Annotated in this window: 83 protein-coding genes and 1 pseudogene (1 of these 84 only partly in view); 34 read left to right on the top strand and 50 right to left on the bottom strand. The window is 66.1% G+C overall.

The genetic code is table 11. The features are described from left to right. Nucleotides 1-147: 147 nt before the first annotated feature. From FS507_RS12180 to FS507_RS12170, 3 genes are all read left to right on the top strand, one after another. Nucleotides 148-828, top strand: a complete 681-nt coding sequence (locus tag FS507_RS12180) for a GntR family transcriptional regulator (protein WP_145943044.1) — start codon at nucleotides 148-150, stop codon at nucleotides 826-828. Beyond that, complete coding sequence (locus FS507_RS12175; RefSeq protein ID WP_222121427.1) at nucleotides 825-2,033, top strand: MFS transporter; 1,209 nt, start codon at nucleotides 825-827, stop codon at nucleotides 2,031-2,033. The genes FS507_RS12180 and FS507_RS12175 overlap by 4 nt, the downstream gene beginning before the upstream one ends. A gap of 83 nt (nucleotides 2,034-2,116) precedes the next feature. Continuing rightward, the gene (locus tag FS507_RS12170; RefSeq protein ID WP_145943043.1) at nucleotides 2,117-2,557 is read left to right on the top strand and encodes a hypothetical protein; all 441 of its coding nucleotides are present in this window, start codon (nucleotides 2,117-2,119) and stop codon (nucleotides 2,555-2,557) included. Between the two features lie 17 nt (nucleotides 2,558-2,574). On the opposite strand, the gene ctaD is transcribed toward FS507_RS12170, so the two are convergent. The 3 genes from ctaD to FS507_RS12155 form a co-directional block, all read right to left on the bottom strand. Beyond that, on the bottom strand, nucleotides 2,575-4,281 hold the full coding sequence (gene ctaD, locus FS507_RS12165; protein ID WP_440130355.1) for an aa3-type cytochrome oxidase subunit I: 1,707 nt from the start codon (nucleotides 4,279-4,281) through the stop codon (nucleotides 2,575-2,577). 132 nt (nucleotides 4,282-4,413) lie between these two features. Beyond that, nucleotides 4,414-5,328 (bottom strand): LysR family transcriptional regulator, encoded by a 915-nt coding sequence (locus FS507_RS12160; protein ID WP_145943042.1) that lies wholly within the window; start codon nucleotides 5,326-5,328, stop codon nucleotides 4,414-4,416. Nucleotides 5,329-5,486: 158 nt separating this feature from the next. Continuing rightward, entirely contained in the window at nucleotides 5,487-6,245 is a 759-nt protein-coding gene (locus FS507_RS12155) for an SDR family oxidoreductase (RefSeq protein ID WP_145943041.1), read from the bottom strand. Between the two features lie 42 nt (nucleotides 6,246-6,287). Between FS507_RS12155 and FS507_RS12150 the strand changes: the two genes are divergently transcribed. From FS507_RS12150 to FS507_RS12140, 3 genes and pseudogenes are all read left to right on the top strand, one after another. Beyond that, nucleotides 6,288-6,521 (top strand): hypothetical protein, encoded by a 234-nt coding sequence (locus tag FS507_RS12150; RefSeq protein WP_145943040.1) that lies wholly within the window; start codon nucleotides 6,288-6,290, stop codon nucleotides 6,519-6,521. 50 nt (nucleotides 6,522-6,571) lie between these two features. Beyond that, nucleotides 6,572-7,482, top strand: a pseudogene (locus FS507_RS12145) (IS630 family transposase). Between the two features lie 144 nt (nucleotides 7,483-7,626). Continuing rightward, a complete protein-coding gene (locus FS507_RS12140; protein ID WP_145943039.1) occupies nucleotides 7,627-9,111 on the top strand; it encodes a hypothetical protein in 1,485 nt (494 codons plus the stop codon). A 77-nt stretch (nucleotides 9,112-9,188) separates the two neighbouring features. On the opposite strand, the gene FS507_RS12135 is transcribed toward FS507_RS12140, so the two are convergent. Then, nucleotides 9,189-10,142: a diacylglycerol kinase gene (locus FS507_RS12135; RefSeq protein ID WP_145943038.1), complete on the bottom strand. Its 954-nt coding sequence runs from the start codon at nucleotides 10,140-10,142 to the stop codon at nucleotides 9,189-9,191. Next, nucleotides 10,142-11,794, bottom strand: coding sequence for an FAD-binding oxidoreductase (locus tag FS507_RS12130; protein WP_260853387.1), 1,653 nt, complete (start codon nucleotides 11,792-11,794; stop codon nucleotides 10,142-10,144). The genes FS507_RS12135 and FS507_RS12130 overlap by 1 nt, the downstream gene beginning before the upstream one ends. An 80-nt stretch (nucleotides 11,795-11,874) precedes the next feature. Between FS507_RS12130 and FS507_RS12125 the strand changes: the two genes are divergently transcribed. The 4 genes from FS507_RS12125 (at nucleotide 11,875) to FS507_RS12110 (ending at nucleotide 17,032) form a co-directional block, all read left to right on the top strand. Further along, complete coding sequence (locus tag FS507_RS12125) at nucleotides 11,875-13,473, top strand: glycerol-3-phosphate dehydrogenase/oxidase (RefSeq protein ID WP_145943037.1); 1,599 nt, start codon at nucleotides 11,875-11,877, stop codon at nucleotides 13,471-13,473. Between the two features lie 159 nt (nucleotides 13,474-13,632). Continuing rightward, nucleotides 13,633-15,378: an RNA-binding domain-containing protein gene (locus FS507_RS12120; protein WP_145943036.1), complete on the top strand. Its 1,746-nt coding sequence runs from the start codon at nucleotides 13,633-13,635 to the stop codon at nucleotides 15,376-15,378. Nucleotides 15,379-15,579: 201 nt separating this feature from the next. Continuing rightward, the gene (locus tag FS507_RS12115) at nucleotides 15,580-16,293 is read left to right on the top strand and encodes a class I SAM-dependent methyltransferase (RefSeq protein WP_260853384.1); all 714 of its coding nucleotides are present in this window, start codon (nucleotides 15,580-15,582) and stop codon (nucleotides 16,291-16,293) included. Next, a complete protein-coding gene (locus FS507_RS12110) occupies nucleotides 16,286-17,032 on the top strand; it encodes a hypothetical protein (protein WP_145943035.1) in 747 nt (248 codons plus the stop codon). Before FS507_RS12115 ends, FS507_RS12110 begins: the two co-directional genes overlap by 8 nt. Here the strand turns inward: FS507_RS12110 and FS507_RS12105 are convergent. From FS507_RS12105 to FS507_RS12055, 11 genes are all read right to left on the bottom strand, one after another. Next, nucleotides 17,026-19,566 carry an acyltransferase family protein gene (locus FS507_RS12105; protein WP_145943034.1) on the bottom strand — a complete coding sequence of 847 codons (2,541 nt, stop codon included), beginning with the start codon at nucleotides 19,564-19,566 and terminating at the stop codon, nucleotides 17,026-17,028. The two genes, FS507_RS12110 and FS507_RS12105, sit on opposite strands and share 7 nt — an antisense overlap. A gap of 120 nt (nucleotides 19,567-19,686) precedes the next feature. Then, on the bottom strand, nucleotides 19,687-22,209 hold the full coding sequence (locus FS507_RS12100; protein ID WP_186314672.1) for an acyltransferase family protein: 2,523 nt from the start codon (nucleotides 22,207-22,209) through the stop codon (nucleotides 19,687-19,689). Between the two features lie 68 nt (nucleotides 22,210-22,277). Beyond that, complete coding sequence (locus FS507_RS12095) at nucleotides 22,278-24,713, bottom strand: acyltransferase family protein (RefSeq protein WP_145943033.1); 2,436 nt, start codon at nucleotides 24,711-24,713, stop codon at nucleotides 22,278-22,280. Nucleotides 24,714-24,753: 40 nt separating this feature from the next. Beyond that, a complete protein-coding gene (locus FS507_RS12090; protein WP_145943032.1) occupies nucleotides 24,754-27,039 on the bottom strand; it encodes an acyltransferase family protein in 2,286 nt (761 codons plus the stop codon). 192 nt (nucleotides 27,040-27,231) lie between these two features. After that, on the bottom strand, nucleotides 27,232-27,810 hold the full coding sequence (locus FS507_RS12085) for a GNAT family N-acetyltransferase (RefSeq protein WP_145943031.1): 579 nt from the start codon (nucleotides 27,808-27,810) through the stop codon (nucleotides 27,232-27,234). Between the two features lie 14 nt (nucleotides 27,811-27,824). Beyond that, a complete protein-coding gene (locus tag FS507_RS12080) occupies nucleotides 27,825-28,808 on the bottom strand; it encodes an aldo/keto reductase (protein WP_145943030.1) in 984 nt (327 codons plus the stop codon). Nucleotides 28,809-28,825: 17 nt separating this feature from the next. Then, nucleotides 28,826-30,151 (bottom strand): alkylhydroperoxidase domain protein, encoded by a 1,326-nt coding sequence (locus FS507_RS12075; protein WP_145943029.1) that lies wholly within the window; start codon nucleotides 30,149-30,151, stop codon nucleotides 28,826-28,828. Beyond that, complete coding sequence (locus FS507_RS12070; RefSeq protein ID WP_260853383.1) at nucleotides 30,148-31,887, bottom strand: dipeptide ABC transporter ATP-binding protein; 1,740 nt, start codon at nucleotides 31,885-31,887, stop codon at nucleotides 30,148-30,150. The genes FS507_RS12075 and FS507_RS12070 overlap by 4 nt, the downstream gene beginning before the upstream one ends. 1 nt (nucleotide 31,888) lies before the next feature. Continuing rightward, complete coding sequence (locus tag FS507_RS12065) at nucleotides 31,889-32,707, bottom strand: ABC transporter permease (protein WP_440130354.1); 819 nt, start codon at nucleotides 32,705-32,707, stop codon at nucleotides 31,889-31,891. Next, nucleotides 32,704-33,645 (bottom strand): ABC transporter permease, encoded by a 942-nt coding sequence (locus tag FS507_RS12060; RefSeq protein WP_075815403.1) that lies wholly within the window; start codon nucleotides 33,643-33,645, stop codon nucleotides 32,704-32,706. The genes FS507_RS12065 and FS507_RS12060 overlap by 4 nt, the downstream gene beginning before the upstream one ends. Before the next feature lie 16 nt (nucleotides 33,646-33,661). Continuing rightward, entirely contained in the window at nucleotides 33,662-35,356 is a 1,695-nt protein-coding gene (locus tag FS507_RS12055; protein ID WP_260853382.1) for a TIGR04028 family ABC transporter substrate-binding protein, read from the bottom strand. Nucleotides 35,357-35,454: 98 nt separating this feature from the next. Here FS507_RS12055 and FS507_RS12050 point away from each other — a divergent pair, with 98 nt between their 5' ends. From FS507_RS12050 to FS507_RS12040, 3 genes are read left to right on the top strand one after another with little or no spacing between them, the layout of a single operon-like run. After that, on the top strand, nucleotides 35,455-37,548 hold the full coding sequence (locus FS507_RS12050) for an FAD/NAD(P)-binding protein (RefSeq protein WP_440130353.1): 2,094 nt from the start codon (nucleotides 35,455-35,457) through the stop codon (nucleotides 37,546-37,548). After that, nucleotides 37,545-38,177 carry a DNA-3-methyladenine glycosylase gene (locus tag FS507_RS12045; RefSeq protein ID WP_186314671.1) on the top strand — a complete coding sequence of 211 codons (633 nt, stop codon included), beginning with the start codon at nucleotides 37,545-37,547 and terminating at the stop codon, nucleotides 38,175-38,177. Before FS507_RS12050 ends, FS507_RS12045 begins: the two co-directional genes overlap by 4 nt. A gap of 30 nt (nucleotides 38,178-38,207) precedes the next feature. After that, complete coding sequence (locus FS507_RS12040; RefSeq protein ID WP_145943026.1) at nucleotides 38,208-38,621, top strand: hypothetical protein; 414 nt, start codon at nucleotides 38,208-38,210, stop codon at nucleotides 38,619-38,621. 26 nt (nucleotides 38,622-38,647) lie between these two features. Here the strand turns inward: FS507_RS12040 and FS507_RS12035 are convergent, their stop codons facing one another. The 3 genes from FS507_RS12035 to FS507_RS12025 form a co-directional block, all read right to left on the bottom strand. Then, nucleotides 38,648-38,968, bottom strand: a complete 321-nt coding sequence (locus FS507_RS12035) for a YdeI/OmpD-associated family protein (protein WP_145943025.1) — start codon at nucleotides 38,966-38,968, stop codon at nucleotides 38,648-38,650. A 141-nt stretch (nucleotides 38,969-39,109) separates the two neighbouring features. Beyond that, nucleotides 39,110-39,859 (bottom strand): hypothetical protein, encoded by a 750-nt coding sequence (locus tag FS507_RS12030; protein WP_145943024.1) that lies wholly within the window; start codon nucleotides 39,857-39,859, stop codon nucleotides 39,110-39,112. Beyond that, nucleotides 39,856-41,121, bottom strand: a complete 1,266-nt coding sequence (locus tag FS507_RS12025; RefSeq protein WP_145943023.1) for a cystathionine gamma-synthase — start codon at nucleotides 41,119-41,121, stop codon at nucleotides 39,856-39,858. The genes FS507_RS12030 and FS507_RS12025 overlap by 4 nt, the downstream gene beginning before the upstream one ends. A gap of 154 nt (nucleotides 41,122-41,275) precedes the next feature. On the opposite strand from FS507_RS12025, the gene FS507_RS12020 reads away from it, so the two are divergent. The 4 genes from FS507_RS12020 to FS507_RS12005 all read left to right on the top strand — a co-directional run bounded on the left by FS507_RS12020 (nucleotide 41,276) and on the right by FS507_RS12005 (nucleotide 47,078). Further along, a complete protein-coding gene (locus tag FS507_RS12020) occupies nucleotides 41,276-41,884 on the top strand; it encodes a sugar O-acetyltransferase (RefSeq protein WP_260853381.1) in 609 nt (202 codons plus the stop codon). Between the two features lie 150 nt (nucleotides 41,885-42,034). After that, a complete protein-coding gene (locus FS507_RS12015) occupies nucleotides 42,035-43,915 on the top strand; it encodes a hypothetical protein (RefSeq protein ID WP_145943022.1) in 1,881 nt (626 codons plus the stop codon). Nucleotides 43,916-44,216: 301 nt separating this feature from the next. Continuing rightward, the gene (gene phoA / locus FS507_RS12010) at nucleotides 44,217-45,773 is read left to right on the top strand and encodes an alkaline phosphatase (RefSeq protein ID WP_440130352.1); all 1,557 of its coding nucleotides are present in this window, start codon (nucleotides 44,217-44,219) and stop codon (nucleotides 45,771-45,773) included. Between the two features lie 72 nt (nucleotides 45,774-45,845). Continuing rightward, nucleotides 45,846-47,078, top strand: a complete 1,233-nt coding sequence (locus tag FS507_RS12005) for a dicarboxylate/amino acid:cation symporter (RefSeq protein ID WP_145943021.1) — start codon at nucleotides 45,846-45,848, stop codon at nucleotides 47,076-47,078. Between the two features lie 34 nt (nucleotides 47,079-47,112). On the opposite strand, the gene FS507_RS12000 is transcribed toward FS507_RS12005, so the two are convergent. The 5 genes from FS507_RS12000 to FS507_RS11980 all read right to left on the bottom strand — a co-directional run bounded on the left by FS507_RS12000 (nucleotide 47,113) and on the right by FS507_RS11980 (nucleotide 54,185). Next, complete coding sequence (locus FS507_RS12000) at nucleotides 47,113-48,222, bottom strand: hypothetical protein (RefSeq protein ID WP_145943020.1); 1,110 nt, start codon at nucleotides 48,220-48,222, stop codon at nucleotides 47,113-47,115. A gap of 187 nt (nucleotides 48,223-48,409) precedes the next feature. After that, nucleotides 48,410-49,129 (bottom strand): signal peptidase I, encoded by a 720-nt coding sequence (lepB, locus tag FS507_RS11995; RefSeq protein WP_145943019.1) that lies wholly within the window; start codon nucleotides 49,127-49,129, stop codon nucleotides 48,410-48,412. Between the two features lie 10 nt (nucleotides 49,130-49,139). Next, entirely contained in the window at nucleotides 49,140-49,919 is a 780-nt protein-coding gene (locus tag FS507_RS11990) for an ABC transporter ATP-binding protein (RefSeq protein ID WP_145943018.1), read from the bottom strand. Between the two features lie 11 nt (nucleotides 49,920-49,930). Beyond that, nucleotides 49,931-52,003: a hypothetical protein gene (locus FS507_RS11985; protein WP_145943017.1), complete on the bottom strand. Its 2,073-nt coding sequence runs from the start codon at nucleotides 52,001-52,003 to the stop codon at nucleotides 49,931-49,933. Nucleotides 52,004-52,013: 10 nt separating this feature from the next. Beyond that, nucleotides 52,014-54,185, bottom strand: coding sequence for a hypothetical protein (locus FS507_RS11980; protein WP_145943016.1), 2,172 nt, complete (start codon nucleotides 54,183-54,185; stop codon nucleotides 52,014-52,016). Nucleotides 54,186-54,647: 462 nt separating this feature from the next. Between FS507_RS11980 and FS507_RS11975 the strand changes: the two genes are divergently transcribed. From FS507_RS11975 to FS507_RS11950, 6 genes are all read left to right on the top strand, one after another. Beyond that, on the top strand, nucleotides 54,648-55,910 hold the full coding sequence (locus FS507_RS11975) for an alkane 1-monooxygenase (RefSeq protein WP_145943015.1): 1,263 nt from the start codon (nucleotides 54,648-54,650) through the stop codon (nucleotides 55,908-55,910). Nucleotides 55,911-55,912: 2 nt separating this feature from the next. Beyond that, nucleotides 55,913-56,299, top strand: a complete 387-nt coding sequence (locus tag FS507_RS11970) for a hypothetical protein (RefSeq protein WP_186314670.1) — start codon at nucleotides 55,913-55,915, stop codon at nucleotides 56,297-56,299. 108 nt (nucleotides 56,300-56,407) lie between these two features. Beyond that, the gene (locus FS507_RS11965; protein ID WP_145943057.1) at nucleotides 56,408-56,575 is read left to right on the top strand and encodes a rubredoxin; all 168 of its coding nucleotides are present in this window, start codon (nucleotides 56,408-56,410) and stop codon (nucleotides 56,573-56,575) included. 51 nt (nucleotides 56,576-56,626) lie between these two features. Further along, nucleotides 56,627-56,809 (top strand): rubredoxin, encoded by a 183-nt coding sequence (locus tag FS507_RS11960; protein WP_038545341.1) that lies wholly within the window; start codon nucleotides 56,627-56,629, stop codon nucleotides 56,807-56,809. Between the two features lie 45 nt (nucleotides 56,810-56,854). Continuing rightward, entirely contained in the window at nucleotides 56,855-58,129 is a 1,275-nt protein-coding gene (locus FS507_RS11955; RefSeq protein WP_145943014.1) for an NAD(P)/FAD-dependent oxidoreductase, read from the top strand. A gap of 17 nt (nucleotides 58,130-58,146) precedes the next feature. Beyond that, nucleotides 58,147-59,673, top strand: coding sequence for a carboxylesterase/lipase family protein (locus FS507_RS11950; protein WP_145943013.1), 1,527 nt, complete (start codon nucleotides 58,147-58,149; stop codon nucleotides 59,671-59,673). A 121-nt stretch (nucleotides 59,674-59,794) separates the two neighbouring features. Here FS507_RS11950 and FS507_RS11945 read toward each other — a convergent pair whose 3' ends face one another. Next, a complete protein-coding gene (locus tag FS507_RS11945) occupies nucleotides 59,795-61,237 on the bottom strand; it encodes a dicarboxylate/amino acid:cation symporter (protein ID WP_145943012.1) in 1,443 nt (480 codons plus the stop codon). 277 nt (nucleotides 61,238-61,514) lie between these two features. On the opposite strand from FS507_RS11945, the gene FS507_RS11940 reads away from it, so the two are divergent. Further along, nucleotides 61,515-62,327: a CPBP family intramembrane glutamic endopeptidase gene (locus FS507_RS11940; protein ID WP_145943011.1), complete on the top strand. Its 813-nt coding sequence runs from the start codon at nucleotides 61,515-61,517 to the stop codon at nucleotides 62,325-62,327. Between the two features lie 2 nt (nucleotides 62,328-62,329). On the opposite strand, the gene FS507_RS11935 is transcribed toward FS507_RS11940, so the two are convergent. The 3 genes from FS507_RS11935 to FS507_RS11925 form a co-directional block, all read right to left on the bottom strand. After that, the gene (locus FS507_RS11935; RefSeq protein WP_145943010.1) at nucleotides 62,330-63,331 is read right to left on the bottom strand and encodes a GmrSD restriction endonuclease domain-containing protein; all 1,002 of its coding nucleotides are present in this window, start codon (nucleotides 63,329-63,331) and stop codon (nucleotides 62,330-62,332) included. Nucleotides 63,332-63,394: 63 nt separating this feature from the next. Beyond that, a complete protein-coding gene (locus FS507_RS11930; RefSeq protein ID WP_145943009.1) occupies nucleotides 63,395-64,645 on the bottom strand; it encodes a glycosyltransferase 87 family protein in 1,251 nt (416 codons plus the stop codon). A gap of 166 nt (nucleotides 64,646-64,811) precedes the next feature. After that, the gene (locus tag FS507_RS11925) at nucleotides 64,812-65,315 is read right to left on the bottom strand and encodes a Dps family protein (RefSeq protein ID WP_145943008.1); all 504 of its coding nucleotides are present in this window, start codon (nucleotides 65,313-65,315) and stop codon (nucleotides 64,812-64,814) included. A gap of 110 nt (nucleotides 65,316-65,425) precedes the next feature. Here FS507_RS11925 and FS507_RS11920 point away from each other — a divergent pair, with 110 nt between their 5' ends. Both FS507_RS11920 and FS507_RS11915 read left to right on the top strand, forming a co-directional pair. Continuing rightward, complete coding sequence (locus FS507_RS11920; RefSeq protein ID WP_145943007.1) at nucleotides 65,426-66,295, top strand: PaaI family thioesterase; 870 nt, start codon at nucleotides 65,426-65,428, stop codon at nucleotides 66,293-66,295. Nucleotides 66,296-66,297: 2 nt separating this feature from the next. Next, nucleotides 66,298-67,149 carry a PaaI family thioesterase gene (locus FS507_RS11915; protein WP_145943056.1) on the top strand — a complete coding sequence of 284 codons (852 nt, stop codon included), beginning with the start codon at nucleotides 66,298-66,300 and terminating at the stop codon, nucleotides 67,147-67,149. Between the two features lie 125 nt (nucleotides 67,150-67,274). On the opposite strand, the gene FS507_RS11910 is transcribed toward FS507_RS11915, so the two are convergent. Both FS507_RS11910 and FS507_RS11905 read right to left on the bottom strand, forming a co-directional pair. Next, nucleotides 67,275-68,342 carry a CNNM domain-containing protein gene (locus tag FS507_RS11910; RefSeq protein WP_145943006.1) on the bottom strand — a complete coding sequence of 356 codons (1,068 nt, stop codon included), beginning with the start codon at nucleotides 68,340-68,342 and terminating at the stop codon, nucleotides 67,275-67,277. Further along, nucleotides 68,335-69,714: a hemolysin family protein gene (locus FS507_RS11905; protein WP_222121426.1), complete on the bottom strand. Its 1,380-nt coding sequence runs from the start codon at nucleotides 69,712-69,714 to the stop codon at nucleotides 68,335-68,337. Before FS507_RS11905 ends, FS507_RS11910 begins: the two co-directional genes overlap by 8 nt. Nucleotides 69,715-69,876: 162 nt before the next feature. On the opposite strand from FS507_RS11905, the gene mgrA reads away from it, so the two are divergent. Continuing rightward, nucleotides 69,877-70,923, top strand: coding sequence for an L-glyceraldehyde 3-phosphate reductase (gene mgrA / locus FS507_RS11900; protein WP_145943005.1), 1,047 nt, complete (start codon nucleotides 69,877-69,879; stop codon nucleotides 70,921-70,923). A gap of 159 nt (nucleotides 70,924-71,082) precedes the next feature. On the opposite strand, the gene FS507_RS11895 is transcribed toward mgrA, so the two are convergent. The 4 genes from FS507_RS11895 to FS507_RS11880 form a co-directional block, all read right to left on the bottom strand. Then, the gene (locus tag FS507_RS11895; RefSeq protein ID WP_145943004.1) at nucleotides 71,083-71,637 is read right to left on the bottom strand and encodes a type 1 glutamine amidotransferase domain-containing protein; all 555 of its coding nucleotides are present in this window, start codon (nucleotides 71,635-71,637) and stop codon (nucleotides 71,083-71,085) included. A gap of 67 nt (nucleotides 71,638-71,704) precedes the next feature. Next, nucleotides 71,705-73,246 (bottom strand): acetaldehyde dehydrogenase ExaC, encoded by a 1,542-nt coding sequence (gene exaC, locus FS507_RS11890; RefSeq protein ID WP_145943003.1) that lies wholly within the window; start codon nucleotides 73,244-73,246, stop codon nucleotides 71,705-71,707. 117 nt (nucleotides 73,247-73,363) lie between these two features. Continuing rightward, entirely contained in the window at nucleotides 73,364-73,816 is a 453-nt protein-coding gene (locus tag FS507_RS11885; protein WP_145943054.1) for a DoxX family protein, read from the bottom strand. A 102-nt stretch (nucleotides 73,817-73,918) separates the two neighbouring features. Next, nucleotides 73,919-74,680 carry a class I SAM-dependent methyltransferase gene (locus tag FS507_RS11880; protein WP_145943002.1) on the bottom strand — a complete coding sequence of 254 codons (762 nt, stop codon included), beginning with the start codon at nucleotides 74,678-74,680 and terminating at the stop codon, nucleotides 73,919-73,921. A gap of 91 nt (nucleotides 74,681-74,771) precedes the next feature. Here FS507_RS11880 and FS507_RS11875 point away from each other — a divergent pair, with 91 nt between their 5' ends. Next, nucleotides 74,772-75,941, top strand: coding sequence for a DUF418 domain-containing protein (locus FS507_RS11875; RefSeq protein WP_186314669.1), 1,170 nt, complete (start codon nucleotides 74,772-74,774; stop codon nucleotides 75,939-75,941). A gap of 1 nt (nucleotide 75,942) precedes the next feature. Here FS507_RS11875 and FS507_RS11870 read toward each other — a convergent pair whose 3' ends face one another. Further along, the gene (locus FS507_RS11870; RefSeq protein WP_145943000.1) at nucleotides 75,943-76,500 is read right to left on the bottom strand and encodes a cysteine hydrolase family protein; all 558 of its coding nucleotides are present in this window, start codon (nucleotides 76,498-76,500) and stop codon (nucleotides 75,943-75,945) included. A gap of 23 nt (nucleotides 76,501-76,523) precedes the next feature. Between FS507_RS11870 and FS507_RS11865 the strand changes: the two genes are divergently transcribed. Both FS507_RS11865 and FS507_RS11860 read left to right on the top strand, forming a co-directional pair. Then, nucleotides 76,524-76,868 (top strand): hypothetical protein, encoded by a 345-nt coding sequence (locus FS507_RS11865; protein ID WP_145942999.1) that lies wholly within the window; start codon nucleotides 76,524-76,526, stop codon nucleotides 76,866-76,868. Between the two features lie 69 nt (nucleotides 76,869-76,937). Continuing rightward, nucleotides 76,938-77,561: a hypothetical protein gene (locus FS507_RS11860; RefSeq protein WP_145942998.1), complete on the top strand. Its 624-nt coding sequence runs from the start codon at nucleotides 76,938-76,940 to the stop codon at nucleotides 77,559-77,561. 1 nt (nucleotide 77,562) lies between these two features. On the opposite strand, the gene FS507_RS11855 is transcribed toward FS507_RS11860, so the two are convergent. From FS507_RS11855 to FS507_RS11845, 3 genes are all read right to left on the bottom strand, one after another. Continuing rightward, entirely contained in the window at nucleotides 77,563-79,194 is a 1,632-nt protein-coding gene (locus tag FS507_RS11855; protein WP_222121424.1) for an ABC-F family ATP-binding cassette domain-containing protein, read from the bottom strand. A gap of 205 nt (nucleotides 79,195-79,399) precedes the next feature. Then, the gene (locus FS507_RS11850) at nucleotides 79,400-80,281 is read right to left on the bottom strand and encodes an AraC family transcriptional regulator (protein ID WP_145942996.1); all 882 of its coding nucleotides are present in this window, start codon (nucleotides 80,279-80,281) and stop codon (nucleotides 79,400-79,402) included. Nucleotides 80,282-80,370: 89 nt separating this feature from the next. Beyond that, a complete protein-coding gene (locus tag FS507_RS11845) occupies nucleotides 80,371-80,835 on the bottom strand; it encodes an SRPBCC family protein (RefSeq protein WP_145942995.1) in 465 nt (154 codons plus the stop codon). Between the two features lie 155 nt (nucleotides 80,836-80,990). Between FS507_RS11845 and FS507_RS11840 the strand changes: the two genes are divergently transcribed. Further along, the gene (locus FS507_RS11840) at nucleotides 80,991-81,308 is read left to right on the top strand and encodes a hypothetical protein (protein ID WP_145942994.1); all 318 of its coding nucleotides are present in this window, start codon (nucleotides 80,991-80,993) and stop codon (nucleotides 81,306-81,308) included. Nucleotides 81,309-81,312: 4 nt separating this feature from the next. Here the strand turns inward: FS507_RS11840 and FS507_RS11835 are convergent, their stop codons facing one another. The 3 genes from FS507_RS11835 to deoC all read right to left on the bottom strand — a co-directional run bounded on the left by FS507_RS11835 (nucleotide 81,313) and on the right by deoC (nucleotide 85,724). Then, nucleotides 81,313-83,151 carry an ABC transporter ATP-binding protein gene (locus tag FS507_RS11835; protein WP_145942993.1) on the bottom strand — a complete coding sequence of 613 codons (1,839 nt, stop codon included), beginning with the start codon at nucleotides 83,149-83,151 and terminating at the stop codon, nucleotides 81,313-81,315. Then, nucleotides 83,148-84,905 (bottom strand): ABC transporter ATP-binding protein, encoded by a 1,758-nt coding sequence (locus FS507_RS11830; RefSeq protein WP_145942992.1) that lies wholly within the window; start codon nucleotides 84,903-84,905, stop codon nucleotides 83,148-83,150. Before FS507_RS11830 ends, FS507_RS11835 begins: the two co-directional genes overlap by 4 nt. 162 nt (nucleotides 84,906-85,067) lie before the next feature. Continuing rightward, on the bottom strand, nucleotides 85,068-85,724 hold the full coding sequence (deoC, locus tag FS507_RS11825; protein ID WP_145942991.1) for a deoxyribose-phosphate aldolase: 657 nt from the start codon (nucleotides 85,722-85,724) through the stop codon (nucleotides 85,068-85,070). A 401-nt stretch (nucleotides 85,725-86,125) separates the two neighbouring features. Between deoC and FS507_RS11820 the strand changes: the two genes are divergently transcribed. Further along, nucleotides 86,126-88,135 (top strand): acyltransferase family protein, encoded by a 2,010-nt coding sequence (locus FS507_RS11820; protein ID WP_260853378.1) that lies wholly within the window; start codon nucleotides 86,126-86,128, stop codon nucleotides 88,133-88,135. A 10-nt stretch (nucleotides 88,136-88,145) separates the two neighbouring features. Here FS507_RS11820 and FS507_RS11815 read toward each other — a convergent pair whose 3' ends face one another. Together FS507_RS11815 and FS507_RS11810 are read right to left on the bottom strand one after the other, a co-directional pair. Then, complete coding sequence (locus tag FS507_RS11815) at nucleotides 88,146-88,721, bottom strand: NADPH-dependent FMN reductase (protein WP_145942989.1); 576 nt, start codon at nucleotides 88,719-88,721, stop codon at nucleotides 88,146-88,148. A gap of 73 nt (nucleotides 88,722-88,794) precedes the next feature. Further along, a complete protein-coding gene (locus tag FS507_RS11810; protein ID WP_145942988.1) occupies nucleotides 88,795-90,801 on the bottom strand; it encodes an OPT family oligopeptide transporter in 2,007 nt (668 codons plus the stop codon). Between the two features lie 228 nt (nucleotides 90,802-91,029). On the opposite strand from FS507_RS11810, the gene FS507_RS11805 reads away from it, so the two are divergent. After that, the gene (locus FS507_RS11805) at nucleotides 91,030-92,196 is read left to right on the top strand and encodes an ATP-binding protein (RefSeq protein ID WP_145942987.1); all 1,167 of its coding nucleotides are present in this window, start codon (nucleotides 91,030-91,032) and stop codon (nucleotides 92,194-92,196) included. 17 nt (nucleotides 92,197-92,213) lie between these two features. Here FS507_RS11805 and FS507_RS11800 read toward each other — a convergent pair whose 3' ends face one another. The 4 genes from FS507_RS11800 to FS507_RS11785 all read right to left on the bottom strand — a co-directional run bounded on the left by FS507_RS11800 (nucleotide 92,214) and on the right by FS507_RS11785 (nucleotide 97,924). Further along, on the bottom strand, nucleotides 92,214-93,779 hold the full coding sequence (locus tag FS507_RS11800) for an MFS transporter (RefSeq protein ID WP_260853377.1): 1,566 nt from the start codon (nucleotides 93,777-93,779) through the stop codon (nucleotides 92,214-92,216). Nucleotides 93,780-93,887: 108 nt separating this feature from the next. Beyond that, nucleotides 93,888-96,488, bottom strand: a complete 2,601-nt coding sequence (locus tag FS507_RS11795; RefSeq protein WP_260853376.1) for an ABC transporter permease — start codon at nucleotides 96,486-96,488, stop codon at nucleotides 93,888-93,890. Between the two features lie 5 nt (nucleotides 96,489-96,493). Then, the gene (locus FS507_RS11790; RefSeq protein ID WP_145942986.1) at nucleotides 96,494-97,258 is read right to left on the bottom strand and encodes an ABC transporter ATP-binding protein; all 765 of its coding nucleotides are present in this window, start codon (nucleotides 97,256-97,258) and stop codon (nucleotides 96,494-96,496) included. A 114-nt stretch (nucleotides 97,259-97,372) separates the two neighbouring features. Then, nucleotides 97,373-97,924: an amidohydrolase family protein gene (locus tag FS507_RS11785; protein WP_260853375.1), complete on the bottom strand. Its 552-nt coding sequence runs from the start codon at nucleotides 97,922-97,924 to the stop codon at nucleotides 97,373-97,375. 1 nt (nucleotide 97,925) lies between these two features. On the opposite strand from FS507_RS11785, the gene FS507_RS11780 reads away from it, so the two are divergent. Beyond that, complete coding sequence (locus FS507_RS11780; protein WP_145942984.1) at nucleotides 97,926-98,477, top strand: MurR/RpiR family transcriptional regulator; 552 nt, start codon at nucleotides 97,926-97,928, stop codon at nucleotides 98,475-98,477. A gap of 116 nt (nucleotides 98,478-98,593) precedes the next feature. Here the strand turns inward: FS507_RS11780 and FS507_RS11775 are convergent, their stop codons facing one another. The 3 genes from FS507_RS11775 to FS507_RS11765 form a co-directional block, all read right to left on the bottom strand. Then, nucleotides 98,594-99,598, bottom strand: coding sequence for an esterase/lipase family protein (locus tag FS507_RS11775; protein ID WP_145942983.1), 1,005 nt, complete (start codon nucleotides 99,596-99,598; stop codon nucleotides 98,594-98,596). A 69-nt stretch (nucleotides 99,599-99,667) separates the two neighbouring features. Then, entirely contained in the window at nucleotides 99,668-100,504 is an 837-nt protein-coding gene (locus FS507_RS11770; RefSeq protein ID WP_145942982.1) for an SDR family NAD(P)-dependent oxidoreductase, read from the bottom strand. Next, nucleotides 100,501-101,827 carry the 3' portion of an alpha/beta fold hydrolase gene (locus tag FS507_RS11765; RefSeq protein ID WP_145942981.1) on the bottom strand. 1,151 nt of this gene lie beyond the right edge of the window, so 1,327 of the gene's 2,478 nt are visible here — the last part of the coding sequence; its start codon lies off the right edge, out of view; its stop codon occupies nucleotides 100,501-100,503. Before FS507_RS11765 ends, FS507_RS11770 begins: the two co-directional genes overlap by 4 nt.

The raw sequence follows: 101,827 nt of genomic DNA, 5'->3' as shown, positions 1-101,827 counted from the left end.
TCGGCTCGGGGTCAGCCACTTAGGGGGTCACACCGGCTCCCACACCAACCATCATCTACGCCAGTGCGGCCAACCCCGACGCGACTGCCCCTGCCCTTGCCCCACCCTCACCGCATATCCTTTAGCACATGATGTATTCTTTGATGCATGCATCATGGAAAGGAAGGTCCGCCGGTGTGGGCACCGGGCACCCCGGAACGCTCGATTGCCGGACGGGTCGCCGAGGAACTCGCCGACGAGATCATCAAGGGAACAATCGAGGCAGGCCACAACCTCACCGAGGTGGAGGTGGCTACTCAGCGCGGAGTGAGCCGCACCCCCGTGCGCGAGGCGATGCTCCGGCTCGAGGCCTGGGGACTGGTCAGAATCGCCCCGAAGAAAGGCGCCACCGTCACCGTCCCGACCGCGCGCGAGCGCCGCGAGCTCCTCACCGTACGCTCCATGCTCGAGACTGACATCGTCCGACGCATCGCGGAGAACCCCGATGAACGCACCGCGTTGGCCGCACGGCTGGATGACACCGTCGACCAGCAACAAGCGAACGCCGCGTCCCCCGACAGCTTCGCCGCACTGGACTTCACGTTCCACTCGCACATCATCCACTTCGACGACAACCGCATCGTCACCGAAATATCCGGCCTGCTCGCCCCACGGCTCGCCCGACTGACCTTCCTGGCCATCCGCGCCATGACAGGCAACCTCCAGCCCGTCATCGACGAACACGCGACGCTGGCCGATGCTGTCCGACAGGGAGACGTCCACCGCTTCGAGGAACTCATCCAGGCACACCTCACGGGGTGGCACGGCCATTACGAGGTCGCCCCATGAGTCCGGATGTGCCCCCGAACCGCCTGTGGATGCTCCCCGTCCCGGCAGTGTTCCTGCTCGCCTGGGGCGGCAACCACTTCACTCCCCTGCTCCACCTCTACGAAACGGTGGGCGGGTACGCCCCGTGGCAGTCGAATCTCCTGCTGGGCATGTACGTTTTCGGGCTCATCCCCGGACTCCTTGTCGCCGCAGCCCTGTCCGACCGCCACGGACGCAGGACAGTGACACTCTCCGGCCTGGTTGCCGCTGCCGTGGGCAGTGTCATCCTGGCCTGCGGCATGAGCTCCTTCACCGTCCTGTGCATCGGCCGGCTCTTCGCCGGCGTCGGGGTCGGAGTGGGCATGTCCGTCGGCTCAAGCTGGATCAAGGAGCTGTCCGGACGAGACCACGACCCGGACGCGAAGATCACCGCCGGGGCCCAGCGTTCCTCCCTCTCCCTCACACTCGGTTTCGCGATCGGGGCAGGTGTCACCGGCGCACTGGCCCAGTGGGGACCATGGCCCGCCCAGACGCCTTATGTGCTGCACGTCCTACTGTGCCTCCTGGCACTGCTCCCGACCATGCGCTGCCCCGAAACGGTGCCACCGCAGGTATCACACGACGCCCACCCCTGGTGGCACGATCTGACCGTCTCACGGTCGTCGCGGCGCCCGTTCCTCCGTGTCCTCGTCCCCGCGGCACCATGGGTCTTCGCTGCGGCGGGCATCGCTTACGCAGTACTTCCGACAGTTTTCGAGGAGAGTCTCGGCGATCACACCACCATCTTCGCCACCGTCCTCACTGTCCTCACGTTGGGGACAGGGTCCGCCACACAACCCGGAGTCAGCTGGCTCAACCGGGTGACGCGCGGCCGGGCGCTCCCGGTCGGGCTCGTGTGCCTCTTCATCGGTCTGGTCCTGGCCGCCGTGACCGCGGCCGTGGGAAGCCTTGTCCTGGCGTTCGTCGCCGCAGTCGTCCTCGGCGGTTCCTTCGGTGTCTGCCTGGTCGCCGGCCTCCTCCTGTCGCAGGCCCTGGCCACCCCACAGGAGCTTGCCGCAATGACGGGCATCTACTATTCGGTCGCCTACCTGGGCTTCCTCCTGCCGACCGTATTGGCGGCACTCACCGGCGGTTCGGACTACGCACAGGCCCTGGTCGTCGTGGCCGCGTGTTGCCTCGTATGTGCGGCCCTCGTCGCCACGGGACTTTCGTCCCGGAGGAAGTAGCCGGTCACCCGTTCCATAGACGGCCCCTACACTGCACTGCTATGGTTCTAAGCCAACCACTTCACCAGCAGAAAGTACGGGCCATGACCCTCTCACCTGTCTCTCGCCGCCTCAAGGCCGGCATCGCCGCCGTCGTCGTCACCCCCGCCCTCGTCTTCGCGCCCACGGCCGTCGCCGACTCCTCACAGGACGCAGGCACCTCTGCCGACTCTTCGCTGCCCGCGGATCTGGTCAGCAGCCTGAACGGCGAGAAGGCCGGGCCTTTCGACGCCCTCGGAAGCCTGGGCAGCATCGGCGGTGGCGAGATCGGCGCTGCCGTCACTGTCGTCACCGCACTGCTCGATGCCGGCGTGAGCGTGGGCGACATCATCACCATCTTCATGGCACTGCAGGGTGCCGGTGTGAGCATCAGCGACATCATCGCAGTGTTCTCTTTCCTCGCCGATAATCCGGCCGCCCTGAAGACCGTGCTCTTCCTCATCGAGAAGGGCTGGATCACCCAGATCCTCGCACTGATCCGCTGACTCGGGAAGAACCCCCGCTAGAAGTGGCGCCCCACGTGGGCTTCCTCGCGGGCCGTCTTCACCATGTGCGGGTGGTGCAGCTCGAACGCAGGACGCTCCGACCGGATCTTCGGCATCGAGGTGAAGTTGTGCCGCGGCGGCGGGCAGGAGGTGGCCCACTCCAGCGAATTGCCGTAACCCCACGGATCATCGACGGTGACGACCTCACCGTAGCGCCACGACTTGAACACGTTCCACACGAAGGGAAGCACCGAAACGCCCAACAGCAGTGCGCCGATCGTGGACACCTGGTTCAACAGGGTGAACCCGTCGGAGTCAAGGTAATCGGCATAACGACGGGGCATCCCCATGTTGCCGAGCCAGTGCTGCACCAGGAAGGTGGTGTGGAAGCCGATGAAGGTCAGCCAGAAGTGGATCTTGCCCAGCTTCTCGTCCAGCATGCGGCCGGTCATCTTCGGGAACCAGAAGTACACACCGGCGTAAGACGCGAACACCAGGGTGCCGAACAAGGTGTAGTGGAAGTGGGCGACCACGAAGTAGGAGTCCGACAACTGGAAGTCAAGCGCCGGCGACGCCAGCATCACACCGGTCAGACCACCGAACAGGAAGGTCGCGAAGAAACCGACCGCGAAGATCATCGGCGTCTCGAAGGTGATCCGCCCCTTCCACATCGTGCCCAACCAGTTGAAGAACTTCATCCCGGTCGGCACCGCGATCAGGAAGGTCATGAAACTGAAGAACGGCAATAAAACCGCACCAGTGACGAACATGTGGTGCGCCCACACCGCCAACGACAGTGCGGCGATCGACAGGGTGGCGAACACCAGACCGACGTAGCCGAACATCGGCTTGCGGGAGAACACCGGGAAGATCTCCGAGACGATACCGAAGAACGGCAGGGCCAGCACGTAGACCTCGGGGTGGCCGAAGAACCAGAACAGGTGCTGCCACAGGATCGCACCACCGTTGGCCGGATCGTAGATGTGGCCACCGAGGATCCGGTCGTAGAGCACGCCGAGCGCGGCAGCGGTCAGCAGCGGGAAGATCAGCAACACCAGCAGTGACATGACCAGGATGTTCCAGGTGAAGATCGGCATGCGGAACATCGTCATACCCGGGGCACGCAGGCACAGGATCGTGGTGATCATGTTGACTGCGGAAGCGATCGTCCCCACGCCGCCGACACCGACACCGATGATCCACAGGTGCGAACCCACGCCCGGCGAGTGGATGGCGTCGGCCAGCGGCATGTACATCGTCCAGCCGAAGTCCGCCGCGCCACCCGGTGTCATGAACCCGGACAACATGATGATGCCGCCCCATGTGGTCAGCCAGAACCCCAGCGCATTCAGCCGGGGGAAGGCCACGTCCGGTGCACCGATCTGCAGGGGCATCACGTAGTTCGCGAACCCGAACACCAGGGGGCTGCCGAACAGCAGCAGCATGATCGTGCCGTGCATGGTGAACAGCTGGTTGAACTGCTCATTGGACAGGAACTGCAGACCGGGGTGGAACAGCTCCACACGGATCAGCAGCGCCATGAGGCCGCCGATGAAGAAGAAGAGGAAGGCCATCACGATGTACATGATGCCGAGCTGCTTGTGGTCGGTCGTGGTCAGCAGCGTCCATGCGTGGCCACCTTTACGGGATCGGCCACCATGGGGCCGGCTCTCGGGCCGGAGGTGAGGGGTGTTCTTCTTCTCGGATGGGGTTACGGCAGTCAACGGTCCAAACCTCCTGAAGCGTCGGTGGCGGACTCTTGCCCGGTCGTCAGCCGGTGCCGTCACACGGTGTCGGTAAACCGACTATAGGTTTGGCGCGTTTTAGCTGGTGAGGCCGTAAACCTTATGGGGTAATCACTTGTTCTTATGTGACCACGGCGACACGGTGGTGAGGTACTTCGCGAGGGAGTCCAGGTAGACGGCACTCGCCGACCCCGGATCCCACACCAGCTCGTAGAACATCTCGACCTGCGTCCCGTCGTCCCGGACGATGCGACGTGAGGCCATCCCCTCCTTGACGTGCCGCTCCGGAAGAACGACTGACCCCATGCCTTTGTCGGCCCAGCCAGGCAGGGCACTGCAGTGGGTGACCTCCATCTCCGCACGTTTCATCGGCCGCCCGGCCTCGGCGAACATGTCGGAGACCATGCGGGTGATTCCACAGCCGTGGCGGCACAGGATCAGCTCGCGTTCGGCGAGTTCGTCGACGGTGATCGTCTGGCCTGCTCCCCCGTCCGTCGGGTCCACCAGCACCAGGTAGTCGGAATCGATCAGGCGGTGGCTGTACCCGGGCAGGGATCCGAGTGCCGGGACGATGATCATCTCGAGGCTCCCCGCCTGCAGGAACTCCTCCAGCGGTTCCAGTTCCGCCTCCAGCAACATCACGTCGTGGCCGGTGGCCAGGGCGTTCGGGCCGTGGATGGCGTCTTTGAGCTGACCGACGATGGTCTTGTCGATCTTCGGGGAGATCCCCACCCGCACGGTGCCGGACCGGCTGGACGTGAAGGACTCCGCCTCGACTTCCATCCGGGTCACGTCGGTGATGATCTGCTTGATGCGGGGCAGCATCGCAGCTCCGAACGCCGTCGGCGACGTCCCCCTGGGGTTACGGAGGAAGATGCGTCCGCCAAGATGCTCCTCGAGTTTGGCGATGCTGATGGACAATGCCGGTTGGGTGACCCCGAAACGACGCGCGGCTGAGCTGAATGATCCCGTGTCCGCCACCGCGTCGGCATAGCGCAGAGATTCAAGTGTGAGTCTGGCATTCATGATGTTTTCATCCTATGACCGCTGACCTGCACCATAAAACATTGTCCATAAACAACAGTGATATCAGCATAAGCAGCACCGGTGACGGACGTCTCACCGTCCCGCGATCCGGCCCTGCACCGCACCGCCGGCAGGACGCGCCCCGCCGTCAGCGACGGTTACGCCTGGTCAGTCGGCCGGATCATGACGGTGTCCACGTCCATGTGCACCGGACGGTCCGCCACCCACCGGATGGTCTCTGCGATGTCCTGGGCCGTCAGGTTCAGAACGCCTTCGTAGACCTGCTGTGCCCGTTCCTCGTCACCCTTGAACCGGTTGAGGCTGAAGTCCGTCGCCACCCGTCCCGGGTCGATCTGGCAGACACGCACCCCTTTCTCCGCGAACTCCATACGCATCACATCGGACAGTGCGGTCTCCCCGAACTTCGCGGCGTTGTAGCCTGCTCCGCCACGGTAGGCTCCCCTCCCTGCGATGGAAACCACGTTGATGACCTGCGGCGCAGCCGTGCGAGTGAGCTCGGGGAAGAGAGCCTGGGTGACCTGGAGCGTACCGATCACGTTGGCCTCGTACATCCACCGCCAGTCGTCGACGTCCCCGTCCAGCACCGGGTCCAGCCCTCGGGCTCCACCGGCATTGTTGACCAGCAGGTCAGCACCGCCCAGGTCATGGACGGTGGATGCCAGCGCGTCAACGCTGACCCGGTCGGTGACGTCGACCTCCACCACGTGGGCCGTCGCGTCCGGGGCGTCGCACGCAATACGCCCGGCCACCTCCCGGAGCTTCTCGGGACGTCGGGCTGCGAGGACGACGTCCCACCCGTCGGCGGCGAGGGCGACGGCGGTGGCCTCACCGATGCCGGCGGAGGCACCGGTCACGATGGCGAGGCGGCGTGCTGAACTGTCTGTCTTATTGGTCATATGCCCGAGAATAGCCGTTCCGGTGACATAGAATCACCGGTTATGAGGCTCCCGAACATGCTCAACGCCCGCGTCACCCGTGCCCAGATCGATCACCCCGTGGTCGCGGCGAAGGTGATCCGGAAGCTCACCGGATCCAGCGGGAAGAAGAAAGGTGCCGAGAACGGTTCACAGGCGGCATCCCCTGCTGCTCCCGCCCCCACGCGGTACTCCCTGACCCGGACCAACGGCATCGACGCCGCGAAAGTCGCTGCCGGAGTCCCGGCCGCCCACTAATTTCTCGTGTCGTTAGTTCTTAGATTATTTAAGGTGTAGGAGGGTAAACCATGCCCACCAACCCCGCACCAGCCTTGAACCTGCGTGGCGGTGACCGAGACACACTCGAGTCCTGGGTCCGGCCGACACCCCTCAAAGCCGGGCTGGTGCAGCGCGCACGGATCATCCTGTGGCCGCCGAGGGGATGGCCAATGCGCATATCGCCGAGGCTGCCAGCACTACCACGACCTCGGTGTGGAAGTGGCGCAACCGCTACCGCGAGGCCGGTATCGCGGGCCTGGCGGACCTACGGGGTACAGCCCTGGAAGGCCGAGACGTTCAAGTTCTCCACCGACCCGGAACTGGTTGCCAAAGTCACCGATGTTGTCAGGCTGTATCTGGCGCCGCTGGACAACGCGATCGTATTGTGTATCGACGAGAAGTCCCAGATCCAAGCACTCGACCGCACCGCCCCGATGTTGCCGATGCGGATCGGCGATGCCGAAAGACACACTCATGATTACAAGCGTCACGGTACGACCACCCTGTTCGCCGCACTGGAGGTCGCCACTGGGCAGGTAACCGGGGCGGTGAAACCGAAGCACCGCCGCAGCGAGTTCCTGAGCTTCCTGCGCCAGATCGACCGGGCCTACCCTGAGACTGAGTTGCACCTGGTGATGGACAACTACGCCACCCACAAAAGAACCGAAGTACGCGCCTCGCCGGCAGCATACCCCCGCTTCCACGTGCACTTCACCCGACATCCGGATCCCGGTTGAACCTAGTGGAAGTGTGGTTTGGCACCATCGACCGATAGGCGATCAAACCGGGCGTGTTCACCTCGGTCAAGGACCTGAATGCCAAGATCCGGGCGTTTATCACCGGGCGGAACAAACGCAAGCACCCGTTCGTATGGACGAAAACGGCTGACGAAATCCTAACAAAAGCGAACCGTCAAACAACTTCAGAAACGAAACGCTAGACCGGGTACGGACAATAAAGCACGAAAGCGTCATCGATACACTCAACTATAAAACACGAATCTTAGCACACGGTAATAAAACGGCACTTCATAAATACGACGACAACACCACACCGGAATAGAACTAATTGGAAGATTATCAGGATGCCATTCTACCCGACCGAGAGTATAAAATACACGGATTTTCGCCAATCCTGTCGCGCCTTTAAACCCAGTGAACTTCTTCCTCTAATAGCCGCCACTTCTGCAGATACGGCTAAAATCGATGACCGAGATTCCTATATTCACACCTTGCCACCATGGGGGCTAGCTGCTGCAGCGAGGGAATCCATCTTAAGCGGGAACGAACTCAGGTCAAAGCCTGCTACATTGTTTGAGCTACGTGGATTGATGGAGAGATTCAAAACGGTACACGATGTCACCCATGAAGACATTGACGATATCTGGTTTCCTGTAAAACTTCTCACCGGTTACGCCTTTGAACAGGTGCCTTTTTCACACTCAACATTCTACGACCTATGCCGCTCATACTCAATATTTGTTGATGGGCCCAGACGGGCTAAAACAAAGATCATTGACGATGCGGCGATGAGAGAGATATTTGATGGGCATGCGCTAACAACCGTCATCTCGTCGGCTTTCCTCATTTACGTCGGCGTACTGAACAATATGGGAATATTCGACGTTCGATGGCTCACTCAGGATAACTTTGCAAGTGTGCGCGAGAAGTTCTCGGTCAAGTGCACTGCGGACTTGCTAGAAAGCATGACGTCCGATATACATTCAATGCGGAAAGACTTTAAACTCGTCACTGGCCACGACTACTGCGATGAGCGTTTTGACTATAACCCACTAATTTCGTCACCCTTCGTAGATCTGGGTAGTACACCTCCCATTTGCCCAGTCCCCGAATATATACTCCGATCGATCACACCGGAAGGAATATTCTACAAGGGGGTACGCAAGTTTGGAAGCGCTTTCGCCGATGATCTCGGAAGTCTTTTCGAACTATACGTCGGGCAACAACTTCAGCAAATCCCTAACGCCCTGGTATACCCTGAGATCTGTATCGATCGGAAAGCCGGTAGAGAGAAGAGTGTAGACTGGTTTGTCATCTTTCCCGATCTAGTTATTCTTGTCGAAGTTAAATCGACGAGAATGAATAGAGAAGCACGGATGGGCAAAGATGAAACAGTACAAAACTTAGGCCGGACGATCGATAAGGCTAGATTGCAGATATCGAGGTCTTTGGATTCTATAATAAATGACGTTCCGGAGTATGGAAAAATTCCAAAGGACAGAGCCTTCTTGGGTCTCATCATCACAGCAGAGCCTTTTCCCCTATGGGAGGGCTATCTTGAAGCCAGTGGCGGAGCCTTTATCTCCGATAATTACAGAGAGGACGAGCCCAGTTCCAGGCGACACCCTCTAACACTGGCGAGTATTCGAGATCTCGAAGAGCTCATCACCCACGGTGATGACGTCAACCAGATAATCGTAGAATTGATGAAAGACAAAAGTTTCCAGGCTTTGCATATTGGAAATATTGCGCCTTCGCAGACTAAGAAGAATGGGATTGTTGTAGATTCATGGAGGAAAATTTTTCCCGATCTCTCGGATGGTAAATAGAGCTCTACCTACCGTCGCGCCTACCCCAGCTGTCACATGGCCATGTACCCGAATATTCTTTCTTGAACACACCCCGCCTACGGACGCGGCACCAGGTACCGTCCCGCCCCCGGGACGACCTCCACGTCCATCGGCAGGGGTGCGAACATGTCGCCGTCGGCATAGCCGTTGATCTGCTGGCCGCCACGGTCGGTCATCTCGATGCGCACCTTCTTCGCCCGGTAGGTGTGCACCCCCTTCTCCTCCACGAAGCTGCCGTCGAAGATCTTGATGAACTTCAGGGCCGCCTTCGTCCGGCCCATCCGTTCCAGCACGGTGATGTCCAGGATGCCGTCGTGATGGTCGGCGTCGGGGCAGATGAGCATGCCGCCGCCGTAGCTCTTCGTGTTGCCCATCGCGACCAGGGTCATGTTCTCCTCGATCACCTTCTCGTCCGCCGTCCCCGGGTCCAGTACCAGCCGGGTGGGGATCGAGTGGAAGTTGAGGAACTCCGCGACGATGGAGATGTTGTAGCGCATCTGCCCCTTCGGCCACGTGATGCGGTTGGTCCGGTCAGAGACCAGCGAGTCGAAGCCGGCACAGGCGATGGTGCCGAACCAGTGCTCCTCACCGGCGTCGTTGCGCATCCGTCCCAGGTCCGTGGTGGTGCAGAACCCCCGGGCGACGATATCCGCCGCGCGGCGCGGGTGGGTCGGGATTCCGTACTCGCGCGCATGGTCGTTGCCGGTGCCGGCCGGGATGATGCCCAACGGGGTGGACGACCCTGCCTGTTCCTGCAGTGCGAGGTTGATCAGTCCGTCACCGCCGCACACCACCAGCGCGTCGATCTCCTCCTCGGCGACCATGCGTCCGGCCAGCTCGCGGGCCCCCTCGGGCGAGGCCCCCTGGATACTGACCACGTCGATGCCGTGGTCGGCGAAACGGTCCCGGGCGACCTCGGCAGCCGTCCCGGCGCCTCCTTTGCCCGCGTGGGGGTTGGTCAGCAGGGCGACGCGCTTCAGGTCGACGTGCCCGACCTCGTAGGTGTTCATCAGGATGCTCCGATCAGGGTTCCGGGGTTCATGATGCCCGCCGGGTCCAGCTTGTTCTTCACCGTCCGCAGGATCTCGACTCCGAGTTCCCCGATCTCCGCCGACATGAAGGGTCGGTGGTCTGCGCCGACGGCGTGGTGGTGGGTGACTGTCCCGCCGTTCTCGGTGAGTGCCCTGGTCACCGCGGTCTTCGCGGTGCGCCACTGCGCCACCGGGTCCCCCTTCTGCGCGGCGACGATGGTGAAGTACAGCGAGCAGCCCTCGGCGTAGACGTGGGAGACGTGGCACATGATCAGCGCCATCGTGCCCGAGGTGTTCAGGGTCTCGGCCAGCGCATCACCGACGGCCTTCTTCAACCGGGGGACGTTCGACCAGTCGGTGCAGGTCTCCAGGGTTTCGCACAGCGCGCCGGAGTCCAGCAGGGAGTCGCGCAGCACCGGGGCGTTGAACCGTCCCTGCTCCCAGTGGCGGGCGGGGTCCTCCCCCACGCTGGTCGCCCCCATGGAGAGCAGCAGGTCGCGGGTCTCCTTGTGACGGGACGCCGTGTGTTCCCCGGTGCCTTCGTACATGGTGATGCACATGCATCCGGGCGGTGCGCTGGATTCGCCGGCCTTGTCCCCGGAGGAGAGGTTGATCGACGACTCGATCTCGTCGGACAGGCGGATCACCGTCGGCCCCGTCCCGGTCTGCTTCACCGCGCGCAGTGCGGCCACGCCCGTGGTGAAGTCTGGGAAGGTGAAGGCCTCGTAGCGCTTGACCTGGGGAACCGGGTGGACACGCAGGCGGACCCGGGTGACCACGCCGAAGGTGCCCTCCGAGCCCATCACGAGCTCACGCAGGTCAGGGCCGGCGGCGGACGCCGGCGAGGCATGCCCGACGGTCATCACACCGACCGGGGTGACCATGGTGAGTTCACGCACCATGTCGTCGAAACGTCCGTACCCGGCGGAGTTCTGCCCGGAGGAGCGGGTCACCGCGTAGCCGCCGATGGTCGCGTAGGGGAAGGACTGCGGGTAGTGGCCGATCTGCAGCCTATGTTCGGCGAGCAGCAGCTCGGCCGCCGGTCCGGTCAGACCGGCACCGAGGGTCGCGAGACCGGATTCGACGTCGACATCCGTCAACTCGTCGAAGCGGGCGAGGTCCAGGCTCACCACGGCGCGGAAGGTACGTGTCCCGTCGGTGTCGGTCGGGGTCAATCCGCCGACGACGGAGGTGCCGCCACCGAACGGGACCACGGCGATGCCTTCGGCCGAGCAGAACTCCAGGATCGCCAGCACCTCACCGTCGGTCCCCGGCGCGAGGACGGCGTCCGGTGCGGAGATGACGTGTGAGCGTCCGGCACGCCATTCCAGCAGGTCAAGCGACGACTTGCCGCGGGCACGGGGCGCGCGCTGGTCGTCGTCGACGGACACGCGGGACTCACCGACGATATCGGCGAAGGCCCGGAGGTCGGTCTCCGACAGCCGGACGGGACTCAGCGTGACGGCATCGACGGGGAGGTCCTTCGCGGCCGTGGCGCCAGCCTCCTCCCGCACTCCCATCAGCGTCCCGAGCATGGACCGTGTCGAATCACCCAGCGGCTTCGCTTCGTCGACGGTGCCCCACAGGTTGAACTTCATCGGCGGCACGGGGACAGAGCTCACAGTGTTCATGTCTGAAAAGATACCCGGTGGAGCCGCATCTGATCGGGAAACCGCAGCTTCCGTCTTATCCACCGCATATGCTCGACACCATGCCGCATTTCAACGCCGACGCCGCCAGACTCAACGCCACCCGCCGTGCCCACGAGCTCGACGGCCTCCGCAACGGCACCACCCACGTCGACCTGGTCGTCATCGGCGCCGGCGTCACCGGTGCCGGAGTCGCCCTTGACGCCGCGACCCGCGGTCTGGACGTCCTGATCGTCGACGCCCACGACATCGCCTTCGGCACGTCGCGCTGGTCGTCCAAGCTCGCCCACGGTGGGCTGCGCTATCTCGCCACCGGCAATGTCGGCATCGCACGACGCTCTGCCCTGGAACGCGGCATCCTCATGGGCACCACTGCGCCGCACCTCACCCACGCGGTCACCCAGGTGGTGCCGGTGCAGGACCGCTACACCCGCGGGCAGAAGACGGCGCCACGGGTCGGGTTCATCGCCGGCGACGCGCTGCGCATCGCCGCACGCACCCCGTCGAGCACGCTGCCGCCGTCGCGGACCGTCAGCCGACAGCGGGTCACTGAACTCTGCCCGGCAGTCGACACCTCCGACCTGCGCTTCGGCTACGTCAACCATGACGGCCAGCTCGTCGACGACGCCCGCCTGGTCACTGCCCTGGTGCGTACCGCCGCCGGATACGGCGCCCGGGTGCTCACCCACTGCCGTGCCGTGGAGGCCCACGGGGACAGGGTCGTCCTGCAGGACGACCTGGACGCCACATCGTCGCCGGTCACCGTCACCGCCGGCGCCGTGGTCAACGCCACCGGCGTCTGGGCGGGGCATCTCGACCCGCAGGTCACGGTGCGTCCGTCCCGCGGCACCCACCTGGTCATCGACGCCGCCGCGGTCGGCAACCCGACCGGTGCACTGACCGTGCCGGTCCCCGGCCACAGCAGCCGGTTCTGTTTCATCCTCCCCGAACAACTCGGACGCTGCTACATCGGCATCACCGACGAGGACCTCGGGACCGACACCATCCCGGACGTCCCGGAGGCCCCGGACTCCGACGTGCAGTGGATTCTCGAGGTCGTCAACCAGGCCCTCGCCGTGGACCTCACGACCGACGACGTCCTCGGTGCCTTCGCCGGACTGCGCCCCCTGGTGCAGTTCAATGACTCGGCGGAGGGATCCACCGCCGACCTCTCCCGCGAGCACGTCATCCTCACCGGTGAGGGCGAGGACGCCACCTTCATCACCGTGACAGGCGGGAAGCTCACCGAGTACCGGCTCATGGCGGAGCAGACCGTGGACCTCGTCGCCGAGAAGCTCCGCGACACCGGCTCCACCCCTGGCCCGTGCGTCACGACGTCGCTTCCCCTCGTGGGGGCTCCCGGTGCTCCCGGTGTCGAGGACGTACGCTCCAGTGACCTCGCCGGACTACCGACCTCGATGGTCGACCGCTTCGGCCATGAAGCCCCGGCCGTCCTGCGGACCTGCCCGGTGGACCGGCCACTGGAGCCGGTCGCTCCGGGGATCGACACCGTCCGCGCGGAGTTCGCCTGGCACGTCACCCACGAGGGCGCACTGACCGTGGAGGATCTCATCGACCGCCGTTCCCGCATCGGCCTGGTCGACGCCGACCGGGAGGCCTGCCTGGCGACAGCACAGGAGATCCTCGACGCGGTGAGGTGACACAACGTCCGAACAACTCGAAACAACTTCAAACAACTCTCTTACCTGCGAATATGCTCCTGAAAACGCCGTCCGCGGGGCCCGGAGTTCTTCCCAAGTTGTTTGGAAGTTGTTTGAACAACTTCCAAACAACTTGTCTCATCCGCTACCCTCGACCTCATGGCACCGTTCCTCCAGCTGCCCGACACCGTCGACGCTGCACTCACCGCGATTCACCAGGGAGGAATCGGTGATGCCCTCGAATCAGCGACCCTGGATTTCAAGGAAGACCCAGACCGCGTACACCTCCGCAAAGGCCCGTCCTACCAGCCTCGAGGCAATTCTGATGCGCGTGCCATCGAAGTCCTCATCGACGAGGCAATCTGCTTCGCCAACGGCACTGCGGGTGACGGATACATCATCTTCGGAGTCGCCGACAAGACTCCCGGCCCTGAAGCCTTCACCGGAACAGACCGCGACCCCGGGTACCTCACGAAAAAGATCCTGGACAACACGCGTCCACCTCTCCGTGTAGAAGCGTGGGAGACCGAACGTTTCTCGACGCGGATCATCGTCTTCCGGGTCCCTGAGGGGCTCACCGTGTACTCGCGAAGGAACGGTGCCGCCACCCATCGGGTCGGTTCCAGCTGCCAGCCGCTGGAAGGCGAGACACGCCGACGCCTCGAACACGAACGGACCAACCCCGATTACACCGCCCGTCCGACCGGCCTCTCACCAGAGGACCTCGACCCTGATGCACTCGGCCAGGCTCGTAGCTACCTCAGCGCAACCAGACAAGCGACCGGCCACAGCGGCACCCCACCCCACACGGCCATGGACCTGCTCAGGGTACTCGACCTTGTAGCTTCAGACGGCTCCCCCAAGTACGCGGCAGAGATCCTTTTCCACCGTCGCACCGGTGACCGGCCCCTCGCCCGGTACTTCTACAGGAACTCCCCGCTCGGCCAACCCACGATCACGGATCTCAGGGATCCGCTCATTCTGTCCGCCCGCCGACTGCACGAACTGGTACGCACTCATTCCGACACCGAGATCGCGCGCGTCGACCTGGGACTCGGACAGGAAGCGTCGGTACCCACGTTTCCGGCACAGGCCGTCGATGAAGCGATAACAAATGCCCTTGTCCACCGGGACTGGGCACTCACCGAACCTGTACTCGTCGACCACGCCGCCCTCACCCTGAAGGTCTCCTCACCCGGCGGACTTCCCCCCGGTGTCAGCAGAGACCGGCTCCTGACCACGCCGTCGAGACCGCGGAACCCGTCACTGATGAACGCCATGAGAATCCTGGGGCTGGTCGAGCATTCTTCTGCCGGATTCGACCGGATGTGGCTGGCCATGCTGACCACCGGACGCCCCGCACCCGTCGTGGAATCCGACGACTATCTCGTCACCGTGTCCTTCTACGCCGAAAATCCGGACGAGCAGTTCATCCGCGCGGTGAACAAGGTACGCATCGACGTCTGCCCCAGCCTCGCAGATGACGTGACAGGAGTGATCATCTTCCGCTACCTGTCAGACCATTCCGTCCTGTCTGCCGCCACAGCAGCAACATTGCTCCAGACCCCACTCACCGAAGCCAGGCAGATGATGGCCCATCACGTCAGTACCGGCCTCATTGTGACTACTGACGCCCGCCCGGACGAATGGACTCTGAGTTCCGGGGTCCGTGACCTCATTTCCGACACCTTGACGGTTCCGCCTGCTGTGCCTACCGTCCAGAAATGGATTGAGGAGCACATCGCATCGGGTGAAGCGCTGACAAACCGGATGATTGCGTCTGCCACCGGTGCCGACGGGCGCGAAGTCACCACGACACTGCGCTTCCTCAGCGCCAGCGGCGTCATCCGCAAGGACCCGGACGGCCCCTCACGCGGCTCCGGCGTCCGGTGGATTGCCACCTGACCTGCGGTAGAACAGAAGCGAAACAACTCGAAACAACTTCCAACAACTCTCTTACCTGCGAATACGCTCCTGAAACGCCGTCCGCGGGGCCCGAAGTTCTTCCCAAGTTGTTTGGAATTTGTTTGAACAACTTTCAAACAACTTCTGCGTCGCACCGAATGCTGCGTCGACGTGTCCGGCCCTGGTGGCATACTGGTGAGCATGAGTCCGATCCAGCCCATGTCAGTACCGTCAGTACCGTCAGTGCCCTCAGTACCCGAGTCCAGTCAGGCAACGGGAAGCACCTCGACCACCTGGGCATCCGTCACAGGTGCGGACCCCGCCCACTCGCAGCGCTACATCGCCCGGTGGGAAGGGTTCGAGCACGAGGGCAAGGACATCGACGGTGAGGCGCGTCTGGTCGACGCGATGGCCTCCCGGCACGCCCGGATTCTCGACGCCGGCTCCGGGACGGGGCGTGTCGCCGTGAGTCTCGCCGCACGCGGGCACGTCGTCTCCGCCGTCGACATCGATCCCCAGCTCGTCGAGTACGCCCGCGAACGCTACGCCGGTTCCGGTGTCGAGTGGCATGTCGGTGACCTCGCCTCGTCCGACGATGTCCCGACCGGTCCTTTCGACATCATCGTCTCCGCCGGGAACGTCCTGGCCTTCATCCCCGACGCCGCCCACCGGCAGGCCCTCGGCGTCCTGGCCTCCCGGCTGGCCCCGGGCGGGCGGCTCGTCGTCGGGTTCGGCCTGTCGCGGGGGCGTTCCGTCGAGGTGTTCGAGGAGGATGTCGCCGCAGCGGGCCTGTGCACCGTCCAGCGGTTCTCCTCCTGGGAACTGCATCCCTTCAACGACGGTGAGAACGCCAGCGACTTCATGGTCGCCGTCCTCCAACGGTCCGGTGTCGACGGGGGTGCCGACGATGAGTGAGCCAGACCCCGCAGCCGACTCTGCAGCCGCCTCCGTGGCCCAGGTCGTGTTCCGCCACGATCCGACGAGTGCGCCACAGTGGACCTACTACGGAATCAACGCCCCGATGACGGGCAGCGCGCAGAAACTGTCCGAGGCGAAGTACGCCGCCAACCGTGACCTCCAGTTCCTGTCTGGCGAGGAGAAGCCGGCGATGCGCAGCTACGCCGAGTGGGCGGTCGAACAGGAGGCCAGCCCGGAGGGCATGCCGCGCTCCGCCCCCGCCATGTACGTGCGGTCCCTGCAGGACGAGGACACCAACCAGCGTCTCCACCGCCAGAATCTGGCGCAGGCCTACCTGGAGGGGATCCGGTCCACGCCCGAGATCAGGACCTCCCTGCCCGCGCTCATCGCCGGAGACGCCGACGATGACGGGAACAGTGACGGCAACGGCGAGACGAACGCCGCCATGGACGGTGCCGACGGCCCGGCGGATGTCATCCTCGTGACGCTCTTCCCCACGGACCTGTTGGGGGACGCTCTGCTCAACCTGACCGCAATGGACACCGTCATCTTCTGCCTGCCCGACGGAGACTCCCTGGGTTTCCTCCCGGTCGCCGGTGCCGACGTCTGGCCGTCCGACGGCTCCGAGGGCTTGCTGGAACGCTACGGGCTGGACGAGTTCGCCACCGTCCAGGACCTCATGGACGCCAGCGACGGAAACGGCAGCGACGACAGCGACGACGCCGACTCTCAGTAGGGCGGCGCGTAGCCGTATCCCGGATCCACGTAGCCGGGGCCCACATAGCCCGGATCGACATAACCAGGGTCAACGTACCCCGGGTCAACCCAGCCGGGGTCTACCCAACCCTGGTCCGGCACCGGAGCGGGATCCGGCATAGGCGGCACAGGTGGTGCTACCGGCTCATCGCCGTCGGCTCCCGGGTCCTCGACGGCACCCTCCTCCCCCGGTTTCGGCAGACGGAAGACATCCTTCTGCACATCGCCCTCCGGGGTCGCAGGTGCCATGGCGTCCGCCTCCTCGGCGGCCCGGCGGGACTCCTCCACCGCCTCCGGGTCATACATCTGGCGGGAGATCTCGGGGGCCAGCATCGCGGCGAAGAGGTTGGTGAAGTGCTGGGCATCGCGGTAGACCAGCACATTACCCACCACTCCAGGGCAGCGACCGTCCCGGCACACCGCGTCGGTGACGTCGATGTTCGTCAGGTCGAGACCACGGTAGGCGCCCAGGGCGGGGTTCACCGGGGCCAGCGACTCCGCCTCATCGACACCGCAGTCCTCGCCACGGTCTTCGGCGACGCACAGTCGGGCGTTGCCCTGGACACCGGGGGAGTCCAGGACCCAGGGGGTGTCACGCATACCCCAGGTGTGGATACCGGCGTCGGAGAGACGACGCACCATCTCGACGTACTCCGGCGGCACCTGGTCCGGGCCGTCCCCTTCGATGGTGGTGGGCCGCGTGACCGTCATGAAGATGCCCTCCGACGGCGGATTCTCGAAGATGTAGTCCTCGGCCTTCTGCTGCCATTCACGGCACTCCGGGTAGTCCGAGCCGTCCCACTTGGGGATGTCCATGCCGATCACACAGCCCAGCTTGAGGATCGGGACGATCTTGAAGTGGCGCTGCTTGGCGATGAGCTCCAGGGCCGGCAGGTAGTGCTCGGAGTGGGAGCCACCGACGAGGTACATCGTACGGTCGGAGTCGACGTCGCCGTACTCGCACGGCTCGTCCTCCTCGTTGAACCACTTCGTCAGCACCAGGTCGGTGTGGTCGAAGTGGGCGAGGCACCCGTCCTTCAGGGTGTCCGCGAGCATCGGCGCGTCGTCCGACGGGTCCGGCAGGACGGGAAGGCCGTCGGGGACGTCGGCGTCCTGCAGGTACGCGTTCGGGCCCGGGTACTCGGCGGGGTCGACGTCCTGCACGCTGAGTTCCCGGGCACGGTCGTCGATACGGGCCTGGGCGATCGGCGCGAAGGCGAACACCGCCCCGGAGGCCAGGACGATCACCAGGGTGGCCACGACCTTTCCCCGGGAGCGCAGCGACGCCCGCCAGTAACCGCGGTCGAAGAGCACCCACGACCGGTGCGGCTTGGACTTCTGCCGCAGCGGCGTCTCCACCAGACGCAACGTCAGCCAGGCCAGCAGCAGCGACAGCACGATCACGCCCGTACCGACGACCGCTCCCTCCAGCGTCCCGAGTGTGGCCGTGATCCCGCGCAGTCCACCGGCCTGTGACGCGGTGGAGGTGGAGAACCAGAAGGTCGCCAGGGTCAGCAGCGGCCAGTGCCACAGGTACAGGCTGTAGGAGATGCGGCCCAGGAACTGGAAGAACCGTCCGTCCAGCATCCTGCTGACACCGGTGGACGGGGCGGGTGCCGAGACGCCGTCCATGGACTCCGGGTTCCCCGCGAAGATGACCAGCATGGCACCGGCCAGCGGGACCAGGGTCCAGGGGCCGGGGAACTGCGCCGCACCGTCGAGGTAGAGACCGGTCACGATGATCAGGACGAGGCCCACCAGGCCCGCCGGCCAGCGGACCCAGCGCAGGGACCGGGGGATGGTGATCCCCAGCAGCCAGATGCCGAACAGTCCGCCCAGACCGATCTCCCAGAACCGGGACAGCGGCGAGTAGTAGTTCAGGGCCTGGTCGTGCTGGCCGAGCCAGGTGGCGTAACCGAAGCTGGCCAGAGTGCCGGCGACGAGCAGCCAGTGCAACAGTGTGGCCCCGGCCTTCGCCCGCTTGCGGAACAGTGCCGCCAGCAGGGCGATGACCAGCAGAGACCCGACGTAGATCTGCATCTGCACCGACATCGACCAGATGTGCTGGTACAGACTGACGTCACGGTTGATCGCCGTGTACTCCTGACCCTCACTGGCCAGGTGGAAGTTCTGTACGTAGAGCAGGGACGACGTGGCGTCCGTGCCCGCGTTCACCCACCGGACCTCGGCGTAGACCACCACCGCCAGGATGAGGGTCACCCCGACGACCGTGATCAACGCCGGGTAGAGGCGCCGGAAGATACGCAGGAAGGACTGCAGGACGGTGAGCCCCGCCGGGTTCAGCGCGTTACGGATCTGCGGGGCGAAGAAGAAGATTCCACCGACGAGCAGGAAGACGTCCACGCCGGATGAGACGCGTCCGACGAAAACATGGAAGATGACGACCAGTGCGATCGCCAGGCCACGGAGCCCGTCAATGTCCCGGCGGTGCGACGGCCGGGGACGTCCGGCGGACGCTCTGTTCGTCCCTGGCTGCGTGGTGGAAGAGTTCATGGCGCGGTACAGCATACCGCCCCGTACGCCGGTTTCAGAACACATCCAGGCCGCGGAGCGTTACACGGGGGTGTCGGGGCCGCGCGACGACCCAGGTGAACGGGGTTGACCGGAGGAACGTCAGTACGGAGGGGCGTAGGCGGGTTCGACCCAGCCAGGATCACCCCAGCCGGGGTCGACGTATCCCGACCCGCCCCACCCCGGGTCCACGACGGCCGGTGGCGCGGGTTCGGGCGTGGCGGGGGCCTGCGGCTTCGGCAACCGGTACACGTCCTTCGGTGCCAATGCCGGGGCCGTCGCCCCTGTTCCGTCCCCGTCCGTCGCCCGCACGGCGGCTGAGACGACACGTTGCTGTTCCTCGGACGGGTCCGGCTCGTACATCTGGCGTTCGACCTCCGGGGCCATCATCGTCACCCAGGTCGGCGTGAAGTGGTTCCCGTCGCGGTAGACGAGCACATTGCCGACGACCGCCGGGCAGACGCCGTCCCTGCAGTAGGCGGCGGTGAGGTCGATATGGGTGATGTCCAGTCCGCTGTAGGCGTCGAGGGCGGGGTTACGCTCGAGGAGTCCGCCGGCGGACGGTCCGCACTCGTCGGGGTCACCGCCGTCCGCGACGCACAGCAGCGAGTTGCCCAACGTCCCGTCGGACTGCCGCCAGGGGTTGTCCCGCACGCCCCAGGTGTGGATGCCGGCCTCGGTGAACGTCCGGACCGTGTCGACATAGCCGTCCGGCACCTGGTCTGGCCCGGCACCGGTGCGCGCCGTGGGCCGGGTCGAGGCCGTGAAGACTCCGTCGGTCGGCGGGTTGTCGAGGATGTAGTCCTGCGCTTTCTGCTGCCAGGTGTAGCACTCCTCGTAGTCCCCGCCGCTCATGCGCTCGATCTTCATGCCGAGGACGCACCCCATCTTCACCAGCGGCACGATCCTGATGCCCCGCTCCTGTCCGATGATGTCCAGTGCGGGGAGGAAATGTTCGGAGTGTGACCCGCCCGCGAGGTACATCGTGCGGTCGGAGTCCGTGTCACCGTAGGTGCAGGGAATGTCAGAGTTACCTTTGTCGTGGGTGAGGATCAGGTCCTCTCCCTCGACTCCGACGAGGCAGCCGTCGAGTGAGATCTCGGGCAGCATGGTCTCCGGCTCGTAGACTGGGGCAGGCTGCACGTCGACGCCGTCGGGGACGGGCATGTCCTCCAGGAAGGCCCGCGGGCCCGGGTAGTCCTCGGATTCAGGACCGTCGACACCGGCCACGAGGGTGGGACGGACGGTGCCCATCTGCACCAGGCGTTCCGAGGACAGCACCACCGCGCTGGCGACGACCAGTACCGCCACTGTGACGATCTTCGCCCGGGAGCGCATCAGGGAGGCCCAGTACCGACGGTCCCACAGCATCCAGGAACGTTCCGGCTTCCCCTTCTGCCGCAACGGGGTCTCCACGTACCGGTGCGTGCCCCACGCCAACAGCAGTGACAGGGCGATCACGCCCGTGCCGACGACGACGCCCCGTCCGGCCCCGAGTGTCGCGGTGATGCCGGCGAGACCGCTCCCCTCGCCCTCACCCTGCCCCTGCGTGCCGGCGGACTCGGAGAACAGGTAGGTCGCCAGGACCAGCAACGGCCAGTGCCACAGGTACAGCCCGTAGGAGGTCTTCCCCAGGAACTGGAACAGGCGGCCCTCCATCAGGCGGGTCACCCCGACAGAGGCGATGGTGCGGCCTTCCGCGGCTGCGCGGATGCGGTCACCGTCGGGCTCGGTCACGGGCGTACCTGCCACGATGACGAGCATCGCACCGGCCAGCGGCACAGCGGTCCAGGGGCCGGGGAACTGCGACGCGCCGTCCAGGACGAGACCGGTCGCGATGATGAGGACCAGGCCGGTGACCCCGGCTGGCCACCGCAGCCACCGCCATACCCAGGGGATACCGCGGCCGACCATCCAGATGCCGAACAGACCGCCCAACCCGATCTCCCAGAACCGGGACAACGGCGAGTAGTAGTTCGCCGCCTGGTCGTGGATCCCCAGCCACACGGCGTAGATGAAACTCAGCAGAGTGGCCACAGACAGCGTGCGGTGCAGAATCCGGGAGCCCACACGGCCTCTGTGTCGGAGCAGGGCGGCCAACACCACGACGACCAGCAGGGACCCGAGGTAGATCTGCATCTGCACCGACATCGACCAGATGTGCTGGAAGAGGCTGACGTCACGGTTGACCGCGGAGTACTCCTTGCCCTCGGCGGCAAGGTGCAGATTCTGGACGTAGAGCAGGGAGGACGCTGCGTCGCCGCCGGCCTGCGCCCACCGGGAGACCGGGTAGATGACGAGGGTGAGCACCATGACCAGCGACACCACGGTGAGCAGCGCCGGGTAGAGCCGCCGGACGATGCGCAGCACTGACTGCACCGGGGTCAGCCCGGCCGGGTTCAGGGCGTTCCGGATCTGCGGCGCGAAGAAGAAGATGCCGCCGATGAGCAGGAAGACGTCGACGCCGGCGGACACTCTGCCGACAAAGACATGGAAGATCACGACCAGGGCGATGGCCAGCCCGCGCAGGCCGTCGATGTCGCGACGGTGGGTACGACGGTCCGACCGGCGTCCACCGAGGACGGGCGCCGGCCGGGTCCGGGAGTCTGGGTATGTCGACTTCATGTCGGACTAGATATTAAGTCCATTCTCAGCCCATAACCGCCTACGACACTCCGGTCAGGCAATACCGCTCAGTATGTCGGGCCCCAGCCGGGGTCGACGTAGCCGGGCTCAACGTAACCGTCCTCACCCGGCTTCGGCAGCCGGAAGACGTCCTGGCCAGCACGCGTCCCCGCATCTCCTGCGTCCTCATCTGCCGCCGCTGCAGCTTCCGCAGCCTGGGACTGTTCGACCTGGGCCTCCGGGTCGAACATCTGGCGGCTGATCTCAGGGGCCAGCAGCTCCGAGAACCTGTCGGTGAGGTGTTGGGTGTCACGGTAAACCAGCACATTGCCCACCACACCGGGGCAGCGCCCGTCGCGACACACCGCCGGGGTCAGGTCGACGTGGGTCACGTCCAGACCGTCAAGAGCGGAAAGAGCAGGGTTCGCCGGGAGAAGGGCGTCGTCCTGCGCGACCCCGCAGTGGCCGTCGCGTTCCTCCGCGGTACAGACCCGCGCATCGAGCTGTTTTCCGGGACCGGTCATCAACCAGGGGGTGTCGCGCACGCCCCAGGTGTGGATACCGGCGTCGGAGAACCTGCCGACCACGTCGACGTACTCGGGCGGGATCAGGTCCGGCCCGTCACCACGGATGGTGGTCGGACGGGTCACGGTCATGAAGACCCCGTCGGTGGGTGGATTGTCGACGATGTAGTCCTGGGCCTTCTGCTGCCATTCCGCGCACTCCGGATAGTCGTCGCCGCTGACGCGCGGAAGTGCCATACCGACCACGCACCCCATCTTCAGGACCGGCACGATCCGGATGCCCTGCTCCCGCCCGATCTCGTCCAGCGCCGGCAGGAAATGCTCGGAGTGCGAGCCTCCGGCGAGGTACATCGTGCGGTCGGACCCGGTGTCACCGTAAGCACAGGGCTCCTCGGAGTCGTTGAAGTCCTCGGTGAGGATGAGCTCGGTCTCCGAGAAACCGGCGAAGCAGCCGTCGTCCTGGGTCTTCGGCATCATGGGGCCGACCTCGGTGGTGTCGGGGACGACCTCGACGCCGTCGGGGACCTCGGCATCGTCGAGGAATGCGGCGGGCCCGGGATAGTTGTCGACGTCGAGCGGTTCGGTCGCCAGTGTGGCGGCGCGGGTCTCGTTGTAGGTCGAGACCGTCGGCCCGAAGACCATCACGGCGACACTGGCGACGACCATGACGGCGGCGACGGAGACCTTTCCTCTGCTCTGCGTCGCGGCGCGCAGATAAGCACGGTCGCCCACGACCCACGAGCGTCGGGGACGACGGGACTGCTGCAACGGCAGTTCGATGAACCGTAGCGTCAACCAGGCAAGAAGCAACGACCCGACGATGACACCCGCACCGACCGCTGCCCCGGTGCTCTCACCCAGGGTGGCCGTCACGCCCTGCAGTCCGTCGGCGGCGGACGACGAAGACTCCGCAGTCTCGGCAGTCTCGGCACCGGAACCACCGGCGACGAGGAAGGTGGCCAGGGAGAGGATCGGCCAGTGCCAGAGGTACAGGCTGTAGGCGGTGCGTCCCAGGAACTGGAACGGCGCGGTGGACAACAGCGCAGTCACACCGGCCGTACGGGCGTCCCACTCCCCTGTGACCGGGTTCCCGGAGAGAATGACGAGCATCGCACCCGCGAGCGGCACCAGCGTCCAGGGCCCGGGGAACTGCGCCGCGCCATCCAGGAACAGCCCCGTCCCGATGATCAACGCCAGACCGACCACACCGGCGATCAGCCGGAGCCTCCGCCACCCCGCCGGAAGCACGCGCCCCAGCACCACCATGCCGAACAGTCCGCCCAGACCGATCTCCCAGAACCGGGACAACGGCGAATAGTAGTTCGCCCCCTGGTCATGACCGCCCAGCCAGGTGGCGTAGACGAAACTCGCCAGCGTGGCCGCACCCAGCAGGAGGGCGAACGTCCCCGTCGCCGCGCGGGACATCCCCCGGTCGTCACGTCGTGAACGCCGCCGGAACACCACGGCCACCAGCGCGATCACGATGAGTGACCCCAGGTAGATCTGCATCTGCACCGACATCGACCAGATGTGCTGGAAGACGCTGACATCGGTGCTGATGGACGCGTAGTCATTGCCCTGGGCGCTGAGATTCAGATTCTGCATGTACAGCAAGGAGGCCGCAGCATCCATTCCGCCGTCCGACCAGCGCACCGGTGCGTAGACCACGAGTGCCGCAGCGAGGGACACCCCCACCACCGTCACCAGTGCCGGATACAGGCGACGGAAGATGCGCAGGAACGACTGCACCACCGTCAACCCCGCAGGATTCAACGCGTTACGGATCTGCGGACTGAAGAAGAAAATCCCGCCCAGCAGCAGGAACACGTCCACACCGGCCGAGACCCGACCGACGAACACATGGAACACCACCACCAACGCAATCGCCAGGCCACGCAAGCCGTCGATATCGGTGCGTCGGAGTGCGGAACGGGGTACCGGGGCGGTCCGTTCCTGGACAAATGGTTCTCTGCCGTTCATAACCGGTACAGCATGCCACCCGCGACGGGCGGTGCGAAAACTACGGCAGCGGTGTTTCCGGCAGTGCCGGGGACGCGTCGTACATCTGCCGGCTGATCTCCGGGGCCAGCAGTGAGGAGAACAACGAGGTGAAATGCTGCCCGTCCCGGTACACCAGGACGTTGCCCACGACCGCCGGGCAGCGGCCGTCGCGACACAGTGCCGGAGTGAGGTCCAGAGAGGTCATGTCCAGGCCCTGGTACGCCTCCAACGCCGGGTTCACCGGAGCCATGCTGGCCTCCTCTGCGATACCGCAGTCGCCGCCGACGCCTCCGGCATCCTCCGCCACACACAGCCGGGCGTTGCCCTGGACCCCGGGGCCCTCCATGTGCCACGGGGTGTCCCGCACACCCCAGGTGTGGATACCGGCGTCGGTGAGACGTTGCACCATGTCGATGTACTCGACGGGGACCATGTCCGGACCATCTCCCTCAATCAGCGTGGGCCGGGTCACCGGCATGAACACCCCGTCCGTGGGAGGATTATCGAGGATGTACTGCTGGGCATTGTCATTCCATTCCGCGCATTCGGGGTACGGGTCACCGCCGAGGTGCGGCAGGTTCATGCCCAGGACACAGCCCATCTTGAGGATCGGGACGATCCTGATGCCCTGCTCCTCACCGATCCTCTTGAGGGCGTTGAGGTAGTGCTCGGAGTGAGACCCGCCGGCGAGGTACATGGTGCGGTCGGAGTCCACGTCCCCGTACGCACACGGGGTGTCGGTGGAGTTGAACTGCTGGGTGAGGATCACATTGGATTCCGCGAACCCGGAGAAGCATCCGTCCTCCTGCGTTTCAGGGAGCATCTCCTCCTCACCGACGGCGGGGTCGGGTTGCACCGGCATGTCATCCGGAACCGGCGCGTCCTCAAGGAAGGCGGCCGGGCCAGGGTAGTCGGCGGGGTCGACGTCATCGGCGTCAGTAGCCATGGCCTGCTCGTTACGGTGTTCGACGGCAGGGCCGAAAGACACGACACCGGCCGTCGCGATGACCATGACCAGTGCAGACACAGCGCCAATAACACCGCGACGCCCACGTATCGACTGACGTACATAGGTCGGAGTCAGTGCCATGGAACGCGCCGGTTTGGCCCGCTGGCGCAGCGGGGTCTCGATGAAACGGTACGTCGCCCACGCCAGGAGGACGGACGTCACGACGACCACCGTGCCGACCACGATGCCCTCACCGTTTCCGAGGGTGGCGGTGATGCCGTTGAAGAACGCCCCTGCTCCCCCACCGGGTTCTGCGACATCGGCGCCGCCGGACAGCAGGTAGGTCACCAGGACAAGCGCCGGCCAGTGCCAGAGGTACAGGCTGTAGGCGATACGCCCGAGGAACTGGAACGGCGCGGTGCACAACAGCGCGGTCACCCAGGACGGGGACGACACGGACGACGTGGTCGACATGGACGACTCTGCATCGTCCCCCTCCACGGGATTGCCCGCCAGCACCACCAGTATCGCGCCAGCCAGCGGCACCAACGTCCAGGGGCCAGGGAACTGGGCTGCGCCATCCAGGAACAGTCCGGTCCCGATGATCAGGACCAGGCCAGCAACGCCGGCCACCAGGCGGAGCTGCGCCCATGCCGCCGGCAGAACCCGTCCCAGCAACCAGATTCCGAACAACCCGCCCAGGCCGATCTCCCAGAACCGGGAGAACGGGGAGTAGTAGTTCGCCCCCTGGTCATGGCCGCCCAGCCAGGTGGCGTATCCGAAGCTCGCCAGCGTGGCGATCACCAGTAACCAGTGCAACACCTGCGAGCTGGAGCGGACGTGACGCTGGAACATCGCCGCCACCAGCGCAATGACCAGCAGTGAGCCCAGGTAGATCTGCATCTGCACCGACATCGACCAGATGTGCTGGAAGACGCTGACCTCACGGTTGACCGCGGAGTACTCCTGCCCGAGGTTCGCCAGGTGGAGGTTCTGCACGTACAGCAGCGACGAGGCGGCGTCCTCGCCGACCTCGGGCCATCGCACCTTGTTGAAGATCAGCAGCGCGCTGACGACGGCAACAGTGACGACGGTGATCAGCGCCGGGTACAGGCGACGGAAGATGCGCAGGAACGACTGCACCACCGTCAACCCCGCAGGATTCAACGCATTGCGGATCTGCGGGCTGAAGAAGAAAATCCCGCCCAGCAGCAGGAACACGTCCACGCCGGCCGACACCCGGCCGACGAACACGTGGAACACCACGACCAACGCGATCGCCAGGCCGCGCAGGCCATCGATGTCTCTGCGGTGGCCCCGGTACTGATTTCGGCGTTGCGTCTGTGTCGAATCCATAGCGGTCCACATGTTATCGTCACGCGCCGCTCACAGCCGGAAGGCCCGCCGGAGTGCGACAGCCGCCCTTCCCGTCGGAAATCGCACCCCATCATCAGCTTCAGAAAAACTGACCTGGGACTTTCGTTGATTAAGTTGCCTAAGGGGTGCGAATGGTGACCAGACCTGAGAAAAGGTCGAGCGTCACCGCACCTAGGCCCCGAACGCAGGGTGGTAGGTCACCACCGCCTGCGGATAGGACGATTCCCCGTCCAGCCGCAGCGCCTGGAAGTAGGCGGCGCTCTCCTGGGGCAGCCCCTCCATGACGAGTTCTTCACGGGCCGCGAACCCGAAACGGTCGTAGTACGTCGGATCGCCGAGGAGGACGACACCGGTGGCGTCCTCGGTGGTGTCGAGAATCTCCAGCGCCGACCGCATCAGAGCTGCACCGATGCCCTCCCCCTGGTGGGCGGGGGACACGGACAACGGGCCGAGTCCGAACCATCGGCCGGACACCTCTCCGTCGGTGGCGGTCAGTGTCACCGGGGACGCGGCGATGTGACCGATCACCCACCCGGAGCGCACCGCGACCAAGGACAGGGTCAGTGCGTCCGCCTCACGCAGCGCGTCGATGATCGCAGGCTCATGCCCGTCAGATTGCTCGATGCCGTCGAAAGCTGCGGCGGTGAGCGAACGGATCTCGCCGGCGTCGCCTCCGTCGGCGGCCTCGGGGCGGATCACCGGCAGCCCCTGAGAGCCGCCTGCGTTCTTGTCCGGAGCATGCGTGTTCATGCCCCGGATTCTACTCAGAAACCGTTGGAGGCGGCGTCGAGATCGGCGATCTCCTCGTCACTGAGCTGCAGAGTCGTCGCGGCGATCAGCGGCGCGACCTGCTCCGGGGTGCGGGCCGAAGCGATCGGGGCGGTCACTCCCTTGGCCAGCAGCCAGGCCAGGGCCACCGACGCCGGTTCAGCGTCATGGGCTTCGGCGACCTTCACCACGGCGTCGACCACGGTGAACGGGTCCCTATCGTTACCGTCCTTCTCGAAGTAGCCGCCGGTCTGCCCCTCGCGCGCAGCGCCCTCCAGATCCTCACGGCTCCGGTACTTACCGGTCAGCAGTCCCGAGGCCAGGGAGAAGTAGCTGAACACACCTACGCCGTACTCCTCGGCGACCTGCATGTAGCCGTCCTCGTAGTCCGACCGGGCGAGCAGGCTGTACTGCGGCTGGATGGCCAGCGGGATGGCGTGGTCGAGCTCGAGTTCCCGTGCCGTCTCGAAGAACTCACGCATCCGGTCGGTGGAGTAGTTGGACAGGCCGATGTAGCGCACCTTGCCGGAATCAACCAGTTCAGCGGCGGTACGGACCTGGTCGGCGATGTCCACCGACTCGTCGTCGTAGTGGTAGTAGTAGAGGTCGACACGGTCGGTCTGCAGCCGTTCGAGAGACCGGTCGAGGTTGGCGACGACGGTGTCGTGGGCCAGGCCTTCAGCCCCCTGGATGGCGCCGACCTTCGTCGCCAGCACCACCTTGTCGCGGTTGCCGCGGTCGGCGAACCACTGGCCGAGCACGGTCTCGGACTCGCCGCCGGAGTGCCCCTCGCCCCACTGGGAGTACATGTCGGCGGTGTCGATGAAGTTTCCGCCCGCTGCGAGGAACGTATCCAGCACGTCGAAGGACTCCTGGACGTCCGATGTCCAGCCGAAGGTGTTCCCGCCGAGGTTCAGCGGGGTGATCTCCAGATCGGTGCCGGGAATGGCGATGCGGGAAGTCGTGGGAAATTCTGTCATGGCGACCACGGTACGCCCTACCGGAAGCGTGCCGGAAGCTCCGGTTCCCCGAGTGACAGCATCAGCCGGTTCGCCCAGTTGAAGAAGGCGGCACCGTTGATCACGTCGATGATCGAGCCGTCGTCCAGTCCGGTGGCGCGGAGACGACGGACATGGTCGACGCCGAAATCGACAGGCGTCGAGGTCAGCGCCACGGATGCCGTGGCGATAGCGTTCCATGTCTCGGAGCCGAGGTCTGCGTCGACGCCGTCGTCGCAGAGCCGTTGGACGTCGTCCTCCCGGCCGGTGGATTCCTGCAGCGCGCGTCCGGTGTGCACCGACGCACAGTAGACACACCCGTTGTAGCGGCTGGTCACCGCCGCGGAGATCTCACGCTCGGCGCGCCCGGCGCCGTCGGTGACGTTGTAGAAGATGTCCTTGTCGGTCAGTGTCCTGGCCTCGAGCGCGTCGGGATCGTGGGCGAGCAGGCGGAAGTAGGCGGACTTCGCACGCATGGGGTCGACCAGGGCGGTGCGCTGCCGGTCGGTGAGGTCCTTCTCCTCCACCGGCGGCACCCACGGCTGCCACCCCAGGCTGTGGCTGACGAACCGGCTGGGACGGTGCAGGTCCGGGTACGTCAGGACATCGAACGCACCGCCGGTGAGGGGCGGGAACTCATCGGGTTCCTGCGCGGCGCCGGGACGGCGGACAACGCTGCTGTCGCCTAAGGGTGCATGCGTCGAGTCCGCTGCCCTCAATGCGGCGAGCCCCGCCGCCGCGCGCAGCTGGAAGCACAGGAATGAGATCAGCTGTGCCAGGCTCACGACCTGCCGCGGCGTCCACCCCCACCATGCCAGTGGTGCCAGCCGTTCCGGACGGCAGTCCCGCGGATGAAAGACCAGCAGGTGGGCGAACTCCAGGGCTGCGGCAAGTTTTTCACCGAGCACACCTCGCACGCGGGGATCCACCGTGAACTCCGGCCCACCGACCGACTCCTCCGCCAGGTCGGGCTCGCGGTAGGTGCCGTACGGACCGACGGTGAGCCCGGCGTCGACGGACTCCCTCACCGCATTGACGACCGCGTCCCCGTCCGCCACGTCCCCGAGCAGGTCGGTGTAGAAAGCCGCACCACGCCCCTGGTGCAGCCCGGCGACGAAAGCGGCGACGACGTAGCGCTCCGTGTCGGTGAAACCCCCGTCGGTGTCACCCGCCTCCAGCAGCACCCGGAAACTGTGCTGCGCGTTGGTGCGTGCCTGCGCGCGGTTGCGCCGCAGGTCGGCGACGCGCTCACCGGGACGGATCCCGGCGAGGAAATCAATGATGTCTGTGCTGCCTGTGCTGTCTGTTCCGCTACTGTCGCTCATAGTCCCAGGTTAAGTCCTCCGGAGCGGTAGCGCCGCCCCGGGATCGCGTCGAGGAGTCGGGTGGTGAAGTCGCTGGTCGGACGCTCGAAGATGTCCTCGGTACGCCCGGATTCCACCTGACGTCCTCCGGACATCACCGACACGGTGTCGGAGATCTCGCGCACCACCGCCAGGTCGTGGGAGATGAAGACGTAGGTCAGCCCGAGGTCGCGTTGCAGCTCGTCGAGCAGGTGCAGGATCTGTGCCTGCACCGTGACGTCCAGGGCGGACACCGCCTCGTCGAGGACCACGAGATCCGGGTCGAGGATCAGCGCACGGGCCACGGCGACGCGCTGGCGTTGCCCACCGGAGAGCTCCGCCGGACGCCGGTCGGTCATGTCGGAGCCCAGTGCGACCCGGTCGAGTATCCCGTCGACCCTGCCGCGGATCTCCGACCGCGACAGATCGGAGAGGTTCCGCAGCGGCTCGGCGACGATGCTGCCGATGCTCTGGCGCGGGTCCAGTGAACTGTAGGGGTTCTGGTAGACCATCTGCACGCGCCGCCGCAATTCGCGGCGTCCCTTCGCATCCAGCTCATCCACCCTGGTGTCACCGAGCAGGACCTCACCGGAGGTGGGACGGCGGAAGGCGGTCACCGCCCGGCCGACCGTGGACTTGCCCGAACCCGACTCCCCGACGATGGCGTGGGTGGTGCCCTGCAGGACGGAGAAGGACACGTCGTCCACGGCCACGGTGGAGCCGAACTCCTGCCGCAGCCCGGTGACCTGCAGCAGAGGGCTGCTGCCCTCGGCGGGGACGGCACTGCGGTAGCTCGCCGCCTCCACGGCACTGACCAGGGACGGGGCGTCCGCCAGGAGGCGGCGTGTGTAGTCGTCCCGCGGTTCGGTGAGGATGCGGTCGGTCGGACCGTCCTCCCGGACCTCTCCCGAGCGCATCACGACCAGTTCATCGGCACGGTCACCGGCCACCGCCAGGTCGTGGGTGATGAACAGGACGCCGATGCCGAGGTCAGCGCGCATGCGGTCGAGCAGGTCCAGGATGGTGCGCTGCACTGTGACGTCCAGGGCACTGGTCGGTTCGTCGGCGATGATGAGGTCCGGCTCCAGGGCCAGAGCGGCGGCGATCAGCGCGCGCTGCTTCATGCCGCCGGAGAGCTCATGCGGGTACTGGGTGTAGCGCAGCTCCGGGTTGTCGATGCCGACCGTCCCCAGCAGCTCGACGACCTTCTCCCGGCGCGCCGCACGGTTACCGCGTCGGTGGATGCGCAGACCTTCGCCCACGGATTCGCCGATGGTCTTCACCGGGTTGAGGGAGTTGTTGGGGTCCTGGGGGATCAGGCCGATGCGGCGGCCGCGGACCGTGCGCCACTCGCGTCGTGGGAGATCACGCAGGCTGCGTCCCTCCAGCAGGATCTCGCCGCTCACGGTGGCGGTGGACGGCAGCAGTCCGAGCGTGGCCATCGCCGAGGTCGACTTGCCGGACCCGGATTCGCCGACGATGGCGGTCACCCTCCCCCGGCGGACCGTGAGGTTGACGTCCTTCACGGCGTGGACGTCGCCCCGACGGGTGCGGTAGGACACCGCCAGGTCCCTGATCTCCAGCAGCGGCGTCTCGGAGCTGCGGTGCCCGGGCGGGCGTCCGGGCGGGTGTCCGGGTGCCGGGTCGGTGGTGTCGTCCGGGCGCCACGACCCGTCGTCCCACTCCATCCTGTCCTGCCTGTCGTTCTGCTCGCTCATGTCAGGACTCCTTCCGCAGCGACTGGCTGAGGTGGTTGGTGGCCAGGACGACCAGCACGATCGCCAGGCCGGGCAGCACGGTCAGCCACCAGGACGTGGCGATGAAGTCGCGGCCCTCGGAGATGATCAGCCCCCATTCCGGTGTCGGCGGTGGTGCGCCGTAGCCGAGGAAGCCGAGGGTGGACAGCTGCAGGATCGCGCTGCCGAACTGCAGCGCCGCGAGGGCGATCACCGGGGTCAGCGAGTTCGGCAGGATGTGCCGCCACAGGACCTGCATCCCGGTGCCGCCCGACCCGTAGGCCGCCTCGACGAAGTCACTGCCGGCGACGCTGAGCACCTGGGAGCGGGCCAGCCGGGCGAACACGGCGACGTTGGTGACTCCCACCGCGATGGCGGCGTTGAAGGTGCCGTAGCCGAGCAGGATGATCACCGACAGGCTGAGCAGCAGCGACGGGATGGACAGCAGGACGTCCACGATGCGCATGACCAGGGCGTCCAGCCAGCCACGTCGTGCACCGGCCAGCAGACCCAGCAACGAGCCCGCCACCATGCCGACGAGGACGGCGAGCAGCGCTCCGGCCAGGGACTGGCGCGCGCCCCACACCACGCGGGTGTAGAGGTCACGGCCCACGGCATCGGTGCCGAACCAGTGGTCGGCGGACGGCGCGAGCAGTGGGGCGGTCTCACCGGACGACGTCGGGTCACCGGAGGCGAACAGGCCGGGCACCAGGGCCCAGGCGACGGCGACCAGCACGACGGCGCCGGAGAGCCACACGCCCGGACGCAGGGATCGCAGGGATCGTAAAGTCGAAGCCATCATGCCGTCACCGTCCTACGCAGTCGGGCGTCGAGGACCGGGTACAGCAGGTCCACGATGAGGTTGACGAGGATGAACGCCGCGGCGGCCAGCACGACCACGGCCATCAGGACCGGTGTGTCACGGTAGGACACCGCGTCCACGGTGGCCGCGCCGAGGCCGGAACGGTCGAACACCGCCTCGGTGATCACTGCCCCGCCGATGAGCTCACCGAAGGTGACTCCGGCGATGGTGAGGGCCGGAAGCAGCGCATTGCGCATCACGTTGCGCCACAGGATCCACTGTTCCCCGGCGCCACGGGCCCGCACCACGGTGACATAGGGCTGTCGTGTCGCGTCGTCGATCCCCCGGATCAGAACCTGGGCGATCGGCGCCGACAGCGGCAGCGCCAGCGCGATCGACGGCAGAATCAGCTCCTGGACGGCACTCGCGTGGATCACCGGGACCCAGGTGAGCTGGAAGCTGAAGGTCTGGATGAGCATGATGCCCAGCCAGAACGCCGGCAGCGAGATGAACAGCGGCGGCAGTGCGCGCAGGGCGCTGCGGATCCAGCCGAACGGGCCGGAGGTGGCCAGCACGGCGATGAGCACCGCGACGACCACGGCGAGGACGAACCCGGTGAGTGCCAGGGTCAGTGTGCTCGGCAGTGCCTCGGCCAGGGTGGTGGACACCGGGGTGCCGTTCTCCAGGGAGAAGCCGAAGTCGCCGCGCAGCATGCCGGTCAGCGAGTTCCAGTAGCGGGTCAGCACCGGTTCGTCCGCACCGTAGGCCTCACGCATCTGCGCGATCTCCTGCTGGGACAGCCCCAGCTCGGGGTTGGCGTAGCGGGTCTGCACGGCGTCCCCGGGCAGCGCGGTGAGCAGGATGAAGGCGAGCGTGAACGTCGCCCACAGCACCACCAGGGACTGTCCGATACGCCGGAGGACGGCGCCGGGGGTCAGTGAATCCATGTGGCTGTCACCCCTCCTCGTTCTGGTCGAGGGTCACCGGGTAGAACCACGGGCGGCCGATCGGGTCGGTGGCGAAACCGTGCACGTAGTCCTGCACCCCGTACACCTGCGGTTCCTCGAAGAACGGCAGGACGTAGGCCTGCTCGGTGAGGTAGTCCTGCACGTCGCCACTGGCGGCGGCGCGGGCGTCCTCGTCCGCCGAGCCGGACACCTTGAGCAGGAGTTCCTCGAGCTCGGGGTCTCCGACGGACTCGTCCTCGGTGTCGTAGTTGAGCAGCTGGTTCCGGTTCTGCGAGTAGTACTGGCTCTTGATCACGTCGTAGTCCGCCCGTCCGACCATCGTCACGTTGAGCTGGATGAGGTCCTGGTTGACCTGTGCCGCTTTCTGGGCGGCGACGTCCCCGGGGTACAGGGAGACGTCCACGCCGATGTCCCGCAGCTGCTCCTGGACCATGGTGACGACCTCGCGGGTGCGGGGCTGCTGCTCGGAGTCGTTGGCGGTCAGGCTGAGTCGCTGGCCGTCCTTGACGCGGATACCGTCCGGCCCCGGGACCCACCCGGCCTCGTCAAGCAGATCACGGGCCCGGTCAGGATCGAAGACGTAGGCGTCCTCCTGTTCGCGGTAGCCGGCGGCCGTGCTGGCCAGTGCCGAGGTCGCCTTGGTGTAGGAGTCGCTGAACAGTGAGTTCAGGATCCGGTCACGGTTGACTCCGGCGATGATCGCCTGACGGACCCGGATGTCCGACAGCAGCGGGTGCCGGAACCGGAACGCGAGCTGGTTGTTGACCCCGTTCGTCGGGGCAGACAGGACACCGATGCCGTCGTCGATGAGGTGCTGTTCCTCAGGCGCCTCGATCTGCCGGGCGATGTCCCCCTGCGCCGACTTCAACCCGCCGACACGGACGCTGTCTTCCTGCGTGATCACCACGCTGACCCGGTCGATCTGGGGCGCCCCCTGCTGGCCGACCCCCTCCGGGGCCCAGTCGTAGTCGTCGCGGGCGTCCAGGGTGACTTCGGTGTTGAGTTGTTCGGCGGAGACGACGAACGGGCCCGACCCGATGACCTTCGTGGCACTGCCCGGCGCGAAGCCCTCGTCGGACTGCTCCAGGCTGGCGTCGGCGAGCAGGCCCGCGTTGAAGGAGCTGGTCGCCTGCGGGAACCCGGGCTCGGGGTCACTGAAGTGGAAACGGACCGTGTGGTCGTCGAGCACCTCGCCGCGCTCGTAGGTGCTGATCTGTTCCGAGGAGCTCAACCCGCGGTCCGGGTCGCCGAGGGCGTAGAGGTCGAAGTTGCGGACCACGTTCTCGGCGGTCAGCGGCGTGCCGTCGGAGTAGGTGACGTCGTCGCGGAGGGTGAAGGTGAACTCGGTGGCGTCGTCGTTGATCTCCGGCAGGTCCGTGGCGATCCACGGGTGCAGTTCCAGGGTGTCGGGGTCCTGCCACAGCAACCGGTCGGTGATGTTGTTGAGGATGCCGCCGTTGGGGTAGAAGCCGGCGGCCGGCGGGTACAGCGAGTTGTACGGGAGCGACTCGAGGTAGACCAGTTCACGGGCACCGGCGTCCCGGTGTCCGCTGTCGGAGGAGGCGCAGGCGGTGACACCGGCGGCCACGGCGACGGTGGTCACCGCAGCGAGGACGGCGACGACCATGCGCCGCACCGGTCGCCGTGGCGGGCGGGCCGCCGGGGAGTGGGGAAACGTCATCAGCAAAAAGTGCTTTCAACAGAACTGAACAGATCTGTCTGTTCTTCTAGGGTGCGCCCACAGTAACACAGCAGTGACCGGGCGATACCATGGTGTCCATGAGCTCCAGCAGCACCAGAAGTACCGGGCCCACCGGCGCCACCATCGTCATCATCGGCGGCGGGCCACGCGGCATCTCCGTCCTCGAACGACTCAGCGCCCAGGTGCGCCAGGTGCGCGACGGCAGTCACGCCACCGGCCCCGTCACCGTGCACATCATCGACGACGTCGCCGTCGGCACCGGCCGCATCTGGCGCACCGACCAGACACGCACGCTGTGCATGAACACCCTGGCCGACGCCGTCACCCTGTTCACGGAACCGGGGTCATCGGTGACCGCACCGGTGCTCGAGGGACCGACCATGTACGAGTGGATCCGTCTGTTGCGTGGCGAGTCCCTGGAGGACGGTCCGGAGGGAGCCGACCCGACCGGGGCGAAAACCGCGTTGTTCTCCGCCCACCCCGCCACCGTCCCGGACGTTTTCGCCGCCGAGATCGCCGGGTCACGGCCCGAATCGCATCCGTCGCGCGCCCTCTACGGCCACTACCTGCAGTGGGTCTTCGACACGGTCGTCGCCCGCCTCCCCGAGGGCCTGAACCTGGAGACCCACACCACCCGCGCCACCGACATCACTGCTGTCACTGCCGTCACCACATCCGACGACGCCGGCCGCGACCGCATCACCCTGCAGGACGGCAGCGTGATCGACGCCGACGCCACCGTCCTGGCGCTGGGGTGGACCGACACCGAACCCGACGCCCTGGAGACATTCACCGCCCAGTCCGTGGAGCATTACCCCGAGCTGGCGTGGGTACGTCCGGGTAACCCCGCCGACCAGGATGTCGACGCACTCCCCGCTGGGGAGGATGTCGTGGTCCGGGGCCTCGGCATGGGCCTGTTCGACCTCATGGCCATGGTCACCGTCGACCGGGGAGGACGGTTCCGGCCCGACGACTCCGCACGCTCCGGCCTGCGCTACGAACCGTCGGGGCGCGAGCCACGCCTCGTCGTCTCCTCCCACCACGGCTACCCCTACCAGCCGAAACCCGTCTACAACGCCCTGCCGCCCGCCGCCCGGATGCCGCGGTTCCGTGCCGAACTCGCCGCCCTTCCGTCGGACGCCCCGGCAGGGTCCGTCGACTTCGGCGACCGGCTGTGGCCGGCACTGCTGCGCGACGCCCACGAGGCGTACTACCGCGTCCTCCTGCGTGGGTCGACCGACGATACCCTGCTCGCCGGTGTCATCGGCGTGATCGACAACTCCGACGACCCCTGGATGTTGCACGAGGACCCCGCACTGACCGCACTGGTGCCCGATGCCGCGGACCGCTTCGACATCCCCGGTTTCGCCGATCCCGTGGCCGCCTACCTCCGCCGTCGGACGGCGGACGGCGAGGCGACCCCCACTATCGACGAACTGACCGCCCACATCGCCGACCGGCTCACCCGCGACCTTCACGAGGCCTCACTCGGCACCGACTCCGCCGTCAAGGCGGGACTGCAGGTCATCGGTTCCGCCCGCAAACCCGCCCAGGTCGCCGACCAGCCCGGACGATTCACCCTGGAGTCCCGGCGCGGCGCCTACGCGGAACTGCGTCGCGTGGGCCAGATGGTCGGCTCCGGACCGCCCGCGTTCCGCACGGCCGAACTGCTCTGCCTCGTCGACGCCGGTTTCGTCCGCTTCCTCGGAGGGCACCCGACGGTGGTGATTGACCCGGAAGCACCGGCGTTCGTCATGTCCTCCGAAACCACAGGGGACCACCCTGTCGCGGCAACCGCCCTGGTGGACGCCTGGTTGCACAAACCGTCCGCACGCGACAGTGCCGATCCCGTCACCGCCGCCCTGGTACGCGATGCACGGCTGCGCCCGTTCGTCTTCTCCAGCGCAGAGACATCCTCCGAGGTCGTGTCCAAGGCTCCGGAGGTGGACTTCACCACCTCACGGCTGGTGCATGTCGACGGAACCGTGGACCCGCGGGTCCACATGCTCGGCATCCCGCTCCAGGAGGTGCGTGCCGACATGACGATCTCACCGATGCCACGCACGGACCCGCTCATGCTGCAGGAGACGGACGCGGCGGCGGTGTCGGCACTGTCGGTGACGACGGGATCGGCACTGCCGATGCCGTCGGTGGCACCATGGAACGGATGATCGACTTCACCGCGTCCCCCGAAACCGTCGCCCCGCAGCTCCTCGGCGCCACCCTCCGGCGATACACCCCCGAAGGCGTGGTCGCCGTAGTGTTGACCGAGGTCGAGGCCTACCCCGGCGAGGGCGACCCCGCGTCACACACCTACAACGGCCCCACACCACGGTGTCTCACGATGTTCGGACCACCCGGCCGCCTGTACGTCTACGCCAGCTACGGCATCCACCGTGCCGGCAACCTGGTCTGCAAGGCCGAGGGGGCCGGTGCCGGGGTGCTGATGCGCGCCGGGCGTGTGGTCGAGGGCATGGACCTGGTGCGGCAGCGCCGCGGTCCGAAACCGACCGACGACGGGCTGGCCCGGGGGCCGGGGAACCTCGGTGCGACGCTCGGGCTCGACCTTGAGCTCAACGGATCGTCGATATCGCAGGACGGACGTGCCGAGGCTGCAGATGCCGCTGGTGCCACGGGTACCGCGGCTACCACGGGTTTTCATCTGAGTGCCGCCGGCGCGCCCGTTGACTGGGTGGCGGGCCCCAGGATCGGCATCTCGAAGAACAAGGAGGCGCCGTTGCGGTTCTGGATCCCCGGCGACCGGACGGTCACCACCCCGCGGGGCCGTCCACGGTTGTAGCGGCGTTTCGCACGTAGGCTGGGCCTCACCATGACACCTACACCACACTCCGCATCCGCCAACACAGAGTCCCGCGACGGCTGGACCTACATCGACGGCCTCGCGGACGCCCACCCCGGGACCGTGAAGTCCGACTACGACATCCCCCGTACCGACTACACGCAGGCCAAGCCCGCCGTCGAGCGGCTCGCCCGGGTTGACGGAACCATTGTGACCCGGCTGGCCTTCCGCGACGGTGATGTGATGGATGACCACACCGCGGCCGCTCCGATACTGATTCTCGGACAGGCCGGCACCGTTGAGGTATCCATCCACCACGACAGCGACGACGGTACGGACGTGGTGGCGCTGGCCTCCGGTTCGGCGGTGCACATCGAGGCGGGACGCGTCCACAGCCTGCGTGCGGAGGGACCCGCTACCGCGACCCTGATCGTGCTCGGCTGAATCCGACGGCCCCCACCGTCCCACACTCAGCGGTGTTTGCAACCGGGCCAGCAGCAGGGACGGCGCTTGCCTTCCTCGAGTTCCTCACAGGTACGTCGCACGCGGCGGGCGCGTGTCGCGGACTGCTTGGCGTCCTCCACCCAACAGATGAATTCATTGCGGGCCAGCGGAGTGATGTCCTCCCACAGCTCCAGGACGCTTCTGCTCACCGACGGGCTGCCGTCATCACCGTCTCCCCGTGGGCCACCGAGCACTGCGGCACGCAGGTCGTCGGGCAGTTGGTGGACGACACCGCCCGACACCGCAGCCGTAGCGGACGAGGCACCTGAGGATGGTGGTGTGGTCATGGTTCTGAAGCTACACCGTAGATTCCGGTGCCACCAGAGCTCCCGGAGGTGCCGGCGCCGAGACGTTCATTCACACCGCATTCGCAAACATTCACACCGATTCACACATTCGTGCACGGCACCTCCCCAGGATTGAATGATTCACACACGGTAGGTGCGGACAACGTCCCACCTGGGGTCTTTCTCCTCGTCGACCACGGTGTCCCCGTACTGCCAGGCAGACGCGACGGTACGCAGCGTATTCAGCACCGACTTGTCGACGACGGCCGGGGAGGTCGAATCCAGGTAGAAGTGCAGCGTGTCCGCCCCCGGCCGGAACTCGGTGACGGCGAGGATCCCGGCGTTGTTCTCGTCGACGGTGTCGGCGAGTGCCTCGCGGACGGCACCGGAGCGGTCCTCGATCTGCGCCATCGTCAGGTCCGAGGACGCCACCGCATCAGTCTCCAGTGTGACCGACACATGCAGGTCACAGCCCGGAGCCACCGTCGGGGACAACGGCAGGATCACCTGCGCCGTGGCGGGGACCCCGTCGTGATCGACGTGCAGGTCCGTGCGTGCCGGACGACCCTCCGGGTCGACTGCCTCGCTGGCCATGCGGTCCACCCGCCCCTGCAGGTCGGCCATGCTCACGGCGTTACCGGGACTGCGGTCGGTGACGGTCACCTCACCCAGCCAGGCGTCCGCCCGCTCCGCACCGAGCGCGGCCTCAAGCATGGAGGTGGCCGCCTGGGCGTCGGGCGCACTGTCGCCGGACGGCCCCTGCGCACCGAACAGACTGCGACGCAGGGCCTCCGTCGCCGCCGAACCCCAGTCCGGGTGCCACACCTCCAGGTTCAACACGGTGTGACCGGCGGTGATCCCGATACGGCATGCAGCAGGGTCAGGGGTCACAGGGCGTCCAGGGCCTGCGCCAGATCAGCGATGAGGTCATCGACGTTCTCGATGCCGACCGAGATGCGCACCAGGTCGTCCGGCACCTCCAGTGCGGACCCGGCGGCGGACTGGTGGGTCATCTTCGCCGGGTGCTCCAGCAACGACTCCACCCCGCCGAGGGACTCCGCCAGGCAGATCAGACGGGTGTTCTCGCAGAACTGCAGGGCAGGTGCCTCACCACCGGCGAAGCGGACGGAGACCATGGCACCGAAGCCGTCCATCTGCCGGACGGCGATGTCATGCCCGGTGTGGCCGGGCAGCCCCGGGTACAGCACCCGGGAGATCTCGGGACGCCCGTCCAGGTACTCGGCGACGGCCTGCGCGTTGGCACAGTGGCGGTCCATGCGCACCCCGAGGGTCTTGATGCCGCGGTAGGTCAGGTACGCGTCGAAGGGGCTGGGCACTGCGCCGACGCCACCCTGGAGGAAGAGGAGCTCACCGTCCAGCTCCTCGTCGTCGGTGACGACGACGCCGCCCACCACGTCCGAGTGCCCGCCGAGGTACTTCGTGGTGGAGTGCATCACGACGTCCGCCCCGAGCGCCAACGGACGCTGCAGGTACGGGCTGGCGAAGGTGTTGTCCACGATGAGCTTGGCGGGGTGGTCCCTCAGCACATCAGCCGTGGCGGCGATGTCGGTGATCCCGAGCAGCGGGTTGGTGGGCGTCTCGAGCCAGACCAGTTTCGTGTCCTCACGCAGCGCACCGGCGACCTGCGCGGTGTCGGCGGTGTCGACGACCGACACCTCCACACCCCAGTCACGGTAGGTGGTGTCGAGCAGACGGAACGTCCCGCCGTAGGCGTCGTTACCGAGGATGACGTGGGCGCCGGGGTACAGCAGGGCACGCAGGACGGTGTCCGTCGCCGCCATCCCGGAGGCGAACGCCCGTCCGAACTTCGCGCCCTCCAGCGCTGCGACGGTCTCCTCCAGTGCCGTGACGGTGGGGTTGCCGCACCGCGAGTACTCGAATCCCCCACGTAGCTGGGCGACACCGTCCTGCGCATAGGTGGTCGACGCGTAGATGGGCGCGTTGATCGCCCCGGTCTGCCCGTCCGGCTCGTAGCCCGAGTGAATGGCGTTCGTGTCGAACCCGAACGGACGGCCGGCAGCGTCGGTCAACCGCTGGCGTGCCTGCAGTGCGGCGGCACGGCGGGCGGCGGTACCGGCGTCAGCGCGCGTTTCATGCTCATTGGGCTGGCTGGACTGATCGTCGCTGCTCATGTCTGCTCTCCTGGGCTGTTCGGGGGCTGTTCGGGGTCAGGTCGAGGTCGGGACTGTGCCTGGTCAGGGCTGATCGTGGCCATCCTACCGGACCAAGCGGTCTACACCTGGACGCGCCCCTCCCCTGACACGGCACTCTGGCAGGCTGGGCGACATGACTGACAGCCACACCGAAGACGACCTCCGTACCGCCGCCGACGCCGACCCCCGCACCATGTGGCAACGCATGGTCGCCGGGGAGTACTACCTGGCCACCGACCCCGCGACCTCCGCGGCGTCGCTGGCGGCGCGGTCCGCCTGCTTCCGTCTGTCCCAGACCGACCCGGCCGACACCGAAGCGTGGGACGCGCAGGTACGCGAACTGCTGGGCAGCGTCGGCACAGCGACGGAGGTCTGGCAGGGGCTCCGTGTCGACTACGGGACGAACATCCACCTGGGCGACGACGTGTTCATCAACGTCGACGCGACGATCCTCGACGTCTGCCCCGTCACCCTGGGCGACCACTGCCGGATAGGACCCGGAGCCAAGTTCCTCACCCCGTTGCACCCGTTGGAGAACCACGACCTGCGGGCCAGCGGCTGGGAGTACGGCGCACCGATCACCCTGGGCCGCAACGTGTGGTTCGGAGGCGGGGTGACGGTGTGCGCCGGGGTGACCGTCGGGGACAACGTGGTCGTCGGCGCCGGCTCCGTGGTGACCCGCGACCTGCCGTCGGACGTCCTGGCGGTAGGGACGCCGGCGCAGGTCGTGCGGGAACTGTGAGCGTCCTGAACGACGTGGGTGTGGGGTACCCGCGGGGGTAAGAATGTTACGGGTGTTACTAATGTGACTGAAGTGGCGTATGTTACTTATGTGAAACTTCCTCTCCTGTCACATTCGTCCCGTTTGCCGTAGCACCGAAAGCCTCAACCCGTGACTATCTTCCGCCGCACCTGCCGCAGCATCGCCGCAGCCGCCACCGCCGTCGCCCTCAGCGTGACCATGCTCCCCACCGCCGCCGCGCAGGAGGAGCTAAACCCCCAGGACGTTCAAGGGCCCCAAGACATCGATGCCTCCAATGTCGACGTCGACCTCGGAGGATTTCAGGACCTCCTCGAGAACGAAATGCTCCTCGACTACGTCGAACTCTGCCAGTCCGGTGATCTCAGTAATCTTCCCCTGAATGACGACGTCGAGCAGCCTGAGGTCACCGCCGTCGCCGACTGCAGCCAGTCCACCGGCGACGGACTTGCTGTGGTCCTCCCCGAGAATGTGGAGGTCGGTGCCGCTGCAGAAGACGTCACCATCGACCTGGGCGACGATATCAAGGTACTCGGACTCACCTACCGACTCGGCGAACGCAATCTCATCGAGATCCTCAGTGCCGCCGCCCTCGGCAGCGACTGGATCAAGGATCTCGTACACAAGATCCCCTACCAGGGGAGTTACCTGCCCCGCATCGACCCGACGAAACTCGGCGCCTACAGCACCTACGCAGAGGTCCAGAGGGACGCGGCACTGCCGGTGAACATGGTGACTGAATGTGCGGGGATTCCAACGCCGTGGGGCTGCGGAGGCGTAGAACGTACCTACGACAAGAACCTCTCCAAACGCACCGAGGCCCTGAAGATCGCCGAGTACCTCACCGGTGAGAAGTACGACTACGCCAAGCCCACCGACCTTCCGGAACGTCCTGCGCCCCGCGGCACGTCCACCATCATCGGTGACGGCACCCAGGTCGCCGCCTCCATGCGCGGCGGTGACGCCACCGCCGAGGCCCACGAACTCTTCGGACTGCCCGGCATCGCCCTCGCCGCCGCCGACGAAGACCGCAGCTCCATCTCCTACGCGCGCCTCGGCTTCGCCTCCGCGATGAACATGGACACCGACGAAATCGGCCTGACCTGGTTCGGTGGAGCGCTCGACTTCGACCGTCTCCGTGAGGACGGCATCGTCGACTTCGCCGGTGAGGAGGTCGAGGACATGATCAACACCGTCGACGACCTCGACGTTCCCGCCCTCAAGGAAGTCAGCTGCTTCGGCCTGAACTCGTACGCCACCGCCGAAGGTCTCGGCAAGTGCTCCAACATCCTCGGCACCATCGACACCTACCAGGACCTGCGCGACCCTGAGCCCGGTGAGCACCGCCAGACCCAGGTCGGCATCACCGACGTCACGTCCCTCGTCCTCGGCAACGACGCACTGCTCAAGCAGTTCACCGGGGACGCCGAGAGCACCCCGTTCCTCGACGACCTGATGTACAACGTCACCTCCGAGGATGACCGCCTGAAGTTCGCCAAGGACTTCGTCCGGCTGACCTCCGACACCTACACCGACGAAGTCGAGACCCCGCAGCTCGACGAGGACGGCAACCCCGTACTCGATGAGAACGGCGAACCAGTGATCGAGACGACCACCCGCACCACCACGGCTGCGCTACTGACCAGTGACTACGGCTTCCGTGACCCCATCACCGTCGAATGGCTGGGCCAGCGTGTGGTCTTCTTCCCCGCAGCCGAGGTCAACGGCGACGAGCGCCCCAACTACCTCAAACTGCCGGAGATCGAGTCCGTCGCCGCCGATGCCGACGCCGGCCTTCTCCCCAAGGTCAGTCTGGTCACCTGGGACAACGCTTTCGGTCTCGGCACCGTCGCGCTGGACGACCTGTCCCGCCCGGACGTCATCTTCGCCAACTGGCTTGACAGCGTGACCCTGGTCGACGACATCGTCTGGCTCAGCGGGCTGCTCGGCGGAGCGGGCGGAAGCTCCGGTTCCTCCGGAGGGGACGACGACGCCGAGGTGCCTGCCGCGTAACGTCCGACCGCGTTCGGTGCCCCGCCGCACTGCACACACCCACCCGCAGGGCGGTTTGCGAGTCTGGTCGCGTTGAGTTCGGCAACTCAACGCGACCAGACTCGCATTCCGCCCCCTCTCGCAGAGGGGAGGTCCGCCCGTCGGCACCGGGCCGGCACATCGCGATGATCGTCTTCACACCCCCTGCCCCGTACGGTTCACAGGTTGTTCATCTCCGCGGTCCACAGATCTCACCGCCGGTTCACGTCAGCTCCGTAGCGTCACGGTCTGTTCCTGACGTTGTCTCCACAGAGAGTAGATCGTGAAACACAACCGCACCGCCGTCGCCGTCCTGAAAACCGGACTGGGAATCGTCAGCACCGTATCCCTGGCCGCCACCGCCGCCGCCTGCAGCGACAGCAACGCCAGCAGCCCCAGCGACAACTCGGCGTCCGGCACACCCGCCATCCAGCACCGCGAGGCCGACGGTGATCTGTCCACCAACGGTGGCGCCCGACGCCTCGACGGCGACCAGGGCGACTACGTCCGTGACGCCGTTGCCGCCACCGGCGCGAAGAACGTCATCCTGCTCATCGGCGACGGCATGGGGGACTCCGAGATCACTGCCGCCCGCAACTACGCCGAAGGCGCCGCCGGCAGCTTCAAGGGCATCGACGCCCTCCCCGTCACCGGCCAGTACACCCACTACTCCCTGCACGAGGACGGCACACCGAACTACGTGACGGACAGTGCGGCGTCCGGCACGGCGTGGGCGACCGGCACCAAGTCCTACAACGGGGCCATCGGCGTCGACATTCACGGCGAGTCTCAGCAGAATCTGATCGAGAAGGCGAAGGCTGCGGGCCTGGCGACCGGCAACGTCTCCACCGCAGAGATCCAGGACGCCACCCCGGCCGTCCAGGCCGCCCACGTCGCACAGCGCAAGTGCTACGGCCCCGAAGACGCCGAGGAATGCGGCGACGACCTCCTCGACAAGGGCGGTAAGGGCTCGATCTCCGAGCAGTACCTCGAGTCACGCGCGGACGTCACCCTCGGCGGCGGTGCCGAGAGCTTCGCCCAGACCGCGAAGGCCGGCGAGTGGAAGGACAAGACGCTGGTGGAGCAGGCCGAGGAGCGTGGATACCAGCTCCCCACCACTGCCTCCGAGCTCGACGCACTCACCGAAGCCAACCAGGACTCCCCCGTCCTGGGACTGTTCTCGGACGGCAACATGCCCGTGCGCTGGGAAGGTGCCACCGCCGAGAAGGAGGGCTACCTGAAGCCCGCCCAGAAGTGCACCGACAACCCCGAGCGTACCGAGGACGTCCCGAAGCTCGCGTCGATGACCTCCAAGGCGATCGACCTGCTGAGCAACAACGACGACGGCAAGGAGAACGGCTTCTTCCTCCAGGTCGAGGGCGCGTCCATCGACAAGGAGGACCACGCCGCCAACCCCTGCGGTCAGATCGGGGAAACCGTGGACCTGGACGAAGCCGTCCAGGAGGCCGTGAAGTTCGCCGAGGAGGACGGCGAGACGCTCGTCCTCGTCACCGCCGACCACGCCCACACCAGCCAGATCGTCGGTGGCGTGAGCGAGGACGACATCAAGGACATCGCCGAGGACAAGGGCACCAGCGTCGAGGAGGCCCGCGCCACGGTCTACCCGGGACTGTCCCGCAACCTGATCACCCGCGACGGCTCCGAGATGACCATCGCCTACGCGACCTCCGACAATGTCGACACCCAGGACCAGGGCCACACCGGTACCCAGCTGCGCATCGCCGCCTACGGGCCGTCCGCCGCGAATGTCTCCGGTCTCACCGACCAGACCGACCTGCACTTCACCATCGCTGACGCGCTCGGACTGGACCAGGATTAGTCGGGCACTACAGACTGCAAAACTACCACCCCCGCTATACCCGGGGGTGGGTGGTGGCATATCGTCACCACCATGAGTTTCAAGAAGCTGGCGGGCTCCCTGCTGTTCCGGATCGTCGTCGCGATCATCCTCGGTATCGTCTTCAGTCTCTTCTTCCCGGAGTGGCTGGCCCGGGTGTTCGTGACATTCAACGGCCTGTTCAGCAACTTCCTGGACCTGTTCATCCCGGTCCTCATCTTCGCGCTGATCACCCCGGCGATCGCCGGCATCGGACGTGGAGCCGGCAAATGGCTCGGTCTCACCGCGGGCATCGCCTACGCCTCCACCATCATCTCCGGCCTCATCGCCTTCGGCGTGGCCGCCGCGAGCTACAGCTGGTTGCTGGGCGACGAGAAGATCAACACCCTCGTCGACATCGACGAGGGTGCCCTGAGCCCCTTCTTCGAGATCGAGATGCCCGCGCCCTTCGAGGTGATGACGGCACTGATCCTCGCTTTCTGCGTCGGTCTGGCCATGACCGCGGTGAAGTCGGACACCCTCCATTCCGCCGCCCGCGAGCTCGAGAGCGTGGTCATGAAGGTCATCAAGACCTTCGTGATCCCCCTGCTGCCGGTCTTCGTGTTCGGTGTCTTCCTGTCGATGGGCATGAACGGCAACCTCATGGACGTCATCTCTTCCTTCGCGAAGGTTCTCGTCCTGGCTGTCGTGATGACGATCCTGCTGGTTATCGCACAGTACCTCGTGGCCGGTGCCGTCACGGGCCGCAATCCCTTCAAGGCACTGGGGAACATGCTCCCCGCTTACGCGACGGCGCTGGGCACGTCCTCATCCGCGGCGACGATCCCGGTGACGTTGGCGAGCGCGAAGAAGAACGGTGTCCCCGACAACGTCGCCGGCTTCGTGGTCCCGCTGTGCGCGACGATCCACCTCGCCGGATCGATGATGAAGATCGCCCTCTTCGCTCTGGCGGTGGTGCACATGTTCGACATGGACGTCAGTACCGGCCAGTTCATCGGCTTCATTCTGCTGCTGGGCATCATGATGATCGCCGCTCCCGGCGTCCCCGGTGGCGCCATCATGGCGGCCGTCGGCGTGCTGCAGAGCAACCTCGGTTTCGACGCCGACCAGGTTGCCCTGATGATCGCCGCGTACATCGCCATCGACTCCTTCGGCACGGCGGCGAACGTCACCGGCGACGGTGCTATCGCCATGGTCGTCAACAAGCTGTCCAAGGGACGCCTCCGCACCGAGCAGGACGGGGACGGAATCGAGACCGAGGGCGTGCTGAACACCAGCGAAGACTGACGCGTCAGCTGTCCGTCGTCCTGCCGGACTAGAACTATTCCGACTGCTGTTCCCATCTCTGTGTGGCCCGGCCGATGGCGTTGCGGATGTTCTCCATCATCTCCGTGCGTTCCTTCATCGCCGCACTGTTGACCCGTACAGCCTCCCAATGTTTGTCGCGTAACTTCTGGAACAGTCGGAAGTCGGTGTCGGTGGTCGCCCCCTCCGCGTGGTGGGCTCCGTCGTAGTACAAGGCGATCTTCAGCTCCGGGCAGGCGATGTCCGGTCGCGTCACCGTCGTGCCGAGATCCACGGCAACCTGGGTACTCCAGCTGAAACCCGCAGGTAGTTCATCCCGGACGATGAGACGCAGAACCGTCTCCCGCGGCGATTCAGCACCGAACCCGGGGTCAGCAAGTGCACACAACATCTTCAGCTCAGCGGCGTCGATGCGGTGGCGCGCCGCAGCAGTGATCTGCCGGACGGTCACCCAGGTGCACTGGAGAAAGGCATCGATGAACTGCACCGCACGAACCTGCTCCGGACGCAGACCCTCGACGTGCGGGACAGGCCAGTACCGTTTACCGGAGATGATGGTGGTCAGGCACTGTACCGCCGCAGTCGCTGCATCCACGACGCGCAGGCCCGGGAACGCGCGATCCGGCCGAACGGTACGGATGCCCGAGGGCAACGGCCGCAGCACCGGGGACGAGACTCCCGCCGACGACCCGTCCTGCGCCATACTCCCCTGTTTCGACTTCCCCGTCAGCAGCACCACCGGCGCTTCGTCGGCCCAGTGGACGAGACCGTGATATGCGGCCGCCGACCAGTACGCCACGACGGCACGCGGATGCACGAAGGAGTGGGCACGGGCGCGGGTGACGATGTCATGACGGTAAAGGCCGGTGTCGGCGTGGTGGCCCGCCGGTCCGAGACGGGCATGCCGGAGGTGCTTCTCCGGCACCGGCGGAAGGTACACCCCGCGGGACACCTGTTCGTGATACTTGGCGACCGAGCGTCGTGACACTCCGGACACCGTCAGCTCCCTCCGCGTCACAGGCAGACGCGTCGGCAGGACGCGTCGTGTGTAGAGAGGGCCTCGCCCGGGCGGGACTCGTCCCTCCCGCTCCGCAGCCTGCCACAGTTGTCCCCCGAATTCCCCCATGCGGACATTCTTTCCTGTCGCTACCACGGGCGCAAGGGGTTCCGCAGAAGAAGCTCCCTGGGGCGAATTGTTCTAGCCCGGTGCACGTATCTCCCATGAAAATGTGCGCCGAGCTAGAACAATTCTCGCTCCGCATGGGAGCCGCGTGAGAGCCGCGTGTCAGTGGCGGCGGTCCAGCGCCTGCTGCCTAGTCCACACCACCGATCCGGCTCAACGGCCAGACCTTGAACTGCACCTTGCCGACGACGTTGTCCAGCGGAACCATGCCCTCCTCCGGGTCTCCGGCGAGGTTGTAGTACCGCGAGTCCTTCGAGTTGGTCCGGTTGTCGCCCATCAGCCACACCTTGTCGTCCGGCACCGTCACAGGGCCGAAATACTCGCCCTGGCAGGCGTCAGACCCCGTGGTCGGGTCAACAGGGTACGCCTTCGGGTCCAGCGTGAACGAGTCGTCGACCTTCTCCCCGTCGACCATGATGCCCGGGTCCCCGTCCTGGCACTGCACCGTCTGCCCACCGGTGGCGATGACACGCTTGACCAGCGTGAACTCGTCCGGCGCGAGAATGCCGATCTTCTCCAGGCCGGTCTGGATCCCCTTGACCAGCGGCTGGGACGATCTGGTGGACACATAGTCTTCCGACCATGCACCCGTGCCGGTGAAGACGACGACATCACCGGGGTCCACGTCACCGAAGCGGTAGGACACCTTGTCCACGTAGATGCGGTCGTCGGTGCAGCCTTCACAACCGACGAGTGTGGGCTCCATCGACTCCGACGGGATCTGGTACAGCCGACCGATGAAGGTGTTGAACAGGCCGAGCAGCAGTATCGCCACCACAAAGGTGACGAGGTACTCCACCCATGCCGGGCGCTTCTTCTTCTCTGTCACGGGTTCACTGGTGTCAGTCACCCTTGAGAGCCTATCCGCTGAAGGCGAACCAACGCCCCTCGACCCGCTGGAGCTGCACGTCCATGTCGTAGAGCACCCCGAGGTTCGCTGCGGTCATCACCTCGTCGACCGGCCCGGACGCCTGGACGCCGCCGTCCCGGACCATCAGCACGTCAGTGGTAGAGGCGGCGACCTCCTCGACGTGGTGGGTGATCAGCACGGTCGTCAACTGCGGGTGGGACGCCCGGAGGTCGTCGACGACCCGCAGCAGCGTCTCGCGTCCCGGCAGGTCCAGCCCGGTGGACGGCTCGTCGAGCAGCAGCATCTGCGGGTCGGTGACCAGGGCACGGGCAATGAGTGTCCGGGCTTTCTCACCCTGACTCATCTGGCTCCACAGCCGGTCGGACTTGTCGTCCATCCCCACCAGCTCCAGCATCCCGGTAGCTCGCGTCCGGTGCGGGGCGTAGTCGAAACGTTGGATGTAGCCGTTGGACGCCGACACCCCGGAGAGCACCGCCTCGTAGGCGGAGATGTCGTCGAGGCGTTGTTTCGGGTCGACGTAGCCGATGCGTTTCTGCAGTTCGCGGACATCCGTCCGTCCGATCTGCTCACCGAGGATCTGCACGCTGCCGGTGGTGGGGTACAACCGCCCTCCGGCGAGTTTGAGGATCGTGGACTTGCCCGCCCCGTTCGGACCGAGGACGGCCCAGTGACTCCCGGCCGGAATCGTGAGGCTGACATCCTCAACGAGGTGGTTCTCCCCACGACGGACGGTGACATCGGTGATCTGCAGTGTATTGCGCTCGTTCATACGGGGTGAGGCTACTCCCCACCGGAGTGCTGCAACTCAATCTCCCTCGACGTCCATTCGCCGTCGGCACCGCGGGTGTGGAGGCGCAACGAGGTCCCGACGGCGGACCATGCTGTCGTGGTGCCGTCGACCTGCAGGTGGCGGGGTCGGCCAGGGCCATCCACCAGGAGCAGCACCTCCAGGGTCTCGGGGTCGAGGCGCCGGAGTTCGCTCTTTCCACTCCCATCCGAGCTGTTCACCAGGAGGCAGTCGTCGGCCGTCGTGACGTCGTAGATCTGGTAGCCGTCGGCGCTCTCGATGTGCGCGGTGCGAATCTCCTGCAGGTCATCGTCGAGATAGCTCACAGTCGTTCCCTGCGAGGTCATCAGCATGTCGCGAACCACGAGCAGTGCCGCCGGTGAGTCGAACGGCCCGACGGGAAGTTCCCGTTTCCAGTCCACGGTGCCGTCGTCGGCGAGGCGACCGAGTCGTTGGACGCCACGGTCCACGGGGAGGCCGTACATCGCGTTCTCGGGCATGTGCATCCAGGACTCTTCCACCTCGTACCTGCTCACCACCCATCCGCCGTGCGGATGCCGGACGGCGCCGGGGAAGTCCTCCAGCACTGCAGGGCGTTCTTCCTCGACAACACTGCCGTCGTTCCCCACCAGGAATGTGTGTCCGACCGCGTCTACCCGGCACCCGTCCCCCGCCCTGCCACGGACCCGCGCAATGTACATGGGTGCGGCCTGAATCCGTACCGGTAGTGCCACCGCCGTCGACTCGCCCGAGGTCACGTCGGTACGCCAGACGATCGGCAGGCGGAGGTCACCACGCCACAGGACGGGGGCCTCGACACCACCCGTAACGGCGAACCCCTGCAGTGCGGTCGGACGCTCCAGCTGCGCCGGCTCCGGCGGGGAGGCCGCGTCCAGGTCCAGCGTGACGAGGATGGGGTCGACGCCGATCTGGCTCCCTCCCTGAACCCACACCTTCGGAAGCGAATGTCGGGTGTGAGGGACGTCGACGGCCGTGTATCCGGACCTGTACCGCAATCTGGTCACTCGACCGCGGGTCGGGGTAAGTGGTGTCTCCGATGACCGGTCTGAACTCTGGTAGAAGTGGCCTGTTAATCTCACACGCCCCAGAACGGGCCGGGGCGCATCCCATAATGCCGACCATCCGTCGCCGCGCAAGATCATTGACCACCGTCCGTTGGTCAGGTCCACGGGACGGTCCACCGTCGTCTCCTCGGCGTAGGCGTCGACGGTGACGACCGGATCTCCTTTCATCCCCGCTCGCTCGTTGGGATCTCCCTGCTCAATGAACCACAGGAACATGTCCACTGTGCTCCCCACGTCATACGTCGGACGATTCAGGTCCATGTAGACCCACCATTCGACGGCGACCGGGAGGATCCTATGGTCCTCGGGCGCAGCCGGTGGCTCGGGTACGGCGATTCGGTCGAGTTCCCCGGCCACGATCGCGCGTGCCCGGGTCTCATCAACGGGGCGCGCCACCCGGTCGACGTGGATACTCTCGGCCGGTTCACCGGCCCACCGGAACTCCTCATCACCGATACGGCCGGGGAACTCCACGTCAATGAACTCTGCGCGCTTATCGCTGCCCTGCCACGTCGCCGAAAGAGACACGACCACGCCGGTCTCCGCATCAACGATGCGCTCGGAGCCATTGCCGGTGATCGACCAGGATTCCCGCTCGTCACGTTGTACGGGACGGACGTCTGCCCTGCGATCAGGGACGTACCGACCTCGCGTGATAAGCGCGGATTCCACGCAGTGGACGTCAACTCGTCCGCCGGTCGCATCGACGACCGCGCCGTCCTCTACGAGGACGAGGGTCCGCTGACCGTCCTGGAGCAGCAGCGGAGTGCCGTCGAGCCTGGTGAGAGACCGTCGACCGTCCGCCCAGAGAAACCGGTAGTCGCCGGCGGGGAGTCGGAGGACCTCCGTCGGTTCCTCGGCCTGCACAGTCAGGTCCAGACTGCCGGGATCACCGTGTAGTCGCAGAGTCGCACGTACAGGCGGTCCGTCCAGACCATTGCCGTGCTCGATGAGTTCAGCCAGTTCGGAATAGTGCGGCATCCCAATCACGCTACCCTGGCAGCCTTATTTCCCGGGACACCCAGGACCCGTCTACCTGCGGGGTAAAGACGCGGAGACGGCCGTCCGCGAACCACAGCTCGCCGTCGAACCAGCGCACGTAAGTCCTGAAAGTCAGTCCGGGATCGATGTCGATGTCGAGAACAGACTCGAACGTCTCAGGATCAAGCAGACTGTAGCACTCCTCCGGGTCATCCGCGCCCACGATCCCAGGTCGTCGACCGCGGCGGTCGATACCCAACCACGGCCCCAGCTCCACCAGGCTCTCGACATGCCAGGGCAGTTGACGGCGCACCACCACGCCGAGATCACTGTCCCGCACGGTCAGTACGTTCTCCATGCCGGTGAAGATCCACCCGTCGGCGATCACCAACGACACGCTAGGGACGTTGAGGAGGCTCTCGACCCAAGTGACCTGACCGTCGTCGCTGAGTCGACCGAGATGTTGGAAGCATCCGCCATCCGGACCCGCGTCCCACTCGACATACACGACGACCCATCCACCGTCAGGATGCCGTCGGACGTGGGTCGGTTCGTCGTCGATGCCGGCGATCCCGGGAAAAACCGGCGACTCCGGAGGAGCATCCTGAACGGTCCCGTCCCTGTCAATGAGGAACTCCCCGCCTGCGCACCGGACACGCAGCGTTACTCCGCCATGCGCAGGGAATTCCCAGTATGGAGGATGCCCGTACTGGTGCACCACCACCGGCAGGAGCACCCGCCCGGTGTCACCGGTATCCAGGTCAGTACGCCACAGCGCAGGAAGCGCCCCGCCTTCCGGACGCCACAGCGTCGTAGTCTCGCCGTCCCGGGAGACCGCGAAATCGAGCACGCCCTGCGGCTCGTGCGTCTCTTTCACCACAGGAGGCGCCGCAGCGTCGAGGTCCACGGTGAACAGCAGGCGATCTACACTGCCGAACCAGGGCTCCTCGTCCCAGTACGGTAAGTCTCGCCCGTCGATGACATCAATTGCCGGTACCGGCACACCGGGAACCACTGCGTCCTGGTGCCGCAGGTCGCAGTCGAGCCGGATCCTGGTGAGCATCCCCCTGGTCGGGGAATACGGGTGACCGTAGTCCGGACCCGTATAGAAGACTCCGGTAACCTTGACGTATCCGACTGTCGGCCGGTCGGCGTCCCACAGTGCCGTCCATCCGTCTCCCCGCAGGACGGTCTGCCAGCGAAAACCTCTCCGGTTCATTCTCTGGTCCACTGGCTCCCCGTCCTGCACAGGTTCCGCCCATGCCGTCACCGTGCACGGCTCAACGAGCGTTGAGTAATCCATCGCGCCGGAATCTACTACCTCCATGAAGCCGAGGACCATATCGATGGTGGTACCGCGGCGCCACGTGGGAAGCGAGTCGGACGGATCAACGGGGAGTGCCCCGACGACCAGCAGCGACCTGTGCCCGTCCGGAACAGGGGCGGGCGCAGGCCGCGAGTAGCTATCCAGGAACCTGGTGAATTCCCCGACAGGAGGCTGCGGCACCGCAGCAGCGCCTTCGTGCAACGAATCACCTTCACCCTCAGCGCCACGTGGCCGCCATGGCTCAGGTGCGACGGGAACCCCGTACTTCTCCGAGACCACAGTTCCCCATGTGGCATCGTCGGAGGAGAGCGACGACGGACACTCGAGGTCGGTCAGTTCTCCACCGCCGTCACCGTTGTCGATCCTGACGACAACTCCGGTCTCGGCGTCGACCACCATGGACCGCGGCATCTCGGGCAGCTTGTAATGCCGGGTAGGCAGACCGGGCACGAGCCAGGCCGCCCGGCCGTCGTGTGTCACTTGTTCGACGGGCCCCGCCGGGTACACCCGGTCCAGCACCGTATTCAGAAGATCTCTGCTGAACAGCACTCCTGCAGAGCTGGTCAGCGCGAGACACCCCGTGGCCTCGAGAGGAGATGCCCCCTGCATGACCACGGCATGTTCACCGTCGTCGACCAGTCGCGGCGTCCCGTCAAGCTCGCTGACGGCGCGCGATCGGTTATCACGGGCAAGGCGGTAGGTCCCCGGCCCGAGAGCGAGAGACGCGATTCTCTCCCCGCCCATCACCCACCCGTACTGGGATCCGTCCGGTTCACCCCACAGCGTCACAGTTGCCCGAAGTGGGGCATCGCAACCGCATTGAATGAGCCCACGCATTTCAGACCATGTCGGCATGGACCTCACGTTACAGTGTCACCAGAGAAGTGGATGTGGCGTGGAACGTGTCGGAATCTGCTCACGGCTCTGGTCGCTTCCTGACCAAAGTTCATTCCGGGGCGCCGATCCGGCCCGCCACTCCCCTGGGATACGCACCCCCGGGCCCGTGACACCCGCACCATCGCCGACAACAGACCCCGGACCCGGACGACGGACACAGGGCCCGTTTCATCTGCTCGAAGACACGCTACGACACCCCCGGTGTACATAACTTTCCGGCCCTTCTGCTAAGGACCCGGGCCTACCGCGCCACCCCCTTGTGGCCAGATAGTCACTGTTCAGAGTGTTCCGTAGTGTCCGATCCAGATTTTTCCCGCGAAACATTGTGTTCTGCGAATACCTATTGTACTGTGAACCACACTTTACATAGTGTGTGTTCCACAACACACTTCACGCCAGTCAGATGGAGGTCGCCTAGCCATGACGACAACAAACAAGAAGACGTCACCTGCCAAGGGTGGTGTCGCTGTAGACAACGGGTTCACCGCTGAAGAACAACAGTGGGTGGACAAGAAGAAGTACGCCTGGATTCTCAGCATGGTGCCCGCCGCCATGCCCCTGATCATCTGGGGGGTCGTCGAGTGGATGAGGGCGATCAGCGCGCCCGAAGCCCTCGTCTCCGCCTCCTGGTTCCTGGGACCCATCGCCGTGTTCATCGTGGTGCCGATCGGGGACTGGGTCCTCGGCCGCGACGGCGAGAACGCACCAGAGGAGTTCGTCCCCTGGCTGGAGGAGACCAAGTACTACCGGATCATCTCCTACCTGTACTTCCCGCTCATGCTCGCCAGCCTGATCATGTGCTGCTGGCAGTGGACCTATGGCGGGCTCGAGTGGTACGAGAAGGTCGGCCTGGCCTGGACCATGGGCATGACCTCGGGTATCGGCATCGTCGCCGCCCACGAGCTCGGTCACAAGAAGGGTAGCTTCGAGCGCTGGCTCGGCAAGATCGTCCTGGCGGTCCCCGCCTACGGTCACTTCTACGTCGAGCACAACAAGGGCCACCATGTGAAGGTCGCAACCCCGGAGGACCCGGTCAGCTCCCGCATGGGCGAGAACGTCTACGCCTACCTGATCCGTTCCATCCCCCGTCAGATCCCCCGCGCCTGGGACATCGAGAAGAAGCGTCTCGCCCGCGGCGGCAAGAGCCAGTTCAACCTGGACAATGACGTCCTCAACGCCTGGCTGATCACCGTCCTGCTGTGGGGCGGCCTGCTGATCGGCTTCGGCATCGGCATCCTGCCCTACCTGCTGATCCAGGCGGTCATCGGCATCGCCCTGCTGGAGTTCGTGAACTACCTCGAGCACTACGGCCTGCTGCGACAGAAGCTCGAGGACGGCCGCTACGAGCGCTGCTCCCCGGAGCACTCCTGGAACTCCGACAACCTGACCACGAACATCTTCCTGTACCAGCTGCAGCGCCACTCGGACCACCATGCCAACCCGACCCGTCGGTACCAGTCCCTGCGTTCGGACGTCTACGCCCCGGAGCTCCCCCAGGGCTACGCGACGATGATCGCCGTGGCTTCGTTCCCGCCCCTGTGGTTCGCCATCATGGACAAGCGCCTGATGCAGTACTACAACTACGACACGGAGCGTGCGAACCTCTACCCGCGTAAGGCCGCCAAGCTGCGTGCCAAGTGGGCCAAGAAGGCACCCGCAGGCGTTGCGGCGAAGGAGTCCTGACCATGACATCGACAGCTCAACCGAACAAGCAGCCCTCTGATCTGGAGGCACTGCGCTCCACCGGTGGCGCCGACATTCCCGAGAACCAGGCGCCTCCGCAGAAGATGACGAACCCGAAGATGCACTACCTGCTGTGCACCGCATCCTGCGTAGTCGGCGCGGCCGCGCTCGCACTGGGTATCTTCGGCGCCTTCGGCACCCCGTATGTCGAGGCCGTCGCACCCTGGTTGATCCTGATCTCCCTGTTTTTCCTTTTCCCTGGCATCGTCGGCATCTACCGCGGACCCGGGGTGCCTTCGACGCACGTGATCCCGCGCCCGAAGAACCGCAAGCCCATCGACTACGCCGCCGGCGCCGGCGGAGCCGCAGGCCCCGCCCCCACTGCCTGACGGCTTGACTGCCCGGCGGACCCGTCCGCCACGGCCGGCGTGTGACCCGCACGCCGGCCACGACTGCACCATGACGACAACAGAGAAGAGAAAGGACGGGTGACCACTGTGGCTGTGTACCAGTGCCCCCTGTGTGACTACCGAGTCGACACCGACAAAGGCGACGATGCTGAAGGATTCAAGCCCGGTTTCGACTGGGACGCCGAGGTCCCCGAGGACTGGTTCTGCCCGGACTGCGGCGTCCGCGACAAGGTCGACTTCGACAAGGTCAGCTAGATGACCGCAGCAACGGCGTCACCGTCAACCAGCTCAGGAAAGGAGCTCACCATGGACGACTACAAAGTCTACGAATGCCTGCAGTGCGGGTACATCTACGACGAAGCGGAAGGCGACCCGGCGGAGGGCTTCCCCCCGGGCACGCTCTGGGCCGACATCCCCGACGACTGGGAATGCCCGGACTGCGGAGCTGCGAAGGCCGACTTCGAGATGGTCCAGATCAGCCGCAAGTAGATGCCGCGTCCGACCGCCACAGACCAGAACAGACAGGATCAGCACATGACTCAAGCCGACCACCAGCGCATCGCCGTCATCGGCGGCGGTGTGGCCGCCCACTCGGCGCTCAAGGCCTTCCTCGCTGCGGCCGGGGACACCGTCGGCCCCACCACCGTGGACATCTTCACGCGGGAATCCCACCGCCCCTACCGTCGCCCGTCCGTGAACAAGGACATTCTCATCGACGGTAAGGGCCCCGAGGACGTCTCCCTGCCGGGCGCCGTGTTCGACGGATCCGACAATGTGGATGTTGAGCTGCACCTGTCCAGTGAGGTCACTGCGGTGGACACCGCCGACCGCACCATCACGGTCAACGGTGAGCAGTACTCCTGGGACCAGTTGATCTTCGCTACCGGGGCGTCTCCACGCCACCTCGACGCCCCGTGGCTCAAGGGCCGCGACGTCCACTACATCCGCACCCCGGAGCACTCGACATCCCTGCGTGACTCCCTCGCCGCGCTGAGCGCCGAGGACAACGTCGTCATCATCGGCGCCGGCATCCTCGGACTTGAGGCAGCAGCGGGGGCGTCGACGCTGACCGAGGCCACCATCACCGTGCTGGAGGCGCAGGACGACATCTGCCGCCGTATCCTGCCCGCCGCTGCGGCCGGCTGGTTGCGGGGCAAACACACCGCCCACGGCATCGACATCCGGTGCGGACTGTCCGACGAGGAGATCAACGACACCGTCGCTGAACTCGACCCGGCGGTCATGGTCGTCTCCGTCGGACTCGACCGCGACATCTCGCTGGCCCGCTCCGCCGGACTGGAGGTCGGTCGTGGGATCATCATCGACGAGTACGGTCGCACCTCCGTCCCCGGTGTCTGGGCCGCAGGCGACTGCGTCGAGATCCGGGCGGAGGACGGGACAGTCACCCTCCCCGAGGACGAAGGTTCCGCCCGTCTGCTGGGTGGCATCGTCGGGCTGACCATGGCCGGTCAGGAAGCGGACCGGTTCCTGCTCAGCCCGCCGAAAGGCTGGTCACGTCAGTACGGTCTCATGCTGAACCTGGTCGGCGCCACGGGACGACCGGTGCAGAGTGGCCAGCCCGGCCCCTCCAGCCACCCGTCCGACCACGAACTGGTCCTGGTCAGTGATGACGATGAACTCGTGGTCTTCAGCCTGGAGTCCCGCTCCGGCGGGGAGTCCGTCGTCTCCGGTGTCACCACCGTGGGACGCAGCCCCGTCGTCCGAAAGGCGAAGAATGCACTGGGTATGACCCTGACCGAGGTCGAGTCAGAGTTCTTCACCGACGGGGCGCTCATCCCCTCCACCTGAGGGATAAGCTGGTCCCCATGCATCTGGGACCGCACACGCTCCGCACATCCGTCGCCGACCGGTGGACCGTGACCACGACCACCGGCGACCTCCGAGGCCACGCCGTGAACCACGGCGTGGCCTTTCGCGGTGTCCCCTACGCCGAACCCCCTGTCGGCCCCCGTCGCTTCCGTCGGGCCGTCCCGAAAACCCCCTGGGACGGCACCCTCGTCGCCGACCGTCCCGGGGAATACTGCAGTCAGTGGCGCGATACACGTCACGGGTGGATCGGCTCCGAGGACTGCCTCTGGCTCAACGTGGTCGTCCCCCGCAGCGGGACCACGCCGGGCTCCGGCGGAGTCATCGACGAGGAGGCGAACCGCCCCGTCGTCGTGTACCTGCACGGGGGCTCCAACATCCACGGTTCCGCCCGCGAGCCCCTGCTCTCCGGCGAGTACTTCGCCGCCGCGACCGACGCCGTATACGTCGCCGTGAACTACCGCGTCGGCGTCCTCGGCCAACTCGCCCTGGGACACGCCGACGCCCTCGACGCCGACCGGTTCGACACCAATACCGGGCTCTCGGACATCATCACCGCCGTCGAGTGGGTGCACGCCAACGCCCGCACTTTCGGCGGGGACCCGTCCCGTATCACCGTCATGGGGGAATCCAGCGGCGGTGCCATGGTGACCGCGCTGAGCGCGTCACCGCGCATGGACGGGCTGGTCGCGGGGTTCATCGCCCAGTCCCCGGCCGCCGCCATGGTCCACTCCCCCGACCAGGCCCGGCAACTCGGCAACACCGCGCTGGAACTTCTCAGCGAACGCACCGACACGGATCCGGTGGGCGCCCCGCACCAGGATCTTGCCTGGCTGACCGAGAAGCTCAACGCCGCCTCCTGGGGTGTCTCAGGGATCTCCGGCGCCTTCGCCCCGGTGATCGACGACCTCCTGCCTCGACACCCGCTCGAACCGGGATCGCAACTGGACGTCCCGCTGCTCATCGGCACCAATCTCGACGAGTACGTGCTGATGCGCTGGAACCGCGTGTCCCGGCGCACCCTGCAGGGACAGACGCGGAGCTTCGCCTCCCTCATCGACAGCGACCGCGCCCCGGACATCCTGTCGACGTTCTACTCCGACGGGCGACGCCGCGGGGACGCCGGACGTTTCATCGGCGATGCCCTGTTCACCGCCCCGTCGATGCGGCTGGCCGACCAGCACCCGTCAGGCCGCGCGTGGATGTACCGGCTGGACCTGTCCACCCCGTCCCTGAATGTCTCGGGGATCGGGGCCACCCACGCCCTGGACCTGCCGATCCTCTTCGGACGCTACGACTCCGGGCGTGGCCCCGGCGCACTGGCCCTGGGCGGGCGGGACCGGATGGCGGCGACGACCACGGTGATGCAGCAGCGGTGGCGTGAGTTCATCCACCGTGGCGATCCGGGGTGGGCGCCCTACCAGGACGGTTTCGCCACGCAGATCTTCGACGCCGGGGAGCAGACGGTCGCCGACCCTGTCCCGGAACTCCGTGAAGCCTGGTCGCAGGTCCGGCTGACCGGGTAACGGCCGTTCCCCCTGCCCCATTTCCCCGTGGTCCGCATCCCCCTGTGCCGGCTTGAGCCCTCAGGTCACCGATCGGGGTGATCAGCGACCTGAGGGCTCAAGATGCGGTGGGCGTGGTCAGTCAGCCGCGTACGGTGGACCCGGTGCGCTCGGAAACCTCAGTACCCTCAGAAGCCTCTGCGTCCTCCGAATCCTCGGGCAGGTGCGCCCGGTGGCTGTCCTCCCCGGCGGCACTTTCGAATCCGCCTTCCTGCGCGGCGTCCCAGATCTCCCGGTCCCAGATCCCGGCCCGCTTGGCGACGACCGTCGCAGCCAACGACTGTCCGGTGACGTTCACGGCGGTGCGCCCCATGTCGATGATCGGCTCGATGGCGAGCAGCAGGCCCACACCGGCGAGCGGCAGGCCCAGCGTCGACAGCGTCAAGGTGAGCATCACGGTGGCGCCGGTAGTACCTGCCGTGGCGGCCGAACCGATCACGGACACGAAGATGATCAGCAGGTAGTCGGTGAAGCCGAGGTTGATGCCGTAGAACTGGGCGACGAACAGGGCGGCGATCGCCGGGTAGACCGCGGCGCACCCGTCCATCTTCGTCGTCGCACCCAACGGCACGGCGAAGGACGCATACTCGGTGGGAACTCCCATGGAACGTTCCGTGACGCGCTGGGTCACCGGCATCACGCCCATCGAGGAGCGGGTGATGAACCCGAGAGACGTCACCGGCCATACCCGGCGGAAGAAGCCGACCACAGGCAGGCCGTTGAACGCGAGGACGGCCGGGTAGATGACCAGCATGACGATCGCCAGGCCGATGTAGATGGCGAGCACGAACTTGCCGAGAGACCCCAGGGCGTCCCACCCGTAGTCGGAGACGGCGTGACCGATCAGTGCGCCGGTGCCGATCGGGGCGAGACGGATGATCCACCACAGCACCTTCTGCACCACGGTGAGCAGCGACTCCGTGACTGCCAGGAACGGCTCGGCGGACTTGCCGGCCTTCACCGCGGCCACACCCAGCACGATGGAGATGACCAGCAGCTGCAGCACGTTGAAGCTCAGTCCGATGTCCCCGTCCGAGTTGGCGGAGGCGGCGAGTCCCAGGATGTTGTCCGGGACGATGGACTCGAGGAACCCTAGCCACGAGCCGGAGCTGGACGGCTCGGCGGCACTTGAGGCGTCCACCGAGGTGCCCTCCCCGGGCTTCATCACGAGCCCGACGCCGATACCGACGAGCACGGAGAAGAACGCGGTGATCGCGAACCAGATCAGTGTGCTGGCGGCCAGCCGTGCGGCGTTGGCGACCTTGCGCAGGTTCGCCACCGAGGTGATCACCGCGGCGATGATCAACGGTGGGATCATCAGCTTCAGCAGTGTGACGTAGGTGGAACCGACCTCGTCGAGGAGGGTGCCGAGCCAGCTCTGGTCGTCCTCGGGGAGGTCCGCTCCCTGGGCGCGGGCGATGAACCCGAGGATCAGCCCGATGACGAGGCCGGCGATGACCTGCGCTCCGAACCCGGTGAGCCAGCCGGGGATACGGCTGGTCCGGTGTTCCTGTGTTGTCGACATACGCGTGTACCTGACTCTCTGGGCCCCTGCATGGTGAGCACCCTGCTTCTGTACCGGCCTCGTCGGTGAACGGAGCCGAACAGACTTATCTGTCTATCTGTTGTGTCCATACTTTAACGTCACGGGTCCCGAAATCCATTCCCGCCCCGTCACGTTGAACAGATCACAGCATTCCTGGACGTTTGCTGGCAGTCGCGTCTGGAGTCCATGTCGATCGTGCCCTGTACCGTCCGTGAACTCGCGACCGGGGCCGCCGCCCGTCTAACGTGGAACAGCAATGAGCCTGACCACCACACGTTTCACCCCGTCTTCCTTCCTGCGCCGGCGTCGCACCGCCACCACCGCCACCACCGCCACCACCGCCACCACTGCGGCGGTCTCGCCCGGACGCATCCGCACACGCGACGTCCTCAATGTCATCGCGGTCATCACTGCCCTGGCGGTGATCAACGTCACCGCGCACTTCTCGCAACTGGCCGCCGTTGCCACAACCGTGCCCGTCGGCGTCGCAATCCTCCTGGTCATCGCGCGTGCGAACGGTATGACCTGGCGTGACCTCGGACTGGGGCGCCACACCCACGGCCGTGGTCTCCTCTACGGTCTCGGCGCGGCCGCCCTGGTCGTCGTGGGTGTCGGCATTGCGGTTGCTCTGCCTTTCACCAGGGAGTTCTTCTTCAACGAGTCCTACGCGAGCCTGCGCACAGCTCTCATCGCCGCCCTGGTCATCATCCCCCTGCAGACCGTCCTACCGGAGGAGCTGGCATTCCGCGGCGTACTGCACGGCACCCTGGCGCGTATGGGCGGGACGAAGCTGGTGTTCATCGGCAGTTCCCTGCTCTTCGGCCTGTGGCACATCGCCAGCTCACTGAATCTGACGGCGAGCAACGCCGGGCTCACCGCATTCCTGGGGTCCGGGACAGCGGCCCAGTGGACGGGCGTGGGCGCCGCAGTGGTCGCCACCGCCGCCGCGGGCGCCGGGTTGACCTGGTTGCGGCATCACACCGGTAGCGTGATCGCACCCATCGGACTGCACTGGGCGCTCAACGCCGTCGGCGCGCTAGCCGCCGCGGCCGCCTGGCAGCTGCTCTAGACTCACTCGCAGGCGACACCGTCATTGTCGCCGTCCATCTGCGGCCGGTACCCGGGCTCGCCACGCAGCAGCGGTGCCACACCCGCCGCGCGGGCCGCGGTGCAGTTCTCGTAGTAGACGTCCCCGCCCTGTTCCGCGGCGGGGACAGCGGGCTCAGGTTCTGGTTCGGGAGCCGGTTCAGGCTCAACCACCGGCGCCGGCACCTCGTCGACCGGGGCGATCCCGTCCGCCCCGCACTTCTCCAGCTCACGGGCGATGGCGTCCCGCTCAGCCGCCGTCACCCACAACTCATACTTCGCCTTGACCTGCACCTGGGTGGACACGTAGCTGCAGCGGAACGGCCGGTTCGCCGGCAGCCACGTGGCGGCGTCCCCGTCGCCTTTCTGCATGTTCGCCGGACCGTCGACGGCGAGGAGGTTGAGGTGGTCGTTGGCGAGTTCTTCGCGTCGCTCAGCACTGAGCTGCTGGGCGCCCTTCTGCCAGGCGTCGGACAGCGCGACGACATGGTCGATGTGCACGTCTGTGCTGGTGTCCTGCCCGCGGACGAAGTTGATCGTCATGGCGGTGTAGGGATCGTCCAGGGACCCGGTGAGGACCTTGCACGGCCCTTCACGGTGCACGTCGGACATGTCCCTGGCCAGGACGTCGTTACGCTGGTCGCATCCGTTGCGGTCGGTGTCCTTCCACCGCTGGCCGAATTCATCACGGCTGTAGCCGGTCTTCGGCGCCCGCCCCTTGACCTCCAGCGTCGCCAGGGTCGTGACCGCGTCCTGCACCGCCGGGTCCGTGTGCCCGGGCGCGGGCTGCGGGTCCCCGCCCTCCCCGTTTTCGCCGGTGGCCACAGCTTCCTGTCCGGTCGAGTGCAGGGCCGCCGTCGTGGCGCTGGACGCCCCGGTCGCGGTGTTCCCGGCGCTCCCACCATCCCCGGTGTCCCCGCAGGACGACAGAACGAGCGCAGCTGCGGTGGCGAGTACGACGGCGACCGGTCGCCCGATGAACCTCATGTGACCCCTGAGTCTGGTGTGGTTGTTACGACTCACATACTAAGGGGCGGAACGACAGGGGTGTTATTCGGCCACCGGGGTGCTCCGGCGCGCGACCACGAGCAGCAGGACGAAGCAGATGATGCCGGCGATCCCCTGCACGTTCTCCAGCAGCCAGTTGCCCTCGAACATCCGGTAGAGCGGCTCATGGCGGTCGATGAAACCGTCCGGCAGCAGGTTCGCCACGAGCAGCACCGAGACCGCCACCAGGCTCAACCGGTCCCGCGGCTCCCCGTCCCGACCCAGGATCAGCGACACCAGCAACCCCACCGCGACGATGATCCCCGTCCAGTGGTGCGTCACCGCCACCGGCGCCGAGATGCTCACCGCCAGGATCATCAGCAACAGCGTGGTGACCGGACGCCCGGCACGGACCAGCCGCCAGGCGGCCCATCCGGACAGAACCGCCACGACCAGCAGCCCCGGAATCATCACGGTCTGGGCCAGATCACCGTCGACACCGGCCTTGGCGATCAGCCCGGTGATCGCCTGGTTGGCGTTGAAGTCCGGCGGGCCGCCCCGGTCACCCTTGAAGAACTCCTCGGTCCAGTAGAACAGCGACTCCGACGGGCGCATCACCCACCCGAGGGCGACGGTGACCAGGAACGCTCCCGCCGAGCGGGCCAGGTCCCCCCACCGTCGGGACACCAGGAAGACCAGCGCATAGGCGGCCGGGGTGATCTTGATGCCCGCAGCCAGCCCCACCCCGGCGCCACGCAGCCACCGTGGCGTGTAACCGAGCAGGTCCGCTGTCACCAGCAGCACGAGGAAGACGTTGATCTGGCCGTACATGAGGTGGGTCTGCAGCGGCTCGAGGCAGAGGGCGAAGCCCAGCATCGGCACCGCCACCAGTGGCGCCCACTTCAGCCGCAACCGGTGGGCGACCATCGCCAGCACACCCCAGGCCGCCAGCAGGGACGTCATCGTCCAGAGTGCCTCCATCACCCCGTCGTTGAACCACGTCAACGGGACGAAGAGGGCGGCAGCCAGGGGCGGGTAGATGAAGGCGAAGCCGCTGCGGGAGTCGAAATCGTCCCCGTAGAGTCCGCCTCCCTCCACAACTGCCCGTCCGGCGTCCCGGAACACCCCGACATCCAGCAGGTAGTCCGTCCGGAAGTAGGTGATCATCCCCTGGAGTTGCCAGACCAGGAGCGCGACACCGACCAGTGCGACCACTCCGGCGGAGATCCGTCCCGTCCGGGTGCGGGGTGCGCGTCTGGCGGTGGGCTGGGGTTCACTGGACGCCTCGGGGCGCGCGGATACGGCGGTGGTCATGGTACTGCGGTCATCTCCGTAGGGGCCGGGGCACAAGGACAGAAGCGAATATGGAACGACGAACCATCGTAGAACCCCCGGCTGAGTGAACCTGCCCAGCACACTGAAAAACCGCTGTCAGCCCGGTCAGGCTGGCAGCGGTCAGAAGATGTGGTGGAACGCCCTCTTATGCGCCACCGGAGATGTTGCCGTTGCCGTCCTCGAGGTGGGCACGGATGAACCACTGGAACTGCTCCTGCGCACGGACCTGGCCCACGATGAGATCCTCGGTGACCGGGTCAAGCTGGTCCACGGCGGAGTCCGCCTCGCGCGTGTCGACGATGACCTTGTCGTAGACCTCGTTCAGCGCGGCGAGATGCTGCTGGACGGTGCCCTTGTTGATGGGGTACTGCAGCGGGTCGCGCCCCGGTGCGTGGGAGTCCGGCGTGCCGACGGGCTCACCACCGAGGGCGGCGATGCGCTCGGCGACGTCGTCGGCGTCACCACGGACGCGTTCGACCTCCGGATCGAGCATTTCATGGACACCGATGAACGTCGGTCCGACAACGTTCCAGTGTGCGTGCTTGAGGATCAGGTGCAGGTCGTTGTAGGCGGTGAGCCTTTCCTGCAGGATGTCGATGACCTGCTTGGCGTCGCCTTCGGACAGGCCCGGGACAGTGAAGTTACTCATGGTGTGAATCGCTCCTTTCACTGTCTCAGAGTACGCTGCCCGCGCGGAGCCTGCCATGTTCACATAATTGTTCTCGTGAGCCAGAGACAGAATGTAGTGTTACAGATATTATGACTTCGCGAACAAACCCCTCCCGTACCCGCCAACTGGTCCGCAAGGCCCAGGGGCAGGTCATGAAGCGTGTGTTCTCGGGCCCGCAGGCCTTCGAGCGTTCCCTCGACGTCTGGCCGCCGCTGGCCGGCGCCGGAGTGAAGATCCGCAATATCGCCGACGACTGGTCCCGGGGCGACGTGATCCTCCGCCTCGGCCCGCTCAACCGCAACATGCACGGCGCGGCCTTCGGAGGCACCCTGTTCGCCATGACCGACATCCTGTTCGGCACCCTGGTGATGAAGCGCCTCGGCAAGGACTACGAGGCATGGACCAGGACGGGGAGCTTCCAGTACCTGAACCCGGGCCGCAACGGCGCGAAGCTGGTCGTGGACGTCGATGACGCGCTGATCTCCGACATCATCGACAAGGTCGACGCCCACGGCTACTACAACGTGGCCTTCACCTCGGTGATCCGCAACCCCGACGGCACCGTCGTGGGGATCGGCCAGCAGGACCTGCACGTCCGCCCCCGCAAGGGACGGGAGGCCAGCCGCCCGACCTCGAAGGACGGCTCCACCACCGCCCGTGGCGTCAGCGAGTCCGCCCCACCGCTGGAGCCACGCGGCATCACCCTGGCCTCCCTGGTCACCGCCGTCGCCTGGCGCGCCTGGGGCAGCGCCGACGACGCCTCGGACCGCGGCGGTCAGCTCAACTCCGTCCTCAGCCACGCTCGGCGCATCCCCCAGCCCGAGGACCAGGCCCGCTACGTCGCCGCCGAGGCCCTCGACACCGGTGCACTGACCCGGGACCAGATCCTGGAACTGCACATCCCCGAACGGCTCCTGCCGCCGGAGGATCCGGAGGACACCCGGGAAGACCGGTCGTGACCATGCAGCGCACCCGACCCGGCCGGGGACGTCGTCGACCGCTGCCGGTCCGGATCTACCGGTCGGTGGAAAGCTACATCACCCGTTACGTCTTCTCGACACCACGCGGCCTGCAGCAGGTCACCCGCTTCTGGCCACCGCTGGCAGGCTCCGGGGTGAAGTTCCGCAACATCGCCGAGGACTGGTCCCACGGAGAGGTCGTCCTGCGGCTCAGCCCGATGAACCGCACCCCCAACAACGCCGCGTTCGGCGGCACACTGTTCGCCATGACCGACATCCTGTTCGGCACCCTGGTGATGCGGCGCCTGGGCTCGGACTACGAGGCATGGACCCGCACGGGCACCTTCCAGTTCCTCAACCCGGGCCAGGACGGCGCCACCCTCATGGTCGACGTGGACGACGACATGGTCGCCCGTATCCGCCGACGCGTCGCCGCCGACGGATACGACAACGTCAGCTACACCTCGGTGATCAGCAACCCCGACGGCACCGTCGTGGGGATCGGACAGCAGGACCTGCACGTCCGCCCGCGGAAGGGACGCGAGGCCAGCCGTGCCTTCTCCCCCGACGGTTCCACGACACCGCGGTCCGAGTCCGAGGCGGCCCCGCCGTACGAGCCCGCCGGCATCACCCTGGTCTCCCTGACCACCGCCGTCGCCTGGCGGGCCTGGGGCGGGCCGGACAATCCCACCACCGCGGGACGGTTGAACTCCGTGCTCAGCCATGCCCGCAGGATCCCCCTGCCGGAGGACCGCGCCCGGTACGTGAGCGCTGAAGTCCTGGCGGACGGGGCACTGACCCGGGATGAGATCATCGGCATGCGGATCCCGGAGCACCTGGTCCCCGACGCATAGCCGCATAGCTGTACAGCCGTACCTCGCCGTAACACCGCAGGAAAGGCACCGTCCTGTGCACGGGTTCCACGCTGATCCCGTGCACAGGATGGTGGTTACTTCACCGGGACGGCGGGTGCCGGCGGTCAGGCCACCGGTTGCGGGCCCGTCCCCTGACTGGCGCCGGGCTCCCGGGGCAGGACGAACGCCAGAATCTCCGGCAGGGTGACCACCCGCGGCAGCAGCGCGTCATCCGCCGCCTGCCCGCTGTCGACGTCATTGCGGACGCCGACGAGCTGCTCACTCTCCTCCCGCATCCGGTGGAACGCCTCGTAGACCGGCATCGACGCCGGCAGTACCAGCAGCTCACGGGTCAGCGGCGCAGCCGGGGACGTCCGGTCCTCCGGCAGGGTGTCACGCACGTGCAGCACACGCATCCGCTCCCCCTCCTGCGGTGACTCCAGAAGAACGCGCATCTGCGCGGTCTCGCGGGCCGCGTTCTGCACCTCCGCCACGGTCGCCGACGACGCCAGGTGGGGAACCCTCGTCCCCGGAAGCTCGCCGAGGGTCCGCTGCTGCAGGTCCAGGGCACCGGCGATCTGCGACTGGAACTCCGCCTCCAGCGCACCTTCCTCCGCAGAGTGCGCGACGAGGTGACGCAGGGTGGCGGCGTCATGGCCTGCGGCCGCGGCGCGGTCGACAGGTTCCACCCCGGAGAGCTTCACCAGGCGGTTCGCCACCCGGTTCATCCACAGCAGCAGGGGTCGCAGGAGCCACGCCAGTCCGCGTGCCGGCAGCGACACCAGGCGTGCCGCACGCTCCGGGAAGGCGATGGCCCACGACTTCGGGGCCATCTCCCCGATCACCAGGTGCAGGAAGGTGACGATGAGCAGAGCGACAAGGAAGGACACGGTGTACGCCGCACCGTCCGGAATGCCCCAGGCGGTGAACAACGGCTTCAACCAGCCCGACACCGCCGGCTTGGTCACCGCGCCGAGGGCGAAGGTGGAGGCGGTGATACCCAACTGGGCGACCGCGAGCATCACGGTGAGTTCATTGACACCGCGCAGGGCCGCACGGGCCGACGGGCTCTTGTCGGCGATCTCCTCGAGGCGGTGACGTCGGGCGCCGAGCAGCGCGAACTCGACCATCACGAAGAACGCGCTGCCCACCAGGAGCAGCAGCGTCACCAGGATCACGGTGAGGTCATTCATACTCGGTCACCTCCAGGTGGACGAGGAGTTCAGTGGGTACGTGGTTGCCGATCCCGGTCACCTCGGCGACCAGAACCCGGTTCTGCGGCCGGTCGTCGACCACCTCGCGGGGATCCCTCGGCAACGGCACCGGAATGACGTCGCCGACCTCCGGCAAGGAACCGAGTTCCTCGATGACCAGACCAGCGAGTGTCTCGAATTCACCGTCGGGCAGTCGCACATCAAGGACGCGCGAGACCTCGTCGAGGTGCTCGTCCCCGGCGATCCGCCATCTCTCGACATCGCCGGCGACGTCGTCCTCACGACTGATGTGGTGTTCCGGGGCATCGTGTTCGTCGGTGAGCTCACCGACGAGTTCCTCCGCCAGGTCTTCGGCGGTGAGGACGCCGGACACACCGCCGTACTCGTCGACGACGCAGGCCAGACGGTTGTCGGACTCCTCGAGCACCACCAGGGCGTCCGGGAGCGCCATCACCTCGGGCACCACCACAGATTCACGGACCAGGGTGTCGACCGTGGTCTGCGGGTCGAGGTCCGGGTCGAGGACGTCGTCCAGGTGCAGGACACCGTAGAGCCTCTCCTCTTCCTCATGCGTGTCCTCGTCCTCCACCGAGCCCAGCACGGGGTAGCGGGTGTGCCCACCCGCCATCCGGGTACGGGCCTCGGCCACGGTGGTGCGGGGGTCCATCTCCCCCAGCCGTGCGCGCGGGACCATCGCATGCTCGACGGTGCGTTCCGGGAAGTCCAGGATGCGGTCGATGAGCATCGACAGGTCCCGGGGCAGGTCACCGGAGGCCCTGGAATCGGCGACGATGCGACCCAGGTCCTTGCGGTCTGCGGTGGAGTCCACGTCCTCGACCGGGGTGACCCCCACCAACCGCAGCAGGGCATTGCTCGACCAGTCGAAGAAGGCGATGATCCAGCCGAAGAGGAACAGGTAGACCTGGGTCGACCGGGCGAGTGCGCGGGCCAACGGTTCCGGTGCCGCGATGGCGAGGTTCTTCGGGTACAGCTCGGCGAAGATCATCTGCACAACGGTGGCGACGGCCAGGGTGACGGTGGCTGCGACCGCGGCCGTCCCTGCACCGCCGATCAACTCCCCCGCTGAACCGCCGATCATCGGTTCGGCGAATTCACCGACCAGCAGGCCGGTGACGGTGATACCCAGCTGCGCACCGGAGAGCATGAAGCTCGTACGCCTGGTGACCGCGAGGGCACGCCCGGCTGCCGCGTCACCGTCCGCGGACAGTGCACGCAGCCGCGCCCGGTCGACCGACATATAGGCGAATTCCTGGGCCACGAAGTAACCGTTGGCGACGATGAGGGCCAGGATGAGGACAATGCCGAGCAGCAGCATCAGCAACGGGCTCACCGGTCACCCCCTGAGGCCGGTGCAGACGTTGCACGGGGCGGGCGGCTGTGGCCGCCCTTCATACTCGGACAAGGGCCATCGTCCATGATGGACGCTCAACTCCTTCAGGTAGCGAATGTAAGTGATACGCAGGATACACGATCACGCGTACCCTCGGCGTGCATGAGTGACACCTTCCCCGACATCTACCGCGCCGCCGACGACCGCTACGGCAGCATGCCCTACAACCGCAGTGGGCGTTCCGGGCTGAAACTCCCGGCGATCACGCTCGGCCTGTGGCACAACTTCGGAGCCGACCGCACCCTTGACACCCAACGGGCCATCCTGCGCCGCGCCTTCGACCGCGGCGTGACACATTTCGACCTGGCGAACAACTACGGACCACCGCCCGGGTCGGCCGAGGAGAACTTCGGTCGGATCCTCGCCTCCGACTTCCGTCCGTACCGGGATGAGCTGGTCATCAGCTCCAAGGCCGGGTGGTACATGCAGGACGGACCCTACGGCTTCGGCGGCTCCCGCAAGTACCTGGTGGCCAGCTGCGACGCCTCGCTGAAGCGGATGGGCCTGGATTACGTCGACATCTTCTACCACCACCGTCCGGACCCCGAGACGCCCGTCGAGGAGACGGTCAGCGCCCTGGACCACCTGGTGCGCTCAGGTCGGGCGCTCTACGTGGGCATCAGCTCCTACTCCCCCGCCCTCACCCGGCAGGCTGCGGAGGTGGCGCGTGACCTGGGGACTCCGCTGACCATTCACCAGCCGTCCTACTCCATGTTCAACCGGTGGGTCGAGGACGAGCTGCTGTCCACCTGCTCCGACAACGGGCTGGGCGTGATCGCGTTCTCCGCCCTGGCGCAGGGACTGCTGACCGGGAAGTACCTTGACGGGGTCCCGGAGGGGTCGCGTCTGGGCGACCACAAGATGTCGGAGTCCTTCCTCACCGACGAGACGCTCGAGGCGATCCGCGCGCTGAACGCCATCGCCGCACGACGTGGGCAGTCGCTGGCGCAGATAGCGATCGCATGGGTGCTGCGGCGCCCGGAGGTCACCAGCGCCCTTATCGGGGCGTCCTCGGTGAATCAGCTCGACGATTCCCTCGACGCGCTGGAGAACCTGGACTTCACCGACGAGGAGCTCACCGAGATCGACCGGTGGGCGGTGGACCGCGGCATCAACCAGTGGGCCGGCGCCACGGAGTCGACGGAGTAGGTGTACTTGCCGCCGGCCGGCCGGTTAGGCGGTAGGCATATCGCACCCCATAAGATGCTTAAGCGAATGCGACCTGGCCTTTCGCGAACATCACCGGCTTATCGGGTGCGATTGTCGCCCGGGCGGCGGTCATCCCCTCGCCGCCTCGGGGACGGTCCGTCAGGCCGTGGCGAAAGCGGCGACCACGGCGTCGTTGAACGCCGGCAGGTCGTCCGGGGTACGGGACGAGACGATCGTACCCGCGCCCCCGGTTCCCTCACAGGTGTGCGCCTCTTCGTCGACCCAGGTGGCACCGGCGTTGATCAGGTCGGTCTTCAGGCTCGGGAAGGAGGTCAATGTCCTGCCCTTGAGCACGTCGGCGTCCGTGAGGATCCAGCCGCCGTGGCAGATCACGCCGACCGGTTTGCCCCCGGTGACGACCTTGCGCACCAGGGACACCGCGTCCGCGTCGAGTCGCAGTGCGTCCGCATTCGACGTGCCACCCGGCAACAGAATGGCGTCGACCGTCGCGGCCTCGATGTCTGCGGTCCTGGCGTCGGCGGGGACGTCGGTGCCGTTCTTTCCGGTGATCGTCTCACCACCGGGCGTGGCGATGACGACGGTGGCGCCCGCGTCGGACACCGCGTCACGCGGGGAGGTCAGTTCAGAGTCTTCGAAGCCGTCCGTCGCCAGGACGACGACCGTGCGTCCAGTGAGCTTCTTCGGGTCAGACATGGGTGGTACCTCCTGTGGGGTGGATTACTCGTCCGCCCACAAGGGTACGCGCCATGACCGGAACGGATCAGAACAGTCCGTTGGGGTTCTCGTCGTAGGACCACAGCAGGTTCTTCGTCTGCTGGTAGTGGTCCAGCATCATCAGGTGGGTCTCCCGACCGATACCGGACTTCTTGTAGCCGCCGAACGCCGCATGCGCCGGGTAGGAGTGGTAGTTGTTCACCCACACCCGGCCGGACTCGATGGCCCGCCCGGCACGGTAAGCGGTGCGACCGTCGCGGGCCCAGACACCGGCACCGAGACCGTAGTCGGTGTCGTTGGCGATCTGGATGGCCTCGTCGAAGTCCTTGAACGTGGTCACGGCCAGCACCGGACCGAAGATCTCCTCCTGGAAACACCGCATGGCGTTGTTGCCCTTGAGAATCGTCGGCTCGACGTACAGACCGTTCTCCAGGCCCTCGACAGTGCGGACCCCGCCACCGATGAGCACCTCGGCACCCTCCTCAGGGCCGGACTTGAGGTAGCCGGTGATCTTGTCCATCTGCTCCAACGACGCCTGGGCACCGATCATCGTCGCCGGATCCAGCGGGTTACCGGCCTTGATGGAGCGGACCCGCTCGACAGCCAGATCGAGGAACTCATCGGCGATGTCCTCCTGGATCAGCGCACGCGACGGACAGGTGCACACCTCACCCTGGTTCAGGGCGAACATCGCCAACCCCTCCAGGGTCTTCTCCCGGAAGGAGTCGTCGGCGTCCATGATGTCGCCGAAGAAGACGTTCGGGGACTTGCCGCCGAGCTCCAGGGTGACCGGGATGAGCTTGTCCGCCACCGACTTGTTGATGATCTTGCCGACCTCGGTGGAGCCGGTGAAGGCGATCTTGGCGATCCGGTCATTGGCGGTCAGCGCCGCACCGGCCTCCTCACCGAGACCGTTGACGATGTTGAGCACACCCTCGGGCAGCAGATCGGCGATGAGCTCGGCGACCAGCAGGATCGATGCAGGCGTCTGCTCGGCGGGCTTGAGCACGATGGCGTTGCCGGCGGCCAGGGCCGGGCAGATCTTCCACGCGGCCATGAGGATCGGGAAGTTCCACGGGATGATCTGGCCGACCACGCCCAGCGGCTCGTGGAAGTGGTAGGCGACGGTGTTCTCGTCGATCTGCGACAATGTGCCCTCCTGGGCACGCAGCGCTCCGGCGTAGTAGCGGAAATGGTCGACGGCCAGGGGCATGTCTGCGGCGAGGGTCTCGCGCACCGATTTACCGTTGTCCCAGGTCTCGGCGACAGCGAGCATCTCGAGGTTCTCCTCGAGCACGTCGGCGATCTTCAGCAGCACCCGCGAGCGTTCCTGGACGCTGGTCTTGCCCCAGGCAGCAGCTGCGGCGTGCGCGGCGTCGACGGCCTTGTCGATGTCTTCGGCCTGTGAGCGGGCGACCTCGGTGAAGACCTTGCCGTCCACCGGGCTGATGTTCTCGATGTACTGTCCGCCCACCGGGGGCACCCACTGCCCGCCGATGAAGTTCTCGTAGCGGGGTTTGAAGGATACGAGGGAACCTTCGGTTCCCGGGGCGGCGTAGGCGTTGCTGGCGGTTGCTGTGGTGGTCATGGCGTGGTGCCTCCCATGCAGGGTTCGTCGGTGCTTGTGGTGCCACCGACAAACGTAACCCTTTTCCTCCGTGATGACGACCACTATTTATTCATAGTGTTGTGTCGATCACGATACTCAGCGGGCGAGGGCGCCCCGCCGCCGACGCAGCACCCCGTCCACGCCGAACCGTCCACCGGCGACGGCCCCGACGAGGGCCGCTCCCGCAGCCAGGACCAGGACCAGTTCGTAGCCGCCCTCACCGACGAAGATCGTTCCGGCGGCCCGGTGTGCGAACCAGAAGGCCCCTGCCATGTCGACGACGACCAGCACAGCGACCAGTGGGGTCAGCAGGCCGATAATCAAGAGGGCACCACCGACCAGTTCGACGACGGCGGCGAAGATCGCCGACGCGGTGGCGACGGGAACGCCCATGGAGTCGAACCCATGGGCTGTGGCGTCGATTCCGTTGGTGAAGAACTTCTGCCATCCGTGGGCGAAGAGCGTGACGCCGAGGGCGATACGAGCAAGAAGAATGACGACGTTACTGATGGTACCGACGTTACTGACGGTACTGACGGTCGTGGACATGGCGGGGACCTCGCGGCCTTTCCGTGGGAGAGTAGTTGACGTGTCAACCATATAGTCGATGGTTGACGTGTCAACCTCTTTGTGACGCAGCACTCACCCTCGTCAGAGCCGCCCGACGCGCACCGCCACCGGCCAGGAGACCTGGCGCGGACGTCCGTTGTCGCCCCAGATGTCCACGATGTCCGACGAGAAACTCTGGAACAGGTCCGACCTGCCCTGGCGCTCCGCCTTCCGCACAGCCGACCACGTCCCGATGTACCCCAGGAACGCCTCGCGGTCCAGGTCGGCGTCAATGCTGAGCTCCGGTGCCTCCAGTTCCTCGAACGGAAACGGCATCGTCCGGTAGCCTTCGTCGACGTAGCGACGCTCCGGATCCCAGTACGGACCGATCTCGTCGTAGTAGAACCGCCCGAAACGTTCCTGGACGTCCTGGTCGGAGATCCGGAGGATCCCGTAGCTCACCAGGGCGATCAGCGCGCCAGGGCGTCCGATACGACGGGCTTCGGCATAGAAGTCCGGCAACGCGAACCAGTGCGCCGCCTGCGCTGCGGTGACCAGGTCGGCCGACGAATCCGGCACCGGCAGCGCCTCCGCTGAAGCCACCTCATAGGTGACATTCGGATGCTCTGACGCCGCAGCGATCTGCGACTCACTCGGATCGAAGGCCAGGACACGGTCGAAGTAGTCGGCCAACTGAGTCGAGAGCTGCCCCGTCCCACAGCCGACGTCCACCGCCACACCCGTCGCCGGGGTGTGTTCCGCGAGGAACCCGGACACCTGTGTGGGGTAGGACGGACGGAACGTCGCATACTCCGCACCGCCGGTGAACCAGTTGCTGCTCGGGGCCTCCCGCTTGTCACTCATGTGGTTCAGGGTACCGTCACCGTCCCGGAGTCATACCCGGGGCTGACGACCGCCACCACCACAGATGGCATTCTCGGAATCCGTGACCACCATGAACACACAGAAGAACCGCATCATCGGTCTGGACGTCGCGCGGGCTGTCGCCATCACCGGCATGACCGCCGACCACTTCGGCCCCGCGTCCTGGGCACCGTGGGTGATGGGCTGGCCGTCCATCCTCTTCGCCTTCCTCTCCGGCATGTCCATGGCCCTGATGACCAGCCGGGGTCTCGCGACCGGGGTGCCGACCTCCGGAATCCGTCGACGCATCGCCGTCCGTGGCCTGATCCTCCTGGTCATCGGCATTCTGCTCGCCTCCGCCGGACCGGACATGATCATCGTCCTGGCGACGCTCGGTGCGTCCTTCCTGCTGTGTACCGCGCTGGTCTCCCTGAGCGGACCGACGCTGCTCGCCCTCGGCACCGCGGGCATGTTCGTCCTGCCGCAACTGTCCTACTGGCTACGTCGCGACGTCTTCCCCATGACCGGGGACGAACTCGCCGTGGTCCCCCGCCTGGGCCATTTCACCTCACTCGAGGGTGCGGGCGTGGCGCTGCGGGCCCTGCTGCTCGACGGTATGTATCCCACACTCACATGGCTACCGGTGATCGTGCTCGGCATGGGAGTGATGACCCTCGGCGTGGACGGCCTGAAGCGCGTCCTGTGGCTGGTCGTCGGGGTCATCGCCACGGTGGTCTCCAGCGTCGTCACCTGGGTTGCGCTCGCCTGTTTCGATGTCCAACCCCTGATGATGCAGTTCATGGACATGCCGCTGCGCGACCTCGCCGACGCGACGGACACCAGTGTGTTCGGGGCGTGGCGGATGTACAGCGCCTCGATGGGAACAACCTCCTCCACCGGCGAGCTTCTGCTCAACGGCGCACATTCGGGCTCCACGCCGGACCTGCTGCTCAACACCGGCATCAGTCTCGTTCTCGTGTCCGTGTGTCTGTGGGCCGGTGATGTTCTCGGACGGTGGGTGTTCCCGCTGGCCGCGCTGGGATCGTGCGCCTTCACCGTGTACGTCGGCCAGGCACTGGTGTCGGCCGCGATCAACCACTGGCTCCCCGACATCCACGACGAACCGGGCGTCTCACTGCTGCCACTGACCTGCTATCTCGGCATTTCGCTGGTGTTCTGCATGGTGTGGAAATGCTTCTTCCGACGTGGTCCCCTGGAGCAGGTCATGCATGCGGCGTCGACGGGCCGGCTCCGCGCGTAGATCAGTCGGCCGCGAAGGACACCTGGTCAGCGGTCTCGACGGAGGCGGTCTTCCCCACGCCTCCCTGGAACTGCCAGTAGAGGTTCGTGTGCTCGATGACCTGCGCCACCGGTGGCGCACCCCACTCCGTCTTGTCCCCGGCAGTGTGTGCATCCGCAACAAGCGTGACGTCATAGCCGCGGGTGAATCCACCGTGGATGGTGGAGCGGATGCAGGCGTCGGTCTCCGCACCGGTGACGACGATGCGCCCAACGCCGAGATCCTCCAGAACCTCGCCCAGGATCGTCCCCTCAAACGCATCCCCGTATATCTTCGGGACCAGACGGTCCCCCTCCTGCTGCTGCAGTTCGGGGACGAATTCCCACTCGTGGGTGTTCGGTGGGAGATGCTCGGCCTCGTGTTGAACCCAGACGACCGGGACGTTCTCCTCGTGCGCCCTGTCGACCAGGCCCTTCACCGCGCCGACAACCTCGTCCCGGCGGAACGCACCGTCGACGACAAGGTTCTGCAGGTCGATGACCAGCAGCGCTGTGTTGGGGCGATCCTGGAATGCAGACATGCCCACAGTGTAGCCTGCGTCACATGTCCGGGACGATGACGACGATGAAGAAAGGCCTCCTGTGGTTCGCCATCTCAGTGGCGGGTTTCATCGCGGGCGCCTACCTGTCCTGGGGAGTGGGGATCGCCGGCAGTTCGCTCTCTGCCACGGGAATCGGCGCCCTGCACTACAGTTTCGAGGTCATCACGGCCATCACCTTCTTCGCGTCCGTCGCTGTCATCATCGGCGTCCTGCGGCGTCGCCGGCGACAGACCGCATGGAAGTCGGTCCTGGCGATCAGCGTGGCGTGTGGATACATCGCCTTCACCATCGCGATGACCGTCCTCCTCGCACTGTTCGCGGCCAGCATGTCCGAGGTCGGACGGTGAGCATCGCCGAAGCGTAGTGTTGTTAAGGAAACTTATTCTGCATGATTCCACGACACTGGAGAGTGCCCTGTGAAAGTCGGAAGGAAATCTACTGCCCTGGCGCTGGCCACCGGTGCGGCACTGGTGCTGAGCGCATGTGGCGGCGAGGGGGAGGCCGAGGAGTCGTCCACGGCTCCGGAGACACTCGGAGCCCCCGCCTCGGAATCCACCGCTGCTGCGTCATCACCATCTACGCCCGGTCCGTCCGCCGGAGAAACTGAACGCTTCGCGGTCGACAGCGGTGGGTACATGTTCTCGCTGCCTGACGGTAGCGTCTGCTCCGTCGACGGCGAACTGAATGAGAGAGTCGGCTCTGACTTCGCCTGCCTCCTCACACTCGAGGAACCGATGCAGACTGAAGACGGTGAGCCGACCAAGGGTCTCGAGTACAACGACACGATGTTCATCCCCAGCGCCGCACTCACCGACCCGGATCTCCAGACAGAGTTCGCCGGTGCCGAGGTCGAAGCCCTGGATGCAGGTTCAAGAATCACAGTCGGGGATTACCAGGTAGTGGCGGAGACGACGGACGAGACTCTCATCGAGAATGACGTCAACGGCGGTAGTTACTTCATCGCGCTACAGCAGCCGACCAGATTCTGGACACCCCGTCCTGACTGGGTCCCCGAGCCGAGCTTCCCGCCGATCGGCTGAGCTACAACTCCAGCCGCTCCCCGCGCCACCGTTGCCGTAGCCACGCGTCGTGGGAGGCGACGACCACAGCGCCGGGATAGGTGGGGATCGCTTCCTCCAGAGCGGTGACCAGGGACAACGACAGGTGATTGTCGGGTTCGTCCAGCAGCAGGACGTCCGGCGGTGCAGCGAGGAGCACCGCCAGCGCGACGCGGCGCTGCTGCCCCAGGCTGAGTTCTCCGAGCGCCCGGGACTCGTCCCTCGGATGAATCAATCCGAACGTCGACAACGGCACCGTCTCCGCGAGATCGTCGCCGACCAGGTCACGGTAGGTGCGTTCCACCGTCCTGTCCGGGCCACGTCCGGCAGGATCAGGCAGTTCCACCTCCTGTGTCAGGTGGCCCACGCTCACCCCGGCCACGGTCACCGTTCCGGAGGACGGGGGCAGCGCTCCCGCCAGCACCTCCAGCAACGTCGATTTACCGGAGCCGTTCGGGCCGGTCACCAGCAACTTCTCGTCACCGTTGACGGTCAGGGACGTCCGCCCCAGGCGACCGGCGACACTCACCTCCGACGCAACGAGAACGGGCCCCGTCTGCCCCTCGGTGTCCTTGCGACCCGCCGCCGTGAGCCCGGTGAAGGTCAGCTCCTCCGGTGGTTTACGGACCTGCGACTCCTCCAGCTTCTCCAGCCTCGAACGCGAATCATTGACCCGCCGTGACACAACCTTCGCATTCCGGTCGCCGTAGAACTTCTGTGCCATGCGCGTTTCTGTTCGCGGCTTGAAGTTCACATGCCCGACCTGGTGGTTGTCCCGCACTCCGGCACGCAGGCGCTTCAGCTCGGCCTGCTCGTCGCGGTACTGGCGCTCCCACCGTGCCCGGACGTCCTGCCGGGCCGCCAGGTAGTCGGTGTAGTTGCCGGTGTACCGCGTGACACCACCGTCCGCACCGACCTGCGAGGGCGCGGGATCCAGGTCGATCAACGAGGACGCCGCACGGTCGAGGAACGCCCGGTCGTGACTGGCGAACAGCACTGCACCTTTCCAGGTGTTCAGAACGCCGGCCAGGTACTGTGTCGCGGCGTCGTCCAGATGGTTCGTCGGTTCGTCCAGCAGCAGGATGTCCGGACGGTTCAGCAGCAGCCACGCCAACGACAGGCGGGCACGCTGGCCGCCGGACAACTCCCCGGTCCGGCGTTCCTGCGACACTGCGGCCAGGCCGAGGCCGGCGAGGGTCGCCGAGATGCGCGCGTCCGTCTCCCACACGTCGAGACGTTCAGCGACATCGAGGGCAGCCGCATAAGCCTCTGCGTCATAGGGGTCCGCCGCCTGCTCCAGGTCGACGGCGGCTTGCCTCTCAGCTGCGACGGCGGACTCGAGGGCATCGTGGACGCTCTCGTCATCCCGGAACGGGGCCTGCTGGTGCAGGAGCCCGGCACCCGACTGCCCGACGTCCACCGTCCCTGCAGTCGTCGCGCCGACCGGCAGGGAGCCGTGGATCGCGTGCAGCACGGTGGACTTCCCCGAACCGTTCTCACCGATCAGACCGACACGTTGACCAGGAGACACAGTGAAAGAGACATCGGTGAGGACACGGGTTCCGGCGATCTGGACGGACAGACCGTCCACGCGGAGCGGGGACACCGTTGACATGGAGGATGACATAAACATGGGGGAACTCCCTGAGTGGAGAAAAGGTGTGTCCCGCCGGGCAGATGGCAACGCCTCAGGCGCAGGACGATTCAGGGGTTCTACTTCCGCATGTCTTAAGAACCTAGCAGCGGCGACAACCGCCCGCAAGGGCCCCGGCGTCGCCAGGCGTCGCCAGGCGTCGCCAGCCGTCGCCCGGTCACCACGTTCAGGCCTCACGCGGCTCCACCGGGAACCAGAGTTCGCAGGTCGCGGTGGTGAAATCCTCGTCGTGCTCCAGCGTCGACACCAGGGACGGCCCCGGGCGCAGTTGCCACGGGTTCGAGGGAAACCACTCCGTTGCCGTGGCCGCCCACATCGTCTGCAGCGATTCGGGGAACGCCCCGGACGACCGGAACACCACCCAGTCCCCCGCTGGCACCGTGATGACGTCCAGGTCATCCGGCGCGACGGAGTCACCGGTGACGGCCACGCCGTGCATGTACGTCAGCTCCGCCCCCTCGTCCGAGTCCGGTGCGACGTCGTCGTTGACAGCGAGAAGGCCGCCGGGCCCCTCCTCATGGGTGTCGCCGAGTGCGTAGAGACGACTGTGCACCTCCGCCGGCAGCGACTCTGTGAACTCCGCGATATGTGGATTCACTCCTTCGTAGATCAGCGGGACCCGCGTGGCATGCCCCACGAGACGGATGGTGGGGCGGTTGACTATTCGGGCGTCCATACGACTGCTCCCTTCGACGGTCAGGCGGAACCTGAGTTGCTGTTGTGTCCGAAGGGGGCCTCCCGTGCGACGTGCCTCGGTGGGGCCGATGCCGTGGACAGTGCGGAACGCCCTCCCGAATGCCTCGGCCGAGCCGTAGCCGTACCGCACGGCGATCGACAGCAGATCATCACCAGCGAGAACGTCACCTGCGGCAACCGTCATGCGGCGCCGACGGACGTACTCCGACAACGGCATCCCTGCCAGCGACGAAAACATGCGCCGTAGGTGATACCCGGTGACACCGGACGAGCGGGCGACGACGGTGATGTCGATCTCCCCGCACAAGTTGCCTTCGACATAGTCGACGAGCCGGTTCAGGTCATTGATCACGGCTGACCTCCTTCGACTCTCATGCTGCCGCTCGGGTACCCGTCTGCGCCCTACTTCTGCGGACCGTTGCGGTCAGGTGCGGAAAACGGTCACCTCTCGAGGATCTCCTTGATGTTCTGCAGGGTCTCGGTGATTCCGTAGGTGGCGGCGTCGCGACGGTCCGCTTCCTGGGCAGCGGCGTCATCACCGAACTTCTGCCGGAAGTACGCCTCACCCTCCTCCGTGAAGGCGGTGAATTCCGTGAGCACCGTGGCATCCTCCCGACGGTTCACCGGTTCCATCCGGAAGCCCCACCGCGTTCCGCTGGAGGTGACCCGCCAGGAGAACTCCTGCCCCGGACGGGAGGAGACTACTTCGGAGACCGTCGACCATTCCCGTTCCTCTCTGCGGTTGTGCCCGGTGAACCTTGCCCCTTCACCTGTGTCATCCGAGTCCCATTCCGCGCGGTAGCACTGGGCGCTCCACTCCCCGGTGCGCGTGATGTCACTGACGAGGTCGAAGACCTCCGACGGGGCGGCGTGGACGGTGACGGAGTCGCTGATCTCATAGGCCATGGGTCTCAGCGTAGCGCTCCCGTCCACACCTACTACTGGAGTCCTGGTGTGCGTGACACGATCCGGATCTTCGTGCCGGATTGTGTCACGCACTGCAGGACGGTAGGGCTGAAGCACGGCTACACACAGAATCTGACGACAGGAGAATGCCTGTGATGCACTTCAAGATGATGAACGAGTACGACGTCGACTGGCCGTTCTGGAATGTCTGGGCCACGACGAGCGAGCACCCCTACCTGTGCGCGGAGGAGGACCCGCCTCTCCCCTGTCTTCCGGACGAACTGTCGCAGGAGATCCGCCGGTGGGCGCGTCAGTTCAATGACCACTTCAGCTGGGAGACCGGCTGGCCCTCCGGCGACATGGCCCGCGCCCACGAGGAAGAAGGGCGACGCCTGCATGGGCAGGTCGTCGCCGCCTTGCCCGAGGACATTGTCGACTTCCACTACTGGGAAACCAACGTCGTAGATCGTTGAGGGCCTACACCGCCCCGCCGGCGGCGAACTGGCTCCGGTACAGCTCGGCGTAGGAGCCGTCCGCCTCCAGCAACTCGTCGTGCGACCCCTGTTCCACGATCGACCCGTCGACCATCACCAGGATGCGGTCGGCGTCCCGGATCGTCGACAGTCGGTGCGCGATCACGAAGGACGTGCGCTGCGCACGGATCGCATTCATCGCCTTCTGGACCAGCACCTCGGTACGGGTATCCACCGACGAGGTGGCCTCGTCCAGGATCAGGATCTCCGGCTCCGCGAGGAACGCACGCGCAATCGTGATCAGCTGGCGCTCACCGGCGGACACCGACCCGCCGTCCTGGTCGATGACCGTGTCGTACCCCTCCGGCAACGCGTGGACGAACCGGTCGACGTACGCGGCCTTCGCCGCAGCCTTGACCTCGTCATCGCTGGCGTCCAGACGCCCGTAACGGATGTTCTCCAGGATCGTGCCGTCGAACAGCACCGCGTCCTGCAGCACCATGCCGGTGCGCGACCGCAGCTCTGCCCTGCTCATCGTGCGGGTGTCCACCCCGTCAACGAGGATCGCGCCCGAGGTGACCTCGTAGAACCGCATGATCAGGTTCACCATCGTGGTCTTGCCCGCGCCGGTGGGGCCCACGATCGCGATGGTCTGCCCCGGATCCACCTCCAGATCGAGGTTCTCGATCAACGGGGTCTCCGGTGAATAACCGAAGGAGACGTCACGGAACTCGACCCGACCCCGACGCACACCGGTGGCCGGCTCGACCGTCGCCTCCGGGTCAGGATCCTGCTCCTCGGCGTCCAGGAGCTCGAAGACCCGCTCGGCCGATGCGACACCGGACTGCACCATCGTCATCATGCCGGCGAGCTCGCCGAGCGGCTGGTTGAACTCACGGGAGTACTGGATGAACGCTGTCGCGGCACCCAGGGTCATCTGACCGTTCGCCACCCGCAGGCCACCGAACACGGCGATGACCACGTAGCTGAGGTAGTTCAGGAACTGCATCAGCGGCATCATCATGCCCGACAGGAACTGGGCCTTCGCGCTGGCCTGGTAGAGCTCCTCGTTCCGCTCGTCATAGGTCACCGACATCTCGTCCTGGCGGCCGTAGGCGACAACCAGGTCGTGGCCGGTGAAGGACTCCTCGACATGGCCATTGACCTTGCCGGTCCCGGCCCACTGTGCACCGTACTGCTTCTGCGCCCGGGTACCGACGATGGCCACCACGATGGCGGTCAACGGCAGGGCCAGCAGGGCGATGATCGCCAGCTGCCAGGACACCCGGAACATCATCACCGTCACACCGATGATCATCATCGCCGAGTAGGCGAACTGGCTGAGTGCCTGCTGGAGCGCCTGCTGGACGTTGTCGACGTCATTGGTCGTCCGCGACAGCAGGTCACCGGTCTGCCGGGAGTCGTAGAAACTCAACGGCAACCGGTGGACCTTACGCTCCACATCGGTACGCAGCTCCACGATCACCGCGACGACGATCTTGTTGAGGATGTACCCCTGCGCCCAGTTGAACACCCCGGCGACGAGGTACATCCCCAGCACGATGCCGATCAACCGCCCGAGTTCGGTGAAATCGATGCCGGCACCCGGCTCGTTGTTCCACACCGACAGCACACCGTTGTAGATCACGTCGACCGCATCGCCGAGAACCTTCGGTGCGTAGACGGTCAGCACCACACAGACCACCAACAGGACGAAAACCCATGTCAGTGCGATCTTGCGTGGCGCCATGAGCGCCACCATCCGCAGCGCGGACGGCCAGAACGCCTTCGCCGAGCGCGGTGCGGACTCCGCACCCCGGTCAGCAACCTCTGTGTCACTCATCGCTGCGCCTCCATCTGCGACTCGACGATCTCCCGGTAGGTCGCACTCGACTCCAGCAGGTCATCATGGGTTCCCTGGGCGACGATGCGCCCCTTCTCCAACACCAGGATCTGGTCTGCGTCACGCACCGTCGACACCCGCTGGGCCACCGTCACCACGGCCGCATCCCGGGTCTTCGGGTACAGCGCCGAACGCAGCGCAGCATCGGTGCGCACGTCCAGTGCCGAGAAAGAGTCGTCGAAGACATACACCTTCGGCGCCGCCACCAGGGCGCGGGCGATGCACAACCGTTGGCGCTGACCACCGGACACATCAGTACCGCCCTGCGCGATCGGTGAAGCCAACCCTGCCGCGTCCCCGTCACCGCGGCTGCGGACGAAACCGTCGGCCTGGGCCACACGCAACGCCTCCCACAGCTCGTCGTCGGTGGCGTCGGTACGTCCGAAACGCAGGTTGGACGCCGCCGTCCCGGAGAACAGGTACGCCTTCTGCGGCACCAGCCCGACGTACCGGGCCAGGTCCGTGCGCGGCATCGACGCGACCGGCACACCGTCGACGACCACCTCCCCCGACGTCGGCGCGAACAGCCGCGGAATCAGGTTGACCAGCGTGGTCTTGCCCGACCCCGTCGCACCGATCACCGCGGTGGTCTCCCCGGGGCGCACGGTGAAACTGATGTCGGTGAGCACCGGGGCGTCCGCACCCGGGTAGGTGAAGGACACGTCGCGGAACTCCAGCTCGCCACGCACCTCACTCGGCGACACCGTCTCCACGGACGGATCCGACTCCGGCTCGATGATGGACGGCTCGTGGCCGAGCACGTCCTGGATACGCCCGGCACACACGATCGCACGCGGCAGCATCATCGCCATGAACGAACCCATCATCACCGCCACAAGGATCTGCAGCAGGTACTGCATGAACGCGGTGAGGGAACCGACCTCGATCGCACCGTCCGCCACCCGGTGACCGCCGAACCACAGCACCGCCGCCGTGGCAGCGTGCAGCACCAGCATGATCACCGGGCCCATCAGCACGAACACCCGTCCGACACGTTCAGACACCCAGGCGACCGCCTGGTTGGCGTCCTCGAAACGCTTCGTCTCGAACTTCTCCCGGACGAACGCACGGATCACGCGGATGCCGGTGATCTGCTCACGCATCACACCGTTGATCGCGTCGATCCGCTCCTGCATCGACCCGAACAGCGGCACCAGACGGGCGACCATCAGCCCGACGATGACCAGCAGCACGGCCACGGACACCCACACCAGCCACGACAGGCCGGCGTCCTCCCGCAACGCCATGACGATGCCGCCGATGCACATGATCGGCATGGTCACCATGAAGCTGAGGAACATGACGAACACCATCTGCACCTGCTGCACGTCATTGGTGCCCCTGGTGATCAGCGTCGGTACACCGAAGGTGCCCATGTCCTGCGAGCTGAACCGGTCGACGCTGCGGTACACGTCGCGGCGGACGTCACGACCCACCGACATCGCCAGGCGAGCGGCACACCACGTTGCAGCGACAGCGGTGATGACCTGGACGAAAGCGACGGCGATCATCACGCCACCGGTCGACCAGATGTAGCCGATGTCGCCGAGGGACACGCCCTTGTCGATGATGTCCGCGTTGAGTCGGGGAAGGTAGAGCGTCGCGAAGGTGGAGACGGTCTGGAGGATGAGGACTGCGACCAGCAGCCCCGGATACTGTCGGGCGTATCTGCCCACGAGCCGGAGTAGTTGCACCCGGACAGTGTAGGCGGTTATATGGCTGACCTGCCAGGAAGCATGGGTTTAGTAACGGCCGTCGGCTGTGTCGACCGTGTCGGCGCCCTGAGGGTACAGGTCACGAATCCGGCCGTTCGCTGACCTGGACACTCAATCTGCCGGAGCCCCGGGGAACAACGGTCAGAACAGTCCCGCCTCGTCCAGCACCGTCGCCGAGGCCGACAGTCCCAGGCGCGTGGTCCCGGCGGCGACCATTGCCTCCGCCGTCTCGAGCGAGCGGATCCCGCCGGACGCCTTGATGCCGAGACGCCCACCGACGGTCTCGTGCATCACCCGTACCGCCTCCACCGACGCCCCTCCGGCCGGATGGAACCCGGTCGAGGTCTTCACGAAGTCCGCGCCCCCCTCTTCTGCACAGCGGCAGGCCGCGGCGATCTCCTCGTCATCGAGCGCGGCAGACTCGATGATCACCTTGAGCACCCCGGGTGCCGGAACCGCGGCACGGACAACCGCGATCTCCCCGGTCAGTTCATCGAACCGGCCTTCCTTCACCAGAGCCAGATTGATGACCATGTCGACCTCGTCGGCGCCGTCCGCCACCGCGCGGGCCGCCTCGGTCGCCTTCACGTCGGGTTTCACCGCGCCGGACGGGAAACCGACCACCGTCGCGACGTGCACCCCCGACGGTGCGTCCACCGGCAACTGCGACGGCGACACGCAGATCGCGTAGACGCCCAGTTCACCGGCCTCCGCGGCGAGGCCTGCCACGTCCGCTGACGTGGACTCCGGCTTGAGCAGGGTGTGGTCGATCAGGCGGGCGAGTTCGGTGCGCTGCATGGTGTGCAGTTTAGCGTTCGTCGAGCGCCCCTAATCTCACAAGGATCCCCGCTTCTGACGAAACGTCGTGAGATTAGAGGGTGTCTACATTGACAATCCGCAGGTCGCGGCGAATACATGCGGGGGTATCAGGAGAACTCCCCACAGGCTTTGGGCCGCACCGTAGCGCCGACTACCGTTATGACATCACCACCGTCGTCCTCTGAAAGACCCCTGCTTACGTAATGGCCACCAGTCCCCGCCCGTCCATCGTCCTCACTGCCCCGGGCGGTGCACCACCGGCACCCGCGTGCGCACGGTCCTCGGTTCGCCCGCCCCGAAAACAGGCACAGGCACAGCTGCTGGTCGAGCCCATCGTGCTCTCCGCCCCGACGTGTCCGCCACCGCCCGGGGGCGCACGAGTGGCGCCAGCGGAGGTGGAGGTCGCTCCCGCGCCTGAGCCGACGACGGAACCTGCCCCGGAGCCGCCGGTGGTGGCGTCGACGCCGACGATCGCCCCGCCCCCACCGGCCACCACGGTCCCCGTCGCTGCCCCTCTAAAGCCGGGGCGGATCCGTCGGGTCACCGGACTCGACGGTCTGCGCGGCATCGCAGTCCTCGCTGTGGTGGTCTACCACTTCTTCGGCGACGTGCTGCCCGGCGGTTTCCTCGGGGTGGACGTCTTCTTCGTCCTCTCCGGGTTCCTCATCACCTCGCTGCTGGTGCGCGAAATCGGGGCGACCGGCCGAATCAACCTCAAGGAGTTCTGGCGTCGTCGGGCCCGCCGCATCCTCCCGGCAGCGGTCACCGTCCTGCTGGTCTCGACCGCGGTGGCCGGGATCATCGGCGGTGACGCGGCCGTCGCCCTGGTGCCGCAGTTCCTCGGGTCGCTGTTCTCCGTGAACAACTGGGTGCAGATCGCCCAGTCGAACAGCTACTTCGCCGACACCACGCCGCAGATCTTCATGCACTACTGGTCCTTGGCCATCGAGGAGCAGTTCTACGTGCTGTGGCCGGTGCTGCTGCTGGCGTGCCTGTGGTTCTCGCGGCGCGTCCTGCGCTGGAACCGGATCGGACGGTCCGCCGGCCCGTTCCGCGTCGCCACCGTGGTGGCGACGGTGCTGGGCATCGCCTCGTTGATCGCGATGATCATCCTCCACGACCCGGAGAGCGACCCGTCCCGTGTGTACTTCGGGACGGACACCCACGCGTTCGGCATGCTCGCCGGCGTGGTCCTCGCCCTGGTGACGACATCGGCCGGGCAGTCGTCGACGGACTCCTGGCCCGCGTTCTCCCCCGCGACCGCGTCACGTCGGTCCGCGGCACTGGCCTGGGTCGGCGGGTCGCTGGCCCTGGTGGTACTGGCCGTCATGTTCCTGACGCTGCCTGACACCGATCCCCTGACCTACCGGGGCGGACTGTTCCTGGCGTCGCTGCTGTCCGTCGCCCTGATCGCCACGTCCCTGCGGGAGGCCGGGCCGGTCGCGGGGCTGCTGCGGTGGCGCCCGCTGCGCTGGTTCGGTGAGCGGTCCTTCAGCCTGTACCTGTGGCACTGGCCCGTCGTCGTCTTCGCCCGCGCACTGATGCAGGAACCGGGTTCGGACGTCCCGGACTGGGCGGTCGGCGTGGTCGCCGTGGTCGTGAGCCTGGTACTTACCGAGGCGTCCTACCGGTGGGTGGAGACGCCGCTGCGCCGCAACGGCTACCGCAGGACGCTGCAGTCCCTGGGCACCACGAAACTGCTGGCCGTCCCGGGCGCGGTCCTGGTGGTGACCCTCCTGGCCGGTTCCGCTCTGGGGCAGAGCCCGGCGAATTCGGAGCTGGAGACCCAGCTGGAGGAGATGGCGGACCTGCAGGACAACTCCGCCGGGACATCCGCAGCGCCGGACGCTCCTGCTGCACCCGCCACACCCGGCCTCCCCGCAGGCAGGGACATCACGGCGATCGGCGACTCGGTGATGCTGGCGTCGACCCTGTCCCTGCAGCAGCGGTTCCCGGGCATCACCGTCGACGCCGAAACGTCGCGCCACTACACCGGCGGTGAGGGCCCGATCGGCACCATGGCCGCGAACGGGACGCTCGGCGAGTATGTCGTCCTGGGTTTCGGCACCAACGGCCAGGCCTTCGACGGTCAGCTCGACCGCATCGTCGAGACCGTCGGACCGGGCCACAAGATCATCCTCGTGGTGCCCTACGGCTATGTCGACGGTATCGCCCCGGCCGCCCAGCAGACGCTCGACTACGCCGCGGTCCACCCGGACGTGTACCTCGCCCCCTGGTGCCAGATGGCGCTCGACCACCCGGACTCCCTCATCGGCGACGGTGTCCACCCCAACGACGCCGGGCAGGAGTACTACACCGACGCGGTGGAGAAGGGCCTGCAGCAGGCCGTCGACGGGAAGAAGGATTCCTCGATCAGCTGCGCAATGTAGGCGTCCGGCCTCAGCCGACCACCTGTGCGGAGAGACGGTCGCGGACGACGGCGAAGCCCTCGGCCCAGGCGAGCAGATCCTTGAGCAGCCCGGCGAAGGGTGCTGTGGACACCTCCTGCGGAGCGAAGGTGCCGTCGACGGCGTCAGTGAAGATCGAGAACGCGGCGACATCGCGGACGGTCGCGGCACGGAAGTTGGCGAACACTGAGCGCCATGCCTCAACGGCGCGGACGCCCTTGTCGGCACCGTAGGAGACGAAGGCCACCGGCTTGTGGGCGAACTCGGAACCGACGAAGTCGATCGCGTTCTTCAGCGGGCCCGGCACGCTGTGGTTGTACTCCGGGGTCACCAGGATGTAGCCGTCGAACGGCTCCAGGGCCGCACCCCACGCCTTGGTGTGCTCATTGGCGTACTTGTGGGCGCCGCCGGGGATCTCCTCGTCGAGGACGGGGAGGTTGTAGTCGGCGAAGTTGATCACGGTGCTGTCGACGTCTGCGGCGTCGAGCTGCTCCTTGACCCAGCTGACCACCTGGGGGTTGAAGGCGCCGGGGCGGGTGGAACCTGCGATGATGCCGATGCTGGTCATGGTTGTCCTCCTTGGTGAGGGATGGAGTCGCGGTTGTTCTGCCGCCACGACGTTACCATAGTTGACACGTCAACTATGTTGTCGTCTGCTCCTCCGCTACCACTGACCGGGACGAGCGCGCCTGCACCCAGCGATACACGCCCAGGATGATGCCGACGAACACCAGTGCACCGACCCACTGGGACGGTCCTGCCCAGCCGTCCGGCATGATCCCCAACACGTCCGAATCGCCGGTACCGGCGATGATGCCGGCGTTCAGCACGCCGAAGAGGCTCTCACCGACGATCAGACCCGTCGCGCCGAGCACTCCCAGCCGCTTGGCAGTCGAGGCATTCGCGCGTCCGTCGGCCCACCGGTTGTAGAACCAGCCCAGGAACGCACCCAACGGGATGATGAGGGTGAGGCTGATCGGGAGGTACATGCCCATACCCACCGCGAGCGGCGGCAGGCCGAAGCGCTTCCCGGACGCCTGTCGGACAACCTCGTCCACGATGATCACGCCGACACCGATCAGCGCACCCAGCCCGATCAGGCCCCAGTCGAGCGAGTCGCCGAAGATGCCCTCGGCCACCGACGACAGCAGGCCCGCCTGCGGTGCGGCGAGAGCGTCCGGCCCCGCACCGGGTGCACCGGCGAAACCGAACGCGGTGGCCATCAGCCCCATCACCGGCGGGATGATCAACGAACCGAAGACCACACCGATGATCAGGGCCGTCTGCTGCTTCCACGGGGTCGCCCCGACCAACTGACCGGTCTTGAGGTCCTGCAGGTTGTCGTTCGAGATCGTGGCGACGCCGAAGACGACTGTCGCCGTGAACAGGGTGTAGGCCACCAGGGCGGTGGGGTGACCACCGTCGTCGTTGCCGGTCACCAGCTTGATCAGCAGGGCGGCCAGCAGCACCACGATCACACCGACGCCGGAGATCGGACTGTTGGAGGACCCGATCAGGCCGGCCATGTAGCCGCACACCGCGGCGATGATCAGGCCGAGCAGCAGGACGAACAGGATGCTCAGGGTGATCAGCGAGCCTGTGTGGTGGCTGACCCCCGTCCCGCTGAGGAAGGACCACAGCAGCCACCCGATCGGAAGCATCAGCACCAGGACCCCGACCACGAGGACCTTCACCGGGATGTCGCGCTCCGTGAGTGCCACATGTTCACCCTGCTTCCGGGCACGTGACGCCGCCAGGGACGCGGCGATCCCGCGGACCACCGGGCCGATGATCTTCAGCAGCGTCCAGACCGCGGCGATCGCCATCGCACCGGCGCCGACGAAACGCACGTCACCGGCGAAGGTCTCGGAGACGGCGTCGGAGATGTCTCCGACGGCAGGCAGCTCTCCACCGGTGAAGACCGGCAACAGCACGCCGAAGGAGATCAGCAGGCCGACGATCATCGCGACACCCACCGTCGGACCGACGAGGTGGCCGACACCGATCAGCGCCAGTGACAGGCTGGAACCGACCATGGTGCCGCCCGTGCCGACACGGAACGTGGTGGACAGCTCGGCGGCGGTGACCTTCAACGCGGACAACAGCGACATTCCCGCCGAAGCGAGGCCACCGACGACGATGGCACGCAGACCGTCCCGGTTGCTGCGGTTGTCGGGGTCGGAGGAGTCATCCTCACCGACCTTGAGCACCTCGGCGGCGGCCACACCTTCGGGGAACGGCAGATCCGATCCCGTCACCAACGCCCGCCGCAGCGGGATGGAGTACAGCACGCCGAGGATGCCACCGATGAGGCAGACCAGCATGGTCGTCCAGTACGGGAATCCCGTCCACCAGCCGATCATGATCAGACCGGGCAGGACGAAGATGATCGCCGACAGGGTGCCGGCGGCAGACGCGATGGTCTGCACGATGTTGTTCTCGGTGATGCTGTGGTTCTGCAGTCGTCGCAGCACCGCCATCGAGATCACCGCGGCCGGGATCGAGGTGGCGAAGGTCAGACCGACCTTCAGGCCCAGGTACACGTTCGCGGCGGTGAACACCAGGGTGATCAGTCCACCGAGGATGACCGCGCGGACGGTGAGTTCCCGGATCGGGGAGCTGGTCTTGACGTTGTTGGGGTCGGCCATGTCGTTGGCTCGCTTTCACGGACGTGACAGCGCCGGTTTCTCCTCGGGGGCCCGGCACCGTGGACGTCATCGGTTCAGTTGTGGGACCCGTGAAACTCTAGTCGCCGACCATCCGGTTACAACAGCGGGCTATATATTCGTTCGCCATCATTGACAACGTGACCAAAGCCAGCAAAACTTGCAAAATGAACAAAGACTGCAAAAGCAGCAAAGGGATAGGAGTCGACCATGGCACGTATCCGTAACCCGTTCCGTGCCAGCATCGGGGCAAGCCCGCCTGTCCTGGTCGGGCGCGACAGTGACATTGAAGACTTCGACAGTGCGCTCGATGACGGTCCAGGCACCCTCGAGCGAATAACTCTCTTTACCGGTGTACGAGGCGTCGGCAAGACCTGCATGCTCAATGCTGTCGAGGATGTCGCCAGGTCCCGGGGCTGGCATGTCTTCTCCGAGTCTGCCGACCAGGGGTTCATGGACAACCTCGTGCGTCAAGTTGCCCGGGCTGTTGAAGAACTCGGTGACGACACTGTCCGCCGACGGATCTCCGGCGGGACGCTCGGAAGAATCGGCGTATCGACGATGTCCACAGAGACCGTGGACTGGTCGTCCAGCCTCCGAGAGCTCCTGGGGACGCTCGACGGACTGCACAGTCGCTTCGCCGGGGACGATGATCCAGCGGGAACGTTGATCACCCTCGATGAGGTACACGTGAAGAACAGCAACGAGCTCAGGGAGTTCGCCACGGTCATCCAACACCTGGTCCGCGCGGACGCCAATATCGCGGTAGCCATGGCCGGAATCCCTTCTGCGGTGGAGCGGTTCATCAGCGACAAGGACAACGAGAGCACAATCACGTTCATCCGTAGAGCCGACCGTGTGTTCCTGGGGTCCGTGTCTGACGACGATGTCCGGGAAGCGCTGAGCGCCCCGGTCGAACCCCTGGAAGTGACCTGGGATGAAGCAGCGTTGGAAACAGCCACTGAGGCATGTGGCGGCTATCCGTTCATGATTCAGCTTGTCGGTCACTATTCGTTCCGGGCCGCAGAGGGCGACACGATCACCCCGGAATCCGTCAGACAGGGGGTCGATAAAGCCCGCCGCAAGCTCGGAACCCTGGTGCACGACCCTGCCCTCAAAGACCTGTCCGGAACCGACAAGACGGTGCTCGTAGCGATGAGTGTCGATGACGGACCATCACGCCCGGCGGACCTTGCCGAGCGCATCAACCAGGGCCTCAACTACCTCTACGTCTACCGGGCCCGGCTGACGAATGCGGGGATGATTCAGGTACTGCCGGACGGTCGGTTCGACCTCGCAGTCCCTTACCTCAGGGAGTATCTGCGAGAGCATGCTGCAACGTTGGGGCTGAGCTTGCCCACTCCGTCACCTGAATAGCCTGAGCGTTCGCCGCTCTAAGCCGACACCGCGTCGCGGAACTCCTGCTCGATGGTCTCGAGGGTCTTGTCCTTGGTCTCCGGGACCAGTCGGTAGACCCACACCAGGGCGATGAGCTGCAGACCGACGAAGATGAACACGGTGGGACCGAATCCGATGACGTCCATGAGGTACGGGAAGAACAGGGCGACACAGAAGTTCATCGACCACTGCACCCCCGCCGCCAGGCCCATGGCCTCGCCGCGGACACGCATGGGGAAGATCTCAGACATGAACAACCAGGTCATCGCACCGACCGCACACTGCATGATGCCGACGAAGGCGACGATGGCGGCCAGGATGATCCACTTCTTGGCCTCGACCTCGTCCGGCATCATCATCGACACCAGCCCCATCACGGTCAGGGTGACGACCGTACCGGTCAGACCACTCATCAGCATGCGCCGACGCCGGACACGCGAGTTCAGGAACATCGACAGCAGCATGCCGATCACCCCGGCGATACCGATCAACAGGTTGACGGTGAAGGCGGTGTTGCCTTCGAATCCCGCCTGGGTCAGGATCGTCACGCCGTAGTACTGGATGACGTTGATGCCGGAGATCTGGTTGATCACGGCCATGCCGAAACCGATGAGCATGATGCGGCGGATCCACGGTTCGGCGAAGAGGTCACGGAACCGGCGCCGGGACGCCTGGCTGTCGTGGTCGGCGAGGGTGCGGACGCCTTCGACGTCACCGGACACCGGGTGGGTGATCTCGTCACTGTCGGGGTGCGGTGCATCGTCTCCGCCGTAGCGGGAGGTCTCGTAGTCCGGTGACCCGTACACCTTCTCGCGGATGGTGCGCAGCGCGTTGAGCATGTCCTCGATACGACCGTGGCCGGCGAGCCAGCGCGGGGACTCCGGGACGATCGTCATACCGACCCACAGCGCGATGGCGGGCACGAGGCACAGCGCAAGCATCCAGCGCCACGTCCCGCCCTCCTCGGCACCACCGACGCGGGCGATGAGCGCATTGAAGCTGAAGGCCAGGAACTGGCCGAAGACGACCATGAACTCGTTCTGGTTGACCACCCGACCCCGCAGGTGGGTGGGGGCGAGCTCGGCGAGGTAGATCGGGATGATGCCGGACGCGGACCCCACGGCGATGCCCAGGACGATCCGGCACAGCATCAGCACGACCCAGGTCGGTGAGAGGACCGAGCCCAGGGAGCCGAGGATGAAGATCACCGCGACGATCGCGATGGTGCGGTGGCGTCCGATGCGGTCGGCGACCCGGCCGCCGAAGATCGCACCGAAGATCGCGCCGAACTGGAGGGCGGAGGTGACGATCCCCTCATAGCGTTCCTCGAGGCCCAGGTCGGCGGTCATCGAGGGGAGCGCGCCGTTGATCACTCCGGTGTCGTAGCCGAAAAGCAGTCCACCCAGGGACAGGACGGTCACTGCCGCCCAGAAGCGACGGTTCGGCGGGCCTGCCTTCGGTGGCGGCGGACCTGCCCGCAGCGCCTTCCGTTCAGCGCTCCGGGTCTGTCTGGCGTCCCGGCGGGCATCCCGCCGGGATTGTCGCTCGCTGCTGTCGTTCACGCTGGAGTACTCCTCCGTCGAATAAGAATTAGGAACTGATGCTTAACCCGACAGTAGCGCGAAATATTCCGGTCGTTCTGCTGACGGCTGCCAGCGGTCAGTCAGCGGTCAGTCGGCGATCGCCTCCAGCGGCCGGACACGCGACGCCTTCACCGCAGGCCACGCGGCAGCGACGACGCCGACGACACCCGAGGCCACGACCATGCCGACAACCTGACCCCAGGGCACGGCGGTTTCGGTGAGTCCCTCACCTGCCAGCACTTCGAGGAACGCCCATCCCAGTCCCAGGCCGATCACGACACCGATCAGGGCGCCGTAGAGCGAGATCTGGACCGCTTCCAGGGTGATCATGCGCCGTACCTGACCGCGCAGCGTGCCCACGGCACGCAGCATGCCGATCTCCTGTCGCCTCTCGATGACGTTCAGCGCGAGAGTGTTGATGATGCCGAGCACCGCCACGATGACCGCCAGGGCCAGCAGCGCGTAGAGGACGTTGAGCATCTGGTCGATGAGGACGGCCTGTTCACCGGCGTACTCCTCCGGGGTGAGCACCTGGACCACGATCTGGTCGGCCGTGGCGGCCTCGAGCCTGTCGCGCAGTGTGTCGGTGTCGATCGACCCGTCACCGTTGACGAAGACGGCGTAGATGTTCGCCGAGGCCCCGGCACCGAACTGCGCCGCCAGTGGTTCGAGAGCCGACCAGGACACCAGGTGCTGACCGAAGAGTTCATTCGGTTCATAGGTGCCCTGCAGTGTCACCTCGCCGATCTCGCGCTCGGGCCCGTCGGGCATCCGGACGGTCAGTGGCAGTTCATCGCCCACCGTCCAACCTTCAGCTGCGGCAACCTCTTCATCGGCGATGACACCGGGGGTGTCCAACGACAGGTCGCCCTCGGCGGCCACCAGTCCGCCGGACACGGTCGGGTCACCCTCGATGACACCGGTGCCGCCGCTGAAGCCTCCGACGGTGACGGGCAGGAAGCCGAAGCCGGTGGCCGCCTCCACACCGTCGGTGTCCCGGACGGCGTCCAGGGCCGACTGCGGAACCGGGAAGGCACCGTTGGACGGCCCGGAGAGGACGTAGTCGGACTGGACGGAATCGCCGACGAATCCGCTGATGGACGCCTTCATCGAGGCACCGAGCATGCCGATGCACGCCACCAGTGCCACGCCGAGGGTGAGGGCGAATGCGGTGGTCGCGGTCCGGCGGGGGTTGCGTCCGGAATTGGTCGCGGCCAGCCGTCCGACCTGTCCGAAGGGCGCTCCGATCGCGCCCCCGATCCCGCGGACCACCGGAATCGACAACGCCGGGGACAACAGGAACGTCCCCAGGATGACCCCGAGTGCGCCGATCCCGACCAGTGCCGCCCGTGGTCCGGTGTCGGACCCGCTGAGCAGGACTCCGACCAGCGCGGCCACCACACCGGCGAGGAAGAGGACGACACCGACGGTGGTGCGTCCACGCAACGGGGAACCGGACGACTGGTCACCGGAGCGCATCGCCTCGACCGGGCGGACCGCACCGGCACGTCGGGCCGGGGCCCACGCCGAGATGACGGTGACGATCACGCCGAGGACCAACGGCAGCAGGACGGAACCGACGGTCACGTCGACCCCGGTGTTCGGCAGCCCGGCACCGGTGGACCCGATGACGGCGTAGATCACCTGGGTCAACCCGATGCCGGCGAGGACGCCGAGCAGTGAGCCGATGATGCCGACGATGACCGCCTCGAAGACCACCGAGACGGTGAGCTGGTTCGAGGCGACCCCCAGCGAGCGCAGCAGGGCGAACTCACGCATCCGCTGGGCGACGATCATGGAGAAGGTGTTGGCGATGATGAACGTGCCGACCACCAGCGCGATGAGGCCGAAGGCGATGAGGAAGTAGTTGACGAAGCTGAGTGCCTCGTCGATCTGGGCCGCCTGCTCCTCACCGACCTGGGCACCGGTCTTGACGTCAACGTCCCCCAGTTCGGGATGGTCGGCGGCGAGGCTGTCGCTGACCTGGGATGCGAGTGCCTCGGGGCTGGTTCCCGGAGCCGCGGCCAGCGAGAATTCGTTGCCCGTGGTGCCGTCGGTGAAGGTGTCGACGAAGGCGGGCTCATCCATCATCAGCCCGAGGAATCCACCACCGTCGATGTCGATGTCGTAGATGCCGGAGACGGTGACGGGGTGACTGCCCGAGGTGTCCACGACGGTGAGTTCCTGCCCGACGGTGAGGTCGTGGGACTCGGCGGCAGTGCTGTTGACGGCGACTTCGTCGGGACCACGGGGCGATGTGCCGTCGACGATGCCGGTGTCGGGACCGACGGCGTCGCCCGGCTCGTACCAGGGCATGGCGAAAGCGGGCGCCCCACCGGTCTGCAGGGTCTCCCGGGCACCGTCCTTCCCGGTGGCCACGACGACGGTCACCTGGTCACTGAGGTTGACCCTCTCCACACCGGGGATCTCGGCGAGGTCGTCGCCGAGGTCGAGTGGCAGGGACGAGCCGGACTGCGGCGCGGACACAACGACGTCGATACCCCTGGTGGTGGACTCGGTGAGCGTGTCGAAGGTCTTCTGCAGCGATGAGGTGAACATCAACGAACCGGCGATGAACGCGGTACCCAGGACAACAGCCAGAACGGTCAGTACGAGGCGGATCTTGTGTGCGGCGAGATTGCGGAGCGACACGCGTCGCATGGTGGATGCGGAGGATCGGGCAGCCATGGTTCCTACAGCCCTTCGATGCCAGTCATCGTGGTGAGGATCTGTTCCACGTCCGGGTCACGGAGTTCGTGGACGATCCGCCCGTCAGCGAGGAAGACGACGCGGTCGGCGTAGGCGGCGGCCTTGGCGTCGTGGGTAACGATGACGACGGTCTGGTTGTCCCGGTCGACGGCGGTACGCAGGATGTCCAGGACCTCCGCCGAGGAGTTGGAGTCCAGGTTGCCGGTGGGCTCGTCGCCGACGATGATCTCGGGACGGGCCACCAGCGCCCGGGCACAGGCGACACGCTGCTGCTGTCCACCGGAGAGTTCGGAGGGCCGGTGGCCCAGCCGGTCGGTGAGACCCAGTCGGGAGGTGATCTCCCCGAACCATTCCTTGTCGACGTTGTCCCCGGCGATGTCGATGGGCAGGGTGATGTTCTCCGCGGCGGTGAGGGTGGGCACCAGGTTGAAGGACTGGAAGATGAAGCCGAGCCGGTCGCGGCGCAGCGTCGTCAGCGCCTTGTCACCGAGACCCGAGATGTCGGTGTCACCGAGGAAGGCGGAGCCGGATGTCGGGGTGTCCAGGCCGGCCATGCAGTGCATCAGGGTGGACTTGCCGGAACCCGACGGTCCCATGATGGCGGTGAACTCACCTGCGGTGAAGTCGACGGTCACGTCGTCGAGCGCGGTGACACGGGTGTCACCCGCGCCGTAGGTCTTGGTCAGGCCCTCGGCACGGGCGGCGGAATGTGCTGAGTGTGCTGCTGTCGGGGACGGCCGGGAATCCACTGGTTGGTCCTCATCTCTCGGTGGGGAGAACGGTTCTCCTTGTCGTTACTCCACGAGAGTAGGGCCCGGCGGTCTCCGGCACATCAGGGAAGCCCCTGAGTTACGTCCCTGAGTTCACTGCCCACCGCGGACGACAGTGCCGCCCTTGATGACGTAGCGCAGGTTACGGTCGGGATCCGTGAGGACCCCGATGTCCTGTTCCGGGTCGCCGTCCACGATGATCAGGTCGGCGTGTGCCCCGGCGGCGAGGGTGCCGATTTCCCCCTCCATCCTCAGCAGACGCGCCGCGTTGCTGGTGGCGCTGCGGATCAGGTCGATGTTCGGGATCACCGCGGCCCGTATGGTGAATTCGTCGAGCTGACGGTACTGGAGTCCGCCGAGGAGGTCACTGCCGTAGACGATATTGACACCGGCGCGGTAGGCCTGGTCGAGAGCGTCGACGGCCGCTTCCCGCACCTGGTCAAGTTTCTCCAGTGACGCCGGACTCAACCCGGACGCCGAGCCTGCCTCATACATGGCCTGGTAGGTGATGATGGTGGGTACAAGATAGGCATCATTCTCGACGAGCAGCCGGATGGAGTCCTCGTCAATGAGGTTGCCGTGCTCGACGCACCGCACGCCCTCCTCCAGGGCCGCGTTGACGGCGCGGGGATGGTAGGCGTGCACGGTGACGTACCGGTTGTGGTTGTCCGCCTCGGCTCCTCCGCACGGCACAGGAAGCACCGCCAATGCCGACAGCGCCGACAGCGCCGGTTCATCGTCGCGGTCGGCTACCAGCCCTTCCGACGCAACCCGGGCGCTGAATCAGGACACGCGGAACCTCTCTACGGTCGCCACCGCCGAAAACATCTCCGCCATCAGGAACATCGCCGAAGCGATCCACGCCGCACGACGCACGGTCGTCCTCACCACCGGCTCGGGCGCGGGCCCTGCCCAGATCCTCAGCTATCTGGGGTCAATCTACGGTTACGACATCCAGGCCGCGTCCGGACCCGCTACGACACAGGCGGTGGCAGTGGCGCAGATGGACGAACGGGACTGCCTCATCGTGATCAACGTGTGGCGGCTCACCCGTGCCCTCCGCGGGCTCACTAAGCTCGGGCACGAACGCGGCGCTGTCGTCAGCGTCCTCACGGACCTGCGCTCCTCCCCCTCAACGACGATGCGGACCATGTGGTCCTCACCCCGATTGAAGGAGTCGACGCCACCCCGTCGCTGACTGCCATGGTGTCGGTTGTCCAGGCGATCCTCGCCGTTCTGGCTCGTTCCTCCACCAGATCGTCACCCGCCGCCATGGAGAAGGCATGGGAAATCCTGGGGCTCATGGACGACCAGTCATGACCGTGCATATGTTCTGACCGGTGGCTCTCTGGTCGTCCATTCTGTGGAGAGCAGGGTATCGACCGTCGCCATGAGCGCGGCGGGGACGTTCTCGTGCAGTCGGGTCGGGTCCACCCCCGGCATGAGCTTCATGCAGTCGTTCGCGTCAACCCGGGGATTCTCCCGGCCGTCGAGCGCCTGCAGCGCCAACTCCCACACCGGGTTACTCGCTGCCAGCAGGAAGTGCTCCACCGGCTCGTTGGGACACTGGTCCTGCAGAGTAATGTTGGTGACGTTCGGCGCAGCGGGCAGGAACGCTTTGTCGTGGGGGAAGACGATCTCATCGAAACGCGTGGCAATGGTGGTGTACCGGATGCCGGGGTAGGTCTCCGGAGACTCGTTGAGGACGGACAGGAAGTCGGAACCGCTGCCCTGCTGACGCAGCGACTCAGGACATGCCACGGTGCACACCAGGGAGATCAGATCGGAGCCGTGGTTGGATGAACCGAAGCCGACCATGTTGTCCACCATGTCCCGGGTGTCAGGCCACCACTTCGTGGTCCACCGTCCGATCATTCCGCCTTGACTGTGACCGACGATGTCGACCTTCTTGCCGCTACGTTCCGCCACCGTCCGGATGGCGTGGGTGACATTCTCCACGGAAATCTGGATGTCCTGCATACCGTTCATCGGCAGGTCCACCGTGCAGTAGGGGCGCCCCTCCCGCGCCAGGGCCGGCTCCCAGGTCCACGACCAGTTCGCCTCGGAGTTCGAGGTCGTTCCATGAAGAAGGAGGACGGTGTTCCGCCCACTGCCTTCCACATCGCCGTGGCAGCGCAGTGACTGGTCCAGTGAAGCCCGGTCGGTGATCAATTCGGGCCCCTTGTCCTGCACCGTTCCCGCACCTGCCGTCGGCGCCACGAGGATCGCCAGTATCAACGTGACAACGGCCCCGAATACAAAAAGGCTCCTTGACAAGCTCCGCCGGGTGAAAGCCACTGTGCACTCGACATTCATCATTTTTCCTTTCCGAAGGAATGTACAAATGTCAGTTTAACTGTGATCTGCATCACCGATGGGGCAGTTCGCCTAATTTTTCCCGCTCCGGGCCTTAGCATGCCCCTCGGACCGCCTGACCTGCTTCGCCACGGCCCAACCGATGGTCCGCGCCAGGAAGAGGTACGGAATCCGGGTGAAGCGCTTGGAGTACCAGGTGAACGTCGCGAAGCCGTCCGGTGTCACCACGGTTCGTCGGGCCTCGATGCCTTTCACCGCCCGGCGCGCGATGATCTCCGAGGTGAGCCAGGTCCTGCTGAGCAGAACGCGTGCCACGGCGTCCATCGCGTCGTCGTCACCGACGAGGGAGTCGGCGAGGCCTGACTTGAAGAACTGCGGACAGATCACCGTGGTGCTGATCTTCCGGTGCCGCAGCTCGGCGTCCAGGGTCTCCCCCAACGCCACGACCGCAGCCTTCGTTGCGTTGTAGGTGGACATCGCCGGCGCATGGACAAGGCCGGCGGCGGAGGCGGTGAGCACGACCCGACCGCCTTCGCGCATCGCGGGAACGAACGCCCGGGCACCGCGGACGGAGCCGAGGACGTTGATGTCGAGTGCCTTCTGCCAGGTGTCGATCCTGGTCTCGGTGATACGCCCGCCGATGGCGATGCCGGCGTTGCTGACGAGGATGTCCAGGGAACCGACCTCGTCAGCGGCGGTCTGCCAGTCCTCGTCACTGGTCACGTTGAGTTTCCGGTAGGTCCAGTCCCCGGTCAACGACCGGACGCTCGGCGGAGCGTCGTCGTGGAGGTCGGTGAGGATCACCCGGTCGCCTTTGCCCAGGAACTGTCTGGAGATCTCCAGGCCCAGTCCGGAAGCCGCGCCCGTGACAAGCACGATGCGGGGCCCGGTGTTCTTCGTCCTGATCATTTCCCGGTCACCGTCTCCTTCTCGTTGTCCTCATTGTCCTCATTGTCCTGTGCAGCTTCTTCCGGCGTGGCCCAGACGCCGAACAGGAAGCGCTGGTACTGTTCCGCGAACTCCTGCGGGTATTCGAGCTGGGGCATGTGCCCGCAGTCGTCGAAGACCACGGCGTCCCGCACGTCGATCTGCTCGAGCCCGGCGCGGAAGTCCGAGTACGGCAGGATCGCGTCCTTCCTGCCCCACGCCAGCATCACCGGTGTCGTCCCGGCAGTGGCCCGGTTGAACCGGGCGATCAGGTCACGGCGCCATCCCTCCTTGATTCCCAGTGGGGACCCCAGGTGCCGGACAAAGGAGTAGAAGGTGGCGTTGCGGTGGGGGTGCGCTGCGATCCGCTTCTGGACATCCAGGCGGCGTCGGGTCACGGCGCCACGACGACGCAGAATCACGTGTTCGACCGGCTGGTACATGGCACGCAGCCGGGTGGTCGCGGCATTGAGCCGCCCCAGGCCCGGGATGGCGATCAGCCGCAGCAATGGCGTAGTACTGTCACCGAATCCTGCCGGATCGACGAGCGACACACTGGAGACGGCGTCGGGACGTTGCGCGGTCATCTCCATGGACAGCGCCCCACCCAGGGAGTTCCCGACCAGGTTGACCCGGTTTTCCCCGAGGGCGTCGAGCACCTTCCACAGCAGACCGGCGGTGTCGGCCAGGGTGACGTCCGCCGCGGGGTCACTGAAGCCGAAGCCGGGAATGTCCAGGGCGATGTAGCGGCTGTTCTCACCGATGAGGACCGCCTGGTCGTCCCAGTCCTCCAGCGAGCGTCCGATGCCGTGGATCATGACGACGGCACCCTCACTCTCACGGCCGTCCTGCCGTGCCGCCGGACCGCCGCGCCGCACCCGCACGGTGCGGCCGTCCACGGTGACGGTCTCGGTGGGAGGCAGCGCACGCGTCGAGGTCTCCACGAAGGGACGGTCGGTGCTGACGGTCTGCACCTCCGGTCCCGGCCGAGCGCCACCGGCCTGTTCCAGGCACCGCTGCCCGAAGACCATGTCGCGACGCTGGTCTCCGAAGGCCAGGTCCGGGAGCTCGGTGAGGTAGTTCTGTGTGTACTGCCAGGGGGAGCCGTCCCCCTGGGTGGGTAGACGGTGCTCCCCGCGCCTGATGTAGCCGGCGTCGAAGTCGAGCAACGGACGGTCGTTTCGCCCCGGCACCAGTGCGGGGCTGTAGTACTCCTCGCCGGTCTTCCACAGCTTGACCATGTAGCGGGACACCATGTCCGAGCGCAGGGTCCAGGATGCGTTCACGTAGCCGACGGTGAAGCTG

The sequence above is a fragment of the Corynebacterium glyciniphilum AJ 3170 genome, assembly GCF_007673095.1.
Taxonomy (GTDB): domain Bacteria; phylum Actinomycetota; class Actinomycetes; order Mycobacteriales; family Mycobacteriaceae; genus Corynebacterium.
This window is presented reverse-complemented; position numbering and strand designations above follow the sequence as displayed.

Bases quoted from the DNA above. Each gene is read 5' to 3' on its own strand.
- FS507_RS12170 (WP_145943043.1), top strand. From the start codon at position 2,117: ATGACCCTCTCACCTGTCTCTCGCCGCCTCAAGGCCGGCATCGCCGCC.
- FS507_RS12085 (WP_145943031.1), bottom strand. From the start codon at position 27,810: ATGAACACGCATGCTCCGGACAAGAACGCAGGCGGCTCTCAGGGGCTG.
- deoC (WP_145942991.1), bottom strand. From the start codon at position 85,724: ATGCAGCGCACCGAACTCGCCCGCCTGATCGACCACACCCTGCTCAAG.
- FS507_RS12100 (WP_186314672.1), bottom strand. From the start codon at position 22,209: ATGAAGTCGACATACCCAGACTCCCGGACCCGGCCGGCGCCCGTCCTC.
- FS507_RS12175 (WP_222121427.1), top strand. From the start codon at position 825: ATGAGTCCGGATGTGCCCCCGAACCGCCTGTGGATGCTCCCCGTCCCG.
- FS507_RS11895 (WP_145943004.1), bottom strand. From the start codon at position 71,637: ATGTCTGACCCGAAGAAGCTCACTGGACGCACGGTCGTCGTCCTGGCG.
- FS507_RS12055 (WP_260853382.1), bottom strand. From the start codon at position 35,356: ATGACGTTTCCCCACTCCCCGGCGGCCCGCCCGCCACGGCGACCGGTG.
- FS507_RS11960 (WP_038545341.1), top strand. From the start codon at position 56,627: ATGGACGACTACAAAGTCTACGAATGCCTGCAGTGCGGGTACATCTAC.
- FS507_RS12155 (WP_145943041.1), bottom strand. From the start codon at position 6,245: ATGACCAATAAGACAGACAGTTCAGCACGCCGCCTCGCCATCGTGACC.
- FS507_RS12040 (WP_145943026.1), top strand. From the start codon at position 38,208: ATGACACCTACACCACACTCCGCATCCGCCAACACAGAGTCCCGCGAC.
- FS507_RS11980 (WP_145943016.1), bottom strand. From the start codon at position 54,185: ATGCCGACATGGTCTGAAATGCGTGGGCTCATTCAATGCGGTTGCGAT.
- FS507_RS11810 (WP_145942988.1), bottom strand. From the start codon at position 90,801: ATGGCCGACCCCAACAACGTCAAGACCAGCTCCCCGATCCGGGAACTC.
- FS507_RS11795 (WP_260853376.1), bottom strand. From the start codon at position 96,488: ATGGCTGCCCGATCCTCCGCATCCACCATGCGACGCGTGTCGCTCCGC.
- mgrA (WP_145943005.1), top strand. From the start codon at position 69,877: ATGAGTGACACCTTCCCCGACATCTACCGCGCCGCCGACGACCGCTAC.
- FS507_RS12115 (WP_260853384.1), top strand. From the start codon at position 15,580: ATGAGTCCGATCCAGCCCATGTCAGTACCGTCAGTACCGTCAGTGCCC.
- FS507_RS11935 (WP_145943010.1), bottom strand. From the start codon at position 63,331: ATGAGGTTCATCGGGCGACCGGTCGCCGTCGTACTCGCCACCGCAGCT.
- FS507_RS11885 (WP_145943054.1), bottom strand. From the start codon at position 73,816: ATGTCCACGACCGTCAGTACCGTCAGTAACGTCGGTACCATCAGTAAC.
- FS507_RS11880 (WP_145943002.1), bottom strand. From the start codon at position 74,680: ATGAGTGACAAGCGGGAGGCCCCGAGCAGCAACTGGTTCACCGGCGGT.
- FS507_RS11970 (WP_186314670.1), top strand. From the start codon at position 55,913: ATGACATCGACAGCTCAACCGAACAAGCAGCCCTCTGATCTGGAGGCA.
- FS507_RS11955 (WP_145943014.1), top strand. From the start codon at position 56,855: ATGACTCAAGCCGACCACCAGCGCATCGCCGTCATCGGCGGCGGTGTG.
- FS507_RS12135 (WP_145943038.1), bottom strand. From the start codon at position 10,142: ATGAACACCTACGAGGTCGGGCACGTCGACCTGAAGCGCGTCGCCCTG.
- FS507_RS12065 (WP_440130354.1), bottom strand. From the start codon at position 32,707: ATGATGGCTTCGACTTTACGATCCCTGCGATCCCTGCGTCCGGGCGTG.
- FS507_RS11920 (WP_145943007.1), top strand. From the start codon at position 65,426: ATGACTTCGCGAACAAACCCCTCCCGTACCCGCCAACTGGTCCGCAAG.
- FS507_RS11945 (WP_145943012.1), bottom strand. From the start codon at position 61,237: ATGTCGACAACACAGGAACACCGGACCAGCCGTATCCCCGGCTGGCTC.
- FS507_RS11805 (WP_145942987.1), top strand. From the start codon at position 91,030: ATGGCACGTATCCGTAACCCGTTCCGTGCCAGCATCGGGGCAAGCCCG.
- FS507_RS12105 (WP_145943034.1), bottom strand. From the start codon at position 19,566: ATGAACTCTTCCACCACGCAGCCAGGGACGAACAGAGCGTCCGCCGGA.
- FS507_RS11775 (WP_145942983.1), bottom strand. From the start codon at position 99,598: ATGATGAATGTCGAGTGCACAGTGGCTTTCACCCGGCGGAGCTTGTCA.
- FS507_RS12020 (WP_260853381.1), top strand. From the start codon at position 41,276: ATGACTGACAGCCACACCGAAGACGACCTCCGTACCGCCGCCGACGCC.
- FS507_RS12045 (WP_186314671.1), top strand. From the start codon at position 37,545: ATGATCGACTTCACCGCGTCCCCCGAAACCGTCGCCCCGCAGCTCCTC.
- FS507_RS12025 (WP_145943023.1), bottom strand. From the start codon at position 41,121: ATGAGCAGCGACGATCAGTCCAGCCAGCCCAATGAGCATGAAACGCGC.
- FS507_RS12090 (WP_145943032.1), bottom strand. From the start codon at position 27,039: ATGGATTCGACACAGACGCAACGCCGAAATCAGTACCGGGGCCACCGC.
- FS507_RS11865 (WP_145942999.1), top strand. From the start codon at position 76,524: ATGTCCGGGACGATGACGACGATGAAGAAAGGCCTCCTGTGGTTCGCC.
- FS507_RS11910 (WP_145943006.1), bottom strand. From the start codon at position 68,342: ATGAATGACCTCACCGTGATCCTGGTGACGCTGCTGCTCCTGGTGGGC.
- FS507_RS12035 (WP_145943025.1), bottom strand. From the start codon at position 38,968: ATGACCACACCACCATCCTCAGGTGCCTCGTCCGCTACGGCTGCGGTG.
- FS507_RS11990 (WP_145943018.1), bottom strand. From the start codon at position 49,919: ATGAACGAGCGCAATACACTGCAGATCACCGATGTCACCGTCCGTCGT.
- FS507_RS11915 (WP_145943056.1), top strand. From the start codon at position 66,298: ATGCAGCGCACCCGACCCGGCCGGGGACGTCGTCGACCGCTGCCGGTC.
- FS507_RS11875 (WP_186314669.1), top strand. From the start codon at position 74,772: ATGAACACACAGAAGAACCGCATCATCGGTCTGGACGTCGCGCGGGCT.
- FS507_RS11840 (WP_145942994.1), top strand. From the start codon at position 80,991: ATGCACTTCAAGATGATGAACGAGTACGACGTCGACTGGCCGTTCTGG.
- FS507_RS11950 (WP_145943013.1), top strand. From the start codon at position 58,147: ATGCATCTGGGACCGCACACGCTCCGCACATCCGTCGCCGACCGGTGG.
- FS507_RS12160 (WP_145943042.1), bottom strand. From the start codon at position 5,328: ATGAATGCCAGACTCACACTTGAATCTCTGCGCTATGCCGACGCGGTG.
- exaC (WP_145943003.1), bottom strand. From the start codon at position 73,246: ATGACCACCACAGCAACCGCCAGCAACGCCTACGCCGCCCCGGGAACC.
- FS507_RS11870 (WP_145943000.1), bottom strand. From the start codon at position 76,500: ATGTCTGCATTCCAGGATCGCCCCAACACAGCGCTGCTGGTCATCGAC.
- FS507_RS11975 (WP_145943015.1), top strand. From the start codon at position 54,648: ATGACGACAACAAACAAGAAGACGTCACCTGCCAAGGGTGGTGTCGCT.
- FS507_RS12075 (WP_145943029.1), bottom strand. From the start codon at position 30,151: ATGAGCGACAGTAGCGGAACAGACAGCACAGGCAGCACAGACATCATT.
- FS507_RS12140 (WP_145943039.1), top strand. From the start codon at position 7,627: ATGCCATTCTACCCGACCGAGAGTATAAAATACACGGATTTTCGCCAA.
- FS507_RS11940 (WP_145943011.1), top strand. From the start codon at position 61,515: ATGAGCCTGACCACCACACGTTTCACCCCGTCTTCCTTCCTGCGCCGG.
- FS507_RS12125 (WP_145943037.1), top strand. From the start codon at position 11,875: ATGCCGCATTTCAACGCCGACGCCGCCAGACTCAACGCCACCCGCCGT.
- FS507_RS12050 (WP_440130353.1), top strand. From the start codon at position 35,455: ATGAGCTCCAGCAGCACCAGAAGTACCGGGCCCACCGGCGCCACCATC.
- FS507_RS12110 (WP_145943035.1), top strand. From the start codon at position 16,286: ATGAGTGAGCCAGACCCCGCAGCCGACTCTGCAGCCGCCTCCGTGGCC.
- FS507_RS12005 (WP_145943021.1), top strand. From the start codon at position 45,846: ATGAGTTTCAAGAAGCTGGCGGGCTCCCTGCTGTTCCGGATCGTCGTC.
- FS507_RS12095 (WP_145943033.1), bottom strand. From the start codon at position 24,713: ATGAACGGCAGAGAACCATTTGTCCAGGAACGGACCGCCCCGGTACCC.
- FS507_RS12130 (WP_260853387.1), bottom strand. From the start codon at position 11,794: ATGAACACTGTGAGCTCTGTCCCCGTGCCGCCGATGAAGTTCAACCTG.
- FS507_RS11855 (WP_222121424.1), bottom strand. From the start codon at position 79,194: ATGTCAACGGTGTCCCCGCTCCGCGTGGACGGTCTGTCCGTCCAGATC.
- FS507_RS11930 (WP_145943009.1), bottom strand. From the start codon at position 64,645: ATGACCACCGCCGTATCCGCGCGCCCCGAGGCGTCCAGTGAACCCCAG.
- FS507_RS12070 (WP_260853383.1), bottom strand. From the start codon at position 31,887: ATGAGCGAGCAGAACGACAGGCAGGACAGGATGGAGTGGGACGACGGG.
- FS507_RS12120 (WP_145943036.1), top strand. From the start codon at position 13,633: ATGGCACCGTTCCTCCAGCTGCCCGACACCGTCGACGCTGCACTCACC.
- FS507_RS12000 (WP_145943020.1), bottom strand. From the start codon at position 48,222: ATGGGGGAATTCGGGGGACAACTGTGGCAGGCTGCGGAGCGGGAGGGA.
- FS507_RS11815 (WP_145942989.1), bottom strand. From the start codon at position 88,721: ATGACCAGCATCGGCATCATCGCAGGTTCCACCCGCCCCGGCGCCTTC.
- FS507_RS11835 (WP_145942993.1), bottom strand. From the start codon at position 83,151: ATGAGTGACACAGAGGTTGCTGACCGGGGTGCGGAGTCCGCACCGCGC.
- FS507_RS12150 (WP_145943040.1), top strand. From the start codon at position 6,288: ATGAGGCTCCCGAACATGCTCAACGCCCGCGTCACCCGTGCCCAGATC.
- FS507_RS12180 (WP_145943044.1), top strand. From the start codon at position 148: ATGCATCATGGAAAGGAAGGTCCGCCGGTGTGGGCACCGGGCACCCCG.
- FS507_RS11985 (WP_145943017.1), bottom strand. From the start codon at position 52,003: ATGCCGCACTATTCCGAACTGGCTGAACTCATCGAGCACGGCAATGGT.
- FS507_RS11925 (WP_145943008.1), bottom strand. From the start codon at position 65,315: ATGAGTAACTTCACTGTCCCGGGCCTGTCCGAAGGCGACGCCAAGCAG.
- FS507_RS11770 (WP_145942982.1), bottom strand. From the start codon at position 100,504: ATGATCAGGACGAAGAACACCGGGCCCCGCATCGTGCTTGTCACGGGC.
- FS507_RS11845 (WP_145942995.1), bottom strand. From the start codon at position 80,835: ATGGCCTATGAGATCAGCGACTCCGTCACCGTCCACGCCGCCCCGTCG.
- FS507_RS12080 (WP_145943030.1), bottom strand. From the start codon at position 28,808: ATGACAGAATTTCCCACGACTTCCCGCATCGCCATTCCCGGCACCGAT.